76 protein-coding genes, 2 rRNA genes and 1 riboswitch are annotated in these 81,254 nt (G+C 41.7%); of the genes, 55 read left to right on the top strand and 23 right to left on the bottom strand.

Annotation, left to right across the window (positions count from 1 at the left end):
* The 6 genes from NFS43_RS12995 to NFS43_RS12970 all read left to right on the top strand — a co-directional run.
* Positions 1–169, top strand: a 16S ribosomal RNA gene (locus NFS43_RS12995); the annotation flags it as partial.
* A gap of 89 nt (positions 170–258) precedes the next feature.
* A 5S ribosomal RNA gene (gene rrf / locus NFS43_RS12990) occupies positions 259–375 on the top strand.
* 164 nt (positions 376–539) lie between these two features.
* Entirely contained in the window at positions 540–1,013 is a 474-nt protein-coding gene (locus NFS43_RS12985) for a GNAT family N-acetyltransferase (protein WP_251552100.1), read from the top strand.
* A gap of 84 nt (positions 1,014–1,097) precedes the next feature.
* On the top strand, positions 1,098–2,759 hold the full coding sequence (locus tag NFS43_RS12980) for a sensor histidine kinase (RefSeq protein WP_251552099.1): 1,662 nt from the start codon (positions 1,098–1,100) through the stop codon (positions 2,757–2,759).
* The gene (locus NFS43_RS12975; RefSeq protein WP_251552098.1) at positions 2,756–3,526 is read left to right on the top strand and encodes a LytR/AlgR family response regulator transcription factor; all 771 of its coding nucleotides are present in this window, start codon (positions 2,756–2,758) and stop codon (positions 3,524–3,526) included. The genes NFS43_RS12980 and NFS43_RS12975 overlap by 4 nt, the downstream gene beginning before the upstream one ends.
* 138 nt (positions 3,527–3,664) lie before the next feature.
* The gene (locus NFS43_RS12970; RefSeq protein ID WP_251552097.1) at positions 3,665–4,912 is read left to right on the top strand and encodes an L-lactate MFS transporter; all 1,248 of its coding nucleotides are present in this window, start codon (positions 3,665–3,667) and stop codon (positions 4,910–4,912) included.
* Positions 4,913–4,980: 68 nt separating this feature from the next.
* On the opposite strand, the gene NFS43_RS12965 is transcribed toward NFS43_RS12970, so the two are convergent.
* Positions 4,981–6,210, bottom strand: a complete 1,230-nt coding sequence (locus NFS43_RS12965; RefSeq protein ID WP_251552096.1) for a DUF438 domain-containing protein — start codon at positions 6,208–6,210, stop codon at positions 4,981–4,983.
* Positions 6,211–6,387: 177 nt separating this feature from the next.
* Positions 6,388–7,992 carry a catalase gene (locus NFS43_RS12960; RefSeq protein ID WP_251552095.1) on the bottom strand — a complete coding sequence of 535 codons (1,605 nt, stop codon included), beginning with the start codon at positions 7,990–7,992 and terminating at the stop codon, positions 6,388–6,390.
* Positions 7,993–8,179: 187 nt separating this feature from the next.
* Between NFS43_RS12960 and NFS43_RS12955 the strand changes: the two genes are divergently transcribed.
* The 6 genes from NFS43_RS12955 to NFS43_RS12930 all read left to right on the top strand — a co-directional run bounded on the left by NFS43_RS12955 (position 8,180) and on the right by NFS43_RS12930 (position 15,537).
* Complete coding sequence (locus NFS43_RS12955) at positions 8,180–9,550, top strand: M20/M25/M40 family metallo-hydrolase (protein WP_251552094.1); 1,371 nt, start codon at positions 8,180–8,182, stop codon at positions 9,548–9,550.
* 167 nt (positions 9,551–9,717) lie between these two features.
* Entirely contained in the window at positions 9,718–10,680 is a 963-nt protein-coding gene (locus NFS43_RS12950; RefSeq protein ID WP_251552093.1) for a hypothetical protein, read from the top strand.
* Positions 10,681–10,739: 59 nt separating this feature from the next.
* Positions 10,740–12,032, top strand: coding sequence for a hypothetical protein (locus tag NFS43_RS12945; RefSeq protein ID WP_251552092.1), 1,293 nt, complete (start codon positions 10,740–10,742; stop codon positions 12,030–12,032).
* A gap of 115 nt (positions 12,033–12,147) precedes the next feature.
* Positions 12,148–13,446: an MFS transporter gene (locus tag NFS43_RS12940; RefSeq protein WP_251552091.1), complete on the top strand. Its 1,299-nt coding sequence runs from the start codon at positions 12,148–12,150 to the stop codon at positions 13,444–13,446.
* A gap of 172 nt (positions 13,447–13,618) precedes the next feature.
* Positions 13,619–14,626, top strand: a complete 1,008-nt coding sequence (locus tag NFS43_RS12935) for a hypothetical protein (protein WP_251552090.1) — start codon at positions 13,619–13,621, stop codon at positions 14,624–14,626.
* A gap of 20 nt (positions 14,627–14,646) precedes the next feature.
* Positions 14,647–15,537: a hypothetical protein gene (locus NFS43_RS12930; protein WP_251552089.1), complete on the top strand. Its 891-nt coding sequence runs from the start codon at positions 14,647–14,649 to the stop codon at positions 15,535–15,537.
* A 72-nt stretch (positions 15,538–15,609) separates the two neighbouring features.
* Here NFS43_RS12930 and NFS43_RS12925 read toward each other — a convergent pair whose 3' ends face one another.
* Positions 15,610–16,953 (bottom strand): FAD-dependent oxidoreductase, encoded by a 1,344-nt coding sequence (locus tag NFS43_RS12925; protein WP_251552088.1) that lies wholly within the window; start codon positions 16,951–16,953, stop codon positions 15,610–15,612.
* 252 nt (positions 16,954–17,205) lie between these two features.
* On the opposite strand from NFS43_RS12925, the gene NFS43_RS12920 reads away from it, so the two are divergent.
* The gene (locus NFS43_RS12920) at positions 17,206–18,075 is read left to right on the top strand and encodes an ABC transporter permease subunit (RefSeq protein ID WP_251552087.1); all 870 of its coding nucleotides are present in this window, start codon (positions 17,206–17,208) and stop codon (positions 18,073–18,075) included.
* The gene (locus tag NFS43_RS12915) at positions 18,072–19,670 is read left to right on the top strand and encodes a DUF4352 domain-containing protein (protein WP_251552086.1); all 1,599 of its coding nucleotides are present in this window, start codon (positions 18,072–18,074) and stop codon (positions 19,668–19,670) included. Before NFS43_RS12920 ends, NFS43_RS12915 begins: the two co-directional genes overlap by 4 nt.
* Positions 19,671–19,782: 112 nt before the next feature.
* Here NFS43_RS12915 and NFS43_RS12910 read toward each other — a convergent pair whose 3' ends face one another.
* On the bottom strand, positions 19,783–20,037 hold the full coding sequence (locus NFS43_RS12910; protein ID WP_251552085.1) for an HPr family phosphocarrier protein: 255 nt from the start codon (positions 20,035–20,037) through the stop codon (positions 19,783–19,785).
* A 341-nt stretch (positions 20,038–20,378) separates the two neighbouring features.
* Here NFS43_RS12910 and sstT point away from each other — a divergent pair, with 341 nt between their 5' ends.
* Positions 20,379–21,617, top strand: coding sequence for a serine/threonine transporter SstT (gene sstT, locus NFS43_RS12905; protein WP_251552084.1), 1,239 nt, complete (start codon positions 20,379–20,381; stop codon positions 21,615–21,617).
* 214 nt (positions 21,618–21,831) lie between these two features.
* On the opposite strand, the gene NFS43_RS12900 is transcribed toward sstT, so the two are convergent.
* Positions 21,832–22,428, bottom strand: coding sequence for a sensor histidine kinase (locus NFS43_RS12900; protein WP_251552083.1), 597 nt, complete (start codon positions 22,426–22,428; stop codon positions 21,832–21,834).
* Positions 22,415–22,609, bottom strand: coding sequence for a histidine kinase N-terminal domain-containing protein (locus NFS43_RS12895; protein ID WP_251552082.1), 195 nt, complete (start codon positions 22,607–22,609; stop codon positions 22,415–22,417). The genes NFS43_RS12900 and NFS43_RS12895 overlap by 14 nt, the downstream gene beginning before the upstream one ends.
* A 270-nt stretch (positions 22,610–22,879) precedes the next feature.
* On the opposite strand from NFS43_RS12895, the gene NFS43_RS12890 reads away from it, so the two are divergent.
* From NFS43_RS12890 to NFS43_RS12880, 3 genes are all read left to right on the top strand, one after another.
* Positions 22,880–23,725, top strand: coding sequence for an SPL family radical SAM protein (locus NFS43_RS12890; RefSeq protein ID WP_251552081.1), 846 nt, complete (start codon positions 22,880–22,882; stop codon positions 23,723–23,725).
* Positions 23,726–23,794: 69 nt separating this feature from the next.
* Positions 23,795–24,229 (top strand): MerR family transcriptional regulator, encoded by a 435-nt coding sequence (locus tag NFS43_RS12885; protein WP_251552080.1) that lies wholly within the window; start codon positions 23,795–23,797, stop codon positions 24,227–24,229.
* Between the two features lie 122 nt (positions 24,230–24,351).
* On the top strand, positions 24,352–25,584 hold the full coding sequence (locus NFS43_RS12880; RefSeq protein ID WP_251552079.1) for an MFS transporter: 1,233 nt from the start codon (positions 24,352–24,354) through the stop codon (positions 25,582–25,584).
* Positions 25,585–25,732: 148 nt separating this feature from the next.
* Here NFS43_RS12880 and NFS43_RS12875 read toward each other — a convergent pair whose 3' ends face one another.
* Positions 25,733–27,004 (bottom strand): SpoIID/LytB domain-containing protein, encoded by a 1,272-nt coding sequence (locus tag NFS43_RS12875; RefSeq protein ID WP_251552078.1) that lies wholly within the window; start codon positions 27,002–27,004, stop codon positions 25,733–25,735.
* Between the two features lie 158 nt (positions 27,005–27,162).
* On the opposite strand from NFS43_RS12875, the gene NFS43_RS12870 reads away from it, so the two are divergent.
* Positions 27,163–28,170, top strand: a complete 1,008-nt coding sequence (locus NFS43_RS12870; protein ID WP_251552104.1) for a DUF3231 family protein — start codon at positions 27,163–27,165, stop codon at positions 28,168–28,170.
* Between the two features lie 85 nt (positions 28,171–28,255).
* Here NFS43_RS12870 and NFS43_RS12865 read toward each other — a convergent pair whose 3' ends face one another.
* The 3 genes from NFS43_RS12865 to NFS43_RS12855 form a co-directional block, all read right to left on the bottom strand.
* Positions 28,256–28,738, bottom strand: a complete 483-nt coding sequence (locus NFS43_RS12865; protein WP_251552077.1) for an ArsI/CadI family heavy metal resistance metalloenzyme — start codon at positions 28,736–28,738, stop codon at positions 28,256–28,258.
* A gap of 137 nt (positions 28,739–28,875) precedes the next feature.
* Positions 28,876–29,322, bottom strand: coding sequence for a MarR family winged helix-turn-helix transcriptional regulator (locus NFS43_RS12860; protein ID WP_251552076.1), 447 nt, complete (start codon positions 29,320–29,322; stop codon positions 28,876–28,878).
* A 332-nt stretch (positions 29,323–29,654) separates the two neighbouring features.
* A complete protein-coding gene (locus NFS43_RS12855) occupies positions 29,655–30,617 on the bottom strand; it encodes a helix-turn-helix transcriptional regulator (RefSeq protein ID WP_251552075.1) in 963 nt (320 codons plus the stop codon).
* A 109-nt stretch (positions 30,618–30,726) separates the two neighbouring features.
* Here NFS43_RS12855 and NFS43_RS12850 point away from each other — a divergent pair, with 109 nt between their 5' ends.
* The 3 genes from NFS43_RS12850 to NFS43_RS12840 all read left to right on the top strand — a co-directional run bounded on the left by NFS43_RS12850 (position 30,727) and on the right by NFS43_RS12840 (position 32,481).
* Entirely contained in the window at positions 30,727–31,206 is a 480-nt protein-coding gene (locus tag NFS43_RS12850) for a GyrI-like domain-containing protein (RefSeq protein WP_251552074.1), read from the top strand.
* 20 nt (positions 31,207–31,226) lie between these two features.
* Positions 31,227–31,691, top strand: a complete 465-nt coding sequence (locus tag NFS43_RS12845) for a phage tail protein (RefSeq protein ID WP_251552073.1) — start codon at positions 31,227–31,229, stop codon at positions 31,689–31,691.
* A 280-nt stretch (positions 31,692–31,971) separates the two neighbouring features.
* On the top strand, positions 31,972–32,481 hold the full coding sequence (locus NFS43_RS12840) for a DinB family protein (protein WP_251552072.1): 510 nt from the start codon (positions 31,972–31,974) through the stop codon (positions 32,479–32,481).
* A gap of 133 nt (positions 32,482–32,614) precedes the next feature.
* On the opposite strand, the gene ndk is transcribed toward NFS43_RS12840, so the two are convergent.
* On the bottom strand, positions 32,615–33,070 hold the full coding sequence (gene ndk / locus NFS43_RS12835) for a nucleoside-diphosphate kinase (RefSeq protein WP_251552103.1): 456 nt from the start codon (positions 33,068–33,070) through the stop codon (positions 32,615–32,617).
* Between the two features lie 206 nt (positions 33,071–33,276).
* Positions 33,277–34,371: a diguanylate cyclase gene (locus NFS43_RS12830; RefSeq protein ID WP_251552071.1), complete on the bottom strand. Its 1,095-nt coding sequence runs from the start codon at positions 34,369–34,371 to the stop codon at positions 33,277–33,279.
* 240 nt (positions 34,372–34,611) lie between these two features.
* On the opposite strand from NFS43_RS12830, the gene NFS43_RS12825 reads away from it, so the two are divergent.
* From NFS43_RS12825 to yiaA, 7 genes are all read left to right on the top strand, one after another.
* Positions 34,612–35,394: a hypothetical protein gene (locus NFS43_RS12825; protein WP_251552070.1), complete on the top strand. Its 783-nt coding sequence runs from the start codon at positions 34,612–34,614 to the stop codon at positions 35,392–35,394.
* A gap of 133 nt (positions 35,395–35,527) precedes the next feature.
* Positions 35,528–36,715 carry an amidase gene (locus tag NFS43_RS12820; protein WP_251552069.1) on the top strand — a complete coding sequence of 396 codons (1,188 nt, stop codon included), beginning with the start codon at positions 35,528–35,530 and terminating at the stop codon, positions 36,713–36,715.
* A gap of 370 nt (positions 36,716–37,085) precedes the next feature.
* Positions 37,086–37,868, top strand: coding sequence for an ABC transporter ATP-binding protein (locus NFS43_RS12815; protein ID WP_251552068.1), 783 nt, complete (start codon positions 37,086–37,088; stop codon positions 37,866–37,868).
* Positions 37,868–38,722, top strand: a complete 855-nt coding sequence (locus NFS43_RS12810; protein ID WP_251552067.1) for an ABC transporter permease — start codon at positions 37,868–37,870, stop codon at positions 38,720–38,722. The genes NFS43_RS12815 and NFS43_RS12810 overlap by 1 nt, the downstream gene beginning before the upstream one ends.
* A 30-nt stretch (positions 38,723–38,752) precedes the next feature.
* Positions 38,753–39,769 carry an ABC transporter substrate-binding protein gene (locus NFS43_RS12805; protein WP_251552066.1) on the top strand — a complete coding sequence of 339 codons (1,017 nt, stop codon included), beginning with the start codon at positions 38,753–38,755 and terminating at the stop codon, positions 39,767–39,769.
* Between the two features lie 132 nt (positions 39,770–39,901).
* Positions 39,902–40,117 (top strand): hypothetical protein, encoded by a 216-nt coding sequence (locus tag NFS43_RS12800; protein WP_251552065.1) that lies wholly within the window; start codon positions 39,902–39,904, stop codon positions 40,115–40,117.
* A 168-nt stretch (positions 40,118–40,285) separates the two neighbouring features.
* Complete coding sequence (yiaA, locus tag NFS43_RS12795) at positions 40,286–40,756, top strand: inner membrane protein YiaA (protein ID WP_251552064.1); 471 nt, start codon at positions 40,286–40,288, stop codon at positions 40,754–40,756.
* A gap of 122 nt (positions 40,757–40,878) precedes the next feature.
* Here the strand turns inward: yiaA and NFS43_RS12790 are convergent, their stop codons facing one another.
* Positions 40,879–42,114, bottom strand: a complete 1,236-nt coding sequence (locus NFS43_RS12790) for a cysteine desulfurase (protein WP_251552063.1) — start codon at positions 42,112–42,114, stop codon at positions 40,879–40,881.
* A gap of 124 nt (positions 42,115–42,238) precedes the next feature.
* Between NFS43_RS12790 and NFS43_RS12785 the strand changes: the two genes are divergently transcribed.
* Positions 42,239–43,054, top strand: coding sequence for a LysR family transcriptional regulator (locus NFS43_RS12785; protein ID WP_251552062.1), 816 nt, complete (start codon positions 42,239–42,241; stop codon positions 43,052–43,054).
* A gap of 175 nt (positions 43,055–43,229) precedes the next feature.
* Here NFS43_RS12785 and NFS43_RS12780 read toward each other — a convergent pair whose 3' ends face one another.
* Positions 43,230–43,502, bottom strand: coding sequence for a hypothetical protein (locus tag NFS43_RS12780; protein WP_251552061.1), 273 nt, complete (start codon positions 43,500–43,502; stop codon positions 43,230–43,232).
* Positions 43,503–43,900: 398 nt separating this feature from the next.
* Between NFS43_RS12780 and rpiA the strand changes: the two genes are divergently transcribed.
* From rpiA to fsa, 5 genes are all read left to right on the top strand, one after another.
* Positions 43,901–44,572, top strand: coding sequence for a ribose-5-phosphate isomerase RpiA (gene rpiA, locus NFS43_RS12775; protein WP_251552060.1), 672 nt, complete (start codon positions 43,901–43,903; stop codon positions 44,570–44,572).
* Positions 44,573–44,644: 72 nt separating this feature from the next.
* The gene (gene zwf, locus NFS43_RS12770; protein ID WP_251552059.1) at positions 44,645–46,156 is read left to right on the top strand and encodes a glucose-6-phosphate dehydrogenase; all 1,512 of its coding nucleotides are present in this window, start codon (positions 44,645–44,647) and stop codon (positions 46,154–46,156) included.
* A gap of 23 nt (positions 46,157–46,179) precedes the next feature.
* Positions 46,180–48,174, top strand: coding sequence for a transketolase (gene tkt / locus NFS43_RS12765; RefSeq protein WP_251552058.1), 1,995 nt, complete (start codon positions 46,180–46,182; stop codon positions 48,172–48,174).
* Between the two features lie 18 nt (positions 48,175–48,192).
* Positions 48,193–49,092: a phosphogluconate dehydrogenase (NAD(+)-dependent, decarboxylating) gene (gnd, locus tag NFS43_RS12760; protein ID WP_251552057.1), complete on the top strand. Its 900-nt coding sequence runs from the start codon at positions 48,193–48,195 to the stop codon at positions 49,090–49,092.
* Between the two features lie 21 nt (positions 49,093–49,113).
* A complete protein-coding gene (gene fsa, locus NFS43_RS12755) occupies positions 49,114–49,773 on the top strand; it encodes a fructose-6-phosphate aldolase (RefSeq protein WP_251552056.1) in 660 nt (219 codons plus the stop codon).
* A 63-nt stretch (positions 49,774–49,836) separates the two neighbouring features.
* Here the strand turns inward: fsa and NFS43_RS12750 are convergent, their stop codons facing one another.
* The 5 genes from NFS43_RS12750 to NFS43_RS12730 all read right to left on the bottom strand — a co-directional run bounded on the left by NFS43_RS12750 (position 49,837) and on the right by NFS43_RS12730 (position 54,585).
* Positions 49,837–50,178, bottom strand: coding sequence for a winged helix-turn-helix transcriptional regulator (locus tag NFS43_RS12750; protein WP_251552102.1), 342 nt, complete (start codon positions 50,176–50,178; stop codon positions 49,837–49,839).
* Positions 50,179–50,356: 178 nt separating this feature from the next.
* Positions 50,357–50,716 (bottom strand): hydroxyisourate hydrolase, encoded by a 360-nt coding sequence (gene uraH, locus NFS43_RS12745; protein ID WP_251552055.1) that lies wholly within the window; start codon positions 50,714–50,716, stop codon positions 50,357–50,359.
* A 17-nt stretch (positions 50,717–50,733) separates the two neighbouring features.
* On the bottom strand, positions 50,734–52,191 hold the full coding sequence (locus tag NFS43_RS12740) for an NAD(P)-binding domain-containing protein (protein ID WP_251552054.1): 1,458 nt from the start codon (positions 52,189–52,191) through the stop codon (positions 50,734–50,736).
* 82 nt (positions 52,192–52,273) lie between these two features.
* On the bottom strand, positions 52,274–52,771 hold the full coding sequence (uraD, locus tag NFS43_RS12735) for a 2-oxo-4-hydroxy-4-carboxy-5-ureidoimidazoline decarboxylase (protein ID WP_251552053.1): 498 nt from the start codon (positions 52,769–52,771) through the stop codon (positions 52,274–52,276).
* Positions 52,772–52,983: 212 nt separating this feature from the next.
* Positions 52,984–54,585: a PucR family transcriptional regulator gene (locus NFS43_RS12730; protein ID WP_251552052.1), complete on the bottom strand. Its 1,602-nt coding sequence runs from the start codon at positions 54,583–54,585 to the stop codon at positions 52,984–52,986.
* A gap of 207 nt (positions 54,586–54,792) precedes the next feature.
* Between NFS43_RS12730 and allC the strand changes: the two genes are divergently transcribed.
* The 3 genes from allC (at position 54,793) to NFS43_RS12715 (ending at position 58,896) form a co-directional block, all read left to right on the top strand.
* Entirely contained in the window at positions 54,793–56,040 is a 1,248-nt protein-coding gene (gene allC, locus NFS43_RS12725; protein WP_251552051.1) for an allantoate deiminase, read from the top strand.
* A 14-nt stretch (positions 56,041–56,054) separates the two neighbouring features.
* Positions 56,055–57,293 (top strand): pyridoxal-phosphate-dependent aminotransferase family protein, encoded by a 1,239-nt coding sequence (locus NFS43_RS12720; protein WP_251552050.1) that lies wholly within the window; start codon positions 56,055–56,057, stop codon positions 57,291–57,293.
* A gap of 121 nt (positions 57,294–57,414) precedes the next feature.
* A riboswitch (purine riboswitch) is annotated at positions 57,415–57,516 on the top strand.
* 84 nt (positions 57,517–57,600) lie between these two features.
* Positions 57,601–58,896, top strand: a complete 1,296-nt coding sequence (locus NFS43_RS12715) for an NCS2 family permease (protein ID WP_251552049.1) — start codon at positions 57,601–57,603, stop codon at positions 58,894–58,896.
* 78 nt (positions 58,897–58,974) lie between these two features.
* Here NFS43_RS12715 and dacB read toward each other — a convergent pair whose 3' ends face one another.
* Positions 58,975–61,797: a D-alanyl-D-alanine carboxypeptidase/D-alanyl-D-alanine endopeptidase gene (gene dacB / locus NFS43_RS12710; RefSeq protein WP_251552048.1), complete on the bottom strand. Its 2,823-nt coding sequence runs from the start codon at positions 61,795–61,797 to the stop codon at positions 58,975–58,977.
* A 361-nt stretch (positions 61,798–62,158) separates the two neighbouring features.
* Here dacB and NFS43_RS12705 point away from each other — a divergent pair, with 361 nt between their 5' ends.
* The 4 genes from NFS43_RS12705 to NFS43_RS12690 all read left to right on the top strand — a co-directional run bounded on the left by NFS43_RS12705 (position 62,159) and on the right by NFS43_RS12690 (position 66,490).
* Positions 62,159–62,536, top strand: a complete 378-nt coding sequence (locus NFS43_RS12705; protein ID WP_251552047.1) for a hypothetical protein — start codon at positions 62,159–62,161, stop codon at positions 62,534–62,536.
* A 105-nt stretch (positions 62,537–62,641) separates the two neighbouring features.
* Positions 62,642–64,108 (top strand): protein adenylyltransferase SelO, encoded by a 1,467-nt coding sequence (locus NFS43_RS12700; protein ID WP_251552046.1) that lies wholly within the window; start codon positions 62,642–62,644, stop codon positions 64,106–64,108.
* 253 nt (positions 64,109–64,361) lie between these two features.
* Complete coding sequence (locus tag NFS43_RS12695) at positions 64,362–65,336, top strand: NAD(P)H-dependent flavin oxidoreductase (protein ID WP_251552045.1); 975 nt, start codon at positions 64,362–64,364, stop codon at positions 65,334–65,336.
* Between the two features lie 203 nt (positions 65,337–65,539).
* Positions 65,540–66,490 carry a ribose-phosphate diphosphokinase gene (locus NFS43_RS12690; RefSeq protein WP_251552044.1) on the top strand — a complete coding sequence of 317 codons (951 nt, stop codon included), beginning with the start codon at positions 65,540–65,542 and terminating at the stop codon, positions 66,488–66,490.
* 105 nt (positions 66,491–66,595) lie between these two features.
* On the opposite strand, the gene NFS43_RS12685 is transcribed toward NFS43_RS12690, so the two are convergent.
* Positions 66,596–67,534, bottom strand: a complete 939-nt coding sequence (locus NFS43_RS12685; RefSeq protein WP_251552043.1) for a LysR family transcriptional regulator — start codon at positions 67,532–67,534, stop codon at positions 66,596–66,598.
* Between the two features lie 136 nt (positions 67,535–67,670).
* Here NFS43_RS12685 and NFS43_RS12680 point away from each other — a divergent pair, with 136 nt between their 5' ends.
* From NFS43_RS12680 to NFS43_RS12630, 11 genes are all read left to right on the top strand, one after another.
* Positions 67,671–68,636 (top strand): ribonucleotide-diphosphate reductase subunit beta, encoded by a 966-nt coding sequence (locus NFS43_RS12680; RefSeq protein ID WP_251552042.1) that lies wholly within the window; start codon positions 67,671–67,673, stop codon positions 68,634–68,636.
* Positions 68,637–68,651: 15 nt separating this feature from the next.
* Positions 68,652–69,125: a hypothetical protein gene (locus tag NFS43_RS12675; RefSeq protein WP_251552041.1), complete on the top strand. Its 474-nt coding sequence runs from the start codon at positions 68,652–68,654 to the stop codon at positions 69,123–69,125.
* Positions 69,126–69,211: 86 nt separating this feature from the next.
* Positions 69,212–70,381: an acyl-CoA dehydrogenase family protein gene (locus tag NFS43_RS12670; protein WP_251552040.1), complete on the top strand. Its 1,170-nt coding sequence runs from the start codon at positions 69,212–69,214 to the stop codon at positions 70,379–70,381.
* Positions 70,382–70,524: 143 nt separating this feature from the next.
* A complete protein-coding gene (locus NFS43_RS12665) occupies positions 70,525–72,078 on the top strand; it encodes a class I adenylate-forming enzyme family protein (RefSeq protein ID WP_251552039.1) in 1,554 nt (517 codons plus the stop codon).
* Positions 72,079–72,355: 277 nt separating this feature from the next.
* Positions 72,356–72,817: an MFS transporter gene (locus NFS43_RS12660; RefSeq protein WP_251552038.1), complete on the top strand. Its 462-nt coding sequence runs from the start codon at positions 72,356–72,358 to the stop codon at positions 72,815–72,817.
* A complete protein-coding gene (locus NFS43_RS12655; RefSeq protein ID WP_251552037.1) occupies positions 72,810–73,955 on the top strand; it encodes an acetyl-CoA acetyltransferase in 1,146 nt (381 codons plus the stop codon). The genes NFS43_RS12660 and NFS43_RS12655 overlap by 8 nt, the downstream gene beginning before the upstream one ends.
* A 2-nt stretch (positions 73,956–73,957) precedes the next feature.
* A complete protein-coding gene (locus NFS43_RS12650; RefSeq protein WP_251552036.1) occupies positions 73,958–74,353 on the top strand; it encodes a Zn-ribbon domain-containing OB-fold protein in 396 nt (131 codons plus the stop codon).
* Between the two features lie 129 nt (positions 74,354–74,482).
* Positions 74,483–75,826, top strand: a complete 1,344-nt coding sequence (locus NFS43_RS12645; protein ID WP_251552035.1) for an MFS transporter — start codon at positions 74,483–74,485, stop codon at positions 75,824–75,826.
* Positions 75,827–76,077: 251 nt separating this feature from the next.
* Positions 76,078–76,785 (top strand): DUF5058 family protein, encoded by a 708-nt coding sequence (locus tag NFS43_RS12640; RefSeq protein ID WP_251552034.1) that lies wholly within the window; start codon positions 76,078–76,080, stop codon positions 76,783–76,785.
* Between the two features lie 19 nt (positions 76,786–76,804).
* A complete protein-coding gene (locus tag NFS43_RS12635; protein WP_251552033.1) occupies positions 76,805–77,500 on the top strand; it encodes a small-conductance mechanosensitive channel in 696 nt (231 codons plus the stop codon).
* A gap of 12 nt (positions 77,501–77,512) precedes the next feature.
* Complete coding sequence (locus NFS43_RS12630) at positions 77,513–78,964, top strand: amidohydrolase (RefSeq protein WP_251552032.1); 1,452 nt, start codon at positions 77,513–77,515, stop codon at positions 78,962–78,964.
* An 89-nt stretch (positions 78,965–79,053) separates the two neighbouring features.
* Here the strand turns inward: NFS43_RS12630 and NFS43_RS12625 are convergent, their stop codons facing one another.
* Positions 79,054–79,230: a hypothetical protein gene (locus NFS43_RS12625; protein ID WP_251552031.1), complete on the bottom strand. Its 177-nt coding sequence runs from the start codon at positions 79,228–79,230 to the stop codon at positions 79,054–79,056.
* 245 nt (positions 79,231–79,475) lie between these two features.
* Between NFS43_RS12625 and NFS43_RS12620 the strand changes: the two genes are divergently transcribed.
* Together NFS43_RS12620 and NFS43_RS12615 are read left to right on the top strand one after the other, a co-directional pair.
* Complete coding sequence (locus NFS43_RS12620; protein WP_277613941.1) at positions 79,476–79,658, top strand: DUF3896 family protein; 183 nt, start codon at positions 79,476–79,478, stop codon at positions 79,656–79,658.
* Between the two features lie 238 nt (positions 79,659–79,896).
* Complete coding sequence (locus tag NFS43_RS12615) at positions 79,897–80,394, top strand: hypothetical protein (RefSeq protein ID WP_251552030.1); 498 nt, start codon at positions 79,897–79,899, stop codon at positions 80,392–80,394.
* Positions 80,395–80,462: 68 nt separating this feature from the next.
* On the opposite strand, the gene NFS43_RS12610 is transcribed toward NFS43_RS12615, so the two are convergent.
* Entirely contained in the window at positions 80,463–80,948 is a 486-nt protein-coding gene (locus tag NFS43_RS12610) for a C39 family peptidase (protein ID WP_251552029.1), read from the bottom strand.
* Positions 80,949–81,254: the final 306 nt, after the last annotated feature.

Raw genomic sequence — 81,254 nt, 5'->3', positions numbered from 1 at the left:
AATACGTTCCCGGGCCTTGTACACACCGCCCGTCACACCACGAGAGTTTGTAACACCCGAAGTCGGTGGGGTAACCGTAAGGAGCCAGCCGCCTAAGGTGGGACAGATGATTGGGGTGAAGTCGTAACAAGGTAGCCGTATCGGAAGGTGCGGCTGGATCACCTCCTTTCTAAGGAATAAGCAGTCCTTGACGGACTGATAAACAGTTGACCGCTTTTTGTTTGTTTAGTTTTGAGGGAATAACCCTAAAGTAAATAGTCTGGTGGCGATAGCGAGAAGGTCACACCCGTTCCCTTGCCGAACACGGAAGTTAAGTTTCTCAGCGCCGATAGTAGTTGGGACGCAAGTCCCTGTGAGAGTAGGACGCTGCTAGGCAATCGATAAGTCAACCTAAATATGGGTTGGCTTTTTTGTATGTTCTACAATCATATGAATCATTTCCTAGATTGACTTGATGGTGGTTTGTTATTTTATCTGCCTTCATAAAGACTTTATAGTAAAATAGGAATAAAATAATGTGGAAATTGGAGAGGGTCAGAATGGAAGTAATAATAGAATCTGCGAACATAAATGATTTTCATGCGATTAACTTGATTGTTAAAGAAGGTCAAGATGAGCATTCAGATGCATTGCCGCAAATTTTTCAGAAGGTTGATCAGGTCATGCCAGAGACTTATTTTCGTGAGTTATTAGATGATGCGGAGTGCGAAATCTTACTTGCCAAGGTTAATGAACAGGTAGCGGGTTTCGCGATTATTGAACTTAATGAATCTCTTCCTTTTGATTCACTCACACCAAGAAGATTCGCCTATATAAATGATTTTGGAGTAAAAAGTAGTTCACAAAGAAATGGTATTGGAAAAGCTTTATATAAAGCCTGTGTAAATTGGGCTAAAAGGAAAGATGCTGCGTCAATCGAATTAAATGTCTGGGAATTCAATAATAAAGCCCTTGCTTTTTATGAGAGTCTCGGTATGAAAACCATTAGTAGAACGATGACTTTGCCTTTATAGGGCACTCTAACGATTATCTATTTCCCTTAATGGACAATAAGGCATTTGGTTAGTAGGCAACTCCATCAAAGAGAGGAACATCCGATGAATACGAATTTAGAAATGATAATTGACTTATTTGAAAGGGCAGCTTTGCTTTTGATTTGCCTGTTTTTTATGATCAGAATTCCAAGATTTAAGGAATCCTTGCAAAAGGACAGGCATTCGCCTGGCGAGCGGGCGATTTTTACCATTATGTTTTGCGCTTTCGCTATTTTTGGCACTTATTCAGGCATTAATGTTGAAGGGTCGCTGGTGAATGTAAGGATTATCGCCGTTGTATCGGGCGGGATATTATTTGGACCATGGGTTGGCATCATTACAGGAATTGTGTCCGGTGCCCACCGCTATTTAATTGATATCGGCGGGATTACCTCGATTCCATGCTTGATTACGAGCGTAATTGCCGGCATCGTGTCCGGTTATATAAATCGGCGTGTCAAAAGATCACTGCGCTGGATATATGGCATTGCGGCAGGGATGATTTGTGAAGTCTTGACCATGCTGTTAATTCTCCTGATGGCTGAACCTTTTTCACTTGGTTTAGACATTGTATCCAAGATTGCCTTTCCAATGATCGCTGGTGAGGTGAACATCGGCTTGATCGTTTTGCTGGTGATGAGTGTCGAGCGGGAGAAGGAGAGCATAGCAGCCAAGCAGGCGAAGCTGGCTCTAGAGATTGCCAATAAAACATTGCCCTACTTTCGTTCCATCAATTCAGAATCATTAAAGAAAATTTGTACCATTATAAAAGACGACATCAAAGCGGATGCAGTAGCGATCACAGATATCCATAATGTGCTGGCTTATGTGGGCTTCGGGGAAGAGCGGTATGTGATTGGGCAGGAAATCATCAGCGATTTAACAAAAGAAGCGATCCGCAGCGGCAAAATCATTATCCGCAATCAAGTGGCTGACCATCATACCCCGCAAATTCATTCGCTTTTGATTGTCCCTTTTGAAGAACATGGGGAAGTGACGGGAACATTAAAAATTTACTACCGAAAAGCTTATAAGATGACCTACTCGCTCCAGACGATGGCAATCGGGCTGTCACAAATCATCTCCACATTAATGGAAATCTCACGGATTGAACAAATTCGCGAAGCAGCAAATAAGGCGGAAATGAAGGCACTACAAACCAAAATCAACCCGCATTTTTTGTTCAATGCCCTTAATGCCATTGCCTCCACTACCCGGAGAAATCCCGATAAGGCCCGTGAGCTGATTATCAATTTATCGGGTTACATGCGCTACAATTTAGAAGTGAATGATGAACTGATTGATATAGATAAAGAATTGGAGCAGGTGCGTGATTATGTAGAAATAGAGAAGGCCCGGTTTGGCAGCCGATTAACAGTTGAGTATGATCTTGATGACGTGGACAAGAAGATTCCGAGCCTGTTAATCCAGCCATTAGTGGAAAATGCCATCATCCACGGCATCTTAAAGCAAAAGGGTCCTGGAGTAGTCACCATTGCGGTCAAGGCTATGGGGGATAAAATAAGAGTAAGTGTCAAGGATACAGGTGTGGGAATTAGTGAAGAAGTCATCAGGCAGATGAGGCAGGACACCGTGCCGGCAAACAAAATTGGTTTATATAATGTGCACCAGCGCGTAAAGCTCATCTATGGGCATGGTCTGGTAATCAAGCGTCTGAACCCTGGAACAGAAGTTTTCTTTGAGATGGAGAAGGAGAACCTATGAGAGCAATCATTGTTGAAGATGAAATTCCAGCTCGAGAAGAACTGGAATATTTAATAGAAGAATATAGTGAAATTGAGATAACCAATTGTTTTGATGATGGTCTGGATGTGCTGAAATTTTTGCAGGAGCATGACACGGATGCTATCTTTTTGGATATTAATATTCCGTCCCTTGATGGAATGCTGCTGGCCAGCACCATCAGCAAATTTACCAAACGCCCATACATCGTCTTTACGACCGCCTATAAAGAGCATGCAGCGCAGGCCTTTGAATTGGAGGCGTTTGATTATATCTTAAAACCATATGATGAAAAGAGGATTGCTTCCGTGTTAGTCAGATTGGAGTCTGCCTATAAACGGGATCATCTGCCTGCAGCAGATTTGCCTGATAAAAACCAGAAACAGCCAGTTCCTGAAGGGGAGGCACAACCGAAGCCAACTAACCGAATCAATCTTAAGAAGAACGATAAAATTATTGTCACCGATATCCATGACATCTATTATGCAGAGGCACGTGAGAAGGTTACCTTGGTGTATACCCAAAAGGAGGAGTACACGATGCCGATGAGCATTTCAGAATTTCATGCTCTTCTGCCAGATGACCTTTTCTATCGCTGCCATCGGTCCTACACGGTGAATCTGACGAAAATCCGTGAAATTGTCCCGTGGTTCAATCAAACGTATATGCTGCGCTTGAAGGATTTAAGTGCAGAAATTCCGGTGAGCCGCAGCAAAGTAAAGGGCTTTCGCCAAATTATGCAGCTATAACCTCCATTCATTCCGAAAAATAGGCATTTCGTTCTGAAAACGGTTTCCATCCTATTTTCAATGCTAAGATGATCATGTAAACAGTTACATTACTTATACATGATAATTGAACAGCATAGAAGAAAAGAGGAGATCAACATGAGAACAAAAGCTGATAACCGCTTGATGATTGTGATTGGAACTATCATTGTCCAAATGGGATTAGGGACGATTTATACATGGAGTTTGTTTAACCAGCCTTTAGTGGATCGGTTTGGCTGGGAGTTAAATTCAGTTGCTATTACATTTTCGATAACAAGTTTGGCACTGGCATTGTCTACACTATTTGCCGGTAAGCTTCAGGATAAATGGGGGCTCCGCCGCTTAATTGCAGTGGCTGGGATGATCCTCGGAATTGGTTTAATGATCAGCTCACAGGTTTCTTCCTTATGGATGCTGTATATTATGGCAGGGGTTGTCGTCGGGGCAGCGGATGGTACTGCGTACATTACTTCACTCTCCAATTTAATTAAATGGTTTCCAGAACGAAAAGGGTTGATTTCTGGCATTTCGGTTGGAGCGTATGGGACAGGCAGCCTGTTGTTTAAGTTTATAAACGGGTCACTGATCCAAACAGTTGGTGTTAACCAGGCCTTCTTGTACTGGGGTGCGATCGTCATGGTCTTGGTTGTAGGGGGTTCCTTCCTGGTACGGGAAGCGAAAGTAAGTAATGAGAAGCAAGCGGAAGCAGGCATTCTCCAACGTGATTATACAGTGAAAGAAATGCTAAAAACGAAGGAAGCATATTTACTTTTCGGGATTTTCTTTACAGCCTGCATGAGCGGATTATTCTTAATTGGTATTGTCAAGGATATTGGGGTGACTCTAGCCGGACTTGATATCGCGGCAGCAAGCAATGCAGTGGCATTAGTCGCCATCTTTAATACATGCGGCCGCATTATTCTCGGCGCCTTGTCGGATAAGCTTGGCCGGTTGCGGGTGGTTTCAGGCGCATTGCTCGTCACGGCTGCAGCGGTCACTGTCTTAAGTTTTGCTGAGCTTCACTACGGGTTATTCTTTACTTGTGTCGCAGCGATTGCCTTTTGCTTCGGCGGCAATATTACCATCTTTCCAGCCATCGTCGCCGATTTCTTTGGATTGAAAAATCAAAGCAAAAATTATGGAATCATTTATCAGGGCTTTGGCATTGGGGCGATTTCCGGTTCCTTTATCGCATCTTCGTTAGGCGGATTTATCCCAACATTTAAACTTATTGCAGTCTTAAGCATTGTCTCCGTCATCATCGCCATGCTCATTAAGGCACCAGGCAATCAAAAACGCAAAACTTCCAAAAAACAAAATCAACGTGAACTTCGCAGCCTGTCACCAGAGACGCGGGCGAGTTAACCAATTAGCAAAGGGCCAATCAAAATGGATTGGCCCTTTATCGGCTATAAATCTAACAAACTGTTTGTTTATTGAAGAATCCGCTTTTCTCCAGAGAGTGCCTGAATGGGAGCAATATTTTGTGTGAATTCCAGGGTACCCATATATTGGCCATTTTCATCCCGCACAGCAAAATACCGTATATAGACATATTTATCTTTGAATCGAATATAGAAGTCCTCACAGTCTTTTGCTCCTGATTTAAAGTCCTGCAATAATTGTTCCACCACATGAACGCTCTTTGGCGGATGGCAATTTTGTACAGTTCGGCCAATGACCGCTTTTGTCCTGGCAAAGATTCGCTCTTTTCCGTGGGAGAAGTAGCGGACCACATCATCCTGGTCAATGAAGGTAATATCCACAGGCAGATGATTTAACAGGAGTTCAAGCTGTTGAAGAGAGAGAATTCCTGTTTGCAAACGAATATACCCGGATGAGATTGTGTCTTCTTTTATCTCGTTTCGATCAGGCTTCCATACGCCTGCGGGACCTGTTAAACAAAAGCCAATTTCATCACTTTCATGGGCGATTTTTACCCATTCATCCTCTGTTAGGTTTTGTAATGCCATAGGGAATAGGATGTGTTCTTCTTTAAAGATCATATCGCCAACTTCTTTGATGACAAAGAACAGGACATCCAAAACGGGCTGCTTTTCACCAGAATAATTGGCTAATTTATCTTTTGCCGATTTTATGGCTGCACGAATCGTGTCATCCACGCCCCACATGACTTTGGTAGGGCCCATAATTCCGTACTTTTCTAAGTAGGGAAACAAAAGATTTTCCTTACGGCTGTAATGTTTATCGATATCAAGCAAAAGATTTAAATCCTCGGTGAGTTTGAGGATATTTTCTTGACTGTCCTCTTTTTCAAATCGTTCATAATGGAGCTGCATTTTGAAATGAACGAGCAGATCAATTTCTTTATTTTCCATTTTAAAGGTATGGATGGGATGGCCTGGCTGCTCTTCAGGCTTTTGCGGCCGGTGAATTTCCTCTATGGATCCTTTAAAAATGGCGGAATGGACAGAGCATAGCCGCTGCACCTCTTCGACCGGAATTCCTTCTTCCTCCATAAGGGCTTGTTCTAGTTGGGAGATTTCTGCAATGGTGATGCTGCCGGCAGCTTCCTCAAATCTTGCTTTTACTTCTTCGACGCTCTTGCCATTATGCAAATCTTTAATAATTTCCTTTAAAATTGTTTGCCGCTCAGTATTGCTAATGGTTCTCTGTTCACGGTTATTAATGATTTCACTCATCGGAAACGCTCCTTTGCTTTATGAATGGTCACACTCGGTTTCAAAAATTAGGCAAAATATAATGATAAGTGTTCTCAATAGGAATATAGCATAAGAGGTTAGGGATTATTGTGATGTGAATCACATTGACAATATTTAATAAAAAACCGCACAGTAGATACTGAGCGGTCATGTATTCTAGTATGGATCTGCTTCTTTTCCCATCCGGTTCGCCTTCTCGACTGCTTCATCGGCGGCTTGTGAGCTGGTGTTAATTTTATCATCCATCATTTTCATTGCTTTAGCAATGCCTTCTCTGACGCGTTTCCCATAATCTTCGTCAGCTTTGGTAAAATACTCGATCATTTTATCCTGAATTTCCTTTCTGCACACTTTCAGGTTATCCACCAGGTTGCTGATAAGTTCATCTCTTTCCCAATCCTCCAAATTCCGGTATGTTTCTCCGGCTTGGCCAAAATCGTTGGTGCGGTCAATTTTTGCACGGACCAGTTTGTCATTATATTGCGGTTCATGGACTTTCCCGACTTGCTCCGCTTCCTTCAAGCCATCTATTGTAGAAGGTTCATAATTGATATGTGGATTTTGGCCTGGCGCGAGATCGACCTGGTAGGACATTTGTCCGCCGCGTTGATTGGTCGCAACACGCTTTTTTGGCGAATTGATTGGCAGCTGCAGATAGTTTGATCCGACCCGGTAACGCTGTGTATCGGAATAGGAGAAGGTTCTGCCCTGCAACATTTTGTCATCGGAAAAATCCAATCCATCTACCAAAACACCTGTGCCAAACGCAGCCTGCTCGACTTCATTAAAATAGTTCTCCGGATTTTTATTGAGGACCATTTTCCCGACCTTCAAGAATGGAAACTTGTCAGTCGGCCACAATTTGGTATCATCCAGCGGATCAAAATCCAATTCAGGATGCTCATCATCACTCATAATTTGCACACAGAATTCCCACTCAGGATAGTCGCCGCGCTCAATGGCTTCATACAAATCCTGGGTCGCATGGCTGACATTCTGCGCTTGAATTTCATTTGCTTCCTTTTGCGTGAGATTCTTGATTCCTTGCTTCAATGGTTCCCAATGATACTTCACTATTACGGCTTTCCCTTCTTCATTGACCCATTTGTACGTGTTGACGCCTGACCCCTGCATTTGCCGATAATTAGCAGGGATTCCCCATGGGGAGAATAAAAAGGTGACCATATGGGTTGCTTCCGGTGTGTTCGATAGGAAATCAAACATACGTTCAGGATTGCTGACATTCGAGACCGGGTCTGGCTTGAAGGAGTGGATCATGTCTGGAAATTTCATGGCATCGCGAATAAAGAATATTTTTAAATTGTTCCCGACCAGATCCCAGTTACCATCGTCTGTGTAAAATTTGACGGCAAAGCCTCTTGGGTCCCGTGCGGTTTCCGGTGATTCCATGGCACCTGCAACAGTGGAGAACCGGACAAATACAGGAGTGCGCTTTCCAGTTTCCTGGAACAGCTTCGCTCTTGTATATTTGGAAACGGGTTCATCTCCGACTTTTCCATAGGCCTCAAAATAGCCGTGAGCACCAGCCCCGCGAGCATGAACAACCCGTTCTGGCACCCGTTCACGGTCAAAATGGGATATTTTTTCAATAAAATCGTAATTCTCCAGCGTGGATGGGCCCCGTTTTCCAACGGTTCTAATATTTTGGTTATCGGTAACCGGATGTCCTTGCCGATTGGTTAAGGAGTCGGCACTTTCACCAGTTCCCAGTTGATTGGCATCCTGAATATTTTCATCCATATTGATTCCTCCATTTTCTGTCAAATACTATTTCATTATTTCCGTTGGTCATTTTTACTATGTATTTTTTTTATGACAAGTTTGAAAGCATGTTTGGATAAAATTATTTGAATAAATGAAAATTCCAGAGGAATTCTTCCTTCGTATATCGAAATAATAGTTAATCTAGATTTGGAAGGAGTCTATCATGAGTACTAGCAAGCTTGAAACCTTAAGAATTGAAACAGCGGCAGCCGTTGAAAAAGCAGTGGAGGTATTAAAGCAATATTTAAGCTATCCCACGGTTTCAGCGCAGCAATTGGCGATTCCAGAAACAGTGGAGTTTGTCGTAAAGATGATTCGCGAAGCTGGCGGAACAGCGGAGGTTCTGGACGATTTGCCTGGAAATCCTGTGGTTTATGGTTATTTTCCGGCAGGGAGCAAGGGTGATTCTGGCAAAACCCTTCTTTTCTACAACCATTATGATGTTCAGCCGCCCGAGCCGCTTGATGAGTGGATTTCAGAGCCATTCCACCCGGTGATTAGGGATGGCAAGCTATTTGCCAGAGGAGTGGCGGATAACAAAGGGGATTTGGTTGCCAGATTAACAGCCATTCAAATTCTCCAAAAAGTTAATGGCGGACTTCCATGCAATGTGAAGTTTTTAGTAGAAGGGGAAGAGGAAATTGGAAGCCCCAATCTGGCTCCCTTTCTTGAAAAATATCGTGATAAATTTAAAGCGGATGCCTGTATTTGGGAATTTGGCGAAAAGGATGTTGATGATCGAATCAGTATGGTAGCCGGACTAAAGGGCATGGCCTACTTAGAGTTATCCTGTGTGGGTGCTGATATTGATATTCATTCCTCTGTGGGTGCCTATGTGGACAATGCTGCTTGGCGGTTGGTTCAAGCGCTTGCTACGATGAAAAATCAGCAGAATGAGATTTTAGTAGAAGGCTTTTTCGATGGAATCGAGGAGCCATCAGAGGCGGTTTTACAGGCAATCCATCATCTGCCGTTTGATCAAGAATCGGTATCCAGCATGTACGGCTTAAAGCGGCCGCTCATAACAGAGGCGAAAGGGCAAGACCCAAGAGAAGCAATGGTGCTGGAGCCCACGATGACGATTTGCGGCATTGTCAGCGGATATACCGGAGAAGGTGCGAAAACGGTCCTTCCGAAAAGCGCAAAAGTGAAAATCGATTGCCGGTTAGTGCCTGGACAGGATCCTGACCACATTCTGGCCTGTGTCCAGCGCCATTTAGAAAAACATGGATTTCATGATATAGAGGCAGTCATGATAAATGGACAAAAAGCCTATCGGTCAGATTTTAACCATCCTTTCATCCGGCATGTCATGGATACTGCGAAAGAAGTTTATGGGAAGGAAGGTGTCCTAGCGCCAAACGCGGCTGGCACTGGTCCCATGTATATCTTTGGCGAACAGTTGCAGCTGCCCATTGTCAGCACAGGCGTAGGATGGGCAGGATCTAAAGCACATGCGCCAAACGAATCGATAAAGCTAAAAGACTTTGAAGAGGGAATTATCCATATGGCTTATATGCTATTAGGGCTTTAAAGTAGGTATATCTGGTTCTTTTTGAATCAACCATAATCATTTCATTTTCAAAAGAGTAGCATCCATTTCCGGAGCTATTCTTTTTTCATTTCTTTATCTTCAAATTATTCTCCTCCTGCCTTTATTTTGTACTATAATAAACAGTAATTTGATACTTTTTAGGAGGAATGTTCATTGGACTACGCCAGTCTAATTTCCCACTTTATCTTCGCTCTCATATTTCTCTTAAAAAGAAAGCACATTCTTTTTTTCAATTGGATCAGGATGAAGTGCTGCTTCAATCCGATGAGCTAAATAGAGTTCTCTCCACATTGGAGAGTATGGATAAAGAGGTATATTGTTGGTTTACTGTAGATAGCCAAATAACAACGAGACAAAAAATGGTGGTTGAGGACCACCTGGAGAAGCTGTTGGAAGAGAGAATTTCAGAAGGCTGGGACGTTCAGGTACTGTTGATCCCGATTGGGCGGACGTTTTCATTGGAGAGCTGTTTAAATCAATTGGAAATTCTCTTGCTGCCATTAAAAAAACGCTATCCTACCGAGTGTTTTGGGCAAATTGTCGGCGCTCAAACCAATCTCATTTCCCAAGCTTTGCTTTTGGAAGGATTGCGTCAGTTTCCACAACGCTGCGTAACTTTATATTGGGATGGAACGAAAACCACTTCTGTTCACCATCCAGGAAAGGTGAACCCTAAATCCTGGTTTCGCTTGTTTCGGGAATTTATCCAAGACTATGATTATCAGGGGGCGTTAGGGCTATTATCTGATTTAACCGTATCGTCCGACAGCCTAAAGGGGATTGAAGGCCTGCTCCGTTCCCAATTAAAACGAATGAATTTTGACTTTGAAGAAGCCAATCACTGCCTCTCAGAAGCTATAATTCTAGTAGGTTCAAATCATTGCTTGCTTGAAACCAAAGCCATTTACGCAAAGCTGTTAAATCATGATCCAAAAATCAAAGAGTTAGAGCGAATCGCCGAATTATTTAGGCAGATCGAAATCTATGTCCAAATGGACGATACGCCATCCTTCCTCGTCCGTTTTTATCGGGCTAGAGAGGCTGTCCTATTCTATCTTCTGCAATTTGCCAAACGAAGAGCAGCACCTTTTAGGGATCAAGGCAGATGAGAATTTTGCTTCCATCAACCTTCTATTATTACAGCTGGCAGAAGACATCAAAAAGGAGGATGGTCACACTGAAGGCAAAACTATTCCTTCCATGGTCTAACAATATTGTTTCAAAAATAAAGGATTGTGAAAATAAGCTTCATCACCATTCCCGAACGTTACAGGAAGTCTGCGTGATCTGCCAAACCAGTCGGGAAGAATCACAATGCCAAGCTTTTTCCGACCACCAGGTGGCGATAAAAACGGCATTAGTTTACAAGGATCTTCCGTTTTACATACAAGCTGAGCAGCTAAAAGAATTCTTGCATGCCTATATTCATAAACACGATGCGATCTATATTCTTTTGAAAAAGGAAACTTCACAAATCGGACATTTGTTAACCCAAATTTGTGCAACTGCTTATCCAGAGCAAATTTTTTACCTGACAGAGGACGATCAAACGATATCATCTCCAGCCTTGACCTTGACAGAAGAAACTCATTTCAGCCTTATTCAGTATGTCAATGAATTGATTTATTCTGGAAATTATTCATCAGCACAGGTCTTGCTGGATGAGAGTCTCTCAGGGAAACATTCAGAGATCAACGAATTGCTCAACTTGGGAAACCAACTATTTTTATTGAACTTGGACAAAGAGAATGTTCCAGGTAAGCAGCATCCCTTAAACCTGTTGATGGAAACACTCGCCGCCCATGATATTTCGGATCGTGAGGAATTGGATTATCTTCGCCGTTTAATGTCCGTACAGGACCAAAAGCAGCGTCCGTTTATCGCTGTTTTGCACAACTATGCTGAATTTTTGTATGAGCAAGACGACATCATTGATTTTATTGTACTTTATTACCGTTTAGCGGAAGAGACTTTGTTATTTGCCCTTGGCTGGGACCATGATTGGAACAATCAATTTATCTATCGGGAAGACGCCGGATTTAAATTGGCATTTCCTAAGTGGCGGTTGTCTAAGCATTATCATCGGTATAATCAAGCACTACGGGAGTATATCCAAACAGTAGAAGCAAAGAAACGGGTCCAAATCCGTTCAAGCCATCAAGCCGCAATTGAAAACCTTACATCAGAAGAAGCCTACTTTGCTCAGCTGTATCTAGCGTTTGCTAATAAAGGAATTGTCCAATGCATTGAATTTCGCCATGAAGGAGTAAGCGGCCATGGCTTTGCTGATTTAACCAAGAAGGAATTAGAAAATTTATGCAGCGGCAAAACTCCCCTTCAGCTCATCGACCCGCTTTTGAAGAGATTGGGTTTAAAACCTGAACACTCGATATTTGAGCTATTAAATAAAGGGATTATGGCATTGCTGCAGGAGCAGGATAACGCTTCTGGAATGTACTAAAATTTAGTACTGAGAGGAAAAAAATAGGGCCATGGTTGCAATTTTGCTGCAATTAATAGAAAATTGAAATTAGGAAATTTTCCAAAAAATAGTTCCTTAGGAAGGCGGATGTGTGATGCCGCGAAGTGCTGATCATTCACTAGCTTTGGATCCTCAAACCAATTCGTTACATCGTTATCTTAACTCTCCATCCATGCAAAAGCAGCTGTATAAACGCACATTGCTGATTGTTGTCCTTTCCCAAATCTTTGGGGGCGCGGGTCTGGCAGCAGGCATTACAGTAGGGGCGCTTCTTGCTCAAGACATGCTGGGTACGGATGGCCTTGCAGGTCTTCCCACAGCCTTATTCACGTTAGGGTCTGCATTGGCTGCCTTACTTGTGGGCCGTGCCTCGCAGCGCTTTGGGCGGCGGTTTGGTCTTGCAGCAGGATTTTTAGTTGGAGGGACAGGGGCAATTGGGGTGGTGATTTCAGCCTTAGCCTCTAATATTATTCTCCTGTTTGCTTCACTGTTCATTTATGGGGCGGGATCAGCGACGAACCTGCAAGCCCGCTATGCCGGAACAGACTTGGCCAGTGTTAAACAACGGGCTACTGCGATTAGTATTGCCATGGTATCGACCACTTTTGGAGCAGTCGCGGGACCCAATTTGGTGGGGCCCATGGGGCGTTTTGCTGAAACCATTGGAGTGCCTGCATTGGCGGGACCATTCATTTTGGCCGCTGCTGCTTTTATTGGTGCTGGTCTGATCCTATTGTTTTTCCTCCGCCCAGACCCGCTGCTTGTGGCAAATGCGATTGCGGAACAGGCGAGAAGGGAGGAGGAGGAGCATCACAGCCATCAACCTATAGCGGGTGAAGCCAAAAATCGGGGAGTTGTGGTGGGAGGAGCCATTATGTTGTTAACCCAACTGATCATGGTAGCCATCATGACGATGACACCGGTGCAAATGAGGCACCATGGACATGGATTAAGCGAGGTAGGGCTGGTAATCAGCATTCATGTTTGTGCGATGTATCTGCCGTCATTTGTGACTGGAATCCTGGTTGATAAGATAGGGAGAACCGCCATGGCGATTGCATCTGGTGTCACGCTCCTTGCGGCAGGCGTGGTGGCTGCCGCTGCACCCTCAGACTCTATGATTGTCTTTGTGATCGCATTGGCACTTCTTGGACTGGGCTGGAACTTTGGCTTAATCAGCGGAACGGCACTGATTGTAGACGCCACCAATCCCTCAAACCGGGCGAAGACACAGGGAACAGTGGATGTATCCATCGCTTTGTCGGGCGCTTCAGGAGGAGCTCTTTCTGGTATGGTTGTAGCTCAGTCCAGTTTTACAGCGCTTTCGCTTGGGGGAGGCATCATTGCGCTGCTAATAATACCCGTCATTTTCTGGGCTCGAAGGGAAAAATAAAGCGGCTGGCAGACTTAAAAAGTCTGTCAGCCTGTTTTTTGTTGTTCGAATGAAGAAACAGAACACTCTGATCACAAAAAAATAGGTCCGTTGTTCCGAAAAATGTTAAAATAACTTATGAAACTATCATTCTTAAAGAGGGTATTGGCTTTTAAAAATGAATCCAACATTAATGAATTTCCATAAAAATCGATATGAATGGGTTTTTCAAGCGAAACAGGAATTTATCGATCGCTTTGGCTGCCCCGGTGCAGATCAACTCGACGTCAATGAGCAGTCCTTCAGCCGTTTAATGAAATTTTATAAGGATGCGGAAGCAGCCAGCAGGCTTGCGCTGGAGCAGCATGAGGAAAAAACAAAAGAATATGAGGAATTAATCGAGCGGAACAAGGCCTTACTAGACCAAGAAATATCAGAAGCTGAACAGCAATATCAAGAAATTTGCAGCAAAATAAACGTGCATGATTTATTATTAAGCAAAATTGAACTGAAAAGCACCGAACCTGGCTATATACACGAAATCGTTCATGAGGTTATTCCATACACACCGAATCATAGGAAAGCAAGTGTCATTAATCGTGCTATCGAGAATCTGGAGCAGCGAATTGCAGAGGAATTGGAGCCAAAACTGAGGGAGATTCTCCAAGAAGCAGACCGCATAAAAATAGGCTCAGAAAATTTATCGCATTTGCCGTACATCACCCCGATACCTAGACTCGAGCAAAAGATCGATTCCTTTTGGCTGAAAAGCAACTATGAAAAGGCAGCCAGCCATACACGCGAATTGGCTCATGAGTGGGTGACAGCGATGTATCATACCTATAATGAGGTTCTCGCTCCCATTGAAAATGAGGCAAGAGAGCGAAAAGAGGAACTGTCAAAAGAAGCTAACGCATTAAAAAGTGCCACATTGGAGAAAAGAAAAAAGCTTAAGGAAGATCTTGCTGTTTATGAGCAAAGGAAAGCGGAGCTGGAAGAAAGCTATCAAAAGGTATATGATTCGTGGAAGCAATACAGGGAACACGCTTCACAGCTCGTGGGGCATTTTATTAAGCATTGGATGGACTATAAGAATGAACTAGAACAGTTCCTCCATAATGGGAGCACAGAGGAGCGCTGGCTCGCATCAAAATATTTGGAGCTTCTGCTGCAGGATGGCGAAAAAATAATAACCATTTAATTGGATAAGGCGGTGAACAGATGGTTACAACCAATCTCCCGACAAAGAGCGAATATGAAAACGCAGTGGCTGAATTAAGAAAATTAAACAATGAGCTTTTTTACGATGACTTTAAAGAGAAAATCAAGCAGTTAGAGAGTCATTTCGCACAGCTTGAAGACCTGAAACAAGAAATCCAGGTCCTGCTTGCAACGAATAAAAGTGAAATTGTCGAAAATAACCAGCAATTCTTAGAGGATGGACAGGCACGCCTTTTAGCCGCTAATGAAGAGCTCCAACAGAGGATGGCCCTATTTACAGAAAAAACGAACGAAGTGCATCAGGCAGCAGTCGACAGTAATAAGAATGTGCTTGAGAAAGCTATGGTATCAATTGGTACTGTTTCTGAAAGCATTACTGATTTTTTGCACAAGGTAACAGAGGCAAATGAAAAATATCAAACGTTTCTTTCTCAAAACGAAACATTTGTCTCTTTGGCAAAAGAACAGTTATTGTTAGCGGAAGAAAAAATGGGCAGCCATGTCAAAGAGCTTCAGGAACTGGAGAATCGTTTGGAAGAGCTCCAACAAGCGTATGAGGGCATGTTCCAAAAACATACAGAATCCATAAAATCGATTATGGTGGTAAGAGAAGAGGCATTTGTCGATAAAATTACCCATCAGATGGAAAACTGGACAGCGGTACATGCCAAGTTCAATGAAAATCTGAGATTTGATTTTGAACAATGGCAGAATCAACTCGATTCCTTCATCAAGAGACAAAATGATGAAATGCTGCAAACCATTTCAGAAAATATGGTCAGTAAAGAGGAGTTTTTCAAGGCGGAGAAAAAGAATCAGCTCCGCTCCGTTTGTCTCATTTCCGTAATGATTGTGGAGGCTGTCCTAATTGGCATCAGCTTTTTTATGTGATAGAAAGATTTAGAATAAAAGAGGCTGCTCTATGAGTCGGGGAACTGACTTTGGGCAGCCTCTCTATCTATCTTATGAAATTCTTGAAAACATTCTTGTTAATATACGAAATAGGATTCTTGGTTTCATTAAAGCTGTGATGGGGCTTAAAAGGTTCATGACTTTAACGAATGAATGATAGGTTTCCTGGTCTCGTGCTGATAAAAGAAAGATGTTTTTTGAATACCACTGCATGATGGGAAGGCCAAATGGTCTTCTCCCTATTGTAGCAGGGTAGCGAAAGTTTTCTGTAGTGACCATGCTCCAAATGGGGGCAATGATTTTTGCTGCCTGTTTATGGAAAGCCCGAATCATTTGCTGCTGGGACTGGTTCTTATTTTGAAGCAGTTTTTGCAAGGCGAGTGCCTCTAATACAGCTATGCTCATGCCTTGTCCGAAAAAGGGATCCATTCTGCACATCGTATCGCCAATCAGCATTAGCCCATCGGGAAGCTGCTTTACTTTTTCATATTTTCTCCAAGTCATTTGCGGGATCCGAAAAACGGAGATGCCGGTTAAAGGAGCTGCATCCTTTAATTCTTGATAGATATCGTTCTTTGGCAGCTTTTTGGCGAGCTCAATAAAATGGTTCTCGTTTTGAAGGACCTCTTTTTCGTTTATCGCATCATGGTAACCTATGAAGGTAACAATATATTGATTATCCTCGACTTTTGAAATCATTCCTCCTATTTTTTCCTGAGGGGGATTGGGATAAAGCAGTTTAATCGTCCAATCCCTGTTCCTCTCAGCGGGAAGCTGGAAGGTTCTGCTTACGTAACGGAGCCCAATTTTCACCTTTTCTTCTGGAACAGGAATTCCTCTTCCTTTTGCCCAGCTGGCGGTCATGCTGCCGGCTCCGATGGCGTCAACAACAAGGTCCGCAAAGATGGTTTTGACAAGATTGCCTGCCTTGATTCTGACGCCGATAATTCGATTCTCATTTTCATTATACTCAAAATCTTGGAAGGAATGGTTATATAGAATCGTTACATTAGGAAACATTTTTATTGATTGCTCCAAATGCCACTCTAAATGAGGGCGTGTTTGAAGGGTTGTTGTATAACCGCCTTCATAACGAAGCTTCCACACACCATGGTGAAACCAAGCAAGATCTCGAGTAGAGTTGATTTTTACAGCTCCCGTGGTATAAAATTTTTCTGTTATGCCAGGGAATAGCTTTTCAAGGCCATGCTCACCAGCCTGAAGGAGGGCATGGATATGGCTGCCTTGTTGAGCGCCTTTTCTTGGAAAGGGGCCCGACGGTTGTTCGTCCCGCTCTATAACAATAATCTCTTGGTAAAAATCGGACAACACACGAGCTGCCAATTTCCCCGCAATGCCTCCACCTAAAATGATAGCTTTTTCTCCGTGATGCAAAGGACAAACCCCCTGTTACAAATCAAATACATTCATTATGATAGCATACCTATATGGAACAATCCCCATCTTGGAACACAAAATCTATTAAATGTGCAGAAAATGTACTTTCTAGTAAAAAAGGTATGGTAATATTATTTAGAAAATAAAAATTATTTCAAATAAGCATGAATGAAAACCGTCATTTTCTATGTCTAATTGACTAAAGAATGCAATCCGTATGAAAACTTCCAACAATAGAGAGGTGATAGAATGAAAAAAGTTTTGGAACTTCCCCTAAGGCTTTTTTGTATAATTGCCGGAAGCATTTCTGTTTTTGCCATCCCTTACTTATTTGTCATGGGGGATTCGGTAACGTTCACTTTAGATCCTTTATGGGATTTCATGAAGCTAAGACTCATGGCACTTATGGAATTAACTGAACCGAACTCGTTGAATCTTTTGGACCAGCTGAACGCAGCTGAATCTTATCGCTATACAATGGCCATTCTAGCGATATCCCTGGCAGTGGTGATCATCAGCGGCATCTTTTGGGCGATCATAGTACAAATGGCTCCGAGAATCATTCGTCAAGCATTAAGGAAGGTACTTGATTTCTTTGAAGTGGTTCCTGATTTATTGATTATTTTTTTGTTTCAATTTGTTATTATCGCTCTTTATAAAGAGACAGGGCTTAAAATCCTGCAACTGTACGGGATGTTTGGGCATAAGCCGATATTTGTTCCCATTGTAACCATCTCGTTTCTTCCATCCCTGATGCTCATGCAATTTCTGATAAAAGAATTGGGGCAGGAAGAGTCAAAGGATTATGTCCAATACGATATAGCCAAAGGACTTGCCCCGTTTCGGATTTTGCTGGTACATATGGTTCGGAATATTTTTCCGCTATTGGTCATCCAATTAAGGACAATCCTATGGATTCTCCTGTCTAATCAATATTTGTTGGAGTATATGTTTGAGCTTCCAGGAATTACAAAAACATTTAAGATTGCCTTTAACCAGGGAGACTTTTTAGTGCTGTTGATCTTATTGTTAGTATTTACAATGCCATTGTTAATCATAGAAGCCATCAGTTACTTGGTGTTTAGGTTTTATAATGGGAAGGAGGCCGCCAATTTATGATCAGCTATAAAAAAACAGCTATTGGTGCTGCGCTTCTTCTTCTATTGTTTCTGGCCAGTTATCTATATCCTTTTTATGGCCCTGCTGATTTCAACAAAGGAATCCTCGCTTATGATGAGAGCGGCAATGTGATTGGAAGAGCTCCGTTCCCACCATCGCCAGAACATGTTTTGGGAACGGACCGAAACGGGCAGGACATGCATCTGCTTTTATTGTTTGGAGCTAAATACACCCTCATAGCCGCTATTATCGTTGCCATTTTAAGGGCTTTATTCGGGGGGATCGCAGGTGTTTTCTTGTCGCTGTATGCCCCTTATTTGAAAAAGTATTTCAAAGACTTTTTTATTATCTTTCGGTATATTCCCGCCATTTTCCTGTGCCTTGTTTTAATGGGGCCTGTTGTTGGTGCGTTCGAAAAGCCGCTTGATTCGGTTGTTCTCTATCAGCTTATGATTCTTGTATTTATGGGTTTCCCAACGGTAGCGATTTTTACTTCAGAGCTTGCCGATGAATTGTTGGGCCAATCGTTTGTAAAAAGCTCTTTCCTGATGGGGGCAGGCAAATTCCATATTTTTCGGACGCATTTGCTGCCCTATTTCAAATCTTACGGGGTTCTGCTGACATTTCAGCAATTGTTAAGCACACTCCAGCTGACCATGCATTTAGGGATTTTCGGCTATTTTCTTGGAGGGCAAACGATAGGAGGGACCTTTGGATATGAGGAACCGCCAAAGGCAGCTTCTTTAACAAATGAATGGGCGGGATTAGTCGGGCAGAATTTTAATGATTTTATCAGGGCTCCGTGGGTCATCTTCGTTCCCATCCTAGGATATTTGGCCGTCATCTTAATCATCAACATGATGAAAAAAGAACTCGAAGGAAATATGAATGGAATGACTGTCAGAAACAAGAAACAGAACAAGGCAAACCAAAAGGCAGGAGGGGCATTTAACAGCCTTTCACCCAATCTATTCGAATTTGTTAAAATCAAACAGGCAGGGCCGACTGTTGAAAAACCAGCAGGACGCGGCAAGAGGTTCATTGGAGGGAAAATAGGTGCGGCCATTGCGGCGGTGTTTGTTTTAGGTGCCATCACACTTGTTGAGAGTAAGGAGAAGGGCGAATCTAAAACGGAGGAAATGAAGACAGAGACTAAGCCAGTCTCTTCCAAGACAGTACTGGCAGGCGAGAAGCAATCAAAAGAAGCGGAAGAAAAAGTCTATTCGGTTGGGGAAGAGATCAAATTAGTGAGTTCATCTCTGATTGTTACAAAGGTGGAAAAGTCACAAGGGAATGATGAAGAAAAACCGAAGGAGGGCAATGAATTTATCATCGTGACAATTCAAATCATGAACACAGGAAACGAAAAGCTGGAATATAGCCCGGATTATTTCAATCTCCTAAACCATAAAGGAGAATATATTATTCAGCCGCTGCTAATGATCGATATTGAAACTACACTCTCTTCTGGGGAAATCGCGCCAGGCGCGAGTGTAACGGGTACACTTGCGTTTGAACAGCCCGTTAATGAAAAGCTTCAGCTTCAATATTACTCTCGTACAGATCTGACTAAAATAACAGTAAATTTACAGTGAGCGGTAATGCAGATTCTGTTTTGGATTATATCGCTGCAAAGGGGGCAGTCCTTTTAGGTCTGCACCCTTTGCTTTTTGGACAGACCCCTTTTCTGACCATAAAGCGACAAGATCATTTGGCAGAAAAGGGGGTTAATAGATTCGAAATCACCTTTAATGCTTCCTCTTCATCCTCTCCCCGTGCCATGATGGTTATATCCATTCCCGCCATCAATAAAGTAATGACCCCAAGTATACTTTTGGCATCAATCGTAAAGTTCGCCCCTTTAATCGATATGTCACTCTCAAAGCTGTTTGCCGTCTTAATAAAGGTAATTAAATCATCAACAGACAAGTTGTTTGAAATTGTCATTTCTTTCACTCTCATGTTATTTGCTCCCAATTAATTTAAAGTTAAAAATGCATTCATGAGTCCTCGATATAGAATATGTATTAGATTCTAGAAATGTACAGGTTCTCCTATAAAAAAACTTCATTGACAATAAAATTTCATATTTGACATTATGGTGCGAAATGATCAAGTGGAAAGGATGCTGAACAGCAAACGGCAGGAAAAATTCTCTTTTATCTATTAATTATTAATAATAAAATTATTGTAAAATATCTAAATATTAACTATAATACTATTTATTAAATTTCTATTAAGGTAAAGTGATAGAGAAATAAATAATCCAAAAAAACGGTAAAATGTTGGAGGGGGAATTAACCATGAAACAACTTTTCAAAAAATGGAATCAATTAAGCTTGGTCATGCAAATCTTTATTGGTTTAATCATTGGAATCATTTTGGCTGTATCTGTTCCGCAAGTTGCTAAACCACTTGTCCTATTTGGCTCTCTATTTGTGGGTGCCTTAAAAGCTATTGCCCCGATATTGGTTTTGTTTTTGGTTATGTCGGCCATCGCACAGCATAAGAAAGGCCGGCAAACGAATATGCAATCAATTATCATCCTTTATCTTTTAGGCACCTTTTTTGCCGGTGCCGCTGCCGTCATTGTCAGTTTTCTCTTTCCTGTCAATATAACCCTGACTAAGGGAGCTGATGACTTGGCTGCTCCAGGGGGTGTAGTGGAGGTTCTCAAAACCTTGCTCATGAATGTCGTCGATAATCCAGTTAAAGCGATTTACAACGCGAACTACGTTGGGATATTAGCGTGGGCAATCGTTTTAGGCGTGGCATTAAAATCTGCCGAGGATACAACCAAGACCATGCTGGCCAATTTATCTGATGCCGTTTCAAAGATGGTTTCATGGGTCATTAAGTTAGCTCCACTAGGCATCATGGGATTAGTTATTGAATCGATCACGACAAATGGCATTGATTCCCTATTAAGCTATGGAAAATTGCTTGCCGTTTTAATCGGCTGTATGCTTTTTGTGGCGCTGGTCGTCAATCCGATAATCGTGTACTTAAACATTCGTCAGAATCCCTATCCGCTAGTGTTAACTTGCTTAAAGGAAAGCGGAATTACTGCCTTTTTTACCCGCAGCTCAGCAGCCAACATTCCGGTGAATATGAAATTATGTGAAAAATTAGGATTAGATAAGGATACCTATACTGTCTCTATTCCATTGGGGGCTACCGTCAATATGGCTGGGGCTGCCGTGACGATTTCGGTTTTAACATTGGCAGCGGTTCACACACTAAACATTCAAGTGGACATTCCGACCGCTATCCTGCTTAGTGTATTGTCAACTGTATGTGCAGCGGGAGCATCAGGAGTTGCTGGAGGCTCTTTATTGCTGATTCCGGTTGCCTGCAGCCTGTTTGGCATTTCGAATGATGTGGCGATGCAGGTCGTGGGGGTAGGCTTTATTATTGGCGTGTTGCAGGACTCCTTTGAAACGGCCATTAATTCCTCTACAGACGTGTTGTTTACCGCTGCAGCAGAATTTAGAAAACGACGCAAGGAAGGGAAAAAGATAACCATCTCCAAAGCTTCTTAATCATGTGCAGTGTGATTTTTCTTGATATCACACTGTTTTTATTTTTCCATATTTTATATATGGCTGTTTTATAGGAAAATACGATAGGGTTGTTGTGGTATCGAGAAATCACAACTATAAATATTTGATACAAATGCAGCATATTTATTGATTATAAATAAAGCGGGGCTGTCTATTAAGGAGTCAGACACCTTAATAGACAGCCCGCTGATTTTTAGCTTTCATTTTTTTTAATGGGTAAAGTAATTTGAAAGGTAGTTAAATGATCTTTTGAAAAACAATGAATTTTGCCCTTATGCTTTTCCACGATATTCTTACAAACAAACAGGCCGATTCCTGTACCAAGTTTCTTTGTCGTGTAGAAGGGCTCAAAAATATATTCTATGGCATCGGGATTAAGGGGCGAACCGTTATTAGAGACATTAATCGTAATTTGATCAAAGCCCGCCTCTGTATCAATGTTAATTCGTCTCTCGTTTTCTTCCTCGCATACCGCATCAACGGCATTCATCAAAAGATTTAAAAAAACCTGCTTTAACTCATTTCTGTCACCGTTTATTTTTATGTCCTCTTCAATATTGGAGATAATCTGTATATTTCCATCGACGATACTGGGATACAAAAAATCCATTACTTCTTCTAATAAGAAATTGATTGTAATGTCCTCATTTTTAGTTTCGAATACGGTGTTCATCTTTGATGTATGCAGAAACTGGGTTATTCTAAACTTCAGCTGGTCTAATTCTTTACTAATTACATCTAAATAAGGCAGATCAGGATGCTGATTTTTTAATAGCTTAATAAATCCCATCACAGAAATTAGCGATGATTTGATACATCAAAAAACCGTTTTTCCTAATTAGTTCTTTATTATCTATGTTCTCATGGACGATAATTTCTTCTTCCCAAAAATGCAAGAATGTTTGCTCATTTTCGATTAGAAATTGTCCTAATTTTTTATATCCGTAATTTGTATGTACATTTATTTCCATAACATACCTGCTTTCTATTTTAAAAAAAATAGGACACATTGTTCCAATTATGCAGTCCCAATTTCCTGATTTCTATCTGATTTTTCTAAGGAAAATATAACATAAAATATCCAACTTTTATACAGTGATTATTATATAAAAGAAAATAATATTTATTGCATTTTATGATAAATTCAGGCGGGATTTCAGAGGCCATAAAAGCTTGAATAGACTCGTCTCGATAATAAAATGCTACTATAATATGAGACAGGTAAGAAAGGAGAAGGATCCTTGGAAACCAATGAAATTTTAGCCAAGAAAATCTTAACTGAGGCAAAGGGGTACTTAGATAGCGGGTTTACCTATTCCTTGAATCCATATAGCGGCTGCGCATTTGCCTGCAAATACTGTTATGTTCGAGAAATGCCTATCCAAAGGTTTAAGGGAACTCCATGGGGGGAATGGCTGGATATCAAAACTAATGCAGCAGAAAATTATCAAAATGAAATAATAAAGCTGCGCAAGAAAAATAAACCAGTGAATATTTTTATGTCCTCCGCAACCGACCCATACCAGCCTATCGAGAGAACAGCCAACATTACGCGAATGCTATTGGAAGAAATGGTTGAAAATCCGCCTGACTTTCTGCAAATCCAGACACGAAGTCCGCTTGTCACAAGGGATTTGGATTTGTTCGCAAAATTGAAAGAGAAATGCGAAGTCCTTGTATCGATGACGGTGGAAACTGACCGAGAAGACATAAAACAGCTGTTTGCCCCTTATTCGCCCGGAATCCAACTGCGAATCAAAGCATTAAAAGAGCTTCATGATGCAGGAATTCATACGCAGGCTTCGATTTCTCCTGTATTGCCATTTACTCCTGACTTTCCAAAGATATTGGACGGTCTCGCTGATCATATTTGGATTGATACTCTAAGTATTGGAGACGGATCTATGGGAAAACGGTCAGAGAGGCTGGGCATGCCTGACCTATTTGAGGAGAAGGGGTTATCAAAGTGGTACCGCAAAGATCTCCATCTTATGGTGGAAAAGTATTTTAGTACATATTTTCATCGTGAACGGATCCGGGTTTCACAAAAGGAAGTTTTCCCAAAATTAAAACAAACTTTCCGATAACTTTTTCAATTCGACTTTAACGTTAAAGATAGATATAATGATGGAGGAACTTGGCTGGAGGTGGTATTTTTGAAAGAAGAGTTATTAAAAATAGATGATGTAGCCAAACAAAGTGGTTTAAGCAAGAGGACGATTCGATACTATGAAGAGATTGGGATCCTGCAACCCCCTGAACGAAGCGAAGGAGGGACTAGGCTGTATCATCAGGATCATGTTGAATTTTTAAAAAAAATTACGGTTGCCAAAGAGGTATTAGGCCTTACCTTGCAAGAAGTGCAGCAATTTATTACGCTAACAGACACCATTGAAAGCCAGAGAGCAGAATATCGGAAGGCATCCGCCCCAGGAGAGCAAAGGGAAATGCTGGCTGAAATGATTGGAATTCTTGATAAACAATTAGAATTACTAGAACAAAAGATGGGAAAGATTCTCAATGTCCAAACGGAGTTAGTGACTCTAAGGGAGAGGGCCAGAGCTGCTATTGAGAGAATTGACCATAAATAATGACCCGATCAAAATCATGGCCATTCATTAAAAACATGACTATTTACCCTAAATCTAACGTTGACGTAAACGTTAGATTTTTATATAATATGCAAATAAATAAATTATAAAGGGGTATAAAAATGTCATCATCTTCATTATCCTCAACTTCTGTCATAGAAGAAGGAAAATCCACAGGCCATTCAAAGGCGGTTTGGGCTGTTTTTTTTGCCAGTATTATTGCCTTTATGGGCCTAGGGCTGGTTGATCCTATTTTGCCGGCCATCTCCAAACAATTAAATGCCACTCAGAGTCAGGTCACATTGCTTTTCACCAGCTATAATGCTGTTATGGCTGTCGCCATGTTAATTACAGGGGCAGTTTCATCACGTTTGGGGATCAAAATGACGCTTTTATCTGGTGTGGTGATTATTGCCGTTTTTTCTGCTGCCGGCGGTTTGTCCGATCATATTTGGTCAATTGTTGCCTTGCGCGGGGGATGGGGCCTTGGAAACTCATTATTTGTTGCAACTGCTCTTACTGCGATTGTGACATTATCCAAAAAAGGAACAGCAAAAGCGGTTATTTTATATGAAGCTGCCATTGGTCTTGGTATTTCTGTTGGTCCGCTGCTTGGCGGGGAATTAGGCGCTATCACCTGGAGAGGCCCTTTTATAGGTGTAGCAGTGTTAATGGTGCTCGCCTTTATTTTCTTGTCGGTGTTGATGCCGGGAAATAAAAAACTGAATGCGGGAGAGTCATCGCCTGCTAAGAGTACTTCTTTGCTTGATCCCTTCCGCGCGTTAAAGCATCGCTCGATATTAGTGTTCGGCATAGCAGCCTGTCTTTATAACTTTGGCTTTTTTACGCTGCTTGCTTATGCGCCGTTTGTGATGGGACTGGATGAGCATGGTCTTGGTTATGTGTTTATCGGCTGGGGTGTCTTGCTTGCTGTCACTTCCGTTTTTATGGCACCTAAGCTGCAGCAGCAATTTGGAACGATTAAATCTATGTGTTTCATGCTTTTCTTATTCTCCCTATTATTACTATCGATGGGAATTTGGACAGATACACAATGGTGGGTCATTGCTGCGGTCATCCTAGCAGGAGCTTTGCTTGGAAATAATAATACATTGATCACAACAGCGGTGATGAATGCAGCCCCAATTGAACGATCCACTGCTTCAGCTGCTTACAGTTTTTTACGTTACTTGGGCAGCGCAGTCGCACCGTTTTTAGCAGGTAAATTAGCAGAATGGTTTTCCCCGCATGTGCCATTTATCGTAGGCGGATGTTTTGTTCTCCTGTCTGTTCTGTTTATTTTGGCTAATCGTTCTCACATCTCTCATGTAGACAATGTGGAGTCCGCACATTAATTACTAATGTAATAGATTAACAGAAAAGAAGGCTGAATAGTCTTCTTTTTTTTGTTGATTTCCAATCAGCAGATTTTCTTTTTCCGCTGATGGCGCGAGAATAAAATAAGAAAGAACGGTTAGGAACCATTCTTTCTTCGATCTCAGATCATTCTGAAGAGGAGGTAATGACTTTAACTTGTGTGCCAGGATAATAGTGTTCAATGATTTCTTTGTAAGATTTCCCTTTTTCCGCCATTTTATTTGCTCCCCATTGACTCATGCCAACACCATGCCCATTCCCATTGCCACTTACCTTATATAAAAAGGGATTCATTTGAAACGAATTGATTAAATAACTTCTAAACAAAGCTCCCCCGATCATCGGTCGAATTCTTTTTAACGGAACATGATCGAAAGCGACTTTCTCGAATAAAATGGTGCCATCAATCAGCCTTCTCATAAATTCGATTTGAATCGAGCCTTGCAGCGACCTTTGTGATTCATTTTTATGTTGATCGATTGCAAAAAAGGGGACACTCAGAATTTTTATTTCACCTGTATACCCATTTTGATTAAGCCAAGTTTTCATAGCAGCGGTAATTTTATCATCCATTTCTTCCAGTCCTTCCCACCAATTTGAATCATTCCAGTTAATTTCATCCCATTCGATTTGTGTTTTGTTTAAAGTGAATGTCCAGGGGAAAATGGGATCATAAGGGTCTTGTTTGATGGGAAAATACGGGCTTGCTTTGCCGCCCCAGACATTTTCATCACTTTCGGTCATCCCGCCATTGCTGGCAGAATAAAAAGCGATGATGGGTTTATCCTGAAAGGTAATGATTTCTCCTTTTGTTTCATTTACAGCCTGTTTTGTTTTATCGAATTGATTGTAGCCTCCGTAGACTTGATAGTGAATGGTGTCATCGATTTTCGCATTTTTATGGGTGATGGTATAAGTGCGGGCTGCTAAAGTTTGAGCTTTTAAGGCCTCAAGATTCCAATTTGGAAAAACTTCAAAGGGGACTACTCCCTTTAAGTAATCTTCTAATAGTAATTGATTGACGGGCCGAATGTATTTTTTATCCTCAATATGGAACTCAACTGCCCCCATATAAGGTCTGCCATTCATGTAGAGTAGATGATTTTCATCATAAACGTCTGGATAAACAATAAAGGGATTGTTTATTTGAGTTTTTGACTTGCCGCATTGAAGATATAATTTCCCATTTTTTACTGTAAGTGAATAATGATTTCCTTCCTTTAACTTTGCTGCTGAACCTAATGTTGAGTAACTGCCTTTTATGTGGAGGGATAAATTAGAGCTGTTTCCGATATAATTTCTTAACCTTACTGAAATCATTTCTTCCGCAAGCACATCACCAGCAAATGAAACTAGAAAAAAGATACATATCAAAGTAATAAGAGTTTTCATATCCATAGTATTGTTAATAGAAATATTGATTATTCCTTAATTAGGATAAGCCAGAAATACCCTATGCGGATTGGCTGAAAGGAATCAATATGAAATAGGTGGATATTTGGACAAATGATCGGAAAAAATACAAAACATAAAATCGGGAGGTGAACCAGTTGGAGATGATTCACGAACCAAAATTAACTTCTTCTGAATTAGCCACTTTGTGGAACACCTACATGGCTGATACCATGGGGAAATGTATTCTCACCCACTTTAAACTAACAGTAGAGAATGAAAAAATTGAAAAAGTAATCGATTCGGCATTGCAAATTGCTGATGACCACATTAAAACGATTACGGGATTATTCCAAAAGGAAAAAATAGCTGTCCCTCAGGGATTTAATGAAAATGACATACATAGGAATGCTCCTAGATTATTCTCTGATATTTATTATTTACGTTATCTGGAGCATATGGGGCGTACAGGGCTAACTACTTATTCTCTAGCCAAAGCTATTGCTTCAAGAAAAGACATTCGTGATCTATATAAAAAGTGGTACAGTCAAACCGAAAGCTTGTTTGATTTCGCATCGGATTTAGCTCTTGAGTTGGGGACGTTTGTTAGATCTCCCTATATGGATTATCCAAAAAAAGTCACATTCGTAGAAAATGATGATTTTTTGGGTGATTTTTTTGGGAAACAACGGCCATTATTAGCGATCGAGATTGCACATTTAGGTACAAATATTGAAGTTTGTCATGTAGGACAAACTCTTTTAATGGGATTTAGTCAAGTTGCTAAATCAAAAAGCTTAAGACATTTTTTTCAACGGGGATCTAATATTGGTAAAAAACAGGTAACCACTTTTTTCGAAATTTTAAAGGATAGCAATACTTCCTATCCCTCAACATGGGACGCTTTGGTAACAGACTCCATAGAATCTCCGTTCTCAGATAAATTAATGTTGTTTCAAATAAATTTACTTAGTGCTATTGCATTGGCGGATTTTGGAACAGCTATTGGCGGGAGTGTAAGGAAAGACATTGGTTTGATCTATGCAAGATTGATGGCTGAGTTGTCAAGCTTTGCTGAGGATGGAGCTAAACTTATGATAAAAGAAAAATGGCTGGAAAACCCTCCTCAAGTGCATGATAGAGACAAGTTGATAAACCGTAAGGACAAATAATTGATTAGAAGCTCTGAATAATTCACGTTCATACATGTTCCTCTACAAAAAGGGTCCCTCATGGAAGAGACCCTTCGAAAATATATTATGAGCAGCAGTTGGCTGTGCCGTTTATTTGATCCGTTGCAGAGCAGCAATTCACTTGTTCAGTACTAGGCTCTTGTGTGCAGCAGGCAGTAGCATTTTCACTGAATGTTGCTGCGTCTGACTTTGTATAGAAGAACTCCCACTCGTTTCCATCCGGATCATGAACCCAAAATTTATCTTGAACAGCATAACAGCAGGTCGTATTGATTTCGTCATATTGTGAGAGAACCCCGCTTTGTTCAAGTCTATTTTTGTGGGCAATGACTTCCTCTGTACTTTCCACTTGAAATCCAAAATGTCCAACTTGATTACCTTTAACCTCATTCTTAAGATTAAGAGTGATATTTAAGCCTGGTGTTTCGAGCAGGAATTTCGCATAATCCGGCTTGGTCTTCACTGGCTCCATGCCAAATAGTTTAGTGTAAAACTCCAGGGATTTTTCTAAATTGGTTACATTTAAACCTACATGAGCATACTTCATTTTAAATTCCTCCAACTTTATATTTATTTTGAATATCGTAAATAGGGAATCAATCAAAACAAATTTCTTTTTAAAAATGCTATTAACTAACATCAGATCTGGCAAACTTGCACGGTAAAAGATCAAGTAGAACTTGCTCAAATTAATGGCCTGCAGCAGACGGTTGACTTGGACATGGCTTCATTTAACAGTTTGACCGAGTTTATTACCATGTCACGTTCAAATCCGCTCATGTGAGAGAACACTTCCTCCAAATACTGGTTCATTTGCGCATCAATGGAAGCGGCGACATAATTCCCTTCAGTCGTCAAGCTAAGCTGGGAGACGCGTTTATCATCAGGAAGCGGTGTTTTTGAAACCAAGCCCATTTTGACCAGCGTTTGGATTTGCCGGCTAAAGGTCGTAATATCGATCCCCAAGGTATCCGCGGCCTGCTGCATCGATGGTTTATTTCTGCGAAGAAGTTCGTAAAGGATATGGCTCTGGACCAGGGATATTTCGCTGCCGCCAATTTGGCAGCAATTCTTATTTAAAAGTCCAAATCGCCTTGTCATGATCTGGAACTGTTCACGTATATTTTCCATTTTTTCCACCTCAGTTATATTTATATAATACTTATTTGTATTTTGCAACTATTATTGGAAAAAATTTTATAAAATGGTTTTAATTATAAACGACAGAGGGGGGAAACATGGGGCTTAATCTTATTCCAAGGCAAGCAGTAAGGGTATTTAAAAACCTAGGAAAATTAGACAGACGCTTTGTCGATGTTATGATTATGGAAAAGGTTTTTGTATAAATTTCTAGAATTTTGGCCGTGGAATTCAATTAAAATAAATGAAAGGAAGGAGGGCCTGTTGTCAAGGTTCCCCACTTTTTATCGGGTCAAGCGATTAGGGCCTTAACTGGCTGCTGCTTAAGGGAAGAATAGGCACACTCTCTCTTTTAAACTTTGCAAGACTTCTTCTGGAACCTCCCTGACCTTGATATCTCCACCAAGGAAAAGCAGCCAATTGGTTATTTCAGCTAAATCTTCGGGCATATTAACATTGATATATGTCTTAAGAATGGCAGTGGTTTGGTATGGATTCGTATAGGAAATTGAAACTTTGAAAGGGTGGTATTTTTTGAATTGGGCAATCGCTTTTGGGCCAAGCTCAAGGACAAGATTGATCTCTTCTTCCTGCTTACCTAGTTTCTCTAAAATCTTTTTCATGCTTAATCTATTTTTTGGCTGGTAAGGTTCGACATCGGTGAGCTTGTCTACAGGGAAAATCTGCTTCTTTTCTTCCTTTAAGTCAAATCCTTCAATCAGCCAAAGACTTTTTTCGCGATAAAGGTGCAAGAGAAAAATCGGATAAGACTTGAATACCTTTTCTTCTTGGATGGTAATCAATAAATATCTATCCAAAAGAATGATTTGAAAGAGTTTTTCTAACATAGGATGAGGGAGGTCTGACAGATCAAGCAGGTCAGGATTATTCGGATTAGTTCCTTCAAAAAGCAGAATTTGATTTAAAAGAACCAGGGTCTCTTGCTGGTTTTCTGATAGGAGGCCCAGCAATTTTTCAGCTAAAGATTGACGGCTTTTTAGATAGGGGAGCTGCTGGTTTCTTGTGGCCATAAAGGCAATAAAAAGAGCTTTGATTTCATTATCGGTAAAGCGGACATTGGGCAGGACTGAGTTGTTCATGACAAAATAACCCCCATCTCTTCCAACTTCAGCGATAAGCGGCATCCCCATGGCTTCAATTTCTTTGATATCCCTAATAGCTGTCGAACGAGAGATGTTAAATTCTTTCATGATTTCAGAAATAGTAAAATGGGCGCGGTTATTGATATACCGCATGATAATATTGATCCGTTCAACTTTTTTCATTAAGACCTCTAAAAAGTATCATTTTTTGACATGATTTAAGGCTATGATATACCTATCAAGTGAAGAAAACAAGTCATTTGAAATTTAAAAACAGAGGATGGTTTTGAGAATGGCAGACTATAGCATTGAAACAAAAGACAGCTTTACCGTTTTGGGAATTGGTACGGAGCTTAAGAGCCACTACACAGATTATGCTGGCATAAACAAGGAAAAGTCAGACTTTTGGCTGGCTGTCAGCCAAGATGGAACACTAGACTGGTTAAAATCCATAGCCGTAAATGGGTACGTTTTTGCCGTAAATGAAGCGGTGAATAACAAGATGATGCATTATGCAGGCGTCATGACCGAGACGCCTGCGCCGGAAGAAGCTAGAATGATCCAATTTCCTAAGGGGGAATACCTGGTTGTAAAAGGGGAAGCAAAGACAGCTGATCAATTGCATAATATGCTTGCTGGCATTGCCTTTGGTCAAGTTCTGCCAGAAGCAAGGGAATTTGCCTATGTTGGGGGGCCCAATGCAACGGTTGAGATGGGGAATCGAAACGGCCAGATTTATGGTGAAATGTGGATTCCGGTTGTGAGAAAATAAAAAAAGAAGGAGGGATGGAAGTGGCTGCTATCGTTGATTTTAGAAATGTAACAGCAGTTGGTTTCGAGTCTTCACCACAAGCGGAGGCACTTGCTGGTTTACGCGCACATGAAGCTCGTTACTTTATGAACAAATATAAGCATGAATTTACGGTTGTCCCTGCTACTGAAAGTCAGGAAACCCTTGATTATGTGAACCGAATTTTGAAAGAAGAACGTAATATTGAGTTTGCGGCCAAACCATTAGAAACGTCACGATTTCAAGTGGAAAATATCAAATGGGCCTTCGTCTTTTATGAGGATGGACTTGCGGTCAACGTCATGTATACGGTGGATGATCCTAAGAAGCGGGCTGTAGGTTTTAAGCTTTCTGAAGGGATGGAGGTACCAAAGGAATTAGAAGGGAAGTTTAAATTTGCCAGGCAGAAATCAAAACTGGCGGGAACTATTAGGGGCTCGTTTTTTGTCATTAAAGGTGAATATTAAAGCTGGCAAAGGAACAATCTTTGAAAAAAGAACCATTTTGAGTGAAAGCTATTTTAACTCTAAATAAAAGAATAGCTTTCACTCAATAACAGATCAAAAGACACGAACATTTTCCTTGGCTTGCCTTCTTTTATGTTACAATTGCTTTGGGCACTTCTTACTGTTTTTACCATTCATTAGATGAAATGATGATAAAGGTTATGAGGTTGCTAGAAAAATATATCCTAAACTCCTTAGAAGAAATATCCCTAAGTTTCGAAAAAGAAGAGGAGGACCATTTATGGAACAATCAACATTTACAAAAATTTATGATTATCACGTTTGGGCAAACCAAAGGATATTTGCGAAACTTAAGGAAGTGCCTGAGAAAAAGGTCCAAGAAGAAATTCAAAGCGTATTCCCAACGATACTAGATGCCGTCAGACATATTTATAGGGTGGATGTCGTTTGGTTTCATGTCATCTCAGGAAAAAATTACGAAGAGCTTGCAGTGTTAATGGGTGGTTTATTAGAGAAAATCCATACGATGACACTGGCCGACCTTGAAGAGGCCTATCACCATTTATCCAAGCAATATAGGGAATTTTTTTCTAGTTTAGGCTGCAAAGATCGTTCTGTTACAACGGAGCATCCACAATACGGCAAATTAGAATCAACCGTGTCTGATTTGGTTCAGCATGTTTCAAACCATGGAACGTATCACAGAGGAAACATCACGGCTATGTTGAGACAATTAGGATATTCTGGAGCATCGACAGATTACATTCTTTATTTATTTGACAGGCAGTAATTGGCATCATCATTTGACCGATAGGTTATAAATATACGTATCTGAGTGACTGAATATGAAAAAGGGAGGGTATGCCCCTCTCAGTGAAAATAAGATCCCCTTAGCGGTAATCAGCCAAGGGGATAATCGTGAATTAAACAGATTGCCGGCCCTCAAACGGGAAATCATCTCTTAGGTTCCGATTTTTAAGTAAACCAAAGAAATTTTCAATCTCCCGTTGTGCACTTAAGATTGAATCTGAACCGTGGATGACATTCTCCTCTTTAGAATGGGCAAAGTCCCCGCGGATTGTACCAGGCATTGCTTCCAATGGACTTGTCTTGCCAATCATGAGGCGTGAAATCTCAATAATATTTTCGCCTTCCCAGACCATGGCAAAGACGGGTCCAGAAGTAATGAAATCCACTAATTCGCCGAAGAATGGCTTTTCCTTATGCTCCATATAATGATATTCCGCCTTAGAACGATCAACGGTCATCAGCTCTGCCTGCAATAAGGAAAAACCTTTCTGCTCAAAGCGTTTCATGATCTCCCCGATCAAGCCTCTTCTTACTCCATCAGGCTTCACCATAATAAACGTGCGCTGCAAAGTCATACCATCACCTCTTAAACGTATTCTAACGAACTCCCAGTTTATAGAGATTACGCTAATCTCCTTTATGGGTTTAGTTTGTACGTTATCCATTATGGCGTAAACGTGCAGATTTCAAACCTTTCGTTCTTAAGAAAGACGTTCTCGGATGCTAAATCAATAACAAATCCTATTGGCACGACATTTATGTAAAGCAGGTCGTTTTAATCCTGATCGGGATAGATCTTAAACGTGTTTCTTCCTGCCTTTTTGGCGAGATATAGAGCATGGTCCGCTTCTTCAATTAAGGTACGAAGACTTTTATGATTGGAAACAGTGCTTAGTCCCATCGAGATGGTTAAAGAACCATTCGGCTGTTGCTCCTCACCCTGAAAGGGATAGGTTTCAACAAGACATCGAAACCGCTCAGCAATTTCCGCAGCCTGTCTTACGTTAGTCACATTGGTAAAACAAACAATAAATTCTTCCCCTCCATACCTGGCAAACACATCTTCTTCCCGCATACTATCCATTAAAAGCTGCCCTACTGTACGAAGGACAGTATCACCAGCAAGATGTCCATGTGTATCATTGTAATTTTTAAAATAATCCACATCGAACAGTGCAATAACGAATGGAATCTTTTTCCGAATTATATCCTCCACTTTGCTGTGAAAATGTCGCAGATTATATAGGTTTGTCATATAGTCGTGCCTTGATTGATATTCCAATTCTTTTATCGTAAGCAAATTGCGGTTTACATCATTGTTAATTAATCCAATCGTCAGTAAAGCGATGGTTTCAAATATACACATAAAAAGGATGGTTGCTCCAGTGGCTGGAGTGGTCCATAGCATTGAGATTGATTTGATTAATTCATAAATAAGAAATGCCGCTCCCATATGATTGAAATGAACCATTGTAAATGGAGGATTTACTGCTTTTTTTCTATGAAATAACGAACCGATTAGGAACGGTAATAATATCGATTGGATGATCCCTTGAATAACGGTAGGTCCTCCCATTTCATATCGAAGCCATGCTGGCAACAGAATCGTAATTAGACCATTTTTCCATCCGAATAAAAAAGAGGTGAAGAATATCGGAATAGCTCTTAAATCAATTCGCATTCCTGCCGCTTGGAGCGGATAATGCATAACCCAAATACTTAATAGACTACTGATTATGGCCGTCAGCCACAGTAATTTTAGCCATTTCTTCGTTTTAAGGATGATGAATTCCTTTAATTTATTGGCAATGTACATATAAGCAATAATCAGAGTGATGTTGCTTAGAAAAGTATCCATGACATGGTTCACAAACAGATTCTCCTTTTAGGCATCCAATCATAATTTCTGCGAAACAAATGGTTTGTATATCTATAATGGATTAGTTGAAGATATGAGTCAAATGACCTATTGTTTGTCCTTATTATTGCCGAGAGATTCATACCTAAAAGAAGCCTTATGTTTTAGGCTTTTTTAACCATTCACAATCTTCACTTACTGCTTTAAGATAACTATGAGAGTCAGGGACTTACGCTAATCGAGGAGGATACGATGAATACAGATCAAGCTTTTGACCTATTAAAAACTGCTGGATTAGAAGATGATCGAAGTGTCCAAACAGTTCGACGATGGCTTCGCGAGCAAAAAATCACCTATGAAGGCAAGTCAGGAGTGCGGACTAAAGATTGTATATTTCACGATACCGATCAAGCGATCTTCCTTTTAAAGGATGCAGGGGTTGCACCTGATATTGGCATTCAGGTCGTCAAACGCTGGCTGTTTGAAGGAAAAATCGAAAAGATTGGCAAGGGGAATCAGATGGCTGAATACCTTTCAAATGAACAAAGGTTAATGAAGCATAGGCCCTCTGATAAGGATAAAACGATTCGCGATTTAAAAATCAAAATTAAAGCACAGGATGATCATATTAAAGGAATCCAAGAAATCCATAAGACTTCCATCCAAGCACTTATCCAGCAAAGAAACAAATTACATAAAGAAATGCTGAGCCTTGAATCGGAGAATAACAAATTACAAATGGAAACAAAAAAAGTACTGGAGGAAAATATTGAATTGCGAAAGGAGCTCTTGAAGATAAAAGAAGAAATGGCAAGACAAGGCAAAAAAGACCCCGAAAAGCCTCAGAATGCCTCAACACCCCCAAAACTTGATTATCGACAGAAACTAGGTCTTTCAAAAACTGCCAGCCAGAAGGAAATTTTAGCTAGATTCAAGAAGCTGTTGAAGCTGACCCACCCTGACCATGGCGGAACTGCTGCAGCTTTTCATTATGTGAAAACAGACTATGATGAGTTTAAAAACAATATGAAATAGTTTTCCCAAAATAGCATTTGTGAATATTACCAAAATCCGATTTCAAATTTAGTCAAAATACCAATGACCTGTTAGAATTTTCTAATTATAATAGATGGTATTAAATTTGGACTGTTATTATGGAGGGGACAATATGAATGATCATTGGGGTGCCTTTATTAATAAGGAATTAAATCTAAACCCAAAAGCATCTGGAAAATTTAATGGCATCTCCTTTGCCGTTAAAGATGTCTTTGAAATCAAGAATATCCGCAATAGCGCTGGAAATCCAGACTGGCTGAAAACCCATCCGCCTGGAGCTCAAAATGCCCCTGTGATCGATGAATTGTTAAAAAATGGGGCGTCTCTTACAGGAACTACGCATACAGATGAACTAATGTATAGTTTAAATGGGGAAAATTATCATTATGGGACTCCGATCAATCCACGCGGTGCTGACCGGATTCCAGGAGGCTCTTCAAGTGGTTCTGCTGTTGCAGTTGCAGCAAGACTCGTTGATTTTGCTCTCGGTACGGATACAGGAGGATCTGTTCGGATCCCTTCCTCTTATTGCGGGATATATGGCATTAGGCCAACACATGGACTTGTCAATATAGAGGGAGTCATCCCCCTTGCTAAAAGTTTTGATACGGTCGGCTGGATGGCGCGGGATACAAAATTATTACTGGAGGTTGGCGAACTCCTCATTCCTAATGAAGATAGCTTGGAAGATACCGTCTTCTCTCAGCTATTTTTCGAAACAGCTGCCTGGAGCTTGGTTGAAGGGGATACAAAGGATCGATTATGGAAAGCCTTCGACTTGTTGAAAGAGTCAAATTTAAACAAACATTACATAAAGGCTGCAGAAAATGGGTTGTCAGCCTGGGCTGAGTTATTTAGGAGGATACAAGGAATCGAAATATGGAAGGAACATGGCGCTTGGATTCAAGAGGTGGCTCCCAAATTTGGACCCGGGATTGCTGAGAGATTCCAGTGGGCAAGTACATTGGATTCCAATGAATATGAATCACTTATTTTAGAAAAAACAAACATAAAAAATCAATTGTCCCATTTGCTTGGAGAAAATGGCTTATTAGTAATTCCAACGGCCCCTGGGGAGGCACCATTACGGAACTTATCAGTCAAAGAAATGGAGCGCTATCGTTCAAAAACGATGGAACTCACCTGCATGGCTGGATTAACGGGCTTTCCGCAAGTGACGATTCCAATTGAAGCAGCAAACGGGCTCCCAATCGGGTTATCTTTCATTGCCAATGAAAAACAAGATTTGAAATTGCTCAAATGGGTAACTCGTTATGTGGAATTACTTGAAAATAGATAAAAGGTTTTCGATGTGAATAATCACAGTGCAGACAATTGGACCCTAATTTTATATTTATGATCAATATGGAGAGGGAAGGAAAACATGATGTTTTTCTTCCCTTTTTGTTATGTGAAAAAAGACAGCGTTTTCATTGAGATTTTTAGTTGAAATGACCAATAAGAATCGAAAAGTTTGTAACAAATAGCTAATGTCAAATGATTCAGAAAACTATATAATGTGACTATATTACAAAGAGTGTTAGATTATATAACATGATTGAAAAATCAACATGGACCAGAGAGTTTAGTTGTTTGATTGTAATAAGATCTAACACTGATTACACCATTCCAATGAATCTATAAGCGATTAAGATGAAGGAGGGACGGCAATGGGAGCCATTCAAAAAGAAGTAGTTTGCTTCCGGCAGGTTGATAAGGTTTACAATACCGGAACTATTGCTCTTAGCCAATTTGATTTGTCCATCAGAGAAGGTGAATTTATTAGTTTCCTAGGTCCATCAGGCTGCGGGAAATCGACAGCCCTACGAATGGCTGCAGGTTTAGGCAACGTAACAAACGGAAAGGTGGAAGTGTTTGGACAAGACCCGAAAGAGGTGATTCGAAATACGAATGATATCGCATTTGTCTTCCAGGATGCCAATTTGCTTCCATGGAGATCTGTGCTGGATAATGTCCTATTGCCCCTGGAATTACGAGGGTCTGATAAAAAGGCGAGAAAAGAAACTGCCATAAACGCATTAGAAATGGTCGGTTTAAAGGACTATTTAAAATCGTACCCAAGGCAGCTTTCCGGGGGAATGAAAATGCGAGTCTCGATTGCCCGCGCTCTTGCAGCAAAACCAAAAATGCTGTTAATGGATGAACCTTTTGCAGCGTTAGATGAAATGACAAGACAAACCTTGCAGATGGATTTGTTGGATATCTGGAAAAAAGAAAATACGTCAATTCTATTTGTTACCCATAATGTTTATGAAGCAGTCTATTTATCTTCCAGAATTGCTGTGATGTCTGCGCGCCCAGGAAGACTTTCTAAATTGATCGAAGTCGATCTGCCTTATCCGCGCGAAAGGACCATTACCAGGTTTAACGAGTATGTGGAAATGGCCTCCAAAAGTCTTGAACACAGTATGGGCCGAAGGGAGCTGGTATAATGCCTGTCCAAACAGCAGTCACTAATAATCAAGAAATGGCAGCCAAGACAAGAGAGATTACGAGGGAGAAATTCAAGTTTAAGCTATCCTTAATCGGTCCCATTGCGGCCCTCATTATTTTTCTTGCAATATGGCAGTTCATCCCGATGCTGCTGGATATCAAGCCTTTTATCCTGCCGAAGCCGACGGATGTTTTGAATGCTGCGATAGAAGATTGGAATATGTTGTGGCCGGCTATCCAAATAACGGTGACGGAATCGGTCATTGGATTTTTAGTCAGTGCGATCGTTGGGATCACTGGTGCAGTTGTTTTAGCCAGCTCCAAGATCATTGAGATTAGTCTTTACCCATATGCAGTTATCCTGCAAACCATACCGGTTGTGGCGGTTGCGCCGATCATCGTTATTTGGTTCGGTTCAGGATATAACTCAATCGTCATCATCGCCTTTTTAATTGGATTTTTCCCAGTCGTATCCAATACTTTGATGGGACTGAATTCGGTCGATAAAAATATGAATGATTTATTTACATTATACAACTCATCCAAATGGCAAACGATGTGGAAGCTAAGAATTCCAGCAGCGATGCCTTATATCATGTCAGGTTTGAAAATCTCCTGTACGCTAGCCATCATTGGTGCGATCACTGGAGAATTTGTAGCTGGGATTGGCGGGGGAAAAGGCGGTCTGGGATATGCGATCACCGTTGCAGCTGTTCAGCTGAAGACACCGTATTTGTTTGCCTGCGCGATCTGCGGCGCCATTTTTGGAATTGTTTTTTATCTTCTGGTCAGCTTGATTTCCCACTACACGCTTCGGTCATGGCACGAATCAGCAATGAAGGTTGAAAAATAAATCATTACATATAAAAAGGGGGAAAAGGAAATGAAGGCTTTCAAAAAAATAAAATTACTCTTCATCGGATTGGCTTTGTTGCTTATCTTAGCCGCTTGCGGCGGGGAAGAGTCGGGCAGTTCGTCTGCTGGAGAAAGCTCGGGGGAAAATGGAAAAAAACTTACTGATGTAAAAATCGTATTGAACTGGTTTGCAAAAGCGCAGCACGGCGGGGTGTATACAGCACAGGAAAATGGACTGTTTGAAAAAAATGGCTTGAAGGTCACAATTGAACCGGGCGGCCCGCAAGTTTCTTCAATTAATATGGTGGCATCCGGCAAGGCGGAATTTGGTCTTGCGCATGCGGACCAAATTGTCAATGCCCGAAATGAAGGAATTGAACTGGTAGCTGTTGCGGCAGCGATGCAGGGAAGCCCACAGGCTTTTATGTTTCATAAAGGCAAAGGGATAGATGATTTTGATGAATTAAATGGCAAAAAAGTGTATATTCAGCCAGGAATTGTGTACTGGGAATTCCTAAAATCGAAATACGATCTAAGCAAGGTCCAGGAATTGACCCATACAGGACAACTTACCAACTTTATTAACGATGAAAATGCAGTAACCCAGGCTTTTGTGACATCAGAGCCTTACTTTGCAAAATTAGAAGGAGTAGAGGTAGAAACAAAACTGATCTCTGATGCGGGCTATGACCCTTACAATATTGTTTTATATGTTACAAAAGACTACCTAGAGAAAAACAAGGAAACCGTCACAGCAATGACCACTGCTTTTGTTGAAGGATGGAATCAGTACAAAGACACATATAAGGAAATTAACAAAATCATTCAAAAGGATGATCCTGACATTGAATTAGAGTCGTTGAATTTTGAATCTGAATCGCAGGCTGATTTTGTTTATGGACAAGATGCCGCAGAGCATGGGGTAGGGTATATGACAGAGGAGCGTTGGGCTACCCTGATCGAACAGCTGCATGATTTAGGTGTTTTAAAAGAAACATTTGACGCAAAAACCATTTTTACAACGGAATTCTTGCCAAAGAATTAGGTATTGGGTTGCCTGCTAAGCTTAGTACCCCCTATCAAGAGATATTTACCGTATATAGAGGAATTTGAGGATCCTTCCAAAAAAACTTTAGTTTGCGGTCCATATGAAGAAAAAGCAGCGGGAACGCGTGTAGTGGAGAACTTCACGGATTATGTTTTTATGGTGGTTTCTCGAAATTATGGATTTGCAGTGTCGGATGCGGATTTTATGAAATTTCAGGATACGGTATTTGAACAGGACAAGTGGATTATCGAGACGCAAAAACCGGAACTGCTTCTGCTGGATTTGCAGATGGAGCTGAACGATAAGGCCGATTTGTTATCTGTTGCCTACCGCCGCTGGCTATGAGAGTTAGGTGTTACGTTAGGAACGTTGTAAGTAACATAAAATTGAAAATTTAAAAAATAATCTATCCTTTACAAAAAATTTTTATATAATAGGGTTAGATAGGAGCGCTGCAGGCTATCTGCGGTGCTCTATTTTTTTGAGATAAAATGGGGGGAGGCAAAACAATCAATGTCTAATGAAAATGAGGTTTTGTTAGATAAAGAAAAACAAAATGCTTCAAAATGGAAAGTGGAAAGGAAAGAGGGCGAACCGACACCCGCATTTAAAGGGGCATCCTGGGCGGCCCTGCTAGTAGGTGCTGCGGCTTACCTTATCGGCTTATATAATGCGGAAATGGAGCTGAACGAAAAAGGGTATTACTTTGCCGTTTTAGTATTCGGACTCTATTCAGCAGTATCTTTGCAAAAGGCAGTAAGAGATAAAGAAGAGGGAATACCGGTTACCAATATTTATTATGGGATTAGTTGGTTTGCCCTTATTGTATCAATTGCATTAATGGGTATCGGGTTATTTAATGCAGGAAGTATTGTTCTAAGTGAAAAGGGATTCTATGGCATGGCATTTGTTCTTAGTGTATTTGCAGCAATTACAGTCCAAAAGAATATTCGAGATACGCAGAGAGCAAGAGAAAGAGAGTAAAATTTTCCCATGATTGGTCAAAGCACTTATTCAATCTGAGTAAGTGCTTTTTTGTTTTAAAAAAAGCAAAAGCCATTCCTCGTTGAATGGCTCTGCATTTTAAAGAGAGTACCTTTTTATTTTTAATTAAAGATAGCATTCTCAAAGTATTGCTTCGCTGTTTTTATTCCATCAACCAGTAAATCAATGTCTTTTTCTGTATTGTAAAGATAGAAGCTGGCCCTGGCCGTTGCGGATACATTTAACCACTTCATTAACGGCTGGCAGCAATGGTGTCCAGCCCGAATGGCAATTCCCTGTGAATCTAAAACGGTTGCCAAGTCGTGCGGGTGTACATTGTCGACATTAAATGTAATTAAACCGCTTCTTTGTTCAAGCTGGCTGGGACCATAAATAGAGATTCCTTCGATATTTGATAATTGGTCCAATGCATATTTGATTAAATTTTCTTCATGAAGCCGAATTTGATCTAGTCCATACTGCTCCAAAAAATCGATGGCCGCAGCCAACCCGATGGCTCCTGCAATAATGGGAGTTCCGCCTTCAAACTTCCAAGGAAGCTCCTTCCACGTCGAATCATAGAGGCCGACAAAATCAATCATTTCTCCACCATATTCATAAGGAATCATTTCTTCTAATAGATTTCTTTTGCCGTATAAAACCCCAATGCCAGTCGGACCCGCCATTTTATGCCCGGAGAACGCCAAAAAGTCACAATCAAGGTCTTGGACGTCTACTTTAAGGTGAGGGGCGCTTTGAGCGGCGTCCACGCAAATGATGGCACCACGCTGGTGAGCGAGTTCGGCTATTTTTTTTATGGGATTTATCGTTCCTAAAACATTCGACACATGCGTGATGGAAACGAATTTGGTATTGGTTGTAATTGCTTTTTCTACGATTTGAAGGTCGAGTGTGCCGTCTGGAGATAATGGAATGTATCTTAGGACGGCCCCTGTCTTCTTTGCGGCCTGCTGCCAAGGAATCAAATTGCTGTGATGCTCCATTTGAGTAATTAAAATTTCATCGCCTTCTTTTAAAAACTCCCGTGCATAGCACTGGGCAACCAGGTTTAATGAAGCCGTTGTTCCTCTTGTGAAAATAACCTCAGCCGATTCCTTGGCATTGATAAAGGTCTTTACTTTCTCCCGTGCGCCTTCGTAGGCATCTGTCGCTTTTGTTCCTAACGTATGAACGCCTCTATGAACGTTTGAATTAATATTTTTATAATAGTCTTCTAATGCAGCAATGACAGACTTAGGTTTTTGTGAAGTAGCGGAGCTGTCAAGATATACCAATGGATGGCCGTTTACATGTTGATTCAATATGGGGAAATAATCCTTGATTTCATTTAAGTTCATGCTTTCAATCTCCCTTAATTAAAAAAATGAGAATCTATAGCCTTATTCTGACAGTAATTTAGGTATAATACAAATATAATTAATATTATAAAATCATAATAAAAAAATTATGGAAGTGAAAAAGATGAATACGAATCACTTGGCTTTACTTAAAAAAGTCATCCATACAGGAAGCATCAGCCAGGTGGCCAAGGAAATTCATGTCAGTCAGCCAGCTATCTCGATGATGCTAAAAAGGCTGGAACAAGAGGTTGGGGTTCCATTGTATACGATGGTGGGAAGAATGATTACCCCGACAGATGCTGGCCTCACATTATTGGAATATGCTGAATCGATGCTTTCATTAGAGGAGCAAATCTATCGGGCAATGGAAGAGTTTCAAGAAGGGAGCCGTGGCAGGATTGTGGTAGGCACCTCGCAAGTAGTGGGCACATACTTATTGCCAAAGATCATCCTTGGCTTTAATGAAAACCATTCAAATATCACGGTTGACTTGGAAATAAGAGATGATGAGGAAATTGAGGAGCTGGTGAGGCTGGGAACGATCGATATTGGCATCACATTAACACCGCCGGAAGACCATTTTTCATTAAGGATTAGGAAGGTTTCCGACGATCAACTAATTGGAATTCAACCGGCATACTCAATGCAATCAGATACGGTATTCCTTCCTGCTGACATTCCTTTATCCATGTATGCTCAAATAGGTCAGCCGACTAAGAGAATCTTTTCAACGGAAGCGGTTAAACAATTTGTGATGGGGGGGATGGGCTGTGGCGTCGTATTAAAATCTTCTGTGGAAATGGAAGAATCATGTGGCAGGTTACAGTTTTGGGATGGTTATGTCCCATCTCCGGTTACGACAAACGTGATCACCCGCCCAGCTGAACGGCTTTCTAAAAGTGTTTGGTTCTTTTTAAATCATTTAGCTGAAAACTGAAGGTCATAATGAATGAAATAAATCTTAAAAGAGGCTGTCAAAAAACAAAGAGGCTTGACACCACGCCGTGATATAATAATGGTATTTTGAAAAAAACCGTTCTATCTATTGGCATGGAGTCAGACCCCTTAATGGACAGCCTCTTTTGATTTTTTTCAGCCCTTCATTATTGCTTTTAATGTACCTTAATCCAGGTCAATAACCTTATGATTTGGAATGGGTCATTCCATGAAATAAGGAAACTAAGCATGAAAAACACGGCAACAGCCATAAATTTCATTTTTCCTTGTTCCTTTTTGAACATGGCGCCAAAACTTATGATTAATCCAATAAACATGATAACAAAGCCTGTAGCCATTAGCGGCTCTATATAGGGTGTAAAAATATATGATGCACCGAGGAACAGTCCGCCAATTATTGCGAATAGAATTGATAATTTACTAAGCAACTTGAAATGGCACCTCTTTTTTTACCTAAATTATACCATTTCTATTAGAGAAGGCCAATAATGACATGGCTTAGTGAACGGCTTTGTGTTTCAGGGTTGTACCATTAAGTTTTTTGAAAATAAAAGTTCTTTTACATAGTTTCTTGATGAGTAGTTTTCTTGACGGCCATTGCCTTGGGGAGTATCATGGTTACGAAAAAACCTTTGGTTATTAAAAGTTACTTGGTATTTAAAAAGCCGATTTAGGTAATCTCTCGGCTATGCTTGAAGGCGCATCTCCATCCAATTGGAATCTTAGCAGGATATAGGGAAATAATTTGCCTATTAACAGGCCAATCATAATAATGGCTAAAGATTTGATCACAAACCGCCGATGGTCAATGAAAGGAGAATTTTCCTTGAATGAGAAAAAACAGGTTGGAGAAAAAGCTGCAGATTTTGTCAAAGACGGTATGGTCGTAGGACTCGGCACAGGTTCTACGGTCTATTATACCCTTCTTAAACTAGGAACGTTTGTCCAACAAGGTTTATCGATAAGAGGTATTCCTTCCTCCATTCAAACAGAAAAATTAGCTTTAGAACTAGGCATCCCATTGGTTTCATTTGATGAAATAGAGCAAATTGACGTGGCGATAGACGGTGCTGACGAAGTGAGCAGTGATTTGAATCTAATAAAAGGCGGCGGTGGAGCTCTGTTGCGAGAGAAAATAATCGCCAAAGCAGCGAAGACATTTATTGTGGCCGCCGATTCTAAAAAAATGGTGAATCAATTGGGCTCCTTCCCGCTTCCAGTTGAAGTTCTGCCTTTTGGAGTAGAGATGACAAGCAAATATATTCAAGAACTTGGGGGAAGCACCAAGCTGCGGCAAAAAGACGGCATTCCTTATTTGACGGATAACGGTCATTATATTGTGGACTGCAGCTTCCAGGATCTTACTCATCCAGAAGTTTTAGAAAAAGACCTGAATCTAATCCCTGGCGTTATCGATAATGGTCTGTTTGTTGGAATGGCCGATATTGTCATTACCATGAATGCAAATCAGCAAATTGACATTAATTTGCGAAAATAACAAGGCTTCCGAAGTGGGACAATAATCGGTAGTTTGCCTTAAGTGATTTTTAATTATGAGGGAGAAATAAACATGGAATCAATGACCTTTGTGTTATTTGGAGCAACGGGTGATTTGGCGAAAAGGAAAATTTACCCCGCTCTTTATAATTTATACCTAGATAACAAGCTGCCCCAACCGATATCGATTATTGGACTGGGAAGAGGCAATTTATCTCATGAAGATTTTCAAGAAAAAGTGAAACAATCTGTACTGGAGTTTTCCCGCCGTTTAGAACATGAGGCTAGTGAAATGGGTGACTTTCTAGAGGTATTTCGTTTCAGTACTTTAAATGTAAACAAGCCAGAAGATTATCTAAAGCTGCTGGAGCTAGTTCAGCAACGAGAAGGCGAATGCCAAATTTCAGAAAATCGGTTGTTTTATCTGTCAGTTGCACCTGAATTTTTCGATATCATTGCCTTAAATATAAAAAATAGCGGACTTGGCACAACGAAAGGATGGAAACGATTAATTATCGAAAAGCCTTTTGGCCACGATCTTCAATCGGCCCGTGAGCTTAATGAAAAACTTAGCAGGGCATTCGATGAGGAAGAGATTTATCGCATTGACCATTATTTAGGCAAGCCAATGGTACAGAACCTGGAAGCCTTAGAGTTTGCCAATCCAGTCCTCCAATCAATCTGGAACAAAGACCATATTGCCAATGTTCAAATCACAGCAAGTGAAACAGTGGGCGTAGAACAAAGAGCAGGCTATTACGATCAGGCTGGAGCGATTCGTGACATGGTGCAAAACCATATGCTGCAAATGCTGATGATGACCGCCATGAACCTGCCATATAAGATTAATGCAACTGAAATTCGCAATGAAAAACGAAAAGTGATGGAAGCCCTTCGTCCGGTTACAAAGGAAGATGTTCCATCCCAAATCGTTCGCGGACAGTATGTTTCGGGTGAAATGAATGGAAAGCTGATGCCTGGTTACAGGGATGAGCCTGGAGTAAAACCAGCCTCTCAAACCGATACTTTTGTGGCTGCCCGTTTGTGGATTGATAATCCTTTTTGGAGTGGAGTTCCCTTCTATATAAGAACAGGAAAAAGAATGAAAGAAAAGTCCACCCGAATCGTCATTGAATTTAAGAATACCTTAAAGCTTCTTTATAACAAAGGGCAAAAAGTAGAACCCAATTTATTGATTATCGAAATAAGTCCAGATGAAAATGTCACTTTACAATTGAATGGGAAAAATCCATTGAATGGAAAAATAGAACCTGTAAGAATCAGTTTTTCATGTGAAATGACAGAACGGACTGGCTTAGGGGTGCCAGAGGCTTATGAAAGACTGATTTATGATGCGCTTATAGGTGATTCAACCTTCTTTGCCCATTGGAAAGAGGTTGAATTGTCATGGCAATGGGTACAGCCAATCCTCGAGGCATTTGAGGAAAATGCGCTTCCGCTTCATGAATACGAATCCGGTTCATATGGACCGCATTCCGCCGAACTTTTGCTGGCGGAAAATGGATTTACCTGGTGGCTGGATAAAAAAACGGAAGAAAACATGGAAACAACAGACCAGAAGTAACGAAAGCCAAGGAGGAAAAAGAAATGTCCCAAAATATTGAGAACTTAGCAGTGACAACCATTCGCACCTTGTCCATTGATGCAGTGAATGCGGCCAATTCTGGCCATCCGGGTCTGCCGATGGGGGCGGCGCCAATGGCTTACGCCCTATGGGCAAACCATTTAAATCATAATCCTCAAAATCCCAAGTGGTTTAACCGTGATCGATTTGTTTTATCAGCAGGGCATGGCTCCAGTTTACTGTACAGTTTGCTGCACTTATTCGGATATGATGTTTCCGTTGATGATTTAAAAAGCTTTAGAAAATTAAATAGCAAAACACCGGGACATCCTGAATTCGGCTATACCTCTGGTGTAGAAGCGACGACCGGTCCATTAGGACAGGGCATTGCCAATGCTGTCGGGATGGCGATGGCGGAAGCTCATTTGGCAGCTAAATTTAATAAACAAGGCTTTCCAGTGATAGACCATCATACCTATGCATTAGTAGGAGACGGCGACCTTATGGAAGGCATTTCCTATGAAGCCATGTCTATGGCGGGCCATATGAAGCTGGGTAAGCTGGTTGTACTATATGATTCCAATGATATCTCACTTGACGGCGAATTGAACGTCTCCTTCTCTGAGGATGTTAAGAAAAGAACAGAGTCCGCTCATTGGCAGTATATAAGAGTAGAGGATGGCAACGATATCGAAGCGATTACAAAAGCGATCCAATCAGCAAAAGAAAATACGGATCAGCCAAGTTTAATCGAAATCAGAACAATCATCGGATATGGAAGCCCGAAAGTTGCAGGATCCAATAAGGCCCATGGTGCACCGCTTGGGGCAGAAGAGGGGAAAGCAACAAAACAAGCCTATAATTGGCTCTATGAAGAGGACTTTTACGTTCCCGATGAGGTTAAAGGCCATTTCGAGCAATTAAAGCGTAAAGGGATCGAGGCTGAACAAGGCTGGAGCCAATTATTTGATTCTTATCAAAAAGAGCATCCAGATATGGCAGAACAGTTAACCACTGCGATTTCCGGAAAATTATTCATCGACGTGAATGATATTTTAACTTTCGATACAGGAAAAGCCGTATCCACTCGGGTGGCTAGCGGTGAAGCGATCAACCATTTTGTCAAATCTGTTCCAGCCATATTTGGCGGAAGTGCAGACCTTTCCCATTCCACCATGACAGAAATCAAAGGGGAACAAATCTTCGCAGTTGAGTCTTACGGTGCACGTAACGTTTATTTTGGCGTCCGTGAGCATGCAATGGGTGCTGCAGCAAACGGCATGGCTTATCACGGCGGCTTAAAGCCATTTGTCAGCACGTTCTTTGTTTTCAATGATTATTTGCGTCCTTCAATCCGTTTAGCGGCTTTATCAAAGCTTCCGGTCATTTATGTGTTCACACATGATTCCATTGCAGTCGGAGAAGATGGACCAACACATGAGCCGGTGGAACACTTGGCTGCTCTTCGTGCCATCCCTGGCCTTACAGTCATCAGGCCAACGGATGCCAATGAAACGGCAAGCGCTTGGGCATATGCACTCAAACAAGCAGAAGGACCAGTCGCCTTAGTATTAAGCCGTCAAAACCTGCCAGTTTTTAATGAAACAAAAGCAAATCTTGACGATGTATCGAAGGGTGCCTATGTATTGACAGAAACCAATTCAAATCCTGATGTCATCTTAATGGCAACAGGTTCTGAAGTCTCATTGGCTGCAGATGCAAAAACAGAATTGGAAAAAGAAAATATTGCTGTCCGTATCGTTGCCATGCCAAGCTGGGAGCTATTCGAAAAGCAGCCGGATGAATATAGAGAGGCTGTGCTTCCATCTTCAATGACAAAACGTGTAGCAATCGAAATGGGGATCCGATTAGGCTGGGAACGGTTTGTCGGTTCTGAAGGCAAGATATTATCAATTGAGTCATTCGGCGCTTCCGGTGACGGCGGTTCCGTGATGAAGCATTTTGGTTTTACGTCAGAAAATGTTGTAAATTTAGCCAAAATGGTTTTAAATAAGTAATAGTTGGAGGAATTGACCATGAAAGTAGGATTAATCGGCCTGGGGAAAATGGGTTTTAACCTGGGACAAAATCTAATGGAGCACAACCATGAAGTAGTAGCGTTCGATGTGAACCCGAATGCTGTCGAAGAAATGAAAACGCATGGAGCACAAGGCGTTGCTAGCCTAAAAGAACTTGTCCAATCTTTGGAACAGCCCAGAGTGCTTTGGATTATGGTCCCGCACGCTGTAGTAGATTCGGTTATTGGAGAAATTCTTCCATTTCTGAATGAAGGCGATATTGTTATTGAAGCAGGCAACTCTCATTATAAAGAATCAATCCAACGATATAACGAGTTGAAAGAAGTTGGTGTTCGATTCATGGATGCGGGAACTTCTGGCGGTATGGAGGGCGCTCGTTACGGTGCGTGCTATATGGTTGGCGGTGATCCAGAAGCATGGGAAATTGTCGAACCAATTTTTAGAGATACTGCCGTTGAAAATGGTTATCTCTATGCAGGCAAAGCCGGCAGCGGCCACTTCCTCAAAATGGTTCATAACGGGATCGAATATGCCATGATGGCAGCGATAGGAGAAGGCTTTGAAGTCCTTGAGAAAAGTGACTTCAATTATGATTATGAAAAAGTAGCCAAGGTTTGGAATAACGGATCTGTTATTCGTTCATGGCTGATGGAGTTAACTGAAAATGCTTTTTCCAAATATCCTCATTTGGATGAAATTAAAGGGATTATGCATTCTTCAGGAGAGGGCAAATGGACAGTTGAAACAGCTCTTGATCTTCAAACCGCAACTCCAGTTATTGCCTTGGCATTATTGATGCGTTATCGTTCTTTAGAAAATGACACCTTCACAGGTAAAGTGGTAGCCGCATTAAGAAATGAATTTGGCGGACATGCTGTCGTGAAATCAGACAAATAATAGAAACCGGAGGAAAGCATCATGAAATTTTTTATTGACACAGCTAATTTGGATGACATTAAAAAAGCCTATAAAATCGGAGTTTTGTCAGGCGTTACCACCAATCCATCTTTGGTCGCAAAGGAAGGGGTTAAATTTGAAGATCGGATTTCAGAAATCTTAAATACCGTTCCTGAAGTGGAATCAGTATCTGCTGAAGTAACTCCAAATGCTTTGACAGCCGAACAAATGATTGCTGAAGCAAACGAACTCATCAAAATCAATGGGGGAGATGAAAAGATCACCATTAAACTCCCAATGACATTAGAAGGTTTAGAGGCATGCCGCTATCTTACCAAAAAAGGGGTAAAAACAAACGTAACACTTATATTTACAGTAAACCAAGCTCTATTGGCAGCGCGCGCTGGAGCAACGTATGTTTCTCCATTCTTGGGACGTTTGGATGATATTAGTGAAGATGGTGTTCAGCTTGTGGCAAAAATCGCTGAATTATTCCGTATCCAGAACTTAGATTCACAAATCATCGCTGCTTCTGTTCGTCATCCAGACCATGTGACTCGCGTAGCCATGGCCGGTGCACACATAGCCACTATTCCTTTTAAAGTAATTGAACAATTATCTAAACACCCGTTAACCGACCAAGGTATTGAAAAATTTGCGGCAGATTGGAAAAATGCCTAATAACCCTTTTTCGATTTTCTAAAATACAAACACCCTTATCTGAAGAAGATAAGGGTGTTTTCGTTAGTGATCGTGCAGCGATTCTTTATGGTCTTTCATCCAGCTAATGGCCCACTTGCTTATTGGACCTAAAATTTTTCCGAGCTCATATCCTTTTTGCGTTAAGACATATTCCGTTCTGACAGGGCGTTCAGGGATCACATGGCGCAATACAATCCCGTGTTCCTCTAATTCTTTCATTCTTTCAGTGAGCATACGTTTGCTAAGATCAGGGATTAACGCATTAATTTCACTAAAACGCTTCGGCCCGCTCAACAGCACATAGATGATTAAAGCTGTCCATCTTTTCCCTATTAATTCAAACGTTTTTTCAACCTCCGGGCAAAGATTTATTTCCTCTGCCATCATGACACTCCCTTTTGTTTCTTTTTCTGCTTCGGGCATTATTAATTCCTTATATATTTATTGTAACCGTTTTATGCCCTCTAAAAAAGGGAATTTCATAAATTCATAAAGAAGACACATTTATAAATCAAATGGCCGCAAAATTAGAAAAGGGCTGTTTGGACAGCATCGAGACATTTCAACTGCCGCGGTATACTTGATAGCCAAAAGGGGAAACCAACAATGGAACATGATAATGGACATTCTTGTTTGCAAGACCGAAGCGGACAGGTATTTTGTCTAAAAAAAGGGGATGGTGAAGGTCTATGTTATTCCCCCGATAATAATTCCCAATGTGAAAAAGGAGTTCATAGTTCCCTATTTTCATTTCAGCCTCCGTGAGAAGGGGGTGATCCAGCCGTCCGTCTGCATTCGTAACTGCTGTTTTTATGTGCTTCCATTCCAAAGAGTGATCTTCCTGAAAATATAGATCAATTGTTACGTTAGCGGCAGGAATACCATGAGTCAAATCCAGTACATGTGTCGTTAATCCAGTCATTTTTATTCCCACATCCATTAAATGATTTTGGTAAACGGTGCTGCTTTATTTTCATCCAAATTCTTATTTGACGGTTCACCCGTAAATTCCTCCACGTTATAATCATAGAAGTTTTTCAAAATGATCTCCCGGTCGTCGAGAAATAGCTGATCTGCTACAGCAGACGCAAGCTTTGGTATCGCAAATCTCATTCCGGAGAGGGCAGAGGCTGATAGCCCGCAGCTGATTAAAGCCGAATAATTGAAGGCAAATATACCGTGCAGCAATTTTTTCCCTTCATCCTCTTGGCTTTGAAAAGCAAAACCGGGACTTAAATAGGGATGCGCATCCAGGATCGGGCTTGCGACTTCTTCGGGTGCCTGGTAGAAATCATTCCATCTGGCGATATAGCTTTCAACCAGTTTTAATTCAGGGCGCAATGCAGGGTCGGTAATAAGACCCGTGCTGATTATGAGAAAATCAAAAGTAAATTGCCCTTGCGGCGTCGTAATCTGCGCTCCTTTAGCTGCCGGTTTAACATCAAGCCATGGGGAAGCTAAATGCAGATGAAATCCTGGCCAAGCTGCAGCCCGATGATAGGTGTCATTTGTTGGCGGCTGGTTGTGCTTAAAAAAGTGGGAAATCACCCGATATTTATCAGCATCCGGCAACGAGTGAAACCGCTCAATCATTCCCGAACCTTCCATCTGGCGAATTGGGTTAATCCGCGGCATTTCCTTGCGGCGCACAAATACATGCGCTTCCGATACACCTTCCGACAGGGCAAAATTCGCATTATCAAAAGCAGAAGCACCGCCCCCTAAAATGGCAATCTTCTTGCCTTTTAATTTGGAGAAGTTGATGGATTCTGAGGTATGGGCATAAAGCTGGCGGGGCAGGTTTTCGGAAATCATTGGGGGTACATGCCATTCCCCGCCGCCTTGAATCCCTGTTGCAAGAATGACTTTACGGGCCAGCAGCTTTTCAGAGGGGGCGCCTGCACCTTCAATAAACAAATGATGAATACCTTCGCTGGAAGGTTCAATTAATTTTAATTTCACCTCGTTTATCACAGGGAGGTTAAGGATATTCCGGTACCACCGCAGATAGCTCATCCAGTCGCCGCGAGGGATTTTATCAATCCTTTCCCAGCTGTTTTGGCCGAATTGGGCTTCCCACCAAGAACGAAAGGTAAGTGATGGGATACCTAGATCAATGGAAGTCAAGTGCTTAGGAGTCCTTAACGTCACCATTCGGGCATAGGTCACCCATGGTCCTTCCAAGCCTTCCTGGTTTTCGTCAATCACTAAAATATTGGTTATTCTCTCCCGCATTAACGCAAAAGCGGCACCTAAGCCGCTTTGTCCGCCGCCAACGATAACCACATCATAGACATGGCCATCCGGATGGCTTCGGGGGTGGACCCAATTTTGTCCGCCAAACGCAAGATAGGAAAGATCTTTTTTCACTTGCTCATTTAAAGATTCTAAACTCATGTCCATCATCCTTTTCTCGTTAATGCTTCCTTTTTATTGACGACGAAAAAGTCTCTCCCATTGAAGGGGAAATGTACAATCTCTACTGGCAGATCTTTGTCTCTAAACGCAGCAGGGCAATTTGATAAACTTCGGATAAAGCTCTATTAAACTCCATTTCCTTTGAGTTATGAATTCTCGTTTCCATGCTTTGATAGATCTCATCTTTGTTTTTGCCGCGGACCGCCAAGATAAATGGATATCCGAACTTTTCCATGTACTGCTGATTTAAATGGATAAATTTTTGATTTTCTTCCGGGTTTAAGTTTTGGAGACCAGCCCCTGTTTGTTCCCATTTGGATTGGACTGTCATGTCCACTCGGCCGCCCAAATTGGGGTGGGCTTTTAAAAGAGATAATTTCTCTTCTAAGGTTGCATTCTCCACAATTCGTACCATTTCTGCATGTAACTGCTGTAAGGTGGCAAATGGTTTGGCGGCTTCAGCCTTTTCAGAAATCCAAGGGGAATGTTCAAAAACGCCTTCCGTTATTGACATAAATTCCTCATGGCTGGTCTTATTGATTTGGTCAATTGTATACATTTTGGAAAGTTCCTTTCATAGTTTTGAAGAGGCAGAAAATACACGTTATAAAATGTAACATGTGATGCGCTTATTAGTTACATATTAAAGAAAAATAACTAAACTGTCATTGTGTAAAATAGCTAAAAATTCAGATTAAAATTAGGGAAATTGTATAGCTCACGCTTGTTTAAGACAATGAAAGAGGGTTGCAAATCCATTGATAGTGACACTTAACCATTTAACAATGGCTGTATTCTTAAAGCCATTCTGATTTGCAAAGTGGTTTCTGGATCTTTTAAGCTTTTGCCCAGGATTTCCTCGCACTTTTCAATCCGATAGACAACGGTATTTCGGTGCACGAATAATCTTTTTGCTGTTTCAGAAATCTGGCAATGGGTCTCAAGATAAACAGATAAGGTCTCAAGCAAGGATTGTTCTTCTTCGAGCTTCGTTCCGATGAATCCGCTAAGAGCAAATGTATAAAAATTTTTCAAATCATCACGAGGGATAAGCCTTAATATTTCTATTACGTCTTTTGTCTGGTAGGTTTGAATATATTCTGTCTTCTTTGACCGCTTCCCTTGTGAAAGGGCATCCATTGCTTCCTTTTCCGCATTTTTGATTTGTAAAAAGGAATGGCTTAAATTACTGAGTCCGAATGATACGGTATTGTGATAATATCTCATCACTCTTTTTTGAAGCTGGCCTAAAAGAGACACTGTGTAATTTCCGGGATCCGAAATTTCCTCCGTTATTTCAAATAGAAGGATGCAGGTTCTCCCTTTAGTAAAAAAGTGGACACTTGGAGACAGCTGGGAAACCTCCCCCTCGATAAAATCATAAATATCATCCACTTTTTCATGGTATTTGGTAAATGTGGGAAGATGATCATCGCCATCCACTTTTCCGGCAGCGCAAATGTATTTCTGATCATTTTTTAATGAAAATTCACTCGCTCTCCCGATAATTTCCTCTTGAGTGGTAAAGGTGCCATCTAAAAAATGAAGAAAAAAGTCATTGCGAATGCTCCGGTCTTTTTGTCTAAGCGCATGTTCCTTCATAAGCGTAAATGAAATGACGTTGACGGCTTGCTCGATCGTTAGGTACGCTAAACGATCACTCTGTTCCAAATCCCCCAAAATCAAGAGGTAACCAATTTTCTTTTCACCAATCGGAACTGGGAATATCGTACAGGTTTGTTTCGCAGCCCGCACGGAGAAAGCAATAGATGATGCCTGTGCGGAAGGGAGCGGCAGGCCTTCCAATTGGACTAGCTTGTTTGAATTTCCTCCAGTCTGATAAATCGGCTTAAAATGCTGGTCTAATAATTGCACAGGCTGATGAATTAAACTGGATAGATCTTGAAGCAGCAGCTCAATCCCCTTTCCCCGCAAAATCGTTTTTGTAAACTCCCTATGTGTCTCAAGTACAAGAGCAAGCTCGCCAGCCTGTTTATCTAGAATAGCTTTAAGGGAATGATTGACAACCTCTCCAAGCGATAATTCTAAAGGCAGTTCGATAATCGGAAAGTCCAGCTTATCTGCAAGCTGAATTACTTCCTTGGGCACTTCATGCAAATAACGCCTAGTTTTGATCCCTAATCCGGCACATCCCTGAGCCGCCATGGCATTGATCAGTTCGGCTAAAAGAAGAGGATCATCTTTAAGGTGGTACGCTGTTGTGACAAGGAATTCATTTTGATGTAAAAAATGGATGATATCAGGTGCATCCATCATATTGACCGCTTCCACTTCACGTTCTTTGCCTGCCGAACCGGCGATTAAATTCATTCCTTCCAATTCCGGAATTGTTAACAGCTCATGAACCTTCATGAAAAAACCTCCTCGCGTAAGAAAATATGACATTGAATGTAATTTATTTTTTCATTATTCTAACACATTTTGGTCATTGTGCATAAAAACATTATAAAAATTTTAAATTTTCGCTAATGAAAGTCATTTCGTATCTTTGTAAACTATAAATACACAAATTTGATGGTAAAAAACCATTACATAACTGAATAGGGGGGGATGAGGAGGATGGCCATTCCTGCAAAAAGAAATTTATTGGATGAAGACCAAATAAGCACAATGATTGAATGGCTTGCATCATTTGGCAAAACAGAGGCTGGTGGAGTGACAAGACTGTTATATTCACCAGCCTGGCAAGAGGCGCAGCAAGCATTGAAACATAAAATGGACGAAACCTGCTTGTATACCTATTTTGACAGTGTGGGCAACCTTTTTGGCAGGCTGCCGGGTACGGAACCGAATGGGAAAACAATTTTGACGGGCTCCCATATTGATACGGTAGTGGAAGGCGGGAAATATGACGGTACTTACGGAATCGTCGCCAGTTTCCTGGCTGTGCTCCGCCTATTTCATACCTATGGCTTTCCCCGCAAAACCATTGAAGTTGTCTCTTTATGCGAAGAAGAGGGGAGCCGGTTTCCTTTAACCTTTTGGGGATCAAGAAGTATAAGCGGCGCGTACACTCTCGAACGAGTGAAAGAGGCAAAGGATGAAGCTGGAATCACGTTCTTGGAGGCGATGCATCAGGCTGGATTTGATCCTAAAACGTATACTCCTCCCATTCGACAAGACGTGGAACGGTTTTTGGAAATTCATATTGAACAAGGAATGATTTTGGAAAAGAATCACAAGCAGGTTGGGATTGTGACACACATTGTAGGCCAGCGCCGCTATACCATTGAGCTTAAAGGGGAAAGCAACCACGCTGGGACTACTCCGATGCAGGATCGAAAGGATGCCGTGAGTACGGCTGCACAATTGATTGCATTTTTAACAGATAAGGCAAAGGAAATCGACCCGCTTTTAGTAGCAACCGTTGGGAAGCTGAATGTGAAACCGAATGTATCTAATGTTATTGCCGGTGAGGTTGAATTCAGTTTAGATATCCGGCACCATCAGGAGGCAGTGCTGGACCAATTCTGCAGGGAAATTTTTGCTGAATTTAAACAAGTAACTCTTGGCCTGGATATGGAAGTGCTCATTTCTCAGTGGATGGATGTGAAACCCATTCCAATGGATCAAGAGATGTGTGAACTTGCCAGAGAAATAGCAGAAGCGAAGAACTATCGTTACCAGGACATTGTTAGCGGGGCTGGACATGACTCTCAGGTCTTTGGAGCTATGTGTCCCACTTCTTTATTATTCGTGCCGAGTCAGAATGGAATAAGCCATTCCCCGAAAGAATTTACAAGTTTAGAAGATTTGGATGCAGGAATTGATTTATTAACTGAAGTATTATATCGATTAGCCTATTAAAGGAAGTGTTGCAGATGTCTATTTCTGAATTGCAGGCACCGATGAGGACGATTATGACCCCGGGGCCGGTTGAAGTCGACCCAAGAGTATTGCGTGCCATGAGCACACCGATTATTGGACAGTTTGATCCAGCATTCACCAGCATTATGAATGAAAATATGGAGATGCTGCGCCAGGTCTTTCAAACGAAAAACCGCTGGGCGTTTCCCGTGGATGGAACCTCCCGTTCGGGAACGGAAGCGATTCTTTGCAGCATTATTGAACCAGGAGATCGGGTGCTTGTCCCGATTTTTGGACGGTTTGGTCACTTATTGGTGGAGATTTGTGAAAGGTATGGTGCAGACGTTCATACAATCGAATGTCCATGGGGTGAGGTGTTTGATCCGCAAACGGTGATTGAGGAAATAGGTAAAATTACACCAAAAATTGTCGCCGTAGTTCATGGAGAGACATCTACCGGCAGAATGCAGCCGCTTGAGGAGATTGGAAAGGCGTGCCTTGAGCGGGACGTATTGCTCATTGTGGACGCAGTGGCCTCTATCGGCGGCGCTGAAGTGAAAACGGATGAATGGCATTTGGATGGAGTGATTGGCGGTACCCAAAAATGCTTATCAGTACCATCTGGAATGGCGCCGATTACCTATAATGAAAGAATTGAAACCATTTTATCAAAAAGAAAAAAGGTCGAGCGCGGGATTGCCACACAGGAGGATTTGCTGTTTTCCAGAAGCGGCCGGCCGATTGCCAGCAACTATTTTGATTTAAGTATGCTGCAGGATTATTGGGGACCAAGAAGGCTGAACCACCATACAGAAGCCACTTCGATGAATTATGCTCTTCACGAGGGATTACGGTTAGTTTTGGTTGAAGGGCTCAAGCCGCGCTTTGAACGCCACAAATTTCATGAAACAGCTTTAATAGCAGGCCTTGAAGCGATGGGATTGACTCTGTTTGGCGATCCAGAGCATAAGCTCCCGTGTGTGACTTGCGTTGAAATTCCATACGGGATCGACGGAGAGTCCGTCCGCAAAATGCTTCTCGAGGCCTTTAGCATTGAAATTGCTTCCTCCTTTGGACCGCTCCACGGGAAGATTTGGAGAATCGGGACAATGGGGTACAGCTGCCGCAAAGAAAATATCCTCTCAGTGCTTGGCGCATTAGAAGCCGTCTTAATACGCCATAGGGCTAAGGTGAATCGAGGAGAAGCCCTGCAAGCTGCGCTTGATGTGTACACAAAGCCTATCCATAACTAGACTGGACATGATTTGTTCGGTCTTTTTTTATGGCCGCTGAATTATGGGAAAACATTTAATAGACTGAAAATAAATAGGGCTATTGACTCATTGCCGCTACACTGCTAATATACCATTTATTATATTAATATAATTTTCACCTTGTATAAGTTCAAGAATATGGCTTGAACGTCTCTACCTGGCTGCCGTAAATAGCCTGTCTACAAGGACAATCTTTGGACGTATACATACGTTTGTTTGTCCTTTGCAGACACATCCCCTGGCAGCTTTTGCCAGGGGATTTTTTAATAGATTCGGAGGAATTCATATGAAAAATTACTTTCAATTTTCAGAACGGAATACGTCTTTTAAACAGGAAAGTATTGCCGGGATCACCACCTTTTTATCATTGGCCTATATTTTGGTTGTGAACCCCGTCATCTTGAGCCAGACTGGCATGGATAAAGGGGCATTATTTACCGCGACTGCCTTATCGGCCATCATTGGTTCTTTATTAATCGGACTGATCGCTAACTATCCGATTGGGATCGCTCCCAGCATGGGGATGAATGCGTTCTTTACCTTTACGGTTTGTATCGGGATGAATATTCCATGGCAGACTGCCCTGGCAGGCGTTTTTATCGCAGGCGTATTATTTATGATTTTGAGCTTATTAAAAATCCGCGAAAAGATCATTAATGTCATTCCCCGGGATTTAAAGCATGCGATTGCCGGTGGAATCGGCTTCTTTGTTGCTTTTATCGGGCTAAAAAATGCTGGAATTGTCGTTTCCAATGAGTCTACTTTTGTGGCTATTGGTAACCTAAAAGCTGCACCAACCTTGCTGGCGATTGTCGGATTTGTCATTACCATTATTTTTCTAAATAGGGGAGTAAAAGGCGGCATATTCTACGGGATGGTCATCACCACCATTATCGGTATCCTCTTTGGCATCATAGAACCCCCTAAGGCGATTATTGGTCATATCCCTAGTCTTGAACCAAGCTTTGGTGCTGTTTTTGGTGCTTTAGATGACGTGTTTTCTCCGAAGGTACTTGCAGTTATTTTTACCTTTTTGTTTGTTGCCTTTTTCGATACAGCTGGTGCTTTGATTGCCATTGCCAGCCAAGCAGGCCTTATGAAAAACAACGAGATTCCCAATGCGGGAAAGGCCTTGCTGGCAGATTCATTGGCAGCTGTGGTCGGTGCCATTTTAGGAACATCTACGACCGCCTCTATGGTTGAGTCGTCTGCTGGCATAGGAGTGGGGGGCCGGACAGGCTTTACTTCTATTGTCATTGCAGCTTGTTTTACGATTTCTTTGTTTTTCTCTCCAGTTTTGTCGATCGTGACTACTGAGGTTACAGCTCCAGCTCTAATTATTGTTGGTGCCATGATGGCGACAGAAATCAGCAGGATTAATTGGAGTAACTTTTCCATTGTGATCCCAAGCTTTGTCACGATTATTATGATGCCATTAACGTATAGTGTGGCAACCGGCATTGCGCTTGGGTTCATTTTGTACCCCATCAGCATGATGGCGATGAAAAAGACAAAAGAAGTTCATCCCATCATGTATATTCTAGGAATAATCTTTATTGGCTATTTTGCTTATGTCATTTAACCGATACTGGTTCTTTTGAATCCTATCGTGCTTCAAAAAAACAGGGCAGTTCCGAAGTACGAGAACCGCCCTGTTTTTTTATTGTGCCAATTCCAATAGTTTCTGCTCAACGTTCTGAACCAGCTCTTTGCTTGGGGCAGGGCTGTAGCCGTTAAGCATGAGGGAGAAGGCCAGCAGGTCACCCTCTTTTGTTTTAACATACCCGGAGAGCCCTGGCATATCCGGCCGGTTTTCTTGTATTCCAACTAGTTGTGAATGATCATTGTTTGCCAAAGAATCATAGAATACTTGAAAAGTCGGCTTTCCCGTTTCGGCAGCCAATAAGCCGGCTACTTGTGCTGCGGAAATTTGGGTATAGGTGGTCCATCCCGATCCATCCATCATGTCAAACTCTGAGGAGCTGATTTGTTTCATCGTAGCTTGAACCGTATTGATTCCAGCTTCGAAGGTTCCCATTCCATTGTTCAGGGTTCCCAAAGTTCGAAGGACCATTTCTGCCGTAAAATTATCATTTTGGTGATTCATATAGCTGACAATTTCAGAGAGAGAAGCAGACACATAGGTTTTGACTATTCGCGCATCAGCTGGTTTGGCTGCGCTCACTACCTCACTTTGAGGACTGACATTCACACCTGCTTGTTTTAGCTTATCTTTCAAAACATTGCCTGCATAAAGCTGAGGAGCCTCTACAGCAACATCTTTAAAACCTATTCCACTTTCAGCTGGCAGGGATCCTGAGATTTCAATTGTATTTTCACTGCGAACCCTTTTAATTTGGAAAGTATTTTCAGAGTTTGCTTCACCTGTGACCGCTGTATTCACAATTTTTATCTCATCCATATTCGGCTCAATGGAAAAATGTACACTCTTGCCAATTTTTCCAGGTTCAAAATGGACTCGGACTGTTCCGTGATTAACGGACAGCGCTGTAATTTGCGGCTGGTATGCTTCACTTTCATTGTCCCATGTCCAGCCAGGTGCATATACATCTTCCGTAAAGAATTGGCTGTCCACAATGATGTTTCCTTTCACGAGATGGATGCCGGCATTTTTTAGATCTTGACCCATTCCTTCTAGGGTTGGTCCATTTAATATTTGCCGAGTGCGGTCCGAGGCTATCGTTGGGTCTCCATAGCCTTTTACAATAATATCTCCATTTAACACACCAGCCGTGATTGTCCCTGTTGTATATAGTTCTGTTTTAAAGCGGTAGTTTTGTCCAAGATTATCCAATGCACTGGCGGTGGTTAACAGTTTGACACTCGCTCCTGGTGTTAAAAGTGATTGCGGGTTCCGTGCATACAGCATTTCTTGTTTTTTGGCCGAATAGATTACCGCACCTTTAATCAGTCCTTTAAAAGCAGGATCATCTATAAGTGGGTCAAATTCCTTTGCCAATGGGTAGCTTTGGGGATTTGACGCTATGTCTGGCGGTGCAGGCAATACTGGATATTGGGCTAAAGCTATTGCGATTTGGTTTTGCAAATTTGTCGCATAGGCGCTTTTATAGATTCCATTGCACATAATGGAGAACGCAAAGGTTTTCCCATCTTTCGTTGTGACATAACCGGCAAGCGTGTTGACACCGCTCATGCTGCCAGTTTTCGCCTTTACCTTGCCTTCAGCAGCAGTGCCCTTCATCCGGCTTTTCAATGTGCCGTCAACGCCTGCGATTGGCAGAAACGATAGAAACCGATCGCGTGCCGGGCTGTCATATATGCCGTTCAGCAATTGTGTGAAGGCGTGAGGGGAGATATGATCCAAACGGGTGAGACCGGAACCGTCTTTTTGGATATAATCATCCTCCAACCCTAAATCATTCAGGAATTGATTAATCACTTGTGCCCCTGCAGCGATTGATCCTGTGCCGGTTTCTTTTGCACCTAATTGCTTTGTCAGCATTTCGGCATAAAGATTATTGCTATCCTTCAACATTTTGGTTAAGATGTCATCTAATTTGGGGGATTCCACACTGGCTGCCAGACGAGCTTTGTCACTGGCAATGCCTTTCACAACAGTAGCTTTCTTTTTAAATGTAATGCCTTTCTCTTTAAGCAAATTTTTAAAGATGGTGCCTGCGAAAGAGGCCGGGTCATGAACCGTCCGTACTGTAGTATAGCCATTTGGGTTGTAATCTTTTCCAATCGTTCCGCTCACGGCTATTTCATTTTTTCCAAGCGTTCTGTCAACGGTCAAGGATGCTTTGTTGCCCGCAACCGTTGTTGCTGTGCTGGCTACTGTGAAGAAATCAGGCGCCGAAGAAAAGCTAATCTTGGCAGGTGCACCAATCTCTGTTCCTGGCTTAACCGTTATGTCTACCACATTTTCTCGAATGGATAGGGCGCTCATTTCCATATTATAATAGTAATTCTCGTCGTCCCACATCCAGTTTTCCCCTAAATGCTGGTCGTCAAAATAGCTTTCATCGACAATAATGTTGCCATTGACTTTATGTATGCCCTGATCAAACAGAGTATTGGCCATGGTGTCCAATTTGTCAACTGTCAGCGTAGGGTCGCCGTAGCCTTTTAAAATGATATCCCCGTTGAGAACCCCATTCTGGCTCAGCTTTCCAGTCAGAAAGACTTTTGTCGGGATGGTCATGTCTTTTGGCCATTTGCTCACGGTTGTTGCAGCCACAAGGAGTTTAAATGTTGATGCCGGAACAAATGTTTTTTCGGATTGATATGCCGCGAGAGTTTGATCATCATCAAGTGAATAAACCTCATATCCTACAGACATTCCTTCACTGTTTGCGTCACTGCCCAGCTGTGCTGCATAGGCATTTAGTAGTTCACTGAGATGTTCTTCAGTTGTTTGGGCACTTACGGGTTGAACGGAAGCAATCATCATCATGCATGCCAAAAGTAAAACAGTCCATTTAGCTTTCCAACGGTACATTCAATCTCTCCTTTGGTCTATTATTTGATAAAGATATACTATTTCGACTATTACATGTATAATCCTTCCAGTTTTTAATAAATGGTAGAGAAGTAATAGTACTGATATAACGACATGTTGGAAGGATAGGGAAAATTATCCATATTAAGTAAAGATTAGAAAGGAGGATTTTAGGTAATCGGGAGTTTGTAACTTGGTAAAAGTTCAAGGCGACAACCCATAACAAATTTAGTTAATTTTGTCCTCATGAATGAAGGACCATTAGCGAACTCTATTACTTCATTAAAATCAATAGATTGTATTACACCCTCGACTTAAAACATACACTCTTCTTAGAAATGTTTTAAAAGGAGAGGGAGAAATGCACTTTGAAAGGCAAAAAGCAATGATGCTAGCAGAACAAATCAATAGTTTTAACCAATTTGTCCTAAAAAGCTTTGAAAACAAAAACGGCATTCATGCCAAACCCGATAAACTCTATCAAATAAAGCTTTGGATAGAAGATTTTAAATTTCAAATCATTGCAGATGAATTGATGAGAATCAACCAATACGACTGGGATGAAAAGTACACGCACTATCTGGTTACACAGTTACAAAAAGGAATCACCAACATTGATGAATATGTTAAAAATAACTACAGCGACTTATACCTTTTTACCGCTAGACTTTATACATTGAAAAATCTGATCCAATCCTTTGCCCATTTGAAAATCCAAAACGAAAATGAATCCAGTTAAAAGCAGGTATCCAATATGTTAATATGGAAATAAAAATAACGATGATATTTATTTTAATCAAAAGAAAAACTATGGCTAATGAGGCCAAAAGAATAAGGAGATATAATGTCAAAAGAAATAAACAATCCAGGATGGAACTTTGACAACAGTTACAACGGGCTGCCAAAATTATTATTTACCAGCCAAGAACCGACACCCGTCCGATCACCAAAATTGGCTGTCTTCAATGAACCATTAGCAGAATCTCTGGGACTTAATGTTGAGGCACTGCGAAGTGAAAATGGTGTATTCGTTTTTGCTGGTAACAAGATTCCCGAAGGTGCATCACCAATCGCTCAAAGCTATGCGGGACACCAATTCGGGCATTTTACTAAGTTAGGGGACGGGCGGGCACTGCTGCTCGGAGAACATATTACTCCTCAAGGAAAACGGGTTGATATACAACTCAAAGGTTCAGGAAGAACACCCTATTCCCGGGGAGGCGATGGCCGGGCAGCCCTTGGGCCCATGCTGCGCGAATATATCATCAGTGAAGCAATGTACGCACTTGGCATACCGACAACACGAAGTCTGGCAGTGGTGGATACCGGCGAGCAGGTCTACCGGGAAACAGCATTGCCAGGAGCCATTTTGACCCGTGTGGCTGCCAGCCATATTCGAGTAGGAACTTTTCAATTTGCAGCGGCTTGGGGAACAGTAGAGGACCTCCGGAAGCTCGCAGATTATTCGATCAAGCGACATTATCCAGAGATTGAATCCAATGAGAATCCATATTTATCATTGCTCCAGCAAGTCATTGAGCACCAAGCAAATTTGATCGCAAAATGGCAATTGACCGGCTTTATTCATGGTGTAATGAATACCGACAATATGGCCATAAGCGGTGAAACGATTGATTATGGCCCATGCGCCTTCATGGATACCTATGACCCGGCTACGGTATTCAGTTCCATTGACCGTGAAGGCCGCTATGCCTATGGCAGCCAGCCTTATATTGGCGGGTGGAATCTGGCTCGGTTTGCCGAGGCCTTAATACCCATTCTTCATAGCGATGAGGAACAAGGTTTAAAATTGGCCCAAGATGCGATTTCGGATTATTCGAAGGTCTATCAAGAGAATTGGCTTAAAGGCATGAGAGCGAAACTCGGAATCATGAATGAAGAAGCCGGAGATGAGGCCCTAATTGAAAACCTTCTCCAGCTTATGAAGCAGAACCAGGCGGACTTTACTAATACCTTCCGCAGCTTAACCCTTGATCAGCCGGAGGAAACCGGCCTTACCGGAATATCAGAATTTGCCCAGTGGCATAAACAATGGAAGGAAAGGCTCGGCAGGCAGCCAGAATCAATTGAATCTGCGCATGAATGGATGCGCAAATCAAATCCTGCTGTTATCCCGCGAAACCATCGAGTAGAAGAAGCACTGAAAGCAGCGGAGAAGGGCGACTATCGTGTAATGGAAAGGCTGCTTAACGTGCTATCCTCACCATACGGGTACACTGGTGAACAAAATGAATATTGTAAACCTCCGGCACCATCGAAGATCCCATACCAAACCTTTTGCGGCACCTGAAGCTTAGGCAAGGATATTTGAAAGGAATTTTCCACAACCGGATGGCAAATTGCGAAGGGCAATCATCAAAAGATTGCCCTTCGCCTTTTACCTCCATTCTCCCTGTCCAAAAACATGTATCAGTTTTTAAAAATTCAAAATCAATTGACTATTATCTGAAAAATGTGGTAATTTTTAGTAAAGAATTATAGTAGAAAAAGAGTATCAAAGAAACAATTTGTAAGCGCTATTTTATGAATGGAGGAAAAGTCGTATGTCAAATATTCCGTCAATCCTCAGGAACTTGAGGATTCCTGTCATTGGGTCTCCGCTTTTTATCATCAGTAACCCCAAGCTGGTAATTGAGCAATGCAAGGCAGGCATTGTTGGTTCTATGCCGGCACTCAATGCAAGACCCGTTTCGCAGTTAGATGAGTGGCTGGCTGAGATAACTGAAGAACTTGCTGCATATAACGCCCAGAACCCGGAACACCCAGCGGCGCCGTTTGCAATAAATCAGATTGTCCACAAATCAAACGACCGCCTTGAGCATGACATGGAATTATGCGTGAAATATAAAGTTCCCATTATTATTACATCATTAGGGGCAAGAGAAGAAGTCAATGTCGCCGCACACAGCTATGGGGGATTTGTTTTCCATGACGTTATTAATAACAAATTTGCCCATAAGGCAATCGAAAAAGGGGCGGATGGATTAATTGCCGTTGCAGCAGGTGCCGGCGGCCATGCCGGCAGCAAAAGCCCGTTTGCGTTAGTACAGGAAATCCGCCAGTGGTTTGATGGTGCGCTTGCGTTGTCTGGTTCGATTGCAACCGGTAAAGCGATTCTTGCTGCACAAGCCATGGGTGCTGACCTTGCCTATATTGGCTCGCCATTTATTGCCACCCATGAGGCAAGGGCGGTTGATGAGTATAAGCAAGCAATTGTGGACAGCACTTCAGATGACATTGTCTACAGCAACCTTTTCACGGGAGTTCACGGCAACTATCTTGCCCCGTCCATCCGGGCGGCAGGCTTGGATCCAAATGCGCTGCCAGAAAGTGATCCATCCAAAATGAATTTTGGCGGAGATGGGAAGGCAAAAGCTTGGAAGGATATTTGGGGAAGCGGTCAAGGCATTGGCGCCATATACGAAATTACCAGCACTGCCGCCTATGTAGATAAACTCCACCAAGAGTATATTGCCGCAAGAAATGACCTAGTGAGAGCCAGTCAAGTATTTGCATAAACGAACAACAGCCGTTTCCTAAAAGGAGCGGTTGTTGTTATTTATAGAACAAGCTTGCTGATTGGAAGACTTTATCTACACAGCACTTCTACCAAACCTAAATAAATAATGATAAAATATAATACATTACCACTGTAGTGATTAATATAGTAAAATAGTTAGTAAAGTTTAAAAAAAGAGCAATATCATATGGAGGAAATAAAGTGTCATACCAATTGAGAAATAATTTTAAATTGTTTGCGCTAAAAACCAATCAAAAGCTGGCAGCAGAAATTGCAGTTCTTTTGGGCTGTGAGTTAGGTAAATGTTCTGTATCAAAATTTAGTGATGGAGAACTTCAGATAACGATTGAAGAAAGTGTTCGCGGCATGGAGGTTTATGTGGTTCAATCTACCTCCTATCCTGTGAATGAAAGCATTATGGAGCTCTTGATTATGATTGATGCTTTGAAACGGGCTTCAGCAGGGAAAATCAACATCATCATCCCGTATTTCTCCTATGCACGGCAAGACCGTAAAGCTCGTTCACGTGAGCCGATTACCGCAAAATTAGTAGCCAATCTTTTAGAGGTTACCGGAGCTAATAGGATTCTAACCATGGATCTTCATGCTCCACAAATGCAGGGATTTTTTGACATACCTGTCGATCATTTAGTTGGTGTGCCAATTCTCGCACAATTTTTTGAAACAAAAGGACTAGACGACCTTGTTGTCGTGGCTGCACATAATGGCAGCATGGGCAGAGCCCGGAAAATGGGCAATCTCTTGAATGCTCCTATTGCCCTAATCGATAAAAGGCAGCCTGAGGAAAAAGGGGCTGAAACCATCGATGTTGTGGGGAATGTTGCAGGGAAAAATGCTATCATTATTGATGATTTAATAGATACAGGGACATCGATAACTTTTGCTGCAAAAGCATTGGCGGAAAGCGGAGCAAAATCAATTTACGCTGGAGCCACCCATGCCGTTTTCACCGCACAGTCAATCGAAAAAATTGAGTCTTCACCAATTAAAGAATTGGTTGTAACCAATACGATCGATATTCCTGAGGAAAAACTGATCGACAAAATCAAAACGATATCGGTTGCTCCATTGCTCGCAGAAGCGATTGACCGTATTCATAATGAAAAAGCTGTAACGCCTTTATTTGAATAAAATTTATTACAGAATGGAAATGATTGCTGCTGGGGGCTGTCCGTTTTTTGGACATCCCCATTTTTTTAGAGAGAATTGGGACCGCTCATATTCTGCAAACTTCTATTATACGCCTAAGTCAACGTATTTTTGATTTTCCTTCTCCAACGTTTTTATGAGGGTCGTTAGGAAGCTTTTTGCCTCTGTTGACAGCCCTTTTTTACAAGCTAAATACCCCATCGGTATTTGGACTTGTCCATGCTTAAGCACAAAGGGGATCGGCTTAATAATAGTGTTTAAAACAAATTCTTTTTTTACGGCTAAATCGAAGGCAAGGGTAATCGCTCTGCCATCTTCAACCGTTTTCCGAATCACATCCTTATTGTTGGAAGCAAACAATATATTGAGTTTGCCATATTTTGATTCCAATCTTTGATAAAATTCTCGCACGAACTGGCTGTTATAAATTACATTAGGCTGATCAAGCAAATCGATTGGATATATTTGACTGCGGGACGCCAAAGGAGATGTGTGGCTGACGAGGGCATATAATTTTGTTGTTAATAGGGTCGTAAAAGAAAGATTCTCAAAGCTTTCATATTTGTTGTCTATGCCTTGATAGACATGAATAAAGCCGATATCGATTTTCTCCTGGTTGACTCCTTCAATAATGGCTTCGGTTGGATTCTCGTCGATTTCTATTTTTATGTTGGGATGCTCTTTAATGAAGGACTTAACAGAGTCAAGAAGGACCGAGTTAAATAAACCTGGCACGGCAGATACTTTTAAAATACTATTTATTTCCTTCGCCATTTTCTGCACTAACTCTTCAAACTCTTGAATTTTAATCACAATTTCCTCCGCTTTTTCAATCAGGACTTTTCCTTCATTGGTAGGCTCTACCCCTGAACGCAGACGTTTAAATAGTTTCATTCCCAGTTCTTTTTCCAAAGCGGCAATTGAGCGGCTGATCCCGGACTGTGATACATAATAGTTTTGCGAAGCAATGGTGATCGATTTGGTTTTGGCTACTTCAACCATATATTTTAACTGATCTATGTTCATGTCCACCCTCCATGACTTTTTATCATAATCGCATGATTAATAGTTATTTTACAAGTAATTTCCAATTTTGTAAAATTGATTCAGAACTATCAAAATATTATAAAAAATATTTCAGGTGTGTTGAGGGGGGTTGTTCTTGTCAGAAGCCTTTAAAAACATTGATCAGGTCAGCATTGATTCCTTACATGAGGATTTCCATGTCAATCATGTGATTGACTACATTCATGAGGGAATACGCAAGCTTGATAAAAACTATGCGTTAGATTTATACAAAAAATATGAACAGCTGCGTTGGAATGTTCAAGAATTAGATTTCACCCAGGACCGCATTGATTGGAACGAGAAACTCACGGAAGACCAGCGGAAATCTTTTTTAAGCATTGCGACCGGGTTTCATCATGGTGAGCGGCAGGTAGCAGTGGATGTGATCCCGATCATTTCTGCTGTGCCGGCTGATGAGCATAAGATTTTTTTGGCAAGCCATTTGGAGGATGAGGCAAGACATACGGTTTTTTTTGATCGTTTTTACCGCGAAGCCATTGGCATTGAGGCGGAAAATATGATGGAAACTTTAGACAAATCGTTTGATTTTATGAGTGAAACCTTTATTGGCTCCTTTGGGTTCTTGGCCTATCTGGTGGATCAAATTCGGTTAAATCCAGATGACCGGAAATTGCTGGTTTCAGCGCTGACGAATTACCAAATGTGGATTGAAGGGGTATTGGCATTAAGTGTTATGAAAATCACCTTAAGCTTCTGTAAGGAAAATAATGTCCTGCCCGCTTTTCATAAAGGATTTATCGCAACCACTCGAGACGAATCCCGCCACGTTCAATTTGGCATGAAATTATTGAGTGAATTGATTCATGATGATCCGTCGCTTGTTCCAGTTGTGTATGACACCGTCAACACCATGCTGGCAATGAGCAATACGTATACCCAAGCGATTGACTATTCACCCCTTGGCTTGGAACGTGACACAATTCGAACTACGATGATCCGGAATTTGCAGAAAAAATTCCACATGATAGGGCTGGCGATTCCAAAAAAGATACAAGAGCTAATGGATTCGATCGTGCCGGAAGCAGCGGCTGGCGGCTGATAAGGAGGCGACTTGATGGGAAATTTATTGTTCAGTGAAACCTGGGTGGACCAGTTTATGAAGGAAACCCTTAAGGGACCTAGTCCTGAACGGAAGGAAAAAGTGGATGAGAATTACTGGAATTGGATTGAAGAGCGTAAGAAAACGCTGGATATCAGGCTTGGATTAGTTTTAAAAAAACAAAATCCCGAAGACGACCAATATGGGTATTTTGATATTGTTCAAGGTAGCGTCGTTCAGGCCTATTCAGGAACATCATCTGATCGGGGAACGGCTGATTTTATTCTGGCTGGGACAGAAGAAGACTGGTACGAGATTATTGCCGGAAATCGGGAGTTGACGCAAAACATGATGTATCGGCGGATCAGGCTCGTCCAGGGCAATCTTCATGAATTTTTTAGAAGCATTTATTATTTTGTAGAGCTGCTGCGATGCGGTATACGGGTTCCAACAGAGTTTGAACTTATTGATCAGGCATCAAAGGTTTAGTCCTATTTGTTTTGTTACAGGCGAAAAATGTAAGCGTTTACCATTTTTGCTAAAGCTAAAAAATGATTAGAAAAGAGGGATAGGAGATGGATTTCACATTAAATGACGAACAGAAAATGATTCAGCGCACCGTAAGAGATTTCGTAAAAAAAGAATTAATGCCTTACGAACAGGAAGTATTGAAAAATGAACGAGAGGGCAGGCCGGGCATGAATGCGGAGGATATCAAAAGAATCCGCCAAAAAGCAAAAGATTTAGGTTTTTGGGGTATTAACACACCCGAAGAATACGGTGGAGCAGACCTGGGCCCCGTCATGACAGCACTTATCTCAATAGAACTTGGCCGCACCTTTGTCCCGTTCAACTTCGGCGGATCTGCCGACAATATCCTTTATTACTGCAACGAAGACCAGGAACAAAGGTACCTGATACCGGTCATTAATGGAGAAAGAAGATCCTGCTTCGCCCTAAGCGAGCCTTCTGCCGGCTCAGATGCCGGGAACATCAAGATGACGGCTGTCAAAAAAGGCAGCGAATGGGTTTTAAATGGCGAGAAAATTTTTATCACGAACGGAAACGAAGCTGACTTTGCCATGGTATTTGCCGTTACTGATAAAGAAAAAGGCGCAAGAGGCGGTGTTACTTGCTTCCTGGTGGATCGTGATATGGGCTGGCGGTCTGAATACATCCATACGATGGGGGAATGGGGACCTGCCTCACTGGTATTTGAAGATGTCCATGTCCCAGAAGAAAATATTCTGGGTGAAATTGGCGGAGGCTTCAACCTGGGAATGCAATGGATTGGGCAAGGCCGCTGGCTGATTCCTGCCCGGGCAATTGGGGCGTCTGAACGGCTCCTGCAAATGGGTATTGATCATGCCAAGACCCGAGTCACCTTTGGCAAGCCAATCGCTGACCGTCAGGCCATCCAGTGGATGATTGCCGATTCAGGAGTGGAAATTGAAGCGACAAAATGGCTGGTTATGCGTGCTGCGTGGCTTCAAGAAAAGGGTCAAGATAATCGCCATGCTGCTTCGATGGCAAAACTTTATGGTTCTAATATGGCCAATCGAGTTGTCGACAGGGTGCTGCAGATTCATGGGGGAATGGGATATACGAAAGAATTGCCGATTGAACGCTGGTATCGGGAAATGAGATTGTGGCGGATCTTTGAAGGAACAGACGAAATCCAACGATTTATTATCGCGCGGAACTTAATCCGCGGTAACGTTAAAGTCGGTGAATTGCTGGATTAATGATGCTTTTCGAAACCCATCTGCATACAGCCAATTGGCTAGGGAATGTAACGGAATCGATTTAAGACAGCACAAGTAATACAGCTTCATAAATTACCACCTGCTGTTGATCAATCTATTTTGTCAAATCCTATGTAAATTGATTGGGGGGGATTGTTATCGCACTCATTAAGGACTTATTAGATGAAAATATAAAGAAATATGGAGAATACTCATTTATATATTATGGCGACCAGACTTATAGTAATTTAGATGCCTTAAAGCATGCCAATCAGATTGCATGCAGCTTGAAAAAACTAGGTATCGAGCAAGGGGACCGAGTTCTCGTCTGTATGCCCAATTGCCCTGAGGTTTTGTTTTCCTATCAAGGCATTACACGTGCAGGGGCCATTATTGTCCCAGTGATGTACTTATTGCATGCTCATGAAATTGAATACATTATCAAAGCATCTCGTGCAAAGGCGGTTATTACTTCTTCTGAAATCCTGCCGAAAATAAAGGAAAGTGTTCAGCTTATAAATGATAAACCTTTCATTTTGGTCAGTGGCCATTGTGAGGATTCAGATGCAATATACTTAAAAGAACTAATGGAGCAAAGTGAAGAAAACGAAAGTCCGGTTATTGAGGAGTTAACGGAAAATGATCCGGCCGTCATTCTTTTCACCTCTGGAACAACCGGCAAGCCTAAAGGAGTCATTCTCACACATAAGAACCTTTATTCGAATGCCGCCGCTTCACTTGCATCTAACACGAATCCAGATCGTATCACAACCATTGGCGTCCTTCCATTAGCACATGTATTTGGTTTAACAGTTTCCAATGTGCTGTATTTACGAGGATCTTCGATTGTTGTCTTCTCCAAATTTGATTCAGAGAAAGTTTTCGCTGCGATTGAAACCTATAAAGTGCCATATTTCTCAGTTGTTCCAGCTATGGTTTATGCTATGCTGCATCATCCTAATGCGGATAAATATGATCTTTCCAGCTTAGAAAAATTAGGGTCAGGTTCCGCAGCATTGCCGGATGCAGTCAGGTTGGCCTTCAAAGAAAAATTTAATGTAGAAGTGTACGATGGGTACGGCTTATCGGAAGCTTCACCGGCTGTATCAGGCTATCGTGATGGAATGCCTTATAAAAAAGGGTCAGTAGGTATGCCAATTGAAGGTGTAGAAATTCGGATTGTCGACGTGAATGACAGAGAGGTACCGGTTGGGGAAGTAGGCGAATTGATTGTCCGTGGAGATAATGTCACTCCAGGATATTTTGAAAACGAACAAGAAACGGCCCGCGTCCTTAAAAACGGCTGGCTCTATACGGGTGACATGGCAAAAGTGGATGAGGAAGGGTACTTGTATATTGTTGATCGAAAAAAAGACCTGATTATCCGAGGCGGGTTCAACATTTATCCCCGTGACATTGAAGAATTGCTTTCCGCTCACCCGGCAGTGTTAGAAACGGCCGTCATTGGTGTGCCAGATGATCGGATGGGCGAGGAAGTCCTTGCGTTCGTCGTAAAGAAACCGGACATTAATATTTCTGAACAAGATTTGATTCAGTATTGCCAAGCCCATATCGCAAAAAATAAGTCACCCAGAAATATTGTTTTCATTGATTCGCTGCCGAGGAACGGGGTCGGAAAAATTTTAAAAACTAGATTGCGAGATTATAATGCTGCTGGGCAGCCATCAAATAGATAGGCTGATTGAGAAATCCGCATGAATTGCTCTTTGGCTCCTTCCGAAAGAAACAAAAACGATCAATCAATTCACTTTAGGCCGGGAACCATCAAAAAGTTTTTCATTTCAGACATGGAGACAAACGTTTTTTCATGCGGGCATATTGCCCTATATGTTGGGGACCATTGTATTTTCCTTATCAGATTCAAGCATAACTTCTACCCTTGCCTATTTTATTGTTGACCATTTAAACTCGACACAGGCCATGACGGGTTAGGCATTTGCGGTAAATGGGGGCATGGGTGCACTTGTCAAAATGACCCTGTTATCCAAAATCAACTCGCGTTTCGGGGAGACAGGGACGATTATTACAGGTCTTGGTTTCGGGGCAGCAGGCTATCTAATGCTGGGATTTTCAAACTTTATGGTTCTTGCTTTTGGATCACTTGTTTTATTGGCATGCTGTCGGGGTTTTGTCGTTCCTATGCTGTCTACAGCAATTTCTTTACGAATGTCTAAAAATGTCCAAGGTAGAGGGTTTGGCTATCAACAAACAGCCAATAGCCTTGGTCGTACGATAGGTCCCTTGATCGCCAGCTGGTTTTTTGCCTACTATGCAGGGGCGCCATTTTTGTTTTCCAGTGTGTTAATTCTGTTATTTCTTGCTTTTTATTTGGGATGGGTTCGCTGGTCAAGATTCTATCCTCAAGAAAAACAAACTGTGATGATCTGCCATAAGAGAGGTGAAGGCAATGGTTAAACATGAGCGAGTGGCGGCAATTGTCGGTGTTGCCGAATCGGACCTGGGCATTGTACCCAATAAATCGGTCCTGCAATTGCAAGCAAAGGCTGCCAAACTAGCTTTGGATGATGCTGGATTTGCCAAAGATGATGTTGACGCCATTTTTACAGCGGGCAACTGGTCGTGGGCCCCCAATATGATGCTGGCTGAGTACTTAGGTATACAGCCGAAATATACGGATGGAACCAATATCGGGGGTTCCTCCTTTGAGTCGCATGTGGCACACGCCGCGGCGGGAATCAGGGCGGGATTATTCGATGTTGCTCTGATTACGTACGGCAGCACCCAGCGTTCAAATCCATACAGGCCTCAGGAAACAGCGGTTCGCTTGACGGATCAATTTGAAAGGCCATTTGGGCTGCCGACCCCGGTCGGTGCCTATGCTCTCGCAGCAATGAGACACATGCATCAATATGGAACCACATCCGAGCAGCTGGCAGAAGTGGCGGTGGCCGCAAGAAGCTGGGCAGCAATGAATCAAAAGGCTATGAAGCGGGAACCGATTTCGATTCAGGATGTACTGGATTCCAGGTGGATTTGTGAACCTTTGCATCTGCTGGATTGCTGTTTGGTCACAGATGGCGGAGGTGCTGTAGTTGTGGCATCGGCAAAGGCCGCTGAAAATGCAAAAAAACCGCCGGTATGGATTCTAGGACATGGGGAAACACATACACATAATACAATTACAAATATGCCAGACTTGACCATAACTGGTGCCCGGGAGTCGGGTCAACAGGCATTTCGAATGGCGGGTATTACCCATGATGACTTGGATGTTGTCGAAATCTATGATTCTTTTACGATTACAGTATTGTTATCCTTGGAAGCGTTAGGATTTTGCAAGCCTGGAGAAAGCGGTGAATTTGTAAGCGGCGGCCGCACTGCACCTGGTGGCGATTTTCCCATGAATACGAATGGAGGGGGACTATCCTACTGCCATCCGGGAATGTATGGGATATTCCTGCTTATAGAAGCTGCCAGACAGCTGCGGGGTGAATGCGGCGAGCGTCAGCTTCAAGACGCCAAACTTGCCTTAGTTCACGGGACTGGAGGAGTTTTATCCTCAAGCTCCACCGTCATATTAGGGAGGGATTAAGCATGACAGTTGTGCCAAGGCCGGTTCTGGATGGGGATTCCTTAAAGTATTGGGAAGGTTTACGAAATGAGGAATTATGGATTCAGCGCTGCAATGATTGTCACCAGCATATCTTTTATCCGCGGTCGATTTGTCCTGATTGTTTTTCAGAGGAAATCACCTGGGTACAGTCAGGAGGAACTGGAAAGATCTATTCCTTTACCGTTGTCCATCATGCATTTGGCCCATTTAAGGAACAGCTGCCTTTCGTGGTCGCCATCGTAGAACTCGATGAGGGTGTTCGGATGATGACAAGATTAAAAGCGGGTTCTAAAAATCCTTCGGTAGAACAACGGGTAAAAGTAATCTTTGAAAGGCTGGATGAGGAGTTGACTCTGCCATATTTCGAACCAGTTTGATCGGTTCGATATCGTTTTTTAAAAAAATGTAAGCGTATTCACGAGTCGCTAGCAGTTAGAGGTGATCGGTAAATACAGGTAACTATTTTTTTATAATATCCTTTTTTTAAGAATAAAGGAGGCTGTTGTATGGCAAAATCACGGTTATTTTATGAAAAAGAAGAATTGAAGACCTATCCAATTGGCGGCCGACGAGTCTGGTTGTTATTTATTGTCATTCTTGCCAATTTTATCGCTGCTTATGAAGCTCAAATCTCACCGGTCGTACCTATGCTTTTAGACGGACTAAAAATGACGCTGACGGAATACGGTCTTATCTCTTGCGCATCAATTATTGCGGCGGCCATATCTGCGGTAATTTTCGGCCCAATCGCTGACCGGCATGGACGGGTCCGGTTCTTAGTACCAAGCTTATTTTTAACCGCTATTTGCGTATTTTTAATGTCGACGGTCGATACGGTAATGGGATTGCTTATGGTTCGTGTCCTCTTGGGATTAGTGGAGGGGGTTTCAATTAGTACCACTGCAGGGCTTGTCCGGGATTTTTCCCCTCGTATGGGCCGGGCGCTGGCATATGGGTTTTGGACATTCGGCCCGGTCGGTTCTAACTTCTTTGCCAATGCGCTGGCGGCATGGACACTTCCGATTTTTCTTACATGGGAATCGCAATTTATCATACAGGGTGTGATTGCCTTAGTTTCTTCGATCCTCATTCTATTTAATATTCGCGATCTTTCACCAGAGCTGAGATCTCATGTTATTTCAAATTTGGACCAGGTGGAAAATGTCAATAAAGTGGTTCAAAATGTTAAAAAAGAACAGAAACAAAAGTCTGGGGAAATGCTGCGTGTCCCGAGGATATGGGCCTTAAGCATCGGAATTTCTCTATTTCTATTAACCTACCTAACGATACAATCCTTTGGCACCACCTTATTGGTTCAGGCTTTTGGCTATGATAATGCAGAGGCTGCCAGTATTGCCCAGTATTTTTGGACGTTAAATCTCTTCACGCTTCTTATTGCAGGATGGATTTCAGATAAACTGCGCCTTCGAAAAATAATCTCTTTGATTGGAGCCATTTTGTCTTTGGGCTACATGATGTATTTTGCTACATTAGTTGGAACTGATATAGCAGAAGGACAATTAATTATAGCCACTGCAATGCTTGGCGGGTTGATGGGTATTGCTTATGGTCCATGGATGGCGCTATTCTCAGAAAATGCAGAGGATATTAAAGCGTCACTTCAAGCTTCCGCATGGGGTCTTTGGGGATTCATCATCCGGGTCGTGGCAATTGCAATAGTGTTGATTTCTCCAGTAATAGTAGGCAGTGGTTCTGGATGGGATACCTGGCTCTGGGTATGTGCGCTTGGCGGCCTTGTTTATATTCCTCTTCTCTTTAGCGCAAAAGGTCCATGGTTCAATCGGAGCCTGTCCGAAGAAACTGTACCGCCGCCTGAAATGATTGGGTAAACGCAATTTGATAATCCGCAATAAATTGCCTTCACTTCGTGAAGGTTATTTTTTTCTCTTTCTCTGACAGAGGCAAGGTAAAATCTTGTAAACATGGAATTGGAATAATTTTGTTAGATCCTTTGACAATCGATAAATTGGACGATAAAAAAGTATGGAAGAAAATATGACGAAATAATTTACAGTTTTTGCCAAACCTAATAAGCTTGACTTGTGCTTAAAAAAACAAAATGAAGAGGTGAAGAGAGTGAATGGAGCAAATTCTTGAAATCGCCAATAGTCCAATGATGTGGGTGTTTGCACTGTTTGTTATGTTAATCGTCTTTTTCCAAGCAGCCGTATTTATTCGGCTGGTCAAGAGAAATGCACCACAAATCGAAATGAGCAAAGCCGAAGTTAACAAAGCGCTGCGCACTGGTATTATCAGTGCACTGGGTCCATCACTCGGGATTATAATCATTGCCGTTTCACTAATCACATTAATTGGTGCACCATTAACATTAATGAGGATTGGGATTATTGGATCGGCCGCTTATGAATTAACCGCCGCAGGAATTGGTGCAAAAGCATACGGAGTGGAAATTGGAAAAGATGGATACAATTTGCAAGCTTTCACCACCGCCGTATGGGCGATGTGCTTAGGGGGACTTGGATGGCTCCTGTCAGCCGCGCTCTTCACAAAATCATTAGGAAAGGTTCAGCAAAAGATAGCAGCAAAAAATACAAAAATGATGGCACTAATTTCTACAGCAGCCATGATGGGAGCTTTTGGATACTTTGTTGCAGGCCAAATGGTAACAGGTGTCAGTACAAGTTTGGTTCTCATCGTTTCAGCCGTAACAATGGCAGTGCTCATGATGATTTCGGAACGCCGCAGCATCGGCTGGTTAAAAGAATGGGCTTTAGGAATTACCCTGATAGTTGGGATGTCCTTTGGGTATTTGACAACGATTTTTTAAACGGAAGGGAGCTGATCGGATGAATCAAAACCATGATTTAACTGCATTTCATGGAAAAGCCCATTTTTGGGGGAGGCTGACACTTTGGGCTGTAGTCGCAGCAACGATAATTCCGCCGCTCTATTTATCGTTTGTGCTCGGCTATCATCCAGGCTGGGGAGTGATCCTTGCCGCTTTTGCCGGAGTTGCCGCTTTTGTTGGCGTGATGTGGATTTTAGAGCCGGTTTCATATTTTCCTAGTTTAGGAATTTCGGGAACATATATGAGCTTCCTTGTTGGAAACATCTCAAATATGTGCCTTCCTTGTTCAGCTGCGGCTCAAAATGCAGTCAATGCTGAGCCTGGTTCCAAAAAGGCCGAACTGGCTGCAACGCTTGGCATTGCCGGAGCTTCTTTAGTTCATATCACGGTGTTAATTCCTATCGTTCTGGGGGGAGCTATTTTAGTGGCGTTTTTGCCTCCAGCTGTACAAACCGCTTTTCAATTTGTCCTGCCCGCTATTTTTGGCGGAGTCACTATTCAATTTGCGATGAAGCGTCCTGTTTATGGTATCATCGGAGTTTTCATGGGGATTCTCATTACACTATTACCGATTCCCAGCTTTATTAAAGTGATGGTATGCGTCAGCATCACCATTGCCTTAACGTTTCTTTATGAAAAATACCAGCAATCTAAAAGAATGCTGGCAGAGGAAATTTCAGTTCAGGAAAATTAAGGAGATGAGAAAATGGCAAATTTTATGGAAACTGTAAAAGTCAATGATCTCGTAACAACTTGGGTGGAGGAGCACGCAGCAGATTTAATCAAATGGTCAACAGATATTTGGAATTATGCCGAGCTGGGGCTGGAAGAATACCAGTCCTCAAAATTGCTCGCAGAACAGCTGGCAAAGGCGGGGTTTACTATTGAAATGGGTGTTGCCGATATGCCTACCGCATTTGTTGCTTCCTGGGGAACAGGTAAGCCGGTAATTGGTATATTAGGTGAATATGATGCCTTACCAGGGCTTTCTCAAAAACTGGTTCCAGAGAAAAAACCTATTATTCCGGAGGGAAGCGGACATGGGTGTGGGCATAATATTTACGGGGTCGCTGCTGCTGGAGGAGCGATTGCAGCAAAGGAATGGCTGGAGAAGGAAGGAATACCCGGAACGATTAAGTTTTACGGCTGTCCTGCAGAGGAAACCCTTGTTGGAAAAGTTTTTATGGCTAGAGAAGGAATATTTGACGATGCGGATATATGTTTAACCTGGCATCCAGGTTCAGTGAACACAATCTGGTCAAGCAGTTCTTTAGCGATGAACTCTGTGAAATTCAATTTCTATGGAAAATCGTCTCATGCAGCTGCTAATCCGGAGGCGGGCAGAAGTGCGCTTAAGGCGGTTCAGTTAATGGATATTGGGGTTAATTTTTTACGTGAGCATTTAATAGACCCGATTCGGATTCACTCCACCATTACAAATGGGGGAGGCGGGCCGAATGTGGTACCTGATAAGGCGCAAATATGGTATTACATACGGGCTCCCCATCGGTCAGAGGTGGAAGAAACCTATGATAAATTAATTAATATTGCCAAAGGGGCAGCTCTAATGACTGGAACGGAATATGATATTGATTTTATTACAGGCTGTTATGAGATGCTGCCGAATAAGATTTTGGGAGAGGTTTTATTGAATAATATGAAAAAGGTTGGAGCACCTGACTTCGATCAACAAGATATGAAACTGGCGAAGGAGTTAACCGATTCATTTGATCCCGGGATGAAGGAATTGGTAGTAAAAACTTCTGGTGCTTCAAGCAAGTTAATAGAGCAATTATTACATGAGGAGGTGGTGGAACCGTTTGATGAAGGTAAGTCAATGTCAGGTTCCACGGACGTCGCTGATGTTTCATGGAATGTCCCGACTGCGCAATTCACAACGGCCTGTGCGCCGATTGGCACTCCGGGGCATTCATGGCAAAATGTAGTGGCAGTTGGCTCTTCTATTGGTCAAAAAGGAATGCTGTCAGCTGCAAAGATACTAGGTTTAAGTGTTGTAGAATTAATGCTAGATGCTGACTTGATAACCAAAGCAAACGAAGAATTTATAAATGAGATTAAACAGAAAGGAGAATATATCTCACCATTGCCGGAGGACTTAAAGCCCCCAGTGCCAGTGAAAGTGAAGGAAATGAAATAGGAAAGTTTCCACAATTATTCCATACCAGTGTGGCATAGATACTAAAGAAAGGATGGAATCACCATGATTTCATCCTTTCTTTTACCAAATTATTTGACATAACCGTGTTGTTTTAATAATTCATAAGCAGCGAGTTCGTTTTCTTCCTTAATTTGATACTCCAAACTCGCATCCACCACTTTGGCACAACGGCCGCCAAATGGCTTCAGCTCTTCTTTAATCACCTTTATATCCACAATGTCTTTCAAGGGATAACTAACCTTCACCACTAAACACCTCCTATAAAAACTATAAGAGACTAAAACCGCATTTTCAGTGACAAAAGTTACCAGAATTAGGTTGAAAAAGGACAGGGGAGAACTAGGTTTCACAAAATTGCAACATAATCAGCAAACAGCCGGCCATTCCGTGATTATAATATAAGTATAAAGAAAGCGATTACAACTTTAACAAAATGAATACGTTTTTTAGCTTAATTCATAATTCTTCTTGATAAGGAGTGGGGTTGGAGATGGAATACCAAGAGGTGAAAAAAGTTTTAGAAGGAATGAAACTTGATTTATTACAGAAATTAGAGGATCCTAGCCTATCATTAGACGAGAAAGTCAATATTAAAAAAACGATTTATAACTATGAATATATTATTGAATTAACAGAAATGAACCATTATGAGCGCGGGTTTGAGGTTCTCTAATGAATTGCACTGTTGGGGGCACATTATATATATTGCTGCTTTGAAGCAGGTGATTACCGGTGGATTGGTTCCTCCGGCTTTTTTATGCTTCCCATGATCATTTTCTGTAGCGTTATTGTTGTCTAGTGCGGCTAATCAAGATACTATTTAATTAGATATCATTTTTCGTTATAGAATAAACCATCCTTTTATCGTCACAATGGCGAGGGATACTGGTTGTATGGGGGAGCAAACGGTTATGGCACGAGTAAAATCGGTAAAAATTGATGGTGAGAGTATACACGTATTTAATAGTGCGATTTATATTTTTGAGTCCAGTTCAGGATTTACTTTAGAAATGGATTTAATTGTAAGTGAGGTTACAGTTAATAAATATAAAGCCATTGACAACCTTATACTGGAAATTGAACTAGAAGACGGCAGAATATACAATTCCATTATGCACATGAAGATGCTGGCAGGAGGATTGCCGCAGCTCAATTTATACTGTGAAATAGACAATTTGCAAGAATATGAAGGCTTTGACAGAGTCAACGAAAACGATTCGTGGTTTCCTGCAATAGAACAAGGCATCACCTTGGAGGACATAAGAAAAGTAGAAATGCCAGATGAAGAAATTCGGCTCAAAATAAAACTGCCAATCGACCAAGCAGAATGGTTAAAAAACCAGAAAAAATCCACATTAAACACACTATTTAAAGATTGGATTTACCAGCATTGGAAGCAGCAGGAGTAAACGCTTTAGTGGAGCGGGGACTGTCCCCAGCTGCTTCACCGTGCTAATAGGCTGGGGGACTGTCCCCATTAATAAGATATGGCCCGTTTGTTTTGGTTTTGCCAAATTTGGTTAAACTGGGTTTTGCTGATTTTTACGTTTTTTTCGTTTGTCCAGCAATCATTGTAGTGGTAATGTTCTTCGTCAAATCCGGTCAGGACTAATGCGTGAACAGTAAACCCATGGATTGGTCCAACCCATACGACAATTGGTTTGTTGCGGGCTAAATGTTTTTCTAGTTCTTGATTGCTCATGCCGGTTAAATTTACTGAACTTCCGGCGTAAGTTTTCACTAAGTCCAATAAAGCAGCTGGATAAACCGTCCAGCCATCGTCTGTAAACGGATCTCCTACATAGCCCCATTCAGGATTTTCGGGATCTCTTGGCATCGCATCTGCCAGCGTCAACTTATCCACTTGGGCCCCTTTATACTGCAACATCATGGTTACAGCCGTAATTTCACAGCCTGTCGGCAATTCTGGCCTTTGGCATATCAATGGCACATTTAATCTCATAGGAACATACCTCCAATCATTCTATAAAAGAAAAGCCTCGATTTATATGACTATACTTTCATAAAAGGGAATCATTTTTATCATTTTTAATATTCTTGCAATAATCAATTCTACCAAATAACGCTGCAAATTTATATTGTTTTCTATCAAAAGAATTGGCATAAGCTATAGTATAAGAATAATAGTCGTGAAAACCATAGTTATGGTAAAATCTAGTAAAGATTCAAAATTGGTAGTGTCAAAAGTTCTATGAAAATTCAATAGGTTGGGTAGGTGCTTTTCCATTTTATTGGTGAAAAGGCCCCG

The sequence above is a fragment of the Neobacillus muris genome (assembly GCF_943193175.1).
Taxonomy (GTDB): domain Bacteria; phylum Bacillota; class Bacilli; order Bacillales; family Cytobacillaceae; genus Neobacillus; species Neobacillus muris.
The sequence above is the reverse complement of the archived record's forward strand: the minus strand, read 5'-3'. Positions and strand labels throughout refer to the sequence as shown.

Bases quoted from the DNA above. Each gene is read 5' to 3' on its own strand.
- NFS43_RS12810 (WP_251552067.1), top strand. From the start codon at position 37,868: ATGCCTGTCCAAACAGCAGTCACTAATAATCAAGAAATGGCAGCCAAG.
- NFS43_RS12650 (WP_251552036.1), top strand. From the start codon at position 73,958: ATGACAGTTGTGCCAAGGCCGGTTCTGGATGGGGATTCCTTAAAGTAT.
- NFS43_RS12815 (WP_251552068.1), top strand. From the start codon at position 37,086: ATGGGAGCCATTCAAAAAGAAGTAGTTTGCTTCCGGCAGGTTGATAAG.
- NFS43_RS12980 (WP_251552099.1), top strand. From the start codon at position 1,098: ATGAATACGAATTTAGAAATGATAATTGACTTATTTGAAAGGGCAGCT.
- NFS43_RS12965 (WP_251552096.1), bottom strand. From the start codon at position 6,210: ATGAGTGAAATCATTAATAACCGTGAACAGAGAACCATTAGCAATACT.
- sstT (WP_251552084.1), top strand. From the start codon at position 20,379: ATGAAACAACTTTTCAAAAAATGGAATCAATTAAGCTTGGTCATGCAA.
- NFS43_RS12820 (WP_251552069.1), top strand. From the start codon at position 35,528: ATGAATGATCATTGGGGTGCCTTTATTAATAAGGAATTAAATCTAAAC.
- NFS43_RS12950 (WP_251552093.1), top strand. From the start codon at position 9,718: ATGTTCATTGGACTACGCCAGTCTAATTTCCCACTTTATCTTCGCTCT.
- zwf (WP_251552059.1), top strand. From the start codon at position 44,645: ATGGAATCAATGACCTTTGTGTTATTTGGAGCAACGGGTGATTTGGCG.
- NFS43_RS12615 (WP_251552030.1), top strand. From the start codon at position 79,897: ATGGCACGAGTAAAATCGGTAAAAATTGATGGTGAGAGTATACACGTA.
- NFS43_RS12685 (WP_251552043.1), bottom strand. From the start codon at position 67,534: ATGAACATAGATCAGTTAAAATATATGGTTGAAGTAGCCAAAACCAAA.
- NFS43_RS12660 (WP_251552038.1), top strand. From the start codon at position 72,356: ATGGGTGCACTTGTCAAAATGACCCTGTTATCCAAAATCAACTCGCGT.
- NFS43_RS12670 (WP_251552040.1), top strand. From the start codon at position 69,212: ATGGATTTCACATTAAATGACGAACAGAAAATGATTCAGCGCACCGTA.
- NFS43_RS12730 (WP_251552052.1), bottom strand. From the start codon at position 54,585: ATGAAGGTTCATGAGCTGTTAACAATTCCGGAATTGGAAGGAATGAAT.
- NFS43_RS12875 (WP_251552078.1), bottom strand. From the start codon at position 27,004: ATGGATATGAAAACTCTTATTACTTTGATATGTATCTTTTTTCTAGTT.
- allC (WP_251552051.1), top strand. From the start codon at position 54,793: ATGGCCATTCCTGCAAAAAGAAATTTATTGGATGAAGACCAAATAAGC.
- NFS43_RS12870 (WP_251552104.1), top strand. From the start codon at position 27,163: ATGATTCACGAACCAAAATTAACTTCTTCTGAATTAGCCACTTTGTGG.
- NFS43_RS12715 (WP_251552049.1), top strand. From the start codon at position 57,601: ATGAAAAATTACTTTCAATTTTCAGAACGGAATACGTCTTTTAAACAG.
- NFS43_RS12880 (WP_251552079.1), top strand. From the start codon at position 24,352: ATGTCATCATCTTCATTATCCTCAACTTCTGTCATAGAAGAAGGAAAA.
- NFS43_RS12920 (WP_251552087.1), top strand. From the start codon at position 17,206: ATGAAAAAAGTTTTGGAACTTCCCCTAAGGCTTTTTTGTATAATTGCC.
- NFS43_RS12900 (WP_251552083.1), bottom strand. From the start codon at position 22,428: ATGGGATTTATTAAGCTATTAAAAAATCAGCATCCTGATCTGCCTTAT.
- NFS43_RS12620 (WP_277613941.1), top strand. From the start codon at position 79,476: ATGGAATACCAAGAGGTGAAAAAAGTTTTAGAAGGAATGAAACTTGAT.
- NFS43_RS12960 (WP_251552095.1), bottom strand. From the start codon at position 7,992: ATGGATGAAAATATTCAGGATGCCAATCAACTGGGAACTGGTGAAAGT.
- NFS43_RS12630 (WP_251552032.1), top strand. From the start codon at position 77,513: ATGGCAAATTTTATGGAAACTGTAAAAGTCAATGATCTCGTAACAACT.
- NFS43_RS12865 (WP_251552077.1), bottom strand. From the start codon at position 28,738: ATGAAGTATGCTCATGTAGGTTTAAATGTAACCAATTTAGAAAAATCC.
- NFS43_RS12840 (WP_251552072.1), top strand. From the start codon at position 31,972: ATGGAACAATCAACATTTACAAAAATTTATGATTATCACGTTTGGGCA.
- yiaA (WP_251552064.1), top strand. From the start codon at position 40,286: ATGTCTAATGAAAATGAGGTTTTGTTAGATAAAGAAAAACAAAATGCT.
- gnd (WP_251552057.1), top strand. From the start codon at position 48,193: ATGAAAGTAGGATTAATCGGCCTGGGGAAAATGGGTTTTAACCTGGGA.
- NFS43_RS12790 (WP_251552063.1), bottom strand. From the start codon at position 42,114: ATGAACTTAAATGAAATCAAGGATTATTTCCCCATATTGAATCAACAT.
- NFS43_RS12805 (WP_251552066.1), top strand. From the start codon at position 38,753: ATGAAGGCTTTCAAAAAAATAAAATTACTCTTCATCGGATTGGCTTTG.
- NFS43_RS12825 (WP_251552070.1), top strand. From the start codon at position 34,612: ATGAATACAGATCAAGCTTTTGACCTATTAAAAACTGCTGGATTAGAA.
- NFS43_RS12700 (WP_251552046.1), top strand. From the start codon at position 62,642: ATGTCAAAAGAAATAAACAATCCAGGATGGAACTTTGACAACAGTTAC.
- NFS43_RS12740 (WP_251552054.1), bottom strand. From the start codon at position 52,191: ATGAGTTTAGAATCTTTAAATGAGCAAGTGAAAAAAGATCTTTCCTAT.
- NFS43_RS12985 (WP_251552100.1), top strand. From the start codon at position 540: ATGGAAGTAATAATAGAATCTGCGAACATAAATGATTTTCATGCGATT.
- NFS43_RS12645 (WP_251552035.1), top strand. From the start codon at position 74,483: ATGGCAAAATCACGGTTATTTTATGAAAAAGAAGAATTGAAGACCTAT.
- NFS43_RS12910 (WP_251552085.1), bottom strand. From the start codon at position 20,037: ATGAGAGTGAAAGAAATGACAATTTCAAACAACTTGTCTGTTGATGAT.
- NFS43_RS12940 (WP_251552091.1), top strand. From the start codon at position 12,148: ATGCCGCGAAGTGCTGATCATTCACTAGCTTTGGATCCTCAAACCAAT.
- NFS43_RS12850 (WP_251552074.1), top strand. From the start codon at position 30,727: ATGGCAGACTATAGCATTGAAACAAAAGACAGCTTTACCGTTTTGGGA.
- NFS43_RS12860 (WP_251552076.1), bottom strand. From the start codon at position 29,322: ATGGAAAATATACGTGAACAGTTCCAGATCATGACAAGGCGATTTGGA.
- NFS43_RS12955 (WP_251552094.1), top strand. From the start codon at position 8,180: ATGAGTACTAGCAAGCTTGAAACCTTAAGAATTGAAACAGCGGCAGCC.
- NFS43_RS12945 (WP_251552092.1), top strand. From the start codon at position 10,740: ATGGTCACACTGAAGGCAAAACTATTCCTTCCATGGTCTAACAATATT.
- NFS43_RS12640 (WP_251552034.1), top strand. From the start codon at position 76,078: ATGGAGCAAATTCTTGAAATCGCCAATAGTCCAATGATGTGGGTGTTT.
- dacB (WP_251552048.1), bottom strand. From the start codon at position 61,797: ATGTACCGTTGGAAAGCTAAATGGACTGTTTTACTTTTGGCATGCATG.
- NFS43_RS12895 (WP_251552082.1), bottom strand. From the start codon at position 22,609: ATGGAAATAAATGTACATACAAATTACGGATATAAAAAATTAGGACAA.
- NFS43_RS12915 (WP_251552086.1), top strand. From the start codon at position 18,072: ATGATCAGCTATAAAAAAACAGCTATTGGTGCTGCGCTTCTTCTTCTA.
- uraD (WP_251552053.1), bottom strand. From the start codon at position 52,771: ATGTATACAATTGACCAAATCAATAAGACCAGCCATGAGGAATTTATG.
- NFS43_RS12975 (WP_251552098.1), top strand. From the start codon at position 2,756: ATGAGAGCAATCATTGTTGAAGATGAAATTCCAGCTCGAGAAGAACTG.
- NFS43_RS12655 (WP_251552037.1), top strand. From the start codon at position 72,810: ATGGTTAAACATGAGCGAGTGGCGGCAATTGTCGGTGTTGCCGAATCG.
- NFS43_RS12675 (WP_251552041.1), top strand. From the start codon at position 68,652: ATGGGAAATTTATTGTTCAGTGAAACCTGGGTGGACCAGTTTATGAAG.
- NFS43_RS12695 (WP_251552045.1), top strand. From the start codon at position 64,362: ATGTCAAATATTCCGTCAATCCTCAGGAACTTGAGGATTCCTGTCATT.
- NFS43_RS12635 (WP_251552033.1), top strand. From the start codon at position 76,805: ATGAATCAAAACCATGATTTAACTGCATTTCATGGAAAAGCCCATTTT.
- NFS43_RS12705 (WP_251552047.1), top strand. From the start codon at position 62,159: ATGCACTTTGAAAGGCAAAAAGCAATGATGCTAGCAGAACAAATCAAT.
- NFS43_RS12855 (WP_251552075.1), bottom strand. From the start codon at position 30,617: ATGAAAAAAGTTGAACGGATCAATATTATCATGCGGTATATCAATAAC.
- NFS43_RS12935 (WP_251552090.1), top strand. From the start codon at position 13,619: ATGAATTTCCATAAAAATCGATATGAATGGGTTTTTCAAGCGAAACAG.
- NFS43_RS12970 (WP_251552097.1), top strand. From the start codon at position 3,665: ATGAGAACAAAAGCTGATAACCGCTTGATGATTGTGATTGGAACTATC.
- NFS43_RS12720 (WP_251552050.1), top strand. From the start codon at position 56,055: ATGTCTATTTCTGAATTGCAGGCACCGATGAGGACGATTATGACCCCG.
- fsa (WP_251552056.1), top strand. From the start codon at position 49,114: ATGAAATTTTTTATTGACACAGCTAATTTGGATGACATTAAAAAAGCC.
- tkt (WP_251552058.1), top strand. From the start codon at position 46,180: ATGTCCCAAAATATTGAGAACTTAGCAGTGACAACCATTCGCACCTTG.
- NFS43_RS12610 (WP_251552029.1), bottom strand. From the start codon at position 80,948: ATGAGATTAAATGTGCCATTGATATGCCAAAGGCCAGAATTGCCGACA.
- uraH (WP_251552055.1), bottom strand. From the start codon at position 50,716: ATGACTGGATTAACGACACATGTACTGGATTTGACTCATGGTATTCCT.
- NFS43_RS12930 (WP_251552089.1), top strand. From the start codon at position 14,647: ATGGTTACAACCAATCTCCCGACAAAGAGCGAATATGAAAACGCAGTG.
- NFS43_RS12750 (WP_251552102.1), bottom strand. From the start codon at position 50,178: ATGGCAGAGGAAATAAATCTTTGCCCGGAGGTTGAAAAAACGTTTGAA.
- NFS43_RS12785 (WP_251552062.1), top strand. From the start codon at position 42,239: ATGAATACGAATCACTTGGCTTTACTTAAAAAAGTCATCCATACAGGA.